Source organism: Blastococcus xanthinilyticus (assembly GCF_008124835.1).
Lineage (GTDB): Bacteria > Actinomycetota > Actinomycetes > Mycobacteriales > Geodermatophilaceae > Blastococcus > Blastococcus xanthinilyticus.
The window spans coordinates 55,648-168,735 of the sequence record NZ_VNHW01000001.1; the positions used below are offsets into that span (position 1 = coordinate 55,648).

111 protein-coding genes (2 of these 111 cut by a window edge) are annotated in these 113,088 nt (G+C 75.0%); 47 read left to right on the plus strand and 64 right to left on the minus strand.

Annotated features, from left to right (window positions below):
• On the plus strand, positions 1-401 hold the final stretch of the coding sequence (locus BD833_RS00285) for a 4-hydroxybenzoate 3-monooxygenase (protein WP_166531135.1). The gene continues 769 nt to the left of window position 1, outside the view; only the last 401 of its 1,170 coding nucleotides appear in the window; its start codon lies beyond the left edge, outside the window; it ends in the stop codon at positions 399-401.
• Positions 402-449: 48 nt separating this feature from the next.
• Positions 450-686 (plus strand): hypothetical protein, encoded by a 237-nt coding sequence (locus BD833_RS00290; RefSeq protein WP_166531136.1) that lies wholly within the window; start codon positions 450-452, stop codon positions 684-686.
• A 44-nt stretch (positions 687-730) separates the two neighbouring features.
• On the opposite strand, the gene BD833_RS00295 is transcribed toward BD833_RS00290, so the two are convergent.
• On the minus strand, positions 731-2,197 hold the full coding sequence (locus BD833_RS00295) for a mannitol dehydrogenase family protein (RefSeq protein WP_208092256.1): 1,467 nt from the start codon (positions 2,195-2,197) through the stop codon (positions 731-733).
• Positions 2,198-2,376: 179 nt separating this feature from the next.
• Between BD833_RS00295 and BD833_RS00300 the strand changes: the two genes are divergently transcribed.
• The 4 genes from BD833_RS00300 (at position 2,377) to BD833_RS00315 (ending at position 8,056) form a co-directional block, all read left to right on the plus strand.
• Positions 2,377-4,011, plus strand: a complete 1,635-nt coding sequence (locus BD833_RS00300; protein ID WP_208092257.1) for a carboxylesterase/lipase family protein — start codon at positions 2,377-2,379, stop codon at positions 4,009-4,011.
• Between the two features lie 174 nt (positions 4,012-4,185).
• Positions 4,186-5,361, plus strand: a complete 1,176-nt coding sequence (locus BD833_RS00305; RefSeq protein WP_166531137.1) for an acyl-CoA dehydrogenase family protein — start codon at positions 4,186-4,188, stop codon at positions 5,359-5,361.
• A gap of 7 nt (positions 5,362-5,368) precedes the next feature.
• Positions 5,369-6,535 carry an acyl-CoA dehydrogenase family protein gene (locus BD833_RS00310; RefSeq protein ID WP_166531138.1) on the plus strand — a complete coding sequence of 389 codons (1,167 nt, stop codon included), beginning with the start codon at positions 5,369-5,371 and terminating at the stop codon, positions 6,533-6,535.
• Positions 6,536-6,757: 222 nt separating this feature from the next.
• The gene (locus tag BD833_RS00315; RefSeq protein WP_166531139.1) at positions 6,758-8,056 is read left to right on the plus strand and encodes a hypothetical protein; all 1,299 of its coding nucleotides are present in this window, start codon (positions 6,758-6,760) and stop codon (positions 8,054-8,056) included.
• Positions 8,057-8,101: 45 nt separating this feature from the next.
• Here BD833_RS00315 and BD833_RS00320 read toward each other — a convergent pair whose 3' ends face one another.
• Together BD833_RS00320 and BD833_RS00325 are read right to left on the minus strand one after the other, a co-directional pair.
• Complete coding sequence (locus BD833_RS00320) at positions 8,102-8,929, minus strand: HDOD domain-containing protein (protein WP_166531140.1); 828 nt, start codon at positions 8,927-8,929, stop codon at positions 8,102-8,104.
• Positions 8,926-11,001 (minus strand): putative bifunctional diguanylate cyclase/phosphodiesterase, encoded by a 2,076-nt coding sequence (locus BD833_RS00325; RefSeq protein ID WP_243737355.1) that lies wholly within the window; start codon positions 10,999-11,001, stop codon positions 8,926-8,928. Before BD833_RS00325 ends, BD833_RS00320 begins: the two co-directional genes overlap by 4 nt.
• 293 nt (positions 11,002-11,294) lie before the next feature.
• Here BD833_RS00325 and BD833_RS00330 point away from each other — a divergent pair, with 293 nt between their 5' ends.
• The 5 genes from BD833_RS00330 to BD833_RS00350 all read left to right on the plus strand — a co-directional run bounded on the left by BD833_RS00330 (position 11,295) and on the right by BD833_RS00350 (position 16,688).
• Positions 11,295-12,881 (plus strand): Re/Si-specific NAD(P)(+) transhydrogenase subunit alpha, encoded by a 1,587-nt coding sequence (locus BD833_RS00330; protein WP_166531141.1) that lies wholly within the window; start codon positions 11,295-11,297, stop codon positions 12,879-12,881.
• A complete protein-coding gene (gene pntB / locus BD833_RS00335) occupies positions 12,878-14,293 on the plus strand; it encodes a Re/Si-specific NAD(P)(+) transhydrogenase subunit beta (protein WP_166531142.1) in 1,416 nt (471 codons plus the stop codon). Before BD833_RS00330 ends, pntB begins: the two co-directional genes overlap by 4 nt.
• A gap of 89 nt (positions 14,294-14,382) precedes the next feature.
• Positions 14,383-15,240 (plus strand): MEDS domain-containing protein, encoded by an 858-nt coding sequence (locus BD833_RS00340; protein WP_166531143.1) that lies wholly within the window; start codon positions 14,383-14,385, stop codon positions 15,238-15,240.
• 222 nt (positions 15,241-15,462) lie between these two features.
• The gene (locus tag BD833_RS00345) at positions 15,463-16,182 is read left to right on the plus strand and encodes a GAF and ANTAR domain-containing protein (RefSeq protein ID WP_243737356.1); all 720 of its coding nucleotides are present in this window, start codon (positions 15,463-15,465) and stop codon (positions 16,180-16,182) included.
• 62 nt (positions 16,183-16,244) lie between these two features.
• A complete protein-coding gene (locus tag BD833_RS00350; RefSeq protein ID WP_166531145.1) occupies positions 16,245-16,688 on the plus strand; it encodes a hypothetical protein in 444 nt (147 codons plus the stop codon).
• Here the strand turns inward: BD833_RS00350 and BD833_RS00355 are convergent.
• From BD833_RS00355 to BD833_RS00380, 6 genes are all read right to left on the minus strand, one after another.
• The gene (locus BD833_RS00355) at positions 16,676-17,071 is read right to left on the minus strand and encodes a hypothetical protein (protein WP_166531146.1); all 396 of its coding nucleotides are present in this window, start codon (positions 17,069-17,071) and stop codon (positions 16,676-16,678) included. The two genes, BD833_RS00350 and BD833_RS00355, sit on opposite strands and share 13 nt — an antisense overlap.
• Positions 17,072-17,179: 108 nt before the next feature.
• Entirely contained in the window at positions 17,180-18,019 is an 840-nt protein-coding gene (locus BD833_RS00360; RefSeq protein WP_166531147.1) for a lytic transglycosylase domain-containing protein, read from the minus strand.
• Between the two features lie 307 nt (positions 18,020-18,326).
• Entirely contained in the window at positions 18,327-18,989 is a 663-nt protein-coding gene (locus BD833_RS00365; protein WP_166531148.1) for a class I SAM-dependent methyltransferase, read from the minus strand.
• Between the two features lie 55 nt (positions 18,990-19,044).
• Entirely contained in the window at positions 19,045-20,058 is a 1,014-nt protein-coding gene (locus BD833_RS00370) for a GNAT family N-acetyltransferase (RefSeq protein WP_166531149.1), read from the minus strand.
• 53 nt (positions 20,059-20,111) lie between these two features.
• On the minus strand, positions 20,112-20,957 hold the full coding sequence (locus tag BD833_RS00375) for an SDR family NAD(P)-dependent oxidoreductase (protein WP_208092258.1): 846 nt from the start codon (positions 20,955-20,957) through the stop codon (positions 20,112-20,114).
• A complete protein-coding gene (locus BD833_RS00380) occupies positions 20,954-22,444 on the minus strand; it encodes a flavin-containing monooxygenase (RefSeq protein ID WP_166531150.1) in 1,491 nt (496 codons plus the stop codon). Before BD833_RS00380 ends, BD833_RS00375 begins: the two co-directional genes overlap by 4 nt.
• 147 nt (positions 22,445-22,591) lie before the next feature.
• Between BD833_RS00380 and BD833_RS00385 the strand changes: the two genes are divergently transcribed.
• Positions 22,592-23,245 (plus strand): TetR/AcrR family transcriptional regulator, encoded by a 654-nt coding sequence (locus tag BD833_RS00385; protein WP_166531151.1) that lies wholly within the window; start codon positions 22,592-22,594, stop codon positions 23,243-23,245.
• 26 nt (positions 23,246-23,271) lie between these two features.
• Here the strand turns inward: BD833_RS00385 and BD833_RS00390 are convergent, their stop codons facing one another.
• From BD833_RS00390 to BD833_RS00400, 3 genes are all read right to left on the minus strand, one after another.
• On the minus strand, positions 23,272-24,219 hold the full coding sequence (locus BD833_RS00390; protein ID WP_243737357.1) for an SMP-30/gluconolactonase/LRE family protein: 948 nt from the start codon (positions 24,217-24,219) through the stop codon (positions 23,272-23,274).
• A complete protein-coding gene (locus tag BD833_RS00395) occupies positions 24,216-24,728 on the minus strand; it encodes a universal stress protein (protein ID WP_166531152.1) in 513 nt (170 codons plus the stop codon). The genes BD833_RS00390 and BD833_RS00395 overlap by 4 nt, the downstream gene beginning before the upstream one ends.
• An 85-nt stretch (positions 24,729-24,813) precedes the next feature.
• Positions 24,814-25,716, minus strand: a complete 903-nt coding sequence (locus BD833_RS00400) for a hypothetical protein (protein WP_166531153.1) — start codon at positions 25,714-25,716, stop codon at positions 24,814-24,816.
• Between the two features lie 252 nt (positions 25,717-25,968).
• On the opposite strand from BD833_RS00400, the gene BD833_RS00405 reads away from it, so the two are divergent.
• Entirely contained in the window at positions 25,969-27,114 is a 1,146-nt protein-coding gene (locus BD833_RS00405) for an LLM class flavin-dependent oxidoreductase (RefSeq protein WP_166531154.1), read from the plus strand.
• Positions 27,111-27,737, plus strand: coding sequence for a CE1759 family FMN reductase (locus BD833_RS00410; protein ID WP_166531155.1), 627 nt, complete (start codon positions 27,111-27,113; stop codon positions 27,735-27,737). Before BD833_RS00405 ends, BD833_RS00410 begins: the two co-directional genes overlap by 4 nt.
• A gap of 94 nt (positions 27,738-27,831) precedes the next feature.
• Here the strand turns inward: BD833_RS00410 and BD833_RS00415 are convergent, their stop codons facing one another.
• From BD833_RS00415 to BD833_RS00435, 5 genes are all read right to left on the minus strand, one after another.
• Entirely contained in the window at positions 27,832-27,996 is a 165-nt protein-coding gene (locus tag BD833_RS00415; RefSeq protein ID WP_166531156.1) for a hypothetical protein, read from the minus strand.
• A 100-nt stretch (positions 27,997-28,096) separates the two neighbouring features.
• Positions 28,097-29,710 (minus strand): FMN-binding glutamate synthase family protein, encoded by a 1,614-nt coding sequence (locus BD833_RS00420; protein ID WP_166531157.1) that lies wholly within the window; start codon positions 29,708-29,710, stop codon positions 28,097-28,099.
• A gap of 66 nt (positions 29,711-29,776) precedes the next feature.
• Entirely contained in the window at positions 29,777-31,240 is a 1,464-nt protein-coding gene (locus BD833_RS00425) for a GntP family permease (RefSeq protein WP_166531158.1), read from the minus strand.
• 15 nt (positions 31,241-31,255) lie between these two features.
• Positions 31,256-32,809 carry a gluconokinase gene (locus BD833_RS00430; RefSeq protein WP_166531159.1) on the minus strand — a complete coding sequence of 518 codons (1,554 nt, stop codon included), beginning with the start codon at positions 32,807-32,809 and terminating at the stop codon, positions 31,256-31,258.
• A gap of 92 nt (positions 32,810-32,901) precedes the next feature.
• The gene (locus BD833_RS00435; RefSeq protein ID WP_208092259.1) at positions 32,902-34,224 is read right to left on the minus strand and encodes an MFS transporter; all 1,323 of its coding nucleotides are present in this window, start codon (positions 34,222-34,224) and stop codon (positions 32,902-32,904) included.
• 99 nt (positions 34,225-34,323) lie between these two features.
• Between BD833_RS00435 and BD833_RS00440 the strand changes: the two genes are divergently transcribed.
• On the plus strand, positions 34,324-34,953 hold the full coding sequence (locus BD833_RS00440; protein WP_166531160.1) for a TetR/AcrR family transcriptional regulator: 630 nt from the start codon (positions 34,324-34,326) through the stop codon (positions 34,951-34,953).
• 70 nt (positions 34,954-35,023) lie between these two features.
• Here BD833_RS00440 and BD833_RS00445 read toward each other — a convergent pair whose 3' ends face one another.
• On the minus strand, positions 35,024-36,529 hold the full coding sequence (locus BD833_RS00445) for a hypothetical protein (RefSeq protein ID WP_166531161.1): 1,506 nt from the start codon (positions 36,527-36,529) through the stop codon (positions 35,024-35,026).
• 334 nt (positions 36,530-36,863) lie between these two features.
• Between BD833_RS00445 and BD833_RS00450 the strand changes: the two genes are divergently transcribed.
• The 4 genes from BD833_RS00450 to BD833_RS00465 all read left to right on the plus strand — a co-directional run bounded on the left by BD833_RS00450 (position 36,864) and on the right by BD833_RS00465 (position 41,905).
• On the plus strand, positions 36,864-37,265 hold the full coding sequence (locus tag BD833_RS00450; RefSeq protein WP_166531162.1) for a cupin domain-containing protein: 402 nt from the start codon (positions 36,864-36,866) through the stop codon (positions 37,263-37,265).
• Positions 37,266-37,377: 112 nt separating this feature from the next.
• Entirely contained in the window at positions 37,378-40,227 is a 2,850-nt protein-coding gene (locus BD833_RS00455) for an FAD-binding and (Fe-S)-binding domain-containing protein (RefSeq protein WP_166531163.1), read from the plus strand.
• A 9-nt stretch (positions 40,228-40,236) separates the two neighbouring features.
• Entirely contained in the window at positions 40,237-40,731 is a 495-nt protein-coding gene (locus BD833_RS00460; RefSeq protein WP_166531164.1) for a cation:proton antiporter regulatory subunit, read from the plus strand.
• 7 nt (positions 40,732-40,738) lie between these two features.
• Positions 40,739-41,905 carry a cation:proton antiporter gene (locus tag BD833_RS00465; protein ID WP_166531165.1) on the plus strand — a complete coding sequence of 389 codons (1,167 nt, stop codon included), beginning with the start codon at positions 40,739-40,741 and terminating at the stop codon, positions 41,903-41,905.
• A gap of 4 nt (positions 41,906-41,909) precedes the next feature.
• On the opposite strand, the gene BD833_RS00470 is transcribed toward BD833_RS00465, so the two are convergent.
• From BD833_RS00470 to BD833_RS00525, 12 genes are all read right to left on the minus strand, one after another.
• On the minus strand, positions 41,910-42,530 hold the full coding sequence (locus BD833_RS00470; protein ID WP_166531166.1) for an SGNH/GDSL hydrolase family protein: 621 nt from the start codon (positions 42,528-42,530) through the stop codon (positions 41,910-41,912).
• 48 nt (positions 42,531-42,578) lie between these two features.
• Complete coding sequence (locus tag BD833_RS00475) at positions 42,579-43,358, minus strand: crotonase/enoyl-CoA hydratase family protein (RefSeq protein WP_166531167.1); 780 nt, start codon at positions 43,356-43,358, stop codon at positions 42,579-42,581.
• A 106-nt stretch (positions 43,359-43,464) separates the two neighbouring features.
• Entirely contained in the window at positions 43,465-44,238 is a 774-nt protein-coding gene (fabG, locus tag BD833_RS00480) for a 3-oxoacyl-ACP reductase FabG (RefSeq protein ID WP_166531168.1), read from the minus strand.
• 134 nt (positions 44,239-44,372) lie between these two features.
• Positions 44,373-44,819, minus strand: a complete 447-nt coding sequence (locus BD833_RS00485) for an AAA family ATPase (protein WP_341770578.1) — start codon at positions 44,817-44,819, stop codon at positions 44,373-44,375.
• Positions 44,816-46,225, minus strand: coding sequence for an AI-2E family transporter (locus BD833_RS00490; RefSeq protein ID WP_243737358.1), 1,410 nt, complete (start codon positions 46,223-46,225; stop codon positions 44,816-44,818). Before BD833_RS00490 ends, BD833_RS00485 begins: the two co-directional genes overlap by 4 nt.
• Before the next feature lie 66 nt (positions 46,226-46,291).
• Positions 46,292-46,690, minus strand: a complete 399-nt coding sequence (locus BD833_RS00495) for an ankyrin repeat domain-containing protein (RefSeq protein ID WP_166531169.1) — start codon at positions 46,688-46,690, stop codon at positions 46,292-46,294.
• Between the two features lie 102 nt (positions 46,691-46,792).
• Positions 46,793-47,293: a GNAT family N-acetyltransferase gene (locus BD833_RS00500; RefSeq protein ID WP_166531170.1), complete on the minus strand. Its 501-nt coding sequence runs from the start codon at positions 47,291-47,293 to the stop codon at positions 46,793-46,795.
• Positions 47,290-47,991 carry a dienelactone hydrolase family protein gene (locus BD833_RS00505; protein ID WP_243737359.1) on the minus strand — a complete coding sequence of 234 codons (702 nt, stop codon included), beginning with the start codon at positions 47,989-47,991 and terminating at the stop codon, positions 47,290-47,292. The genes BD833_RS00500 and BD833_RS00505 overlap by 4 nt, the downstream gene beginning before the upstream one ends.
• Before the next feature lie 66 nt (positions 47,992-48,057).
• Positions 48,058-48,603 (minus strand): hypothetical protein, encoded by a 546-nt coding sequence (locus tag BD833_RS00510; protein ID WP_166531172.1) that lies wholly within the window; start codon positions 48,601-48,603, stop codon positions 48,058-48,060.
• Between the two features lie 71 nt (positions 48,604-48,674).
• Positions 48,675-49,193 (minus strand): hypothetical protein, encoded by a 519-nt coding sequence (locus BD833_RS00515; protein ID WP_166531173.1) that lies wholly within the window; start codon positions 49,191-49,193, stop codon positions 48,675-48,677.
• Positions 49,190-49,777 carry a hypothetical protein gene (locus BD833_RS00520; protein ID WP_166531174.1) on the minus strand — a complete coding sequence of 196 codons (588 nt, stop codon included), beginning with the start codon at positions 49,775-49,777 and terminating at the stop codon, positions 49,190-49,192. The genes BD833_RS00515 and BD833_RS00520 overlap by 4 nt, the downstream gene beginning before the upstream one ends.
• A 38-nt stretch (positions 49,778-49,815) precedes the next feature.
• Entirely contained in the window at positions 49,816-50,283 is a 468-nt protein-coding gene (locus BD833_RS00525; RefSeq protein WP_166531175.1) for a PPOX class F420-dependent oxidoreductase, read from the minus strand.
• Positions 50,284-50,359: 76 nt separating this feature from the next.
• On the opposite strand from BD833_RS00525, the gene BD833_RS00530 reads away from it, so the two are divergent.
• Positions 50,360-51,679 (plus strand): AI-2E family transporter, encoded by a 1,320-nt coding sequence (locus tag BD833_RS00530; protein WP_166531176.1) that lies wholly within the window; start codon positions 50,360-50,362, stop codon positions 51,677-51,679.
• Between the two features lie 114 nt (positions 51,680-51,793).
• Positions 51,794-52,747 (plus strand): proteasome assembly chaperone family protein, encoded by a 954-nt coding sequence (locus BD833_RS00535; protein ID WP_166531177.1) that lies wholly within the window; start codon positions 51,794-51,796, stop codon positions 52,745-52,747.
• 75 nt (positions 52,748-52,822) lie between these two features.
• Here BD833_RS00535 and BD833_RS00540 read toward each other — a convergent pair whose 3' ends face one another.
• The 8 genes from BD833_RS00540 to BD833_RS00575 form a co-directional block, all read right to left on the minus strand.
• Complete coding sequence (locus BD833_RS00540) at positions 52,823-54,142, minus strand: MFS transporter (protein WP_166531178.1); 1,320 nt, start codon at positions 54,140-54,142, stop codon at positions 52,823-52,825.
• A 187-nt stretch (positions 54,143-54,329) separates the two neighbouring features.
• The gene (locus tag BD833_RS00545; protein WP_166531179.1) at positions 54,330-55,988 is read right to left on the minus strand and encodes a catalase; all 1,659 of its coding nucleotides are present in this window, start codon (positions 55,986-55,988) and stop codon (positions 54,330-54,332) included.
• A complete protein-coding gene (locus tag BD833_RS00550; protein WP_166531180.1) occupies positions 55,985-56,479 on the minus strand; it encodes a Fur family transcriptional regulator in 495 nt (164 codons plus the stop codon). The genes BD833_RS00545 and BD833_RS00550 overlap by 4 nt, the downstream gene beginning before the upstream one ends.
• Before the next feature lie 142 nt (positions 56,480-56,621).
• Complete coding sequence (locus BD833_RS00555; protein WP_166531181.1) at positions 56,622-57,263, minus strand: DUF6518 family protein; 642 nt, start codon at positions 57,261-57,263, stop codon at positions 56,622-56,624.
• A gap of 98 nt (positions 57,264-57,361) precedes the next feature.
• Positions 57,362-58,294 (minus strand): non-homologous end-joining DNA ligase, encoded by a 933-nt coding sequence (gene ligD, locus BD833_RS00560; protein ID WP_166531182.1) that lies wholly within the window; start codon positions 58,292-58,294, stop codon positions 57,362-57,364.
• A gap of 52 nt (positions 58,295-58,346) precedes the next feature.
• Positions 58,347-59,831: a non-homologous end-joining DNA ligase gene (ligD, locus tag BD833_RS00565; RefSeq protein ID WP_166531183.1), complete on the minus strand. Its 1,485-nt coding sequence runs from the start codon at positions 59,829-59,831 to the stop codon at positions 58,347-58,349.
• A 1-nt stretch (position 59,832) separates the two neighbouring features.
• The gene (ku, locus tag BD833_RS00570) at positions 59,833-60,897 is read right to left on the minus strand and encodes a non-homologous end joining protein Ku (RefSeq protein WP_166531184.1); all 1,065 of its coding nucleotides are present in this window, start codon (positions 60,895-60,897) and stop codon (positions 59,833-59,835) included.
• A gap of 136 nt (positions 60,898-61,033) precedes the next feature.
• Complete coding sequence (locus BD833_RS00575; protein ID WP_166531185.1) at positions 61,034-61,609, minus strand: DUF1360 domain-containing protein; 576 nt, start codon at positions 61,607-61,609, stop codon at positions 61,034-61,036.
• A 208-nt stretch (positions 61,610-61,817) separates the two neighbouring features.
• Here BD833_RS00575 and BD833_RS00580 point away from each other — a divergent pair, with 208 nt between their 5' ends.
• Together BD833_RS00580 and BD833_RS00585 are read left to right on the plus strand one after the other, a co-directional pair.
• Complete coding sequence (locus tag BD833_RS00580) at positions 61,818-62,231, plus strand: hypothetical protein (RefSeq protein WP_166531186.1); 414 nt, start codon at positions 61,818-61,820, stop codon at positions 62,229-62,231.
• Positions 62,232-62,487: 256 nt separating this feature from the next.
• Positions 62,488-62,880, plus strand: a complete 393-nt coding sequence (locus BD833_RS00585; RefSeq protein ID WP_166531187.1) for an STAS domain-containing protein — start codon at positions 62,488-62,490, stop codon at positions 62,878-62,880.
• 84 nt (positions 62,881-62,964) lie between these two features.
• Here BD833_RS00585 and BD833_RS00590 read toward each other — a convergent pair whose 3' ends face one another.
• Both BD833_RS00590 and BD833_RS00595 read right to left on the minus strand, forming a co-directional pair.
• Positions 62,965-63,990 (minus strand): DNA topoisomerase IB, encoded by a 1,026-nt coding sequence (locus BD833_RS00590; protein WP_166531188.1) that lies wholly within the window; start codon positions 63,988-63,990, stop codon positions 62,965-62,967.
• 58 nt (positions 63,991-64,048) lie between these two features.
• Entirely contained in the window at positions 64,049-65,869 is a 1,821-nt protein-coding gene (locus tag BD833_RS00595; RefSeq protein ID WP_243737360.1) for a SpoIIE family protein phosphatase, read from the minus strand.
• Between the two features lie 224 nt (positions 65,870-66,093).
• Between BD833_RS00595 and BD833_RS00600 the strand changes: the two genes are divergently transcribed.
• Positions 66,094-66,591: an ATP-binding protein gene (locus BD833_RS00600; protein WP_166531189.1), complete on the plus strand. Its 498-nt coding sequence runs from the start codon at positions 66,094-66,096 to the stop codon at positions 66,589-66,591.
• Positions 66,588-67,532 (plus strand): RNA polymerase sigma factor SigF, encoded by a 945-nt coding sequence (locus BD833_RS00605; protein ID WP_166531190.1) that lies wholly within the window; start codon positions 66,588-66,590, stop codon positions 67,530-67,532. The genes BD833_RS00600 and BD833_RS00605 overlap by 4 nt, the downstream gene beginning before the upstream one ends.
• A gap of 469 nt (positions 67,533-68,001) precedes the next feature.
• Here the strand turns inward: BD833_RS00605 and BD833_RS00610 are convergent, their stop codons facing one another.
• The 3 genes from BD833_RS00610 to BD833_RS00620 all read right to left on the minus strand — a co-directional run bounded on the left by BD833_RS00610 (position 68,002) and on the right by BD833_RS00620 (position 70,333).
• Positions 68,002-69,234 carry an SPFH domain-containing protein gene (locus tag BD833_RS00610; protein WP_166531191.1) on the minus strand — a complete coding sequence of 411 codons (1,233 nt, stop codon included), beginning with the start codon at positions 69,232-69,234 and terminating at the stop codon, positions 68,002-68,004.
• A 76-nt stretch (positions 69,235-69,310) separates the two neighbouring features.
• Complete coding sequence (locus tag BD833_RS00615) at positions 69,311-69,745, minus strand: NfeD family protein (RefSeq protein WP_166531192.1); 435 nt, start codon at positions 69,743-69,745, stop codon at positions 69,311-69,313.
• Positions 69,746-69,790: 45 nt separating this feature from the next.
• Positions 69,791-70,333 carry a hypothetical protein gene (locus BD833_RS00620; protein ID WP_166531193.1) on the minus strand — a complete coding sequence of 181 codons (543 nt, stop codon included), beginning with the start codon at positions 70,331-70,333 and terminating at the stop codon, positions 69,791-69,793.
• Between the two features lie 68 nt (positions 70,334-70,401).
• On the opposite strand from BD833_RS00620, the gene BD833_RS00625 reads away from it, so the two are divergent.
• From BD833_RS00625 to BD833_RS23155, 7 genes are all read left to right on the plus strand, one after another.
• Positions 70,402-71,136 (plus strand): hypothetical protein, encoded by a 735-nt coding sequence (locus BD833_RS00625; RefSeq protein WP_166531194.1) that lies wholly within the window; start codon positions 70,402-70,404, stop codon positions 71,134-71,136.
• 172 nt (positions 71,137-71,308) lie between these two features.
• Positions 71,309-71,587, plus strand: a complete 279-nt coding sequence (locus BD833_RS00630; RefSeq protein ID WP_166531195.1) for a hypothetical protein — start codon at positions 71,309-71,311, stop codon at positions 71,585-71,587.
• Between the two features lie 122 nt (positions 71,588-71,709).
• Positions 71,710-73,707, plus strand: coding sequence for a S9 family peptidase (locus BD833_RS00635; RefSeq protein ID WP_166531196.1), 1,998 nt, complete (start codon positions 71,710-71,712; stop codon positions 73,705-73,707).
• Positions 73,704-74,882, plus strand: a complete 1,179-nt coding sequence (locus BD833_RS00640; RefSeq protein WP_243737361.1) for a M20/M25/M40 family metallo-hydrolase — start codon at positions 73,704-73,706, stop codon at positions 74,880-74,882. The genes BD833_RS00635 and BD833_RS00640 overlap by 4 nt, the downstream gene beginning before the upstream one ends.
• Positions 74,883-74,930: 48 nt before the next feature.
• Entirely contained in the window at positions 74,931-75,833 is a 903-nt protein-coding gene (locus tag BD833_RS00645; RefSeq protein WP_166531197.1) for a GNAT family N-acetyltransferase, read from the plus strand.
• Positions 75,830-76,936 carry an o-succinylbenzoate synthase gene (gene menC / locus BD833_RS00650; protein WP_166531198.1) on the plus strand — a complete coding sequence of 369 codons (1,107 nt, stop codon included), beginning with the start codon at positions 75,830-75,832 and terminating at the stop codon, positions 76,934-76,936. The genes BD833_RS00645 and menC overlap by 4 nt, the downstream gene beginning before the upstream one ends.
• A gap of 92 nt (positions 76,937-77,028) precedes the next feature.
• Positions 77,029-78,720, plus strand: a complete 1,692-nt coding sequence (locus BD833_RS23155; RefSeq protein ID WP_208092261.1) for a PucR family transcriptional regulator — start codon at positions 77,029-77,031, stop codon at positions 78,718-78,720.
• Positions 78,721-78,744: 24 nt separating this feature from the next.
• Here BD833_RS23155 and BD833_RS00660 read toward each other — a convergent pair whose 3' ends face one another.
• The 5 genes from BD833_RS00660 to BD833_RS00680 all read right to left on the minus strand — a co-directional run bounded on the left by BD833_RS00660 (position 78,745) and on the right by BD833_RS00680 (position 85,908).
• Positions 78,745-79,722 carry an ABC transporter ATP-binding protein gene (locus BD833_RS00660; protein ID WP_166531200.1) on the minus strand — a complete coding sequence of 326 codons (978 nt, stop codon included), beginning with the start codon at positions 79,720-79,722 and terminating at the stop codon, positions 78,745-78,747.
• The gene (locus BD833_RS00665) at positions 79,719-81,740 is read right to left on the minus strand and encodes a dipeptide/oligopeptide/nickel ABC transporter permease/ATP-binding protein (protein WP_166531201.1); all 2,022 of its coding nucleotides are present in this window, start codon (positions 81,738-81,740) and stop codon (positions 79,719-79,721) included. Before BD833_RS00665 ends, BD833_RS00660 begins: the two co-directional genes overlap by 4 nt.
• Before the next feature lie 3 nt (positions 81,741-81,743).
• Positions 81,744-82,754: an ABC transporter permease gene (locus BD833_RS00670; RefSeq protein WP_208092262.1), complete on the minus strand. Its 1,011-nt coding sequence runs from the start codon at positions 82,752-82,754 to the stop codon at positions 81,744-81,746.
• 47 nt (positions 82,755-82,801) lie between these two features.
• Entirely contained in the window at positions 82,802-84,397 is a 1,596-nt protein-coding gene (locus BD833_RS00675) for an ABC transporter substrate-binding protein (RefSeq protein ID WP_166531202.1), read from the minus strand.
• A 122-nt stretch (positions 84,398-84,519) separates the two neighbouring features.
• Positions 84,520-85,908, minus strand: a complete 1,389-nt coding sequence (locus BD833_RS00680; RefSeq protein WP_166531203.1) for a serine hydrolase domain-containing protein — start codon at positions 85,906-85,908, stop codon at positions 84,520-84,522.
• A gap of 191 nt (positions 85,909-86,099) precedes the next feature.
• Here BD833_RS00680 and BD833_RS00685 point away from each other — a divergent pair, with 191 nt between their 5' ends.
• The 4 genes from BD833_RS00685 to BD833_RS00700 all read left to right on the plus strand — a co-directional run bounded on the left by BD833_RS00685 (position 86,100) and on the right by BD833_RS00700 (position 90,291).
• Complete coding sequence (locus BD833_RS00685; protein ID WP_243737362.1) at positions 86,100-87,521, plus strand: serine hydrolase domain-containing protein; 1,422 nt, start codon at positions 86,100-86,102, stop codon at positions 87,519-87,521.
• Positions 87,521-89,017 (plus strand): amidohydrolase family protein, encoded by a 1,497-nt coding sequence (locus BD833_RS00690; protein WP_166531205.1) that lies wholly within the window; start codon positions 87,521-87,523, stop codon positions 89,015-89,017. The genes BD833_RS00685 and BD833_RS00690 overlap by 1 nt, the downstream gene beginning before the upstream one ends.
• A 105-nt stretch (positions 89,018-89,122) precedes the next feature.
• Positions 89,123-89,764: a hemerythrin domain-containing protein gene (locus BD833_RS00695; RefSeq protein WP_166531206.1), complete on the plus strand. Its 642-nt coding sequence runs from the start codon at positions 89,123-89,125 to the stop codon at positions 89,762-89,764.
• 41 nt (positions 89,765-89,805) lie between these two features.
• Positions 89,806-90,291 (plus strand): hypothetical protein, encoded by a 486-nt coding sequence (locus tag BD833_RS00700; RefSeq protein ID WP_166531207.1) that lies wholly within the window; start codon positions 89,806-89,808, stop codon positions 90,289-90,291.
• A 10-nt stretch (positions 90,292-90,301) separates the two neighbouring features.
• Here the strand turns inward: BD833_RS00700 and BD833_RS00705 are convergent, their stop codons facing one another.
• From BD833_RS00705 to BD833_RS00735, 7 genes are all read right to left on the minus strand, one after another.
• Positions 90,302-91,432, minus strand: a complete 1,131-nt coding sequence (locus BD833_RS00705; protein ID WP_166531208.1) for a ferrochelatase — start codon at positions 91,430-91,432, stop codon at positions 90,302-90,304.
• Between the two features lie 71 nt (positions 91,433-91,503).
• The gene (gene fabI / locus BD833_RS00710) at positions 91,504-92,280 is read right to left on the minus strand and encodes an enoyl-ACP reductase FabI (protein ID WP_166531209.1); all 777 of its coding nucleotides are present in this window, start codon (positions 92,278-92,280) and stop codon (positions 91,504-91,506) included.
• The gene (gene fabG / locus BD833_RS00715) at positions 92,280-92,993 is read right to left on the minus strand and encodes a beta-ketoacyl-ACP reductase (protein WP_166531210.1); all 714 of its coding nucleotides are present in this window, start codon (positions 92,991-92,993) and stop codon (positions 92,280-92,282) included. Before fabG (BD833_RS00715) ends, fabI begins: the two co-directional genes overlap by 1 nt.
• 68 nt (positions 92,994-93,061) lie before the next feature.
• Positions 93,062-93,493 carry a DoxX family protein gene (locus tag BD833_RS00720; RefSeq protein ID WP_166531211.1) on the minus strand — a complete coding sequence of 144 codons (432 nt, stop codon included), beginning with the start codon at positions 93,491-93,493 and terminating at the stop codon, positions 93,062-93,064.
• 44 nt (positions 93,494-93,537) lie between these two features.
• Positions 93,538-94,371 carry an alpha/beta hydrolase gene (locus BD833_RS00725; RefSeq protein WP_166531212.1) on the minus strand — a complete coding sequence of 278 codons (834 nt, stop codon included), beginning with the start codon at positions 94,369-94,371 and terminating at the stop codon, positions 93,538-93,540.
• 20 nt (positions 94,372-94,391) lie between these two features.
• Positions 94,392-95,483: a transglycosylase family protein gene (locus tag BD833_RS23160; RefSeq protein ID WP_279535985.1), complete on the minus strand. Its 1,092-nt coding sequence runs from the start codon at positions 95,481-95,483 to the stop codon at positions 94,392-94,394.
• A gap of 144 nt (positions 95,484-95,627) precedes the next feature.
• Complete coding sequence (locus BD833_RS00735) at positions 95,628-96,554, minus strand: diacylglycerol/lipid kinase family protein (protein ID WP_166531213.1); 927 nt, start codon at positions 96,552-96,554, stop codon at positions 95,628-95,630.
• 153 nt (positions 96,555-96,707) lie between these two features.
• Here BD833_RS00735 and BD833_RS00740 point away from each other — a divergent pair, with 153 nt between their 5' ends.
• Genes BD833_RS00740 through BD833_RS00760 form a run of 5 tightly spaced genes read left to right on the plus strand, consistent with a single transcriptional unit; the run spans position 96,708 to position 101,051 of the window.
• Positions 96,708-97,676 carry an asparaginase gene (locus BD833_RS00740; RefSeq protein WP_166531214.1) on the plus strand — a complete coding sequence of 323 codons (969 nt, stop codon included), beginning with the start codon at positions 96,708-96,710 and terminating at the stop codon, positions 97,674-97,676.
• Positions 97,677-97,721: 45 nt separating this feature from the next.
• Positions 97,722-98,609: a polysaccharide deacetylase family protein gene (locus BD833_RS00745; protein ID WP_166531215.1), complete on the plus strand. Its 888-nt coding sequence runs from the start codon at positions 97,722-97,724 to the stop codon at positions 98,607-98,609.
• 55 nt (positions 98,610-98,664) lie between these two features.
• Positions 98,665-99,255: a sugar O-acetyltransferase gene (locus BD833_RS00750; RefSeq protein WP_166531216.1), complete on the plus strand. Its 591-nt coding sequence runs from the start codon at positions 98,665-98,667 to the stop codon at positions 99,253-99,255.
• Entirely contained in the window at positions 99,252-99,815 is a 564-nt protein-coding gene (locus BD833_RS00755) for a TetR/AcrR family transcriptional regulator (protein ID WP_166531217.1), read from the plus strand. Before BD833_RS00750 ends, BD833_RS00755 begins: the two co-directional genes overlap by 4 nt.
• 21 nt (positions 99,816-99,836) lie before the next feature.
• Positions 99,837-101,051 (plus strand): MFS transporter, encoded by a 1,215-nt coding sequence (locus tag BD833_RS00760; RefSeq protein WP_166531218.1) that lies wholly within the window; start codon positions 99,837-99,839, stop codon positions 101,049-101,051.
• 28 nt (positions 101,052-101,079) lie between these two features.
• Here the strand turns inward: BD833_RS00760 and BD833_RS00765 are convergent, their stop codons facing one another.
• Together BD833_RS00765 and BD833_RS00770 are read right to left on the minus strand one after the other, a co-directional pair.
• Entirely contained in the window at positions 101,080-101,526 is a 447-nt protein-coding gene (locus BD833_RS00765; RefSeq protein WP_166531219.1) for a PGPGW domain-containing protein, read from the minus strand.
• Positions 101,527-101,588: 62 nt separating this feature from the next.
• A complete protein-coding gene (locus BD833_RS00770) occupies positions 101,589-102,809 on the minus strand; it encodes a 3-deoxy-7-phosphoheptulonate synthase (RefSeq protein WP_166531220.1) in 1,221 nt (406 codons plus the stop codon).
• Positions 102,810-103,058: 249 nt separating this feature from the next.
• Here BD833_RS00770 and BD833_RS00775 point away from each other — a divergent pair, with 249 nt between their 5' ends.
• Complete coding sequence (locus tag BD833_RS00775; protein ID WP_166531221.1) at positions 103,059-104,546, plus strand: GGDEF domain-containing protein; 1,488 nt, start codon at positions 103,059-103,061, stop codon at positions 104,544-104,546.
• A gap of 72 nt (positions 104,547-104,618) precedes the next feature.
• Complete coding sequence (locus BD833_RS00780; protein WP_166531222.1) at positions 104,619-104,822, plus strand: zinc-ribbon domain-containing protein; 204 nt, start codon at positions 104,619-104,621, stop codon at positions 104,820-104,822.
• Positions 104,823-104,849: 27 nt separating this feature from the next.
• On the opposite strand, the gene BD833_RS00785 is transcribed toward BD833_RS00780, so the two are convergent.
• Positions 104,850-105,713, minus strand: coding sequence for a cytochrome c oxidase assembly protein (locus tag BD833_RS00785; RefSeq protein ID WP_166531223.1), 864 nt, complete (start codon positions 105,711-105,713; stop codon positions 104,850-104,852).
• Positions 105,710-106,192 (minus strand): DUF2243 domain-containing protein, encoded by a 483-nt coding sequence (locus tag BD833_RS00790; RefSeq protein ID WP_243737363.1) that lies wholly within the window; start codon positions 106,190-106,192, stop codon positions 105,710-105,712. The genes BD833_RS00785 and BD833_RS00790 overlap by 4 nt, the downstream gene beginning before the upstream one ends.
• A 263-nt stretch (positions 106,193-106,455) precedes the next feature.
• Here BD833_RS00790 and BD833_RS23500 point away from each other — a divergent pair, with 263 nt between their 5' ends.
• Together BD833_RS23500 and msrA are read left to right on the plus strand one after the other, a co-directional pair.
• Entirely contained in the window at positions 106,456-106,836 is a 381-nt protein-coding gene (locus BD833_RS23500) for a helix-turn-helix domain-containing protein (RefSeq protein WP_243737364.1), read from the plus strand.
• Between the two features lie 90 nt (positions 106,837-106,926).
• On the plus strand, positions 106,927-107,439 hold the full coding sequence (gene msrA, locus BD833_RS00800) for a peptide-methionine (S)-S-oxide reductase MsrA (protein ID WP_166531224.1): 513 nt from the start codon (positions 106,927-106,929) through the stop codon (positions 107,437-107,439).
• Between the two features lie 86 nt (positions 107,440-107,525).
• Here the strand turns inward: msrA and BD833_RS00805 are convergent, their stop codons facing one another.
• The 4 genes from BD833_RS00805 to BD833_RS00820 all read right to left on the minus strand — a co-directional run bounded on the left by BD833_RS00805 (position 107,526) and on the right by BD833_RS00820 (position 110,451).
• A complete protein-coding gene (locus tag BD833_RS00805) occupies positions 107,526-108,299 on the minus strand; it encodes a MerR family transcriptional regulator (RefSeq protein WP_166531225.1) in 774 nt (257 codons plus the stop codon).
• A gap of 89 nt (positions 108,300-108,388) precedes the next feature.
• A complete protein-coding gene (locus tag BD833_RS00810) occupies positions 108,389-109,150 on the minus strand; it encodes an ABC transporter permease (RefSeq protein WP_166531226.1) in 762 nt (253 codons plus the stop codon).
• A gap of 11 nt (positions 109,151-109,161) precedes the next feature.
• Complete coding sequence (locus tag BD833_RS00815; RefSeq protein ID WP_166531227.1) at positions 109,162-109,929, minus strand: ABC transporter ATP-binding protein; 768 nt, start codon at positions 109,927-109,929, stop codon at positions 109,162-109,164.
• Positions 109,930-110,007: 78 nt separating this feature from the next.
• The gene (locus BD833_RS00820; RefSeq protein WP_166531228.1) at positions 110,008-110,451 is read right to left on the minus strand and encodes a winged helix-turn-helix transcriptional regulator; all 444 of its coding nucleotides are present in this window, start codon (positions 110,449-110,451) and stop codon (positions 110,008-110,010) included.
• Between the two features lie 128 nt (positions 110,452-110,579).
• On the opposite strand from BD833_RS00820, the gene BD833_RS00825 reads away from it, so the two are divergent.
• Positions 110,580-111,461, plus strand: a complete 882-nt coding sequence (locus tag BD833_RS00825; protein WP_166531229.1) for an oxidoreductase — start codon at positions 110,580-110,582, stop codon at positions 111,459-111,461.
• A gap of 26 nt (positions 111,462-111,487) precedes the next feature.
• Here BD833_RS00825 and arr read toward each other — a convergent pair whose 3' ends face one another.
• A complete protein-coding gene (gene arr, locus BD833_RS00830; protein WP_166531230.1) occupies positions 111,488-111,946 on the minus strand; it encodes an NAD(+)--rifampin ADP-ribosyltransferase in 459 nt (152 codons plus the stop codon).
• 192 nt (positions 111,947-112,138) lie between these two features.
• On the opposite strand from arr, the gene BD833_RS00835 reads away from it, so the two are divergent.
• Positions 112,139-113,088: the 5' portion of an MFS transporter gene (locus tag BD833_RS00835; protein WP_243737365.1), read on the plus strand. Its footprint extends 442 nt past the window's final position; the window shows 950 of its 1,392 coding nt (coding positions 1-950); it begins with the start codon at positions 112,139-112,141; its stop codon lies off the right edge, out of view.

The window sequence follows — 113,088 nt, forward strand, 5'->3', positions numbered from 1 at the left end:
GGCCGGTCACCGAGAAGTCGATCCTGCCCATGCGCTCGTTCGTCAGCGCGCCGATGCGCCGCGGCCGGCTGTTCCTCGCCGGCGACGCCGCGCACATCGTGCCGCCCACCGGCGCCAAGGGGCTGAACCTCGCCGTCGCCGACGTGACCCTGCTGGCCACCGCGCTGACCCGCCTGCTGCGGGAGGGCCGGACCGACCTGGTCGACGCCTACTCCGACACCGCGCTGCGCCGGGTCTGGCGGTGCACGCACTTCTCCTGGTGGATGACCTCGATGCTGCACACCACCGGCGACGACTTCGACGCCGAGCTCCAGCTCTCCCAGCTGCGCCGGGTGTGCTCGTCGGAGGCCGCGGCCCGCGAGCTCGCCGAGAACTACACCGGCCTGCCGATCGAGGGCTGAGCCCGGGCCGGGTGCATCCGATCGGGGCGCCGGCGGCGAACGACCGGTGTGGAACCCCTCGCGCCGCGACAGGAGACACCCTGGCAGCCCCTGCTCGACGCCGGGCTGCCGATGGAGGAGATCCGGCGACTGGTGACCCGCCTGGGCTTCGAGGCCGTGGTCGCCGGGCCCAGCCCCCTCGGGACCGGGCTGCTGGACCTCGTCGGCGACCGGCCGCCGCCGGTGCGCGCGGCATGGCTGGAAACCCTCGAGCGGATCACCACGATGCCGGTGCCGGGGGCCTGAACCCCACCCGGCCGGCGTCCCGGCCGCCCGCCGCCGGTGCGCGGTCAGCCCAGGTCGGCGACCGTCGCCCGCACGCCCCGCTCCCGGAGCGAGGCCCGGGCCGCGCGGAACTCCGCGGCGAACCGCGGGTCGTCAACCAGGTCGCCGAACAGCTCGCGGTCGGCGGCGAACGCCAGCGGGTCGGCGTCCCGGGCCGCCGCCGCCAGCCGGTCGGCCCGTGAGTCGGTGAGCTCCAACGGGCCGCCGTCGTCGTCGGTGCCCTCCGCCGCGTGCGCCCAGGCCGCCAGGACGAGGACGCAACGGCGGATCTCCCCGCCGGTGCGCAGGTTGTCCCGGAGCACCGGCAGCAGGAACTGCGGGATCCGGTCGGAGGCCTCCGCGCGGATGCGGTCGAGGGTGTCGGCGATCGCCGGGCTGGCGAACCGCTCCAGCAGCGCCCGCCGGTACCCGGCCAGGTCGATGCCGGGGACCGGGCGCAGCGTGGGCGTCGCCTCCTCCTCCAGGTAGCCCTCCAGCAGCCCGCGGAACAGCGGGTCGGCGCTGGCCTCGTGGACGTACCGCAGGCCCGCCGGCCGGCCGGTCTGGGCGAGCACCTGGTGCCCGGCGTTGAGCAGCCGCAGCTTCATCAGCTCGTAGGGGGCGACGTCGGCGACGAGCTGGACGCCGACGTCCTCCAGCGGCGGGCGCCCGCAGGCGAAGGAGTCCTCCTGCACCCACTGGCCCCACGGCTCGCACACCACCGGCCAGCGGTCCTCGACCCCGAACCGCCCGGCGAGCGCCGCGCGGTCGGCGTCGGTGGTGACGGGGGTGATCCGGTCCACCATCGAGTCGGGGAAGGGCACCTCCCGGCGGACCCACTCCCCCAGCTCCGCGTCGCGCAGCCCCGCGAAGGCGGCGAAGCTGGCCCGCGCGAGCCGGCCGTTGCCCGGGATGTTGTCGCAGGAGACGACGGTGAACGGCGGCAGGCCCCGGTCGCGCCGGCGCACCAGCGCCTCGACGACCAGCCCGAAGGAGGTCCGGAGCGCGGCGCCCGGCTGCAGGTCGTGGACGACCCCGGCGTCGGTGCCGTCGAACTCGCCGGTGACGGCGGAGGCGTTGTAGCCGCCTTCGGTGACGGTGAGGGTCACGATCCGCGTCCCCGGCGCGGCCATCTTCTCCACCACCGCGCCCGGGTCGTCCGGGGCGAAGAGGTACTCGACCATCGAGCCGACCACCCGGGGCTCCTCGCGGCCGTCCGGGTGCCGCACCACCAGCGTCCAGAGGCAGTCCTGCGCCGCCATCACCTCGGCCATGCGCCGGTCCGCCGGGAGGACGCCGACGCCGCAGATGCCCCAGTCCAGGGCCTGCCCCTGCTCCATGAGCCGGTCGAGGTAGCGCGCCTGGTGCGAGCGGTGGAAGCCACCGACACCCAGGTGCACGATCCCCGTGCGCACCGCGCGGCGGTCGTAGGACGGCACGGACACCGGGGCGTCCAGCACGGCGAGGCTGCGATCGTTCAGCGGGACGGCCACCGCTCCCCCATAACCCTCGGGCCGGCTCCGGTAACGGCGCGCCGCCCGCGGCCCGGCGTGCGGCGCACCGGAGCCGGCGGCGGAACCCCCGCCACACGGCGTGCAACAAAGATGTCTAGTGTCCCAGGTGCTGTGGTCCAGCTCACTCCCGGGCTCGACCGGCACCCCCTGGAGGTCACGTGCGCACCACGCCCCCACGTCCCGCCCGAAGGTCACTGCTCGCCCTCGGGCTGGGCGCCGTCCTGACCGCCGGTGCCCTGGGCACCGCCGCCCCCGCCGGCGCCGCGCCGCCCGGTCCCCGTGATCCCGCCCCGCTGGTCGTGCAGACCGCCGAGGGCGCCGTCGAGGGCACCGCGCCCGACGGCTACCGCCTGTTCCAGGGCATCCCGTTCGCCGCCCCGCCGGTGGGCGACCTCCGGTTCGCCCCGCCGGCGCCGGTGGAGCCCTGGTCCGGCGTCCTGGACGCGACCTCCCCGGGCAGCGCCTGCCCGCAGGACCCGAGCGCCACCAACCCCACCGCGTCGGTCGACGAGGACTGCCTCTACCTCAACGTCACGACCCCGGCCGGGCTGGACACCGCGCGGAAGAACCTGCCGGTCATGGTGTGGATCCACGGCGGCTCGTGGCGGACGGGCAGCGGCGACCGGTACGACGCCAGCAAGCTCGCGCTCGAGGGCGACGTCGTGGTGGTGACGATCAACTACCGGCTCGGCCCGCTGGGCTTCCTGGCCCAGGAGGACCTCTCGCGGGAGAACGGCGCCGTCGCCTCCGGCAGCGCCGGGCTGCTGGACCAGCAGGCCGCGCTGCGCTGGGTGCAGCGCAACATCCGCGCCTTCGGCGGCAACCCCGGCCGGGTGACCGTCTTCGGCGAGTCGGCCGGCGGCTCGGCGGTGTGCGCGCAGCTCACCTCCCCGTCGGCGCGGGGCCTGTTCGACCGGGCCATCGCGCAGAGCTACAGCTGCACCGCGCCCTACGACGACCTGGCGACGGCCGAGGCGAAGGGCGCCGCGGTCGCCGAGACCGTCGGGTGCGCCTCCGCGGCCGACGTCGCGGCCTGCCTGCGGGAGACCTCCGTGGAGGAGCTGCTCGCCGCCTGGCCCGGTGGGGCCTTCGTCGTCGGCGGCTCGGCGCTGCCGGTGCAGCCGGCCGCGGCCATCGCGGCCGGCGACCACGCCAAGGTGCCGGTCATGCACGGCAACCTCAGCGACGAGAACACCCTGTTCACGCCGCTGAACCCGACCGTCGCCACGCTCGCCGCCGACGGCTTCACCGAGGCCGACTACGCGTCGGTCCTCGCCGGGATCTTCGGCGACGACGCCGACGAGGTGCTCGCCCGCTACCCGGCCGGCGGCTACGCCTCGCCGCTGCGCGCCCTGGCCGAGGTCAACAGCGACGCCGGCAGCGCGCTGTCCACCTGCGAGCACGTCGACGCCTACGAGACGCTGGCCCGGCCGCCGGTGCCCGCGCCGGTCTTCGCCTACCAGTTCCGCGACGAGACGGCCGACCCGCTGCTGGACTTCCCCTACCCGGGCTACCCGGAGGACGCCCAGCACGCCGCCGAGCTGCCCTACCTGTTCCCGGGGCTGTTCGGGGACGGGCTGACCGCCGAGCAGGAGCAGCTGTCCACGGCGATGGTGCGCTACTGGACCAACTTCGCGGCCCACGGCAACCCCAACGGCCGGGACGTCCCGACGTGGATCCGGTACCGGGCCCCGAAGGACGTGCAGGGTCTGGACATCGCCTCCGACGGCGGGATCGGCCCGGTCGACGTCGCGGCCGAGGCGAACTGCGAGTTCTGGGCCACGCTGGCCTAGGCGGCCGCGCCGGTTCCCGGCTCCCCGGCGGCCACCGCCGTCCGGGGAGCCGGGATGCCGGTCCCCTCCCCCGGGGTGCCGGATCTACTGGCCGGTAGGAGATGTGGGATCGTCCGAGGCACACGTCGAGACGGCGCGCGCGACGACGAGTGCCGCCGTCAGGAATGAGGACCGATGCGGTTGCAGCTGTCCCCGGAGCTCGAAGCCTTCCGGGAGGAGATGCGGACCTTCTTCACCACCCAGGTGCCGCAGGAGATCCGCGACAAGGTCGCGGCCCACCGGCACGTGTCGAAGGAGGAGTACGTCGAGGCCCAGCGCGCGCTCAACGCCGCCGGCCTGGCGGTGCCCCACTGGCCGGTCGAGTGGGGCGGCCGCGACTGGAGCCCGCTGCAGCGCCACATCTGGCGCGAGGAGATGCAGCTGGCCGGCGTGCCCGAGCCACTGGCCTTCAACACCAGCATGATCGGCCCGGTCATCGCCGCCTTCGGCAACCAGGAGCAGAAGGAGCGCTTCCTGGCCAAGACGGCGAACCTGGACATCTGGTGGTGCCAGGGCTTCTCCGAGCCCGACGCCGGCTCCGACCTCGCCTCGCTGCGCACCACCGCCGTGCGCGACGGCGACGACTGGATCGTCAACGGCCAGAAGACGTGGACGACGCTGGGTCAGCACGCCGACTGGATCTTCTGCCTGGTCCGCACCGACCCGACCGCGGAGAAGAAGCAGCGCGGCATCTCGATGCTGGTCTTCCCGATGGACACCCCGGGCGTCACGCTCCGCCCGATCGAGCTCATCGACGGCGGGTTCGAGGTCAACGAGGTGTTCTTCGAGGACGTCCGCGTGCCGGACGAGAACCTGATCGGCGAGGAGAACCGCGGCTGGGACTACGCGAAGTTCCTGCTGGGCAACGAGCGCGTCGGCATCGCCCGCGTGGGCGCCACGAAGAAGATGCTCTCGCAGGCGAAGGACCACGCCCGCGAGATCACCGTCGACGGCCGCCCGCTGCTCGAGGACCCGTTCATGGCCCGGCGCATCGCCGAGGTGGAGAACGAGCTGGTCGCCCTGGAGCTCACCGCGCTGCGCGTGGTCGCCAACTCCGCCGACGGCAAGCCGCACCCGGCGTCCTCGGTGCTCAAGCTCAAGGGCTCGGAGCTGCAGCAGGCCGCCACCGAGCTGCTGGTGGACATCGCCGGCCCGCTCTCGCTGGCCTCGTTCGCCGACGAGGGCTCCGACGTGCCCGACTGGGCGCGGGTGGCGACGCCGCACTACCTGAACTACCGGAAGGTCTCCATCTACGGAGGCTCGAACGAGGTTCAGCGGACCATCATCGCCGGCACGATCCTGGGGCTGTGATCTGACAGTGGACTTCACCTTCGACAGCGAGCAGAACGACCTCCGCGAGGCCGTCCGCGGCCTGCTGGAGCGCGCCTACCCCGACAGCGAGACGCGCCGCAAGGTCGCCGCGAACGACCCGGGCTTCGACGAGAAGACCTGGGCGCGGCTGGCCGAGATGGGGCTGCTGGGCCTGCCCTTCGCCGAGGAGCACGGCGGCATGGGCGCCGGGCCGATCGAGGTGGCGCTCGTCGCCGAGGAGATCGGCCGGGTCATCGCCCCCGAGCCGTTCATCGAGGCGGTGGTGCTCGCCGGTGGTCTGATCGCGGCCGTGGGCACCGAGGAGCAGAAGAGCGAGCTGCTCGCCGCCATCGCCGAGGGCGCATGCGTGCCCGCCTTCGCGCACGCGGAGATCGGCACGCGCTGGAGCGCGTCGGCCTCGGCGGTCACCGCCACGCAGGCCGGCGACGGCTGGACGCTCAGCGGCGTCAAGGAGCCGGTGCCCACGGGCGCCCGCGCCGACGTCCTGGTGGTCTCCGCGGCTCTGGCCGACGGCGGCACCGGGCTGTTCGTGGTGCAGGGCGACGCGGCGGGCCTGACCCGCACCGGGTACCGGACCCACGACGGCACCCGGGCGGCCAACGTGCGCTTCGACGGCACCCCGGCGACCCCGCTGGGTGCTGGCGAGGACCGGACGGCCGCCATCGAGCGGGCGCTGGCCGAGGCCCGGATCGCCTACAGCCACGAGGCGATCGGCGCGATGGACACCGCCCTGCGGACCACCGCGGAGTACCTCAAGACCCGCAAGCAGTTCGGGGTCACCCTGAACCGGTTCCAGGCGCTCACCTTCCGCGCCGCGGACATGTACGTGTCCCTGGAGCTGGCCCGCAGCGCCGCGCTGTGGGCGTCGATGGTGGTCGACGCCGGCGGCGACGTCGTCTCGGCCGCCGACCGGGCCCGGCTGCAGACCAGCCGCGCCGGCCGGCACATCGGCGAGGAGGCGATCCAGCTGCACGGCGGCATCGGCGTGACCGCGGAGTACTCCGTCGGCCACTACACCAGCCGGCTGACCGCGATCGACCACCTGCTCGGCGACGGCGACTTCGCCGCCGCCCGGCTGGCCCGCACCGTGGCCGACCGCGCGACCGTCGACCCGATGGGTGCGCCGTACGCCCCTGGCGGCGGCATCGGCTGAGCAGGGCCTTCCCGCCGACCGCGGCACCACCACCCAGCCGGGGGGTGGTGCCGCGGTCGGCGTTACGGCACGCTGCGGTCACGGTGGCCCACCAGCGGCCCCAGCCGTCCCAGCCGTCGCGACACCGGTCGCGACCTGGCGGCGCGGGGACGACGGTGGATCCAGGCTGCCGCTGTCCGTGACGCCCCGGGACCAGCCGGGGACGTACTCCTGGAGGTAGCCGTGCGCCCATCCCGACTCCTGGCCGGGGGCGCCGCTGTCGCGCTCCTGACCGGCACCGCTGCCTGTGGCGCCGAGGCCCTCGAACCGAAGCTCGCCCTGCGGGACGCGGCCGGCGCGTTCGCCGAGAGCCGCACCGGCGGCCTGGAGCTGTCCATCGCCAGCTCGGTCGAGGACGTCCGCGCGTTCGCCGCGGCCGCGGACCCGACCGCGAGCAGCGCCGGGATGACCGACGACGAGCTGCGCCGGCTGCTGTCGGCGTCCCTGGAGTTCTCCTACGACCTCGGGGCCGACCGCGAGAGCGAGACCGACGACGCCGGCAGCGTCGTCGTCCGCATCGGCGACCTCGCCGCGGGTGAGCTCCGCGTCGTCGAGCAGATGGTCTACGCCCGGGCCGACGTCGACGGCCTGGTGGAGGAGTTCCCCGACCTGCAGGAGGGGATCGACTCCTTCCGCGCCGAGCTGGCCGGTGCCGAGGGCACGGAGCCCGCTCCCCCGGAGCTGCAGGCGCCGGCGACCGCGTTCCTCGACGGCGACTGGGTCTCCCTCGACGTCGAGGCGTACCTGGAGCAGCTCGAGGCGATGGCGGGCGGCCAGGACGCCGCCGTGGGCTCGACCGGCCCGGCCCCGGCCTCCGACGAGCTGCGGGACCTGCTCGGCGGGGCGCTGGAGGACGCCGTCACCTCCGTCGAACGGCGGGAGAGCGACGAGATCGGTGACCACGTGGTGGCCCAGATCGACCTGCGCGCGGCCTACGCGTCGCTGCGGGAGGAGCTGCCCGGCCTGCTCGCCGGCACGGACGCCGAGGTGATGGCCGACTCCATGCCCCCGGTGAGCGAGGTGCCGGACCGGCGGATCGAGGTGTCGTTCTGGCTCCGCGACGGGGAGCTGCGGCGGGTCGAGCTGGACCTGGCGCAGTTCCTCGAGGAGCCCGCCGGCTCCCTGGTGCTGCGGGCCGACGTCCTGCCGGAGCGCCGGATCAGCGCTCCCGACGACGCCGTCGAGCTGGACTTCGCGGCGCTCGTCGCCGCGGCGCCGGCCGGCGGGGAGCCGCTGGAGGTGGACGCCCACACGCTCGCGACCTGGGTCGACGCGGACCTCTGGTCCGTCGCGGACCAGGACGGCGGCCTCCCCTCGGTGCAGTACCTGCCGGAGGTGCTCCCCTACTACGAGGGCCTCGCCCCTGACCTCTCCGTCACCGCGGTGGGCGAGCGCGTGCAGGTGAGCGCGGGAGGCGGGACGGTGTGCCTCACGGTGTCCGCCGACGGCTCCGGCGAGGACGTCACCGACGGCCCCTGCTGACCCGCTGGAAGGGGCCCCGCGGCCGGGGAGCCGCGGGGCCCTTCCTCACTCGCCGAGCATCGCCCGGCGGAGCTCGTCGGCGTCGGCGCGGACCGAGTCCAGCACGGGCACCAGGTCGTCCTCGCGGAGCTGCCCGCAGGTGAGCCGCATGATCGGCACCGGGTCGTGGTCGTCGGCGGTGAGCCGGGACGCGACCTCGAAGGCGGCCCGCAACAGGCCGCCCTCCAGCGACGTGAAGTCGTCGATCTGGTTGAGCCGGCCGGTCATGCTGTGCGGGAAGCCCCACTGCTCGAGCGCGACGGCGGTCAGCCGGACGCTGTGGACGCCGTACCGGCGCAGCTCCGCGGCCCGCCGGCCGGTGACGTCGGGGTGCTCGGCCACCAGCTCGGCATAGCCGTCGGGGTCGTTGTGGTGCAGGAGGGCCGCACCCATCTGCGCCAGCAGCCCGACGCAGAGGGCGTCCGGCGGCCGCTCCCCGAAGCGCGGGGCGAGGGTGGCGGCGGCCAGGGCGAGGCAGGTGGTCACGTCCCAGAAGTTCTCGGGCAGCCGCGACTCGTCGTCGAGCTCGGTCAGCGCCACGGTCGCCATGGTGCGCACCGTGGTGAAGCCGACCACCGTGACGGCGAACTGCAGGGAGGTCACCCGCCCGCGCATGCCGAAGTAGGCGGAGTTGGCGAGCTTCATGACCCGGGTGGCCAGGGCCACGTCGGAGGCGAGGATCCGGGAGAGCACCTTCGCGCTGGTGTCCTCCCCGTTCGCCACGGTGACGACCTGCGCCGCGACGGGCCGCTGGGCGGCCATCGTGTCGATGCTCGCCAGCACCTTCTCCAGGTCGAAGGCCGGCGGCGGGGCCGACAGCGGGGTGACGGTCATCGGGTGGGTTCCCCCCGGGTCGCGAACCAGGCAGCGGTACCGCTCCCGGTCATGGGTTGGCTGAGGCTGAAGCCCTGCAGGTAGGTGGCGCCCAGGCGGGTGAGCTCGGCCGCCTGCTCCGGGGTCTCGACCCCCTCGGCCACGGTGCTCAGGTTCAGGCTGCGGGCCAGCGCGATGACGGCGGAGGCGATCTCGGTGTGCCCGTGCGCCAGCTCCGCGACGAAGGACCGGTCCACCTTCAGGCAGTTCACCGGGAGGTGGCGCAGGTAGGCCAGCGAGGAGTACCCGGTGCCGAAATCGTCGATGGCCAGCTCGACGCCCTGCTCGCGCAGCTGGAAGAGCACCAGGCGGGCGGAGTCGGGGTCCTTCATCAGCGCCGACTCGGTGATCTCGATGGAGATGCGGGAGGAGTGCAGCCCGTGCCGCTGGAGCGCCTCGGCCACCTGCGCCGGGAGGTTGGCGTCGAGCTGCAGCGCGGAGACGTTCACGTTCGCCCGCGGGGGTGCGCCGTCCCCCATGAGCCGGTCCCACTCGGCCAGCTGCCGGCAGGTCTCGTCGAGGACGAGCAGGCCGAGCCCGGCGATCAGCCCGCTCTCCTCGGCCAGCGGCACGAAGACGGCCGGGCTGATGGGCCCGCGCTCGGCGTGCGTCCACCGGGCCAGGGACTCGACCGCGACCGGCCGCCCGTCCCGCGTGCTGAAGATCGGCTGGTACAGCAGGGTGATGTCGCCCCGCTCGATGGCGTCCCGCAGCTCGGCGACCAGGCGCAGCTTGTCGCGGGCCTGTTCCCGTGCCCGCTGGTCCAGCACGGTGATCCGCCCCTTGCCACCGGCCTTCGCCTGGTACATCGCGATGTCGCAGTCGCGGATCAGCTCCTCCGCGTCGGTGTGCTCATCGGTCTGGACGGTGACCCCGACGCTGGCATAGGGGCGCACGTCCACCCCGCCGAGCCGCACGGGGCGGGCCAGCTCCGCGGAGATCCGCTCCGCCAGGGCGACGGCGGCGGCCTGGTCGACGTGCTCGCACACGACCAGGAACTCGTCGCCGCCGAACCGGGCGACGAGGTCGCCGGGGCGGACCACCGCGCCCAGCCGGGCGGCGACCTCGGTGAGGAGCTCGTCGCCGGCCGTGTGACCCAGGGAGTCGTTGACGACCTTGAAGTTGTCCAGGTCGAGGAAGAGGCACGCCAGACCGCCGGTGCCGGGGACGAACCGGTCGGCGACGTACCGGGCCAGCAGCGTCCGGTTCGGGAGGCCGGTCAGCGGGTCGTGGTTGGCCTGGTGGGCGAGCGTGGCCTCGAAGGCCAGCCGGTCGGTGATGTCCTCGATGGTGCCGACGAAGCCCGCGCCCACGCCAGGGGTGAACAGGTGGGCGAACCGGATCACGGTGGTGCGGACCGAGCCGTCCTCCCGCGTCAGCCGGACCTGGGTCTCCACCTCCTGGCCCTCCAGCGCGTCCGACACCTGCTCGATGACGGTGTCCAGGTCCTCGGCGTGGACGGTGTCCATCCAGCCGGTGCCCAGGAGCTGTTCGGCCCGGCGGCCGACGAGGCTGCAGAAGGCGTCGTTGACGTGCGAGAGGCGCATGCCCTGCTCGGAGAGGAGCGTGGGCACCGGGGAGCGCTCGGTGAGCGTGGAGAACCGGCGCTCGTGGGCGTCGGCGGTCGCCCGCAGCGCCCGTTCCTGCTCGTTGGTGGTGGAGAGGATGCGGATGGTCCACATGCGTCCGCTCGGTGACGGCGTCGTGGTGACGACCGCCTCCACCGTCGCGCCGCTGGCCGTCCGCACGGGGAGGGTCATCCGGGCCGCCCGCTCGCGCCGCAGGAGCAGCCGCAGCTCGCCGCCACCGAGGCTCGGGAAGAGCTGGTCCACCGGCAGCGCGCGCAGGTCGTCCAGGCCGTAGCCCAGCAGGTCGATCGCGCCGACGTTGCACCAGTTGATCCGCGCCCGGCCGGCCACCACCTCCGCGACGACCAGGGCGAGGTTGTCGCTGACGGTCGCGCTGTAGAAGACCGAGGCCACGATCTCCGGTGGGACGCGGTCGTCGTCGGGCTCGCTGATGATGACGGACACGGTCCTCCCCTCGTCCGCGCAGATCCCGACGTTCGGGCCGCACCCGGTTCACTTCGGTCGCTCGCAGGCGCCCCCTTCACCCGACCTCGTGCCGCGCACCCCGTTGGGGGGAGACCGCCGGGGCGTCGTCCACCGGGACCGGGCGGCGGCGCCGCGGGACGTGCACTGCCTCACACTCGCCCCGTCGGCGGTCGCCGTCGCCGGTCAGCAGGCAAGATCCCCCCAGCACCGCGAACGACCCCGCCACTGGCGGGCCGGCGACGAGGCCGGCCCCCGAGGAATGGAGCGCGACGATGCAGATCGGTGTCCCCCGCGAGACGCGGCCCCGCGAGACCCGGGTGTCGGCGACGCCGACGACGGTGACCCGGCTCGTGGCGCTCGGGTACGACGTCGTGGTGGAGGCCGGTGCCGGCGCCGCGAGCAGCTTCCCGGACGCGGCCTATGCGGAGGCCGGCGCGCGCATCGGCACCGCGGCGGATGCGTGGGGCGCCCAGGTGGTCCTGCGGGTGAACGCGCCGGCGACCGGGGAGATCGACCGGCTGACCGCCGGCGCCACCCTGATCAGCCTGCTCGCGCCGGCGCTGAACCCGGAGCTGGTCGATGCGCTGGCGGCGCGCCCGATCACCGTGCTGGCCGTGGACGCGGTCCCACGCATCTCCCGCGCCCAGTCGATGGACGTGCTCTCCTCGATGGCCAACATCGCCGGCTACCGGGCGGTGATCGAGGCGGCCAACGTGTTCGGCCGCTTCTTCACCGGCCAGGTCACCGCCGCCGGCAAGGTGCCGCCGGCGAAGGTGCTCGTCGCCGGCGCCGGCGTGGCCGGGCTCGCGGCGATCGGCGCGGCCTCGAGCCTGGGCGCCATCGTGCGGGCCACCGACGTGCGCCCGGAGGTGGCCGAGCAGGTGCGCTCGCTCGGCGGTGAGTACGTCGCGGTGCCCGACGCGGAGGTCGCGGTGAGCACGGACGGCTACGCCCGGGAGATGGGCGAGGACTTCACCCGGCGGGCCGCGCAGATGTACGCCGAGCAGGCCCGCGACGTGGACATCGTCATCACCACCGCGCTGATCCCCGGCCGGCCGGCGCCACGGCTGCTCACCGAGGAGATGGTCGCCTCGATGCGCTCGGGCTCGGTGATCGTGGACATGGCCGCCGCCCAGGGCGGGAACGTGGCCGGCTCCGTGCCCGACGAGGTGGTCGTGACGCCGAACGGGGTCTCGATCATCGGGTACACCGACCTCCCGGCCCGGCTGCCGGCCCAGGCCTCGCAGCTCTACGGCACGAACCTGGTCAGCCTGCTGACCCTGCTGACCCCGGAGAAGGACGGCCGGCTGGTCGTCGACTTCGACGACGTCGTCCAGCGCGCGGTCACCGTGGTCCGCGACGGCGAGAAGACCTGGCCCCCACCGCCGGTGCCGGTCTCCGCCGCTCCGGCCCCGCCGCCCGCGCCCCCGCCCGGAGCGACGGCGGGCGCGCCGGCGGTGCCGCAGCGGACGCCGGCGCCGGGCCGCCGGTTCGCGCTGGTGGGCCTGGGTGCGGCGCTGCTGTTCCTGGTGGCCGCCTTCTCCCCCGACGAGCTCGTCGGTCACTTCACGGTGTTCGCGCTGGCCGTCGTCGTCGGGTTCTACGTCATCGGCCACGTGCACCACGCCCTGCACACACCGCTGATGAGCGTCACGAACGCGATCTCCGGGATCATCGTCGTCGGCGCGCTGCTGCAGCTCGGCAGCGACGACGGGATCGTGCGGGCCCTGGCCTTCGTCGCGACGCTGGTCGCCAGCATCAACGTCTTCGGCGGCTTCGCCGTCACCCGCCGGATGCTGGGCATGTTCTCCCGCGGCCCCAGCGCCGCCGGCGCGCCCGCCCGGCGGGCCGCCCGATGACCGCCGTAACCGCCGCCTCGGCGGCCTACATCGTCGCCGGGCTGCTGTTCATCCTGAGCCTGGCCGGGCTGTCCAGGCACGAGACCGCCAAGGCCGGCAACGCCTACGGCATCGCGGGCATGGCGATCGCCCTGGTCGCCACCGTCGGCCTGGCCACCCGCGACATCTCGACCGTCGGCCTCACCCTGCTGGTCGTCGCGGTCGTCATCGGCGCCGCCATCGGCCTGTGGCGGGCGCGCGTGGTCGAGATGACCGGCATGCCGGAGCTGATCGCCCTGCTGCACAGCTTCGTCGGCCTCGCGGCCGTCCTCGTCGGCTGGAACGGCTACCTGTCGGTGGAGGGCGTCGATCCCGCGGACGGCGGGCCGCTGCTCACCGGCGCCGAGGCCGGCATCCACTCGGGCGAGGTGGTGATCGGCGTCTTCATCGGCGCGGTCACCTTCACCGGCTCGATCGTGGCCTTCCTGAAGCTGTCGGGGCGGATCCGGAGCAACCCGCTCATGCTGCCGGGGCACAACTGGCTCAACCTCGGCGCGCTGGTGCTGTTCGCCGTCCTGACCGTGGTGTTCGTGGCCGAGCCGAACCTGCTGGTGCTCTCGGTGGTCACGGCGCTGGCACTGGCCCTCGGCTGGCACCTGGTCGCCTCGATCGGCGGCGGCGACATGCCGGTCGTGGTGTCGATGCTCAACAGCTACTCCGGCTGGGCGGCCGCCGCCTCGGGCTTCCTGCTCGGCAACGACCTGCTGATCATCACCGGCGCCCTCGTCGGGTCCTCCGGTGCCTACCTCTCCTACATCATGTGCACGGCGATGAACCGCTCGTTCCTGTCGGTCATCGCCGGCGGCTTCGGCAACGAGGGGTCGGCCGCGGCCTCCGACGTCGACTACGGCGAGCACACCGAGATCACCGCCGAGGAGACCGCCGAGCTGCTGCGGGAGGCGACGTCGGTGGTGATCACCCCCGGGTACGGCATGGCCGTCGCCCAGGCCCAGAGCGCCGTCGCCGAGCTCACCCGCAAGCTGCGCGAGGGCGGCGTCGACGTGCTGTTCGGGATCCACCCGGTCGCCGGACGGCTGCCCGGCCACATGAACGTGCTGCTGGCCGAGGCGAAGGTGCCCTACGACATCGTCCTGGAGATGGACGAGGTCAACGACGACCTCGCCGCCACCTCCGTCGTCCTGGTCATCGGCGCGAACGACACGGTCAACCCCGCCGCGGCGGAGGACCCCGCCAGCCCGATCGCCGGCATGCCGGTGCTGCGGGTCTGGGAGGCCGAGCGCGTCGTCGTCTTCAAGCGGTCGATGAACACCGGCTACGCCGGCGTCCAGAACCCGCTGTTCTTCCGGGACAACACCCGGATGCTCTTCGGCGACGCCCGGGAACGGGTGGAGGACATCCTCAAGGCGCTCTGAACCGGTCGCTGTGAGCCAAAGGCGCTGTGACCTGCGGGAAGAGCCGAACGTCTCTGTTCCACGAGGCGGAAAGACGTTACGGTGCGCTCATGCGCGTTCACGGACTGGTCACCGAGGTACCGGTCCCCGGCGCGCAGGACCACCTCTGCTGGGTGTACCGGGACGAGCAGGAGCTCGACGGGGCGGCCCTGGAGTTCCTGGCCGGTGGGCTCGCCGCGGGCCAGCGGCTGCTCTGCGTCGGTGACCGGGTGGTCGCCGGGCTGCTCGGGAACCCGGACGCGCTCGGTGGCCCCGCGGCGCTCGTCGCCTCCGGCGCTCTCCGCACGCTTTCCCTGGCCGAGGCCTACGCCGCCGCCGGCGCCTTCAGCGCCGAGCGGCAGCGGGCCTTCTACGACGCCGCCACCCGCGAGGCGCTGGCCGACGGGTACACCGGGCTGCGGGTGCTGGCCGAGGTGAGCCCGCTGGCCGCCGACCCGGCCCACCAGGCCGAGCTCGCCCGCTGGGAGCACGCGGCCGACGCCTACGTCGCCTCCGGCCCCGGTATGACGGCGATGTGCGCCTACCGGGACGACGTGCCCCCGGCGGCGCTGGCGGACTGCACGGCCGTCCACCCGCTCGTGCACGCTCCCGGCGCCGAGCCCCCCTTCCGGGTCTTCCACGACGCGGCCGGCCTGGCCGTGGCCGGCGAGGTGGACGTCCTGGGTGCCGAGCGGCTGGCGCGGGCGCTGACCGCCTCCCCCGTTCCCGGCGGCGCCTGCGCGCTGGACCTGTCGCAGCTCACCTTCGCCGACGTCGCGGCCTGCCGGGCCATCGCTGCGTGGGCCGCCGCGCTCACCGGCGACGGGGTGCGCGTCGAGCTGTGGAACGCGCCGGCCCTCCTCCGGCGGATGTGGCACCTGCTCGCTCTCGACGAGTGCACTGCGGTCTCCTTCCGCGCCTCGGCCTGAGCGACCGGCCCGCGGCGGCCCCGCCGCCTGCCACGCCGTCGCCGTGGCCACGCTGGAGGCCCGGAGCGCCCGACTATGCTGGCAGACCACAAGCACGTCACACAGCCGGCGTGCGGCCGGGCCTCGCGCCCGGCCCCTGGAGCGTCCCTGGAACCCCCGGGGTGGCTCCACGTCCCGCCGGCACGCGTCCCGTCCGGTGCAAGCCTTGACGGAGTACCCCCCGTGACAGTCCCCGAGGACGCTGCTGCCCTCGTCCAGCCCGCCTTCGACGAGCTGGCGCAGCTGTCCTTCGCCGAGCACTCGCTCGAATCGGTCCTCCGCAAGGTCACCGAGCTGGCCACCCGCATCCTGCCCGGGCAGCCCATCGCGTCGGTGACCGTCGTCGGCGAGGGCCGGCCCAGCACGGTCGCCACCAGCGGGGACCTCGCCCTGCGGCTCGACGAGTTCCAGTACCGCACCGGAGCCGGCCCGTGCCTCCAGGCCGCGACGACCGGGCAGCCGGCCGCGGTGGCGGACACCCGGGCCGACAGCCCCTGGCCGGAGTTCGCCGCCGCGGCGGCCGCCGACGGCTGCGGCAGCGTGCTGTCCTACCCGCTGCCGGTGCAGGAGAGCGTGCTCGGCGCGCTGAACCTGTACGCGCGCGAGATGGCCGTCTCCGGTGCCCGGACCCAGGAGCTCATCTCCCGGCTGGCGGCCTACGCCGTGGGCCCGGTGTCGAACATGTACCTGTACGAGAGCGCGGTCGAGCGGGCCGAGCACCTGGAGGCCGCGCTGCGGTCCCGGGCGGTCATCGACCAGGCCAAGGGCATCCTCATGGAGCGGTACAAGCTCACCGCCGACCAGGCGTTCCAGGTGCTCGCCCGGGTGTCGATGCAGCGGAACACCAAGCTGCGGGACGTCGCCGGCCACTTCGTGCTCACCGGCGAGCTGCCGCAGGCCTGAGTTGCGCGAGGGCGGCGCCGCGCCGGGTTGCGGGCGGGGCGCGGGTCGTCGACGGTGGCGGGGTGGACCCCTTACGCGGCCTCGGCATGCCCCGCATCCCCGGGTTCGGCGAGCTGCTGGCGCTGCTGCAGACCCAGACCGAGGCGCTGGCGCAGCTCCCCCGGACCCTCGCCGACCTCAACGGCACGGTGCGCGAGCTGACCCAGGCCACGACCAGCGCGAAGGAGACGATCGCCTCGGCGCAGCGGATCGCGGAGCGGCTGGAGGACCTCGTCACCGAGCTCGAGGAGCCGGTGCGGGCGCTGAAGCCCGGGCTCGAGCGGGTCGGCCGGGTGCTCGACGACCCGGCCGTCGACACCGTGCCGGACACGCTGCGCCGGATCCACGAGGACCTGATGCCGCTGATCGCCGGCCTGCGCCAGGCGCAGAGCCGGGTGGGGTCGGTGACCGACCTGCTCCGCCGCCGTCCCCGCGACGAGGACCACGACGACGGTTACGGCGTCTGATCCGCGGCGTCGCCACCGTCCCGCCGGACCAGGTCGCCGACCGCGTCCTCCAGCCGGGCCCAGGTCGAGCTCCACTCCACCAGGGGGTCGAGGATCCGCTCGAAGACGGCGAGCTGCTGGTCGAAGGCGTCCAGCTGGGCGCGCATGGCGGCGATCGACGCCCGCTGCGCGGTCACCATGTCCATCACCGCGCGGAGCTGGGCCGCCGACATCGTTCCGGGCGGGCTGGGCAGCGCGGGCAGCGGCAGCCGGGACGTCGCACTGCCGGCCAGGCTGCGGGCGCGCTCGGTGAAGCTCCGCAGCTGGGCGACGAAGTCGTCGACGGACCGGCCGACCCCACCGCCCTGGCCCGCAGGCCGGTCGTCTCCCCCGGACCCGGTCATCGTTCCCCCTCGCCGCTCGGTCCCGCACCCGACCTTAGGCACGGGCGGAGGGCCCTGCCTGTCGGACGGGAGCCGGGCGGCGAGCGGTGGGGCCGTGAGCGGGTCCGCTCAGTACCAGCCCACCGACTGGGAGTGCGACCAGGCGCCGCAGGGCGAGCCGAACCGGTTCTCGATGTAGATGAGGCCGGCGTCGATCTGCCGGTAACCGTCGGAGGTCTTGGCGATGCCGGTGCCGGCCCAGGTGGAGTTCAGGAACTGCGCGATCCCGTACGCGGTGCTGGTCGGGTTCTGCGCGTTGGGGTTCCAGCCGCTCTCCTTGCCCCAGAGGTTCTCCAGGCAGGTGAACTCGCTGCCCGAGCCCCCGAGCTGCTGCATCGCGTAGTCCTTGTACGACCCGGCCGGTGCGGCGGCGGCGGTGGTGCCGCGCCCCGGTCGCGCGGCCGCGGCCTGCGACTCCGCGGCGCGGGCGGCCTCGGCCCGCGCGGCCTCCTCGGCCCGTGCGGCCTCCTCGGCCCGTGCGGCCTCCTCGGCGGCGATCCGGGCGGCCTCGGCCCGTGCGGCCTCCTCCGCGGCGATCCGGGCGGCCTCCTCGGCGGCGCGGCGGTCGAGCTCGGCCTGCTCCGCGGCGGCGCGGGCCTCGGCGGCCGCGGTCTGCTCCGCGCTCCGCTCGCTCCGGCTGGCGGCCAGCTGCCCCAGGGTGTCGGCGGCGCGCTCGGTGACCTCGGGGGCCGGCGTCTCGGCGGAGAGGCCCAGCTGCTCGGCGACGGCGACCGACGCCAGCTGCGGCTCGGCCTGCGCCGGCGGCTGGTCGGCGACGACACCGTTGACGGTCAGGCCGCCGGCGACGGCGACGGCGAGCAGGATCGCGGGGCGGCGGACCGGCACCGACCGCCGGCGGCCCTCGGACGGACGCGGGGCGCGGGCGATCGTGGTGGCGCGAAGGTTCATGGGGTGGAACTGCTCCAGGGGCAGGCACGGCAGGGCCGCGGGGGGCGCGCTGCTGCGGGGTGGTCGAGTAGCAGCGGGTGCCGGGCGGAGAAGGCCCTACCCGCGACGGGACGTGCCCGGCGCGCGATTCACCCCAGTGCTGCGGTGGGTCCCCGGCTCCCCCGCGGCTCTCTGGCTGCGGGCGATTCGGCGGCGCCCGGCGGACCTCCCCTGCTGGGGAGTGGACGACCGACGGGCGGGACCCACGGTAACCACCGTTATCGCGCCGTGACAATCCCCGGACGGGAAAAGGATGCCAGGCGACAGCTCAGGGCAGCCGCCAGACCGTCGTCCGGCGCACCGGCGCGGGGCGGTCGGGTGATGGCTCGGTGTCGGCCACGTCGTAGGCGGCCACCGCCTCCAGCCGGTCCTCGGGCAGGTAGACCCGCCCCGGATCGCCGACGAGCACCTCGGCCCCCCCGGCGCGGGCCGCGTCGAGGAACGGCAGCACCCGGTCGGTCATCTCGCGGTCGTAGCAGACGTCCCCGGCCAGGACGACGTCCACGGCCGGAGGCCCGTCGCCCAGCACGTCACCGACCGGGGTGATGCCCGCCGTCCCGTTCCGCTCGGCGTTGACGGTGATCGCGGTGAGGGCGAACGGGTCGACGTCACTGGCCAGCACGCTCGCCGCGCCGGCCCGCACGGCGGCGACGGCGACCAGCCCGCTGCCCGCGCCCAGGTCGAGCACGCTCCGGCCGGCGACCAGCTCCGGGTGGTCGAGCACGTACCGGGCCAGCGCCTGACCGCCCGGCCAGGCGGCGGCCCAGAACGGCGGATCGGTCGAGGTGCGCCCCTGCTCGGTCTCCATCGCCTCCCACAGGGCGACGACGTCCGCGGCCACCAGCAGCTCCACCTCGGGGACCAGCGCCGGCCGGACGGGCCTCGTGTGGGCGCGCACGAAGGACGCGGGAACGGGGCGGTCGGCCGGCACCCGGGCAGTCAACCGCACCGGGCACGCGGGTGCGCGGCCGGGCGGGACGCCCGCGTCACTGCCGCAGCGACCAGGTCGACAGGCGACCGGCGGGCCGGAAGCCGAGCGCCTCGTTGACCGCGACCATCGGGGTGTTGCCGTCGGAGTTGTAGGTGCTGATCCGCCGGACGACGGGGAACCGGTCGGCCAGCTCGCGCAGCACGGCCACCTTCATCCGCGCCCCCAGCCGGTGCCCGCGGTGCTCGCGCAGCACCAGGGTGCCGCCCTGGTGCGCCCGCTCGGGCTGCGCCAGCGGGACCTGGAGCTCGGTGAACCCGACCAGCCGCCCGCTCCCGGTCACGGCGCCGGCGGACAGCACCGTCCGGCCGCGGGCGACGTGCGACCGCTCGTACTCGCGGATCCGCTCGCCGTCCCACTCCTCCTCCTCGACCGGCAGCTCCCCGTGCGGGGCGTCGGTGGTCATCCGCCGCTCCAGCAGGGCGCGGTCCTCGAGCAGCGCGTCCGGGGTGCGGTCGCGCCAGGTGACGACGTCGTACCCGCCGCCGGCCCGCGCCGCCTCGGCCGCCACCGCCCGCAGCCGGGCGGGGTCCACCGGCAGCAGGAGGTCGCGGCGGGTCTCCAGCAGGTCGCAGGTCCAGCCGTGCCGCTCGGCGAACGCGCGCCCGGGCGAGGCCGGCGTGGCCTCGTCCACCTCGGCGATGAGCACGGTCCGGCCGCGGCCGGCCGCCAGGGCGGCGCCCTCCGCCAGGAGGGCGCTGCCCACGCCCCGGCGCCGGGAGTCCGGGTGCACGGCGACGTCCAGGATCGCCACCGACGCGTTGTCCCTCAGGGGCAGTATCACCCGGAGCGCGCCGACGACGGCGTCGTCGGCCACGGCGGCCCGGTGGGTGCCCTCCCGGGACCCACCGGGCGTGCCGAGCTGCCGGCCGAGGGCCACGTGGTCCTGGGCCGGCCGGGGCGGCTCACCGGGGCGGTCGGCGCGCTGCCCGGCGGCCCAGACCTCGCACCAGGCGGGGAACAGCGCGTCGTCCGGGCCGAGCTCGACGATGCGGGCGGGCGGGGCGGTCACATCCGGAGTTCTACCGCCCGCGGCAACCGGTTTTCGGCCGCGCAGGCCGACGCTCAGACCGACGGCGGCGTCGCCGGTGCCGCCCGTCGGGCGATCAGCCGCCAGTAGCTGCCGGGCAGCAGGCGGACGAGGAGGTCGGGCACGGTCGCGCTCCAGCCGATGAGCAGCCGCGGACGCCGCCGCTCGATCGCCGCGACGATCCGGGCGGCGGCGTCCTCCGGCGGCATCCGCAGCAGCTTGGCGAACTGCTTGCGCCCCTGCTCGTACTCCGCCACGGAGACGCCGGAGCCGACCCGGGCGCTCTCGGCGATCCGGGTGCGGATGCCGCCGGGGTGCACCACGGTGACGCCGATCCCGTCCTGGGCCAGCTCGTGCCGCAGCGACTCGCTGAAACCACGGACGGCGAACTTGCTGGCCGCGTAGGCGGCCTGACCCGCGGGGGCGAAGATGCCGAAGACGCTCGACACGTTCACCACGTGGGCCCCGGGGTGCGTCTTGAGCACCGGCAGCAGGGCGTGGGTGAGCCGGACGACGGCGCGGAAGTTCACCGCCATCACCCAGTCGAACTCCTCGAGGGTGACCTGGTCGAAGCGGCCGCCGAGCGCCACGCCGGCGTTGTTGACCAGCAGCGTCGTCTCCGGGTGCTCGGCGACCAGCGCGGCCGCCAGCCGCGCGGTCGCCTCGTCGTCGGCCAGGTCGACGACGGTGGTGGCGACCCGCAGCGCCGGGGAGGCGGCGCGGATCCGGGCGGCCACGGCCTCGAGCCGTCCGGCGTCGCGGTCGAGCAGCACCAGGTGGCTGCCGCGGGCGGCCAGCTGCCCGGCCAGCGCCTCGCCGATGCCGCTCGCCGCCCCGGTGACGACGGCCGTTCCGCCGGCGAAGGCGTAGGGACCCATCATGCCACCGTCCGCTCGGGCACCGCGGCGGCCCGCGCCCGCGGCTGGAAGGTCATGCCCTCGTCCTCCAGGGCGCCACGGCGCATCAGCGCGACGTCGCGCAGGTAGTTCTGGTGCAGCCGCCACGGCGCGCGTCCGCCCTGCTTCGGCAGGCCGGCGAGGCTGCGCTGCACGTAGCCGGCGGCGAGGTCGAGGAACGGCGCGTCGGCGCCCTCCGGCGGGGCGACCGGGGTCGCCGATCCGTAGCCGTGGGCGTCCATGTGGTCGAGGAGCCGGCACACGTAGCCGTTGACCAGGTCGGCCTTGAGCGTCCAGGAGGCGTTCGTGTAGCCGATGACCATCGAGAAGTTCGGCACGCCCGAGAGCATCATCCCCTTGTAGGAGACGGTCTCGGGCAGCTCGACCCGCTCCCCGTCCACGGCGAGGGTCATCCCGCCGGCCGGCAGCAGGTTCAGCCCGGTCGCGGTGACCACGACGTCGGCGGGGAGGTGCTCCCCCGACTCCAGCTCGATGCCGTCCTCGGTGAAGGTGGCGATCCGGTCGGTGGCGACCGAGGCCCTCCCCCCGCGCAGGGCGCGGAACAGGTCGCCGTCGGGGACGAGGCAGAGCCGCTGGTCCCACGGGTCGTAGGGCGGGTTGAAGTGCGTGCTGACGGCGAACCCGGCCGGCAGCTGCTTCTCGGTGAGCCGGCGGATCAGCCTGCGCACCAGCGCCGGGCGGCGGCGGCTGAGCTGGTAGAGCGCGGTGCTGCTGAGCACGTTCTTCCACCGGACGATCGGGTACGCGGCCCGCGCCGGCAGCCGGGCACGGAGCCACTGCGCCAGGGGGTCGCGGCTGGGCAGCGACATGATGTAGCTCGGCGTGCGCTGCAGCATCGTCACGTGCTCGGCCTGCTCGGCGAGGGTGGGCACGAGGGTGACGGCGGTGGCGCCGCTGCCGATGATCACCACCTTCCTACCGGTGACGTCGAGGTCCTCGGGCCAGTGCTGCGGGTGCACGAACTGCCCGCGGAAGCGCTCCTCCCCCTCGAAGCGGGGGCGGAAGCCCTCGTCGTAGCGGTAGTAGCCCGAGCAGGCCGACAGCCACGAGCAGGTCAGCTGCACCGTCTCGCCGGTGTCGGTGCGCTCGGCGGTGACCGTCCACCGGCCCTCCGCCGTCGACCACTCCGCGGACCGCACCCGGTGGTGGTACCGGATCTTGCCGGTGACCCCGAACTCGCGTGCGGTCTCCTCGATGTACCGGCGGATGGCCGGCCCGTCGGCGATCGAGCTCGCCTCGTTCCACGGGCGGAAGGAGTAGCCGAGGGTGAACATGTCCGAGTCCGACCGGACGCCGGGATAGCGGAAGAGGTCCCAGGTGCCGCCGAGGGCCGCCCGTGACTCCAGCACCAGGTAGCTGGTGCCCGGCCGGTCCTTCTCCAGGTGGCAGGCGGCGCCGATGCCGGAGAGGCCGGCTCCCACGATCAGGACGTCCACGTGCTGGGTCGACATGCCCGCATCTCCGGTTCGTTGGTCCGGCCGCGCCGGAACTGGGGCCGCGCCGGTAGCAGGACGGCGTCGCCGACGACGTTATCGACGCTCCGTCGAAGGAGTCAACACGGTGTCGAAGAACGGCGTGCTGCGGCTAGTCTGCGGACCGTGCCGACTGCCACGGGGAAGCTGCCCGGTGCCGGGCGCGGCCGACGGGCCGCCCGGCCCTCCGGCGACGACCGGGAGCTGGCGATCCTCGCCACCGCCGAGCGGCTGCTGGCCGAACGGCCGCTGGCCGCCATCTCGGTCGACGACCTCGCGCGCGGCGCCGGGATCTCCCGGCCCACGTTCTACTTCTACTTCTCCTCCAAGGACGCCGTCCTGCTCGCCCTGCTCGACCGCGTCGTCGCCGAGGCGGACGCGGCGATGCGCCGGGTGTTCGGGACGCCGGCCGCGGGCGCGCGGGACGGCTGGGCGCGGGCGATCGCCGCCTACTACGACACCTTCCGGGCGCACCGGGCGCTCACCGTCGCCTGGGCGCAGGCGCGCTCGACCAGCGACGAGGTACGGGCCCTGTGGGCGGTGGTGTTCGAGCGCTGGGTGCGGCAGTGCGCCGACGCCGTCGACGCGGAGCGGGCGCGCGGCGCCGCGCCACCGGGCCTGCCCTCGCGCGAGCTCGCCGTGGCCCTGACGTCGATGAACGAGCGCGTCCTCTACGCCACCTTCAGCGGCGACGGGCCCGCCGTGGCCGAGGAGGACGTCGTCGACGTGCTCCTCGGGATCTGGCTGTCGGCGATCTACGGCGGCCCGATCCCCGACTGAGGCCGCGACCCCGCACCGCGATGCCCTCAGACCGCGAGGGTCGCCACCGTGCTCCCGGTCAGGCTGCCGAACCACAGCGTGCCCCCGGCCTCGCGCACGCCGGTGAGCATCTGGAACCCCGGGATCTCGCCGCTGAACCGGTGCACGACCCGGCCGCCGTCGTCGACGGCCAGCACGCCGAGCGTCCGGCCGGGGCTCGGCTGCAGCGCCGGCGGAAGCATGCCGACCAGCGCGCGCAGCGGCGCGGGCAGCCGGTGCACGACGGCGAGCGAGGCCACCCGCGGGCTGGGCAGCGTGACCCAGACCAGGCCGTCGGAGCCGAGGGCGATGTTGTCGGGATGACCCGGGAGGTCGTCGACGAAGACCTCCGAGGTGCCGGCCCGCGCGCCGGTGAGCCACACCCGGCGCACCCGCGCCGCCCCGGTCTCGGCCACCGCGACCCACGACCCGTCGGCGGCCAGCGCGACGCCGTTGGCGAACTCCAGCCCGCCGAGCAGCTCGTCGACGTCGCCGTCGGGGCCGCGCCGGAACAGCCGGCCGGTGGCGGTGCGCCGCACCAGGTCGGCGCGCCACTGCGGGATGCGGAAGCGCTGCGAGGAGTCGGTGAAGTAGATCGTCCCGTCGGCCGCGACGGCCGCGTTGTTCACCGCCTCCAGCCGGGCGCCGTCCACCCGGTCGACCAGCGTGCGGACGGCACCGTCGGCGAGCGAGACGGCCAGCAGCCCGGCCTCGGAAGCGCACACCAGCAGCTCGCCGTCGCCGAGCAGCTCCACGCCCAGCGGGCGGCCGGGCACGCGCGCCACGGTCTCCACCGGGCCGGCGGGGCCGGCGAGGCGGACGATCCGGCCGTCGGCCAGGCCGGTGTACACCCGCCCCGAGCCGTCGACCACGACGTCCTCGGGGCCCTCGCCGACCGGCACCACGACCGTCCCGCCGAAGTCGCGCCCGGCGGGAGCTCCCTCCCGGGCCGTCACTCCCCGACGACGGCGGAGCCGGCCTCGGCGGCGGTGAAGTCGCGGCCTCCGGCACCGGTGCGGACGACGGTGACCGGGCACGCCGCGTGGTGCACGAGCTGGTCGCTGACCGAGCCGAGCAGCAGGCCGGCGAAGCCGCCCCGGCCGCGCGCGCCGACCACCAGCAGGCTGGCCCCCTCGGCGGCGGTCAGCAGCCCCTGCACCGGCGCCCGGTGCACGACGTGGCAGGTGACCCGGACGCCCGGGTCCACCCCGGCCGCGGCGACGTGCGCGGTCAGCTCGTCGAGGACCGCCTTCTCCCAATCGGTCATCGGCGGCACGTAGCCGGGCTCCCAGGTGCTCGGCTGCGGCGCGGTGGTCATCGACCAGGCGCGCACGACGTGCAGGTCGACGTCGGCCCGCCGCGCCAGCCGCGCCGCCCAGCGGACCGCCTCCTGGGCGCACTTGGACCCGTCGTGGCCGACGACGATGCCACCCTCGACCTGCACGACCTCACGGACCTCGTCCACGGTTCCCTCCCTGTTGCTGCGTACCGGCGCGATCACCCTCTCACCAAGGGGCGCCCCGAGTCACCGCCGCCATGCGGCGAGGACGTCAGCTGGGGACCGGCTCCGGGCGGCCGCCCAGGAGCACCAGCTCCTCGGCCGGGGGAACCCCCACCGCCTGCAGCGCGGCACCGATCCGGTCGGTGAGGGAGCGCAGCGACTCCCGTGCCTGGTCGCGCTGCCGGCACAGGTCGGTCACCTCCGCCCGCAGCTCGGCCAGCCGGCCCGCGGCGGCCTCCTCGGCGGCCTGCTCGGCGGCCTGCCGGTCGCGCTCGGCCTGCTCGTCCGCCCGGGCCCGCGCCGCCGCGGCCTCGGCGGCCAGGGCGTCCCGCTGGGCCGCCGCCGCGGCCGCGAGCCGGTCGCGCTCGGTGGCGGCCGCGGCGAGCAGCTGCACGGCCTCGGCCTTCGCCTGCTCCAGGACCGCGGCCGCCTCCGCGCGGTCGCGCTGGCCATTGACCCGGAGCTGGTCGGCGACCTCGATCGCGAGCTCCTTGATCTCGTGCGCCTTCCGCAGCCGCGCATCGGCCTCCAGGCGCGCGTCGGCGAGCAGCTGCTCGGCCTCGGCGTCGGCGGCGTCGAGCACCTGCGCCGCCTGGTCCTCGGCCAGGCGCAGCACCTCGCTCACCCGCGCGCTGACGACCGGCCGGTCCCGCCCGGCCGGCTGCTCGGCGAGGAGCCGCCGGGAGATCTCCAGCTCGGTGCCGCACGCGACGACGCGGTCGAGCAGGTGCTCGCGCTCGCGCTGCGCGGCCGTGAGCTCGTTCTCGGCCCAGGCCACGTAGTTGTCGACCTCGAGCCGGTCGTAGCCGCGCACGGCTCCGCGGAACACCGGCTGGTCGGCCAGCAGGGTCTCCAGCCCACCGGCCGGGCGCGGAGCGCGGTGCTCCGCCCCCTCGGGCGGAACGCCCTCGTCCTGGACTCGGTTGGCGACGAACTCGACACGCCGGAGCATCCGGATGGCCCCCCTGGGAAGTAGGTGACGGGAAATCTGCCAGAGCGCCGAGGGGCGCGCGGACGGCCGTGACGGGTCCGTGACCCGTGTCGCGGGCGGCCCGGCGGTGCCACGCCGGGGTGTACTGGAACGACTACGGGGCGGATTCGCCGGGGCCTGCCCACCCCCTTCGGGGGCCCGGGCATAGCCACGGGGTGCGGCGTGTTCACCGAGGGCAGATGATTGCACGCTCAACTAGATCTGGAGGACGAGATGCAGTTCGGCGTCTTCACCGTCAGCGACATCACCACCGACCCCACCACCGGCCGGACGCCCCGCGAGGCCGACCGGCTCAAGGCCGTCCTGGCCATCGCCCAGAAGGCCGAGGAGGTCGGGCTCGACGTCTTCGCCCTGGGCGAGCACCACAACCCGCCGTTCTTCTCCTCCTCCCCCACCACGACGCTCGCGTGGATCGCGGCGCGGACCGAGCGCCTCCAGCTGTCCACGTCGACGACGCTGATCACCACCAACGACCCGGTGAAGATCGCCGAGGACTACGCGATGCTGCAGCACCTGGCCGACGGCCGGGTCGACCTCATGATGGGCCGCGGCAACACCGGACCGGTCTACCCCTGGTTCGGGCAGGACATCCGCAACGGTATCGAGCTGGCCGTGGAGAACTACGCCCTGCTGCGCCGCCTCTGGACCGAGGACGTCGTCGACTGGCAGGGGAAGTACCGCACCCCGCTGCAGGGCTTCACCTCCACCCCGCGCCCGCTCGACGGCGTCCCGCCGTTCGTGTGGCACGGCTCGATCCGCAGCCCGCAGATCGCCGAGCAGGCCGCGTACTACGGCGACGGCTTCTTCTCCAACCACATCTTCTGGCCCAAGGAGCACACCCAGAAAATGGTGGAGTTCTACCGGCGCCGGTACGAGCACTACGGCCACGGCGGCGCCGACCAGGCGATCGTCGGGCTCGGCGGGCAGGTGTTCATGCGGAAGAACAGCCAGGACGCCGTCGCGGAGTTCCGGCCGTACTTCGACAACGCCCCGGTCTACGGCCACGGGCCGTCCCTGGAGGACTTCAGCCGGGAGACGCCGCTGACCGTCGGCAGCCCGCAGCAGGTCATCGACCGCACCCTGGGCTTCCGCGACTACGTCGGCGACTACCAGCGCCAGCTGTTCCTGGTCGACCACGCCGGTCTCCCGTTGAAGACGGTGCTCGAGCAGCTGGACCTGCTCGGCGAGGAGGTCGTCCCGGTGCTGCGGAAGGAGTTCGCGGCGCTCAAGCCGGCGCACGTGCCCGACGCCCCGACCCACGCCTCGCGCGTGGCCGCGGCGGGCGGGGCTCGGGACGCCACCGTGCACGCCGCGGACGACGTGACCGGCCGGACCGTCGAGGCGGGGGCGCAGGCATGACCACCCGCACCCTCGCCGTCGTCAGCGCCGGGCTGGCCGTCCCGTCCTCGACCAGGCTGCTGGCCGACCGGCTGACGGCCGCCACGGTCGACGCGCTGGGCGAGCGCGGCGTCACCGTCACGGTGGAGGTGGTGGAGCTGCGCGAGCACGCCCGCGACCTGGCCGACAACCTCGTCACCGGCTTCCCCAGCGCGGCGCTGCGGGCGTCGGTGGACACCGTCGTCGGCGCCGACGGCCTGATCTCGGTGACGCCCATCTTCTCCGCGTCCTACAGCGGGCTGTTCAAGACCTTCTTCGACGTCCTGGAGAAGGACGTGCTCACGGGCAAGCCGGCGCTCATCGCCGCGACCGCCGGCACGGCGCGGCACTCGCTCGCCCTCGAGCACGCGCTGCGACCGCTGTTCGCCTACCTGCGGGCCACCGTCGCGCCGACGGCGGTGTTCGCGGCGTCGGAGGACTGGGCCGGTGGGGAAGCCGGCAGCCCGGCCCTGACCAGCCGGGTGCGCCGCGCCGCCGGCGAGCTCGCCGACCTGGTGGCCGGCCGCCCGCCGGCGCCCCCGGCCGACCCGTTCGCCGACCCGGCGACGTCCTTCGAGGACCTGCTCCGCGGCTCCGGCGGCTGAGCGGGGCGCACGCCCCGCACCGGGCCGCGGCCGGCCCCCGGAGGGGCCGGCCGCAGGACGTCCGGGAGAGCAGCGGCTCCGGAAGAGCGGAGGGTCAGTCCTCCTCTTCCTCCATCTCGCCTTCCTCGACGACGCCGCCCTCCTCGAGGGGCTCCTCCCCGCCGCAGGCGGTCATGGTGAACGACGCGGCGGCGATGGCGACGCCGGCGGCAGCCGAACGCCAGCGGTTTCCACGGGTGGGCAGGGACATGCGGCTCATCGGTTCTCCTCCAGGTCTGCCGGCCGGGCCGGCGGGGCGGATCCGTAACACCGGGGATGTGTCCCCGCCCGGCCGTGTGCACCCGGGGCCCGGAAGAGGTTCACCGATCCGTAACAGTCCCGTCGTCGGGATCCCGGCCCTCGGCGCGGGCCTCCGGTGAGGGCGGCGCACTGCTGCCCTCCGGCTCCCGCTCGCACATGAGCGCCGCCACGGCGTCCCGGTCGGCGGCAGCGGGCAGCCCCCAGCCGTGCTCGTACCCGTACACCTCGGCCAGCGGCCGGGACGCGGTGCGCCCGGTGAGGATCTCCACGGCGTCGGTGTCGATCAGCCCGGGGTGCGGCACTCCGCAGGCCTCGGCCACCTTGAGCAGGTCGCGGCGCAGCGTGGCGATGTAGTTGGCCGCCCGCACCGACTTCAGCGCCGGGTCGAGCCCGCGGGACAGCCACGCGTTCTGGGTCGCGACGCCCGTCGGGCAGGTGTCGGTGTGGCACTTCTGCGCCTGGATGCAGCCGATCGCCAGCATCGCCTCCCGGCCGACGTTCACCATGTCGCAGCCGAGGGCGAAGGCCACCGTCGCGTTGTCCGGGAGCCCGAGCTTCCCGGCCCCCACGAACACCACCGACTCGTGCAGGCCCTTGCGGGCGAAGACCGAGTACACCCGGGCGAAGCCGACCTGGAACGGCAGGGAGACGGTGTCGGTGAAGATCAGCGGCGCGGCGCCGGTGCCCCCCTCCCCGCCGTCGATGGTCACGAAGTCGACCCCGCGGCCGGTGGCGACCATGAGGTCGGTCAGCTCCTCCCAGAACCCGAGGTCGCCGACCGCGGACTTGATGCCGACCGGCAGGCCGGTCTCGGCGGCCAGGAGTTCCACCCAGTCCAGCAGGCTGTCGGGATCGTTGAACTCCGCGTGCCGGGACGGGCTGATGCAGTCGACGCCCTCGGGGACGCCGCGGGTCTCGGCGATCTCGGCGGACACCTTGGCCGCCGGCAGCACTCCGCCGAGGCCCGGCTTGGCGCCCTGGCTGAGCTTGATCTCCAGCGCCCGCACCGGCGCGGACGCCACGAGGGCCTTGAGCCGCTGCAGGTCGAACCGGCCGTCGGAGTCACGGCAGCCGAAGTAGGCGGTGCCGATCTGGAACACCAGGTCGCCGCCGTGCCGGTGGTGCGTGGACAGGCCGCCCTCGCCGGTGTTGTGCAGGCAGCCGGCCAGCGCGGCGCCCCGGTTGAGGGCCTCGACCGCCTGCCCCGACAGCGACCCGAAGCTCATGGCGGAGATGTTCACGACCGACGGCGGGCGGAACGCCCCGGCGCGGCCGCGGGCGGCGCCCATCACCTTCGCGCACGGCAGCGCGACGCCGTGCCCGGCGTGCACGTCGGTGGCCGGCACCGACGCCCCGAAGGTGCGGTGCTTGATGACCGGGTATCCGGCCGTGAACTCCAGGTCGTTGTCGGTGCCGAACGCGAAGTAGTTGTTCTCCCGCTTGCTCGACGCGTACACCCAGCGCCGCTGGTCACGGGTGAACGGCCGTTCCTCGTTGTTGCCGGCCACCAGGTACTGGCGCAGCTCGGGGCCGATGGACTCCAGCAGGTAGCGCGCGTGGCCGATCACCGGGAAGTTCCGCAGCAGGGTGTGCTCCCGCTGCAGCAGGTCCCGGGCGGCCACGGCCGCCAGGGCGGAGAGGCCGGCCGCGGCAGCGCGTGAGACGAGACTCATCCCCCCAGCCTGCCACCGGCCGGCCGCTCCGACAGCCGGACCGGCGCGCTGGAGGAACCCGCCGCGCTAGAGGAACAGACTCAGCACCAGCGCCAGCACGAACCCGATGGTGCCCAGCAGGGTCTCCATCACCGTCCAGGTCTTGAGCGTCGTCTTCTCGTCCATCTGGAAGAACCGGCTGACCAGCCAGAAGCCGGAGTCGTTCACGTGCGAGAGCACGGTCGCGCCGCCGGCGATCGCGATGACGATCAGGGCGAGGTCCACCGAGCTGAGCCCGTCGGTCGCCTGCACCACGGGGGCGATGAGGCCGGCCGCCGTCGTCAGGGCCACCGTGGCCGAGCCCTGCGCCACCCGGATCAGGGCGGAGATGACGAAGGCGGCCACGATGACCGGCAGCCCGATGTCGCCCAGCACGTCGGCCAGCGCGGCGCCGATGCCGCTGGCCCGCAGGACGCCGCCGAACATGCCACCGGCGCCGGTGATGAGGATGATCGCGCAGACCGGCCCCAGCGCGCTGTTGAGGACCGACTCCACCTCGGCGCCGCTGTCGCCGCGCCGCCGGCCGAGCACCCACATGGCCACCAGCACGGTGATCAGCAGCGCGATCGGCGTGGCCCCGAGCAGCTGACCCCAGCGGACGAACGTCGACCCCTCGTCCACGACCCCCTCGGCGGCGAGCGTGGTCAGGCCGGTGTTCAGGAAGATCAGCAGCATCGGCAGGAGCAGCAGCGAGATCACGGTCGCGAACCGGGGCGGTGCGGGCCGGGTCGCGGTGTCCGTGTCCGTGCCCGTTCGCCCGGAGGCGATCCCCGGCGAGCTGCCCTCGACCGAGGGGTCCGGGGCGTCGTCGGCCGTCTTCGCCTCGCCGGACAGGATGGTCGGGACGGGCAGCTCGAACTTCTTGCCGGCCCAGAGCCCGAACAGGTAGCTGCCGAGGAACCAGGTCGGGACGCCGATGAGCAGGCCGAAGACCAGCACCAGGCCGATGTCGGCGCCGATCAGCCCGGCCGCGGCCACCGGCCCCGGGTGCGGCGGGACGAACGCGTGCATGACGGCGAAGGCACCGGCGACCGGCAGCCCGTAGATGAGCAGCGAGCCGCCCAGCCGGCGGGCCACGGTGAACACGATCGGCAGGAAGACGACCAGCCCGGCGTCGAAGAAGATCGGGAAGCCGAACAGCAGCGCGGCGATCCCCAGGGCGAGCGGCGCCCGCTGCTCACCGAAGCGCCTGATCAGGCTGTCGGCCAGCACCTGCGCGCCACCGCTGTGCTCGAACAGCCGGCCGAGCATCGCCCCGATGCCGACCAGCAGGGCGACGCTGGCCAGGGTCGAGCCGAAGCCGGTGGTCATCACGGTGACCACGTCCTCCAGCGGCACCCGGGCCGCCAGGGCCACCGCCAGGCTGACCAGGACCAGCGCCAGGAAGGCGTGCAGCTTCACCTTCATGATCAGGAAGAGCAGGACGCCGACCGCGGCCGCGGCGATCAGCAGGAGTGGTCCGGCACCCAGCGCCGGTTCGACGTCTGTCATGGCTCCTCCAGTAGGTCAGGTCGGTGGGGTCGGTGGATCGTCCAGGGCGTCGAGGGTGGTGAGGACCTCGACCAGGGCCTCCGTGGAGGTGTCGACCAGGGGGCGCAACCGCCGGTAGACGGCGACGGCGCCCGGATCGGGCCGGACCGGCTCGTCGACGGCGACCAGCGCGGTCGCGGCGTCCAGATCCGGCAGCTCGCCGAGCGCGTGCCAGCCGAGCAGGCAGGCGCCCAGCCCGGTGCCCTCCGGTGACTCGGCGACGCGCACCGGCAGGTCCAGGGCCGCCGCCAGCGTCCCGATCCACAGCGGGGAGGCGACCGCTCCCCCGGTGGCCCGCACCTCCCGCACCGGCAGGCCGGTGGCGGCGAAGGCGTCGCGCACCAGCGCCAGCTGCTGGCAGACCCCCTCCACCGCGGCCCGCACCAGGTGCGCCCGGCCGTGCTCGCGGCGGAGCCCGAGGTAGGCCCCGCGCATGCCCGACCGCCACCACGGCGCCCGCTCACCGAGCAGGTAGGGCAGGCAGATCAGCCCGGCGCTGCCGACCGGCACGGCCTCCGCCTCCGCCAGCAGCCGGGCGTCGAGCTCGTCGGCCGCCTCCCCCTCGGGCGGCGGCGCGCCGTCGAGACCGGCGGCCAGCGCCTGCGCGGCCCACCGGACCACCGACCCGCCGTTGTTGATCGCCCCACCGACCACCCAGGCGTCGTCGGTCAGGGCGTAGCAGAACAGCCGGCGCCCGGGGTCCACCGTCGGCGAAGGGACGAGGAGCCGCATGGCCCCGCTGGTGCCCAGGGACACCGCGGCGACGTCCGGCCGCACCGCGCCGATGCCGAGGTTGGCGAGCACCCCGTCGGCGGCGCCCACGACCACCGCCAGGTCCCCCGGCAGGCCGGTGGCGGCCGCGACCTCGCTGCGCAGCCCGGGCAGCACCTCGGTGGTGGGCAGCACCGCGCCGAGCTGGTCGGGGCGCACGCCGGCGATCTGCAGCGCCTCGGCGTCCCAGCGGCCGGCCCGGATGTCGTAGAGGCCGGTGGCCGAGGCGCAGGAGCGGTCGACCACGTGCCGGCCTCCGCACAGCGCGGCGACGAGGAGCTCCTTGACCCCGCCCCAGCGCGGCACCCGCGCGACCCGGTCGGCGTCGGCCGCCCGCTCCCAGGAGAGCTTCACCAGCGGGGACATCGCGTGCACCGGCGTCCCGGTGCGGGCGTGCAGGTCGGGGGCGCGGCCGTCGGCGACCAGCGCCTGCGCCCACTGCGCGGCCCGGTCGTCGGCCCAGGTCACCACCGGGCCCAGCGGCCGGCCGTCGTCGTCCATCGGGACCAGGCCGTGCATGGCGGCGCTCAGGGAGACGGCGGCGACGCGGTCACCCCGCTCGCGGGCCCGCCCGGCCACCTCGGTCAGCGCCTCGATCGCGGCCGCCACGAGCTGCTCGGAGTCCAGTTCGGCGCGGCCCGGGGCGGGCACGAGCAGCGGGTAGGCCACGCTGACGACGTCCCGGACCGTGCCGTCGGCACCGGCCGCGACCGCCTTCGTCGCCGTCGTCCCCGAGTCGAGTCCGACCACGACGTCCACGCCCACCCCCTGTGACCGGCCGCGTGCCGGCCTGGCCGCATCGTGCCCGCCCCGGGAGCGGCAGGGCAACCCGCCGCTGCCCCGCCGGGAGCTCAGCGCGCCGGGGTGTCCCCGCTCAGCCGGGCCCGGATCGCGGCGTGCAGGGGCTGCAGGACGACGCCGTCACGGGCCAGCCGCGCACGCAGCTGCCGGCGGTGGCGCAGGACGCCGACGAGGCCGATGGCCCAGAAGAGGTACTGCACGGAGAACGCGGCACGGAACGCCGCCAGGTCGTAGTCCGCCGAGGCGCCGGGGGTCAGGACGTCGAGGACCGCCCCGATCGCGAGGATGGTGAGCAGCGAGGCGACGAACCCGCCCACGTTGACGACCCCGCTGGCGCTGCCCTGCCGCTCCGCCGGGTTCTCCGTGCGCGCGTAGTCGAAGCCGATCATGGACCCGGGGCCGTTGGTGCCCAGGACGACGACCAGGAGCACCAGCAGCGGCAGCGGCGCCCGGCCGGGCCACAGCAGGACCACGGTCCAGACGGTCACGGTGGCGGCGAGGATGCCGAAGACCAGCACCGAGCGGCGCAGCGGCCAGCGGGCGCAGAGCCGGCCGAGCACCGGCCCGACGCCCATGCCGACGAGGACCAGGAGGCTCAGCAGCGCGGCCGCCGTGCCGGGCGCGAGCCCCTGGCCGATGACCAGGAACGGATAGCCCCACAGCAGCGCGAACACCGTGCCCGAGAACTGGGTGACCAGGTGCGTGTACAGCCCGATGCGGGTGCCGGGCTCGCGCCAGGTGTCCACCAGCCCGCGGCGCAGCTCGGCCAGCCCGACCGCCGTCGGCCGCGCCGTCCCCTCGGGGGCGTCGCGCAGCGCCAGCAGGACCAGCAGCGCGACCAGCACGCCGGTGGCGGCCGCCCCCGCGAAGGTCGCCGTCCAGGAGGTGGCGTGCAGCAGCGTCACCAGCGGATAGGCGGCGACGATCGAGCCGACCTGCCCGAGGATGCCGGTCAGCTGGGTGACCAGCGGCGCGGTCGGGCCGGGGAACCAGAAGGAGACCACCCGCAGCACGCTGATGAACGTCATCGCGTCGCCCGCGCCGACCAGCACCCGCGCCGCGATCGCCGTCGGCACGTCGGTGGCCAGCGCCAGCACCAGCTGGCCGGCGGCCATCGTCACCGCGCCGGCCAGGATCATCCGGCGGGAGCCGAACCGGTCCAGGGCCACCCCGACCGGGACCTGCAGCCCGGCGTAGACCGCCAGCTGCAGGACGAGGAAGAGGGAGACCGCCGAGGCGCCCGCCGAGAAGCGCTCCTGCGCCTCGACCGCGGCCACGCCGAGCGACGACCGGTGGAAGACCGCGACCGCGTAGGCCAGCAGCCCCACGCCCCACATCGCGTACGCGCGGGCCGAGGGACGGGTCGCGGGCACCGAGGTCACCCAGGGACGACACCGCCGGGCACCGACTCCTTCCCGAGCGCGGCGTGAGATCACTCACCCCGGGCGCCCGGCGCTCTAGAGTCCGCCCCGATGGACGCGCTGGTCGACCCCTCCGCCGATCCCGCCGTGGACGACGGTCACCGCCGCGGCCGGATCCTGTGGGCGCTCGCGGTGTGCATGGCCGCGAAGGGCTACTCCGCGACCACGATCGCCGACATCGCCCGGGAGGGGCGGGTGTCGAAGACGCTCGTCTACGCCCACTTCCGGGACAAGGAGGAGTGCCTCCTCGAGCTCTACACCCGGGCCAACGACACGGTCCTCGCCCAGGTGCGGCTGGCCCAGGAGCAGGCGCGCGCGGCCGGCTCGCCGTGGCGGGAGCGGTTGCGGGCCGGCATCGGCAGCTACCTCGGCACGCTGGCGGCCGGGCCCGCCGTCGCCTGGGCCGCGCTCGTGGAGGTGCAGGCCGCCGGACCGCGGGCGCGGGAGCTGCGGCGCCAGGTGGTCGACCGCTACGTCGACCTGCTCTGCGAGGTCGCCGCGGACCTCGCCGGGCAGCACCCGGAGCAGGTCCGCCCGGTCGGCCGGCCGCTCGTGCTGGCCGCGGTCGGCGGGATCAACGAGCTCATGCTGGCCCGCGTCGAGCGCGGTGAGGCCGGGCGCCTGGGCGAGGACGTCGACGACGCGACGGCGATCGTGGTGGGCCTGCTCGAGCGGCGCTGAGCCGCTCCCCCACGCACGAGCGGCCCGCCTCCCGGGCGGGAGACGGGCCGCTGGTGCGGCGCTCGGGCGGTCAGACCGCCGAGTGCGCCGCCCGGGAGGACCGGCGGATCCGGATCGCCGCCATGACCAGCGCGGCGAGGACGAACGCGGCGCCCACGGGCAGCGCGAGCCGCTCCGGCGCGAACGCGCCGACCCCGTCGTCGAGCTCGGTGGCACCGTCGGCCAGCTCCTGCTGGCCCGCGGTGAGCTTCAGCAGCCCCTCGTCGAGCTGGTCGGCGCCGCCGGCGAGCTCGCCGGTGCCGTCGGCCAGCTGGTCGACGCCGCCCTTCAGCTCGGTGCCGCCGGCCTGCAGCTCGGCGCCGCCCTCGGTCAGCTGCGGGCTGTTGGCGGTGAGCTGACCGACGCCCTCGTCCAGCTCCACGGTGCCGGCGGCCAGCTCGTCGGTGCCCTTCGCCAGGTCACCGGCACCGGCCCGCAGCGTGCCCGAGCCCGTGGCCGCGGTGCCCAGACCCGCGGCGAGCCGGTCGGTGCCGGCCGCGAGGGCCGAGGCACCCGCCGCCGCCTGCCCGATGCCGGCGTGCAGCCGGTCGACGCCGGCAGGGAGGCCGGGTGCCTTGACGGCGAGGTCGGTCACGCCCGGGAGCAGCTTCTGGTCGACGCCGGTCTTCAGCTCGGTGAGCCCGTCGCGCAGCCCCGGCGTGCCCGGGATGCCCGCGATGTAGGCCTGCGCCGTCCCGACCCCGGTGCCGGCGGCCGTGAGGTCCGTGCCCGCCTGGGTGAGGTCGCTCCCCGCGGCGGAGACGATCGCGCCCAGCGCCGCGGCGTCGGTGGGCGAGATGCGCCCGGACTGCGCCAGCGCCGTGATCTGGTTCCCCAGGTCGCCCAGCTTCACCCCGGCCGCTCCGAGGCCCGCGCCCACCTGACCGATCTCGGCCCGTGCCGTGTCCACATTGGTGCTCACCACGCCCAGCCCGTTCTGGGCCTTGCCGAGACCGGCGCTGATGTCCTCCGCCCCCTGCTTCAGGGCCGGCGCGCCGGACGCCACCTTCGCCGCGCCCTCCCGCAGGAGGCTCGTGGGCGAGGTGTTCTCGGCCAGCAGCCCCAGCCCGGCGACGAGGTCGTCGGCGCCCTGCGCGGCCGTGGTGGAGCCGGCGGACAACGTGGTGAGGCCCTCGTCGAGGTCCGCCGCACCGTTCGCCAGCCTGTCCGCGCCGACGGCCGCCTCACCCGCGCCCGCCGCCAGCCGCCCCGACCCGTCGGCCACCTGGCCGACGCCGCCGACGTACTGGTCGACCCCGGCGCGGTACTCCTGGACACCGCTCACGTACCGGTCCGTGCCGTCCACGACCGAGGTCGCCCCCGCGTCGAGGTCCTGGACGCCACCGGCCAGCCGCTCCCAGCCGGCGGCGAACTCGCTCTGCCCGGCGTTCAGCTTCATCGCGCCGTCGTGGACGTCGCCCGCGCCTTCGGCCACCGATCCCATCAGCAGCAGGAAGGCCGTCGCGGCCGCCCCTGCGCCCAGCAGGGCGGCCGGCGCGGCGAACCGGCGACCGCCCTGATTCCGCTCTCTCGTCACTGCACTCCCATCAGAAGGCGCCGCGCGACGGTGCGCGGCGCCGGTGGAGCGCGGCCGCCCGGCGGCGGACCGTGCTCCGACTTGGTACCGCTCGGTACCGGGCGGGAAGGTAGATCAGCAGTGGCGGGGACCACAAGGGGGGTCGGTTCCGCCGATGCGCCGCTGACCTGCGATGTCGCCCGCGCGGGGCCGCTCCGGACCCGGGTGGTCACCGTCCCGGGCGAACGCAGGACTACTCGGGAGCGTCCCCGGGCAGGAGCAGCCCGTCGCCCGTCGGCCGCCCGTCCGCGGCCGGACGGCAGCCTGCGCCACCGAGCCGAGAGGAGCGCCGCCCATGGCGTCCGTCATCCACTACACGATCGCCACCGAGGCCGAGAAGAGCCCCGACTTCCGCCGGGTCCTCTGGACCGGCAAGAACACCCAGCTGGTCATCATGACCATCCCGCCGGGGGGCGAGATCGGCGAGGAGACCCACGAGGACATCGACCAGATCCTCACCTTCGTCAGCGGCGTCGGGAAGGCGGTCATCTCGGGCAGCGAGAAGAACGTCGCGCAGGGCGACCTCGTCGTCGTCCCGGCCGGGACGAAGCACAACTTCCTGAACACCGGCCAGAACCCGCTGGTCCTCTACACGGTCTACGGCCCGCCGGAGCACGCCGACGGCGCGGTGCACAAGACCAAGGAGGAGGCCGACGAGGCCGAGGAGTCGGGCAAGGACGAGCCGCCGACCTCCTGAACCGGCGCGCCTTCCGCGGAAATTGGCGACGGCCGGGCACTCCGGTGCCCGGCCGCCGCCGTCGTCGGGCCCGGTGGTGGCCGGCCTCCGGGCGGGCAGTCAGACTCGGCGCATGAGCGCACCGGCCACCGGCTCCCCCCGCACGCTCGAGGACGCCGGCCGGGAGGTCGCCGCGGAGCTCCGCCGCGCCGGTCTGGGGGACGTCGACGACTCCGGCCTGGCCCGGGCCCTCTACTCCTCCGACGCCTCGCTGTACCGCGTCCTGCCGCGCGCCGTCGTCCGCCCCCGCGACGCCGACGAGATCGTGGCCGCGCTCGAGGTGTGCCGCTCCCTCGGCGTCCCGCTCACCCCGCGCGGGGCCGGCACCTCGATCGCCGGGAACGCCGTCGGCACCGGCGTCGTGATCGACACCAGCCGCTACCTGTCCCGCGTGCGCGCGGTCGACGCCGAGGCGCGGACCGCCACCGTCGACCCCGGGGTGGTGCAGGCGGCGCTGCAGACCGCCACCCGGCCCTCCGGGCTGCGCTTCGGCCCCGACCCGAGCACCCACAACCGGTGCACGATCGGCGGGATGATCGGCAACAACGCCTGCGGTTCCCGCGCCCTGGGCTACGGCCGCACCTCGGACAACGTCGTGGCCCTCGACGTCGTCACCGGGAGCGGTGCCCGCCTGACGGTGGGCCCGGGCACCACCCCCCGCGACGGGGTCCTCGCCGACCTGCACCGGCTGGTCGCCGGCGAGCTCGCCACCATCCGCACCGAGTTCGGCCGCTTCGGCCGGCAGGTGTCGGGCTACTCGCTGGAGCACCTGCTGCCCGAGCGCGGCTTCGACGTCGCCCGCGCGCTGGTGGGCAGCGAGGGCACCCTCGCCGTCGTCCTCGGGGCGACGGTGCGGCTGGTCACCGACGCCCCGGTCCGCGGGCTGGTCGTCCTCGGCTACCCGTCGATGGCCGACGCCGCCGACGCCACCCCCGGCCTGCTGCCGCACGAGCCCACGGCCGTCGAGGGCCTCGACGAGCGCATCGTGCAGCGGCTGCGGGACGTGCCGGCCGCCGTGGTGCCGGACCTGCCGCGCGGCGCGGGCTGGCTGATCGTGGAGCTGACCGGCGACAGCGTCGCGGAGGTCGAGGGCAAGGCGCGCGGCGTGCTCGCCGACGCCGGCGCGGTCGACTCGATGGTGGTCACGGACCCGGCGCACGCCGCGGCGATCTGGCGGATCCGCGAGGACGGCGCCGGGCTGGCCAACCGCACGTCCGACGGGCGCCCGGCGCACGCCGGCTGGGAGGACGCCGCCGTCCCGGTGGAGCGGCTCGGGGACTACCTGCGCGGCTTCGAGGCGCTGCTCGACGAGCACTCCCTCCAGGGCGTGCCCTACGGGCACTTCGGCGACGGCTGCCTGCACGTGCGGATCGACTTCCCCTTCGGGGCCGGCGAGGACGCCGGCCGCGCCGCCTACCGGTCGTTCGTCGAGGACGCCGCCCGGCTGGTCGCCGGCTACGGCGGCTCGCTGTCCGGCGAGCACGGCGACGGCCGCGCGCGCAGCGAGCTGCTGCCGCACATGTACTCCCCCGAGGCCCTGGCGCTCTTCGGCCGGGTCAAGGCGGTCTTCGACCCCGACGACGTCCTCAACCCCGGCGTCCTGGTCCGCCCGGCCCCGTTCGACGAGGACGTCCGCATCGCCGTGGCGCCGGCGACGAGGACGAACCTCGCCCTGGCGTACCGGCACGACGGCGGCGACTTCTCCGCCGCGGTGCACCGCTGCACCGGCGTCGGCAAGTGCCGCGCCGACCTGCAGTCCTCCGGCGGGGTCATGTGCCCCTCCTGGCCGGCCACCCGCGAGGAGAAGGACACCACCCGGGGCCGCGCCCGCGTGCTCCAGGAGATGCTCGCCCCCGGCGGGCCGGTGACGGGCTGGCGCTCCCCCGAGGTGCACGACGCCCTGGACCTGTGCCTGTCCTGCAAGGGCTGCTCGCGGGACTGCCCCACGGGCGTGGACATGGCCTCCTACAAGGCGGAGGTGCTGCACCAGTCCTACCGCCGCCGGCTCCGCCCGCGCTCGCACTACACGCTCGGCCGGCTGCCGTTCTGGTCCGACCTGGTGGCCCGGGCCCCCCGGCTGGTCAACGCCGCGCTCGGCACCGCACTGGTCGGCCGCCTGGCCAAGTGGGGCGCAGGCATCGACCAGCGCCGCCCGGTGCCGGCCTTCGCCCCGCGGACCTTCCGGCAGCAGTGGGCCGAGCAGCCGCTGGTCGGCGACGGCCCCCCGGTGGCCTTGTGGGTGGACTCGTTCACCGACCACTTCGCGCCCGAGGTCGCCACCGCCACCGCCCGCGTGCTGACCGCCGCCGGCTACCGGGTGCAGGTCCCCGGCGACGACACCTGCTGCGGGCTCACCTGGATCACCACCGGCCAGCTCGACGCCGCCCGGCGGATCCTGGGCGGCACGGTCCGGGCGCTGGCGCCGCTGGCGGCGGCGGGCGTCCCCGTCGTCGGCATCGAGCCCTCCTGCACCGCCGTCCTGCGCAGCGAGGCGCTGGAGCTGGTCGGCGGGCCGGAGGCCGAGCAGGTGGCCGCCGCCACCCGCACCCTCGCCGAGCTGCTCCGCGACACCCCCGGCTGGACGCCGCCGTCGCTGGCCGGCACGGAGATCGTCGCCCAGCCGCACTGCCACCACGCCTCCGTGCTCGGCTGGTCGGCCGACGCGGCGCTGCTCGAGCGGGCCGGCGCGACGGTGAACCGGCTGGGCGGCTGCTGCGGGCTGGCCGGCAACTGGGGCGTGGAGCGCGGGCACCACGACGTCTCGGTGGCGGTCGCCGAGCAGCAGCTGCTGCCCGCCGTCCGCGACCTGGCCGACGACGCGGTCGTCCTGGCCGACGGCTTCTCCTGCCGCACCCAACTGGACCAGCTGGCCGGCCGGCGCGGGAAGCACCTCGCCGAGCTCCTGGCCGACCGGCTGGGCTGAGGTGCGACGATGCCGGACGTGGAGCTCGAGGAGACCCTGCTGCCCGGTGTCGGCGTCCGGTACCAGCTGCGCACCCGGTCGGGTCAGCTGCTGGGCATCGTCGTGCAGCGCGAGGGCGGCGCGGAGATCGCGGTGTTCGACCGGCGCGACCCCGACCAGGCGCGGGAGACCTTCCGGCTGGACCCCGAGGAGGTCGACGCCGTCGCCGAGGTCCTCGGCGCGCCCCGGCTGACCCAGCGGTTCGCCGACCTCTCCCGCGAGGTGCCGGGGCTGGAGTCGGCCCGGATCTCGGTCCGGGAGGGCTCCCCCTTCGCCGGCCGCACGCTGGGCGACACCCGCGCCCGCACGCTGACCGGGTGCTCGGTGGTCGCCATCGTGCGCGGCGCCGACGTCGTCCCCTCCCCCGCGCCCGGGGACCGGCTGGCCGCCGGCGACGTGCTGGTGGCCATCGGCTCGTCGGCGGGCCTGGAGCAGCTGGACCGGCGGCTCGCGGGCAAGGAGTAGGTCCGCGGTGGACCACGTCGCCGCCCTGCTGCTGGAGCTCGGTCTGCTGTTCCTCGGGCTGTCGGCGCTCGGGCTGCTGGCCCGGCGGCTCGGCCTGTCCCCCGTCCCGTTCATCCTGCTGGCCGCCCTGGCGCTCGGCGAGGGCGGCCTGGTGGCGGTGGACAACGCGGCGCCCTTCCTCGAGGCGGCCGCGGAGATCGGTGTCGTCCTGCTGCTGCTCACCCTCGGGCTGGAGTTCTCCGCCACCGAGCTGTTCGCGTCGTTCCGCCGGCACGCCCCCTCCGGCCTGGTGGACCTCGTGCTCAACGGCCCGCCCGGGTTCGTCGCCGGGCTGCTGCTGGGCCTGCCGTGGCAGGGCGCCCTGGCGCTGGGCGGGGTCACCTACATCTCGTCGTCGGGGATCATCGCGCGGCTGCTCGGCGACCTCGGCCGGCTGGCCAACCGCGAGACCCCGGCGGTGCTCTCGGTGCTCGTGCTCGAGGACCTCGCGATGGCGCTGTTCCTGCCGCTGCTCGTGGTGGCGCTGGCCGGTGAGGGGCCGGCGCAGGCCGCCGGCGGCATCGCGCTGGCCGTCGGCGCCGTCCTGCTCGTGCTCCTGGCGGCGCAGCGGCACGGCCACCGGCTGGGCCGGCTGCTCACCCACGACGACGACGAGCAGGTCATGCTCCGGCTGATCGGCCTCACCCTGCTGGTCGCCGGCGCGGCGCAGGCCATGGGCGCGTCGGCGGCGGTGGGGGCCTTCCTGGTCGGCCTGGCGCTGCCGGCGTCCTTCGCCGAGCGCGCGCGGGCGATCCTCGGCCCGCTGCGCGACCTGTTCGCGGCCACCTTCTTCGTCGCCTTCGGGCTGGCCACCGACCCGGGGGCGATCCTGCCGGTGCTCCCCGCCGCGCTGGCGCTGGCCGCGGTCACCACGGTCACCAAGATCGGCACCGGCTGGTTCGCCGCGCGGCGGGACGGGGTCGCCGTTCCCGGCCGGCTGCGCGCCGGCACGGCGCTGGTGGCCCGCGGTGAATTCTCGATCGTGATCGCCGGGCTGGCGGTCACCGCCGGGCTGCCGGCGGTCGGCCCGGTGGCCACGGGCTACGTGCTGGTGCTCGCGGTGAGCGGCCCGGTGCTCACCCGCTTCGTGGAGCCGCTGTCCGCGCGCCTGGTCCGCGCGCCCGCGCCGGCCTGACCGGTCAGGCGGCGGTATCCCGCCGGGCCCGGGCCGCGCCCAGCACGTAGGGCGCGAGCACCTCGGCGATCCGCGCGTAGCCGGCCGAGGACGGGTGGAACCGGTCGGCGGAGAACGACGCCGGGTCGGCGGCGAAGGCCCGCGCCACCTCGGCCGCCACCGGGGCCACGGTGGCGCCGCCGCGGGTGGCCACGTGCGACTGCCGCTGCTGGAGCACCGCGCAGGCGCCCCGCACCAGCATCCGCAGCGCCGGGGGCACGAACGGCACCATCGACATGTCCGGCGCCGGCACCACCACGACGTCGGTGCCGGCGGCCCGCAGCGCGGTCACCGCGGCCGAGAGCGCGGACGCGGCCTGCTCGGCGGGCACGAAGCGGGCGAGGTCGTTGGCGCCGACGACCACGACGGCCAGGTCGGCCGACAGCGGAAGGGCGCGGCGCACCTGGTCGGCCAGCCCGGCGGAGACGGCGCCCGGGACGGCGAGCACGTGCAGCTCGACGTCGAACCCGTCGTCGGTCAGCGCGCGGGTGAGCCGGGGCCCGAGGGCGTCGGAGGGGCGGGCGGCGCCGGTGCCGAAGGCGAGGGAGTCACCGAGGAGGAGCAGGCGGAGAGCGGAGCGGGCCACGTCGAGGGGAACGACGTGGCCCGCTGCGGTATGCCGTCGACCGGCGCGTCAGCGGCCACGCCACACCGGCGGCCGGCGCTCGGCGAAGGCGGTGGAGCCCTCGCGGGCGTCCTCGGAGCCGAACACCGGGCGGACGATCTGCTCCTGGCGCTCCCACGCCTCGTCGGCCGGCCACGACGGCGCCTCCAGCACGACCCGCTTGGTCGCGGCGACCGCCAGCGGCCCGTTCGCGGCGATCACCTCGGCGAGGGCGACGGCCGCCCCGACCGCCGATCCGTCGTCGACCACCCGGTTGACCAGGCCCACCGCCGCCGCGCGCTCGGCGTCCAGCGGGTCGCCGGTCAGCAGCAGCTCCAGCGCGACCGCGCGCGGCACCCGCTGCGGCAGGAGCAGCGCCGCCCCGCCGGCCGCGACCAGGGAGCGCTTCACCTCCGGCACCCCGAACCGTGCACCGCGGCCGGCCACCACCAGGTCGCAGGCGAGGACCAGCTCGAAGCCACCCGCGAGCGCCCATCCCTCGACGGCGGCGAGCAGCGGCTTGCGCGGCGGGGTGCGGGTGATGCCGCACAGGCCCCGGCCCTCGATCGACGGGCTCTCCCCGCGGAGGAACGCCTTGAGGTCCATCCCCGACGAGAAGGTGCCGCCCGCGCCGGTGAGCACCCCCGCCCGCAGGTCGTCGTCGGCGTCGAGCTCGTCGACCGCGGCCGCGACCGCCCGGGCGACGTCGCCGTCGAGGGCGTTGCGCGCGGACGGCCGGTTGATCGTGATCACCTGGACGGCGCCGCGGCGCGCCACCAGGACCTTGTCGTCGGTGTGCTCGTCGACCATGACGCCTCCTCGGGGGTGGGATGGCACCGGGCCGGGCAGCCGGTGCGGCTGCCCGGCCCAGGGAACGTGCTGGAACGGCCCCGTCCGGCGAGGGACGGGGTGCTGGTCAGGCCTTCGGGCCGCCCGCGGCGTAGACGACCTGGCCGGAGACGAAGCCGGCGCCCTCGCTGACGAAGAACGACACCAGGTGCGCGATGTCCTCCGGCTTGCCCGTGCGGGCCACCGGGATCTGCGCGGCCGCGCCCTTGATGAAGTCGTCGAACGGGATGCCCATGCGGTCGGCGGTCGCCTTGGTCATCTCGGTCTCGATGAACCCGGGGGCGATCGCGTTGGCGGTGACGCCGAACTTGCCGAGCTCGATGGCGAGGGTCTTGGTGAACCCCTGCAGGCCGGCCTTGGCGGTGGCGTAGTTGGCCTGCCCGCGGTTGCCCAGCGCCGAGGTGCTGGACAGGTTGACGATCCGGCCCCACTTCGCGTCGATCATGTGCTTCTGCGCGGCGCGGGACATCAGGAACGCGCCCTTGAGGTGCACGTTCATGACGATGTCCCAGTCGGACTCGCTCATCTTGAACAGCATGTTGTCGCGCAGGACGCCGGCGTTGTTCACCAGCACGGTCGGTGCGCCGAGCTCGGTGGCGATGCGCTCGACGGCGGCCTCCACCTGCGCGGCGTCGCTGACGTCGGCACCGACGGCGAGCGCGCGGCCACCGGCGGCCTCGATCGCCTCGACGGTGCCCTTCGCCTGACCCTCGTCCAGGTCGAGGACGGCGACGGCGAAGCCGTCCGCCGCCAGCCGCTGGGCGGTCGCCGCGCCGATACCGCGCGCCGCGCCGGTCACGATGGCCACGCGGGGAGCCCCCGTGGTGCCTGCCTCGCTCATGAACGTTCCCTTCGTCTCGGATGCCGACGGTCACCGGGGCGGAGAGCCCCGGCGCGCGGCGAGCTGCGCCCGACACGTTACGGCCGCCGGTGGCGGCGCCGGTCACATGGTCCGGGAGCCGCCGCGACCCCGGCTCAGCCCGGTCCGGTGCGCACGACGTCGACCCGGGAGAAGCCCTCGCCGGTCGAGGGCGGCACCAGCCGCGCGAGGGTGCCGTACAGCCCGGCGGGCGGCACCCGGGCCCGCCCGTGACGCGCCTCGTTGCGCCGCGCGCACACCGCCGGCGGGGTGTCGAACCACACCGCCCGCACCGGCACCCCGGCCGCCCGGGCGAGGGCGATCAGCGCCGCCCGGTCCGCCGGGGCGGGGTTCGTGTTGTCCACGACGACGCTGCGCCCCTCGGCCAGCAGGTCGGCCACCACGCGCTGCTGGCGGGCCTCCCGGCGCCGGGCGTTGGGCCAGTGGTCCTTGCTCACGACCGCGTGCGTGCCGGCCAGGGCCGCGGCGGTCCAGGTGCTCTTGCCGCTGCCCTGCAGCCCGACCAGGACGACCAGCTCCTGCCCGGGCCCGGGTGCGCTCAGCCCCGGCCCACCGGGGTGTCGACCTCGTCGGCGGCCCCGTCGGTGACCTGGTCGGCGGCCCCGGCGCCCGCCGAGCGGCGGTGCGGGTGGGAGTGCAGCCGGCGCATCGAGGCCAGCGTCGCGTGCCGGTCGGCCATCCGCCGCCGGGCCCGCATGGTGCGCGGCGCCCGCGGTTCCTCGCGGAGGAGGGCGTCCAGCCAGTGGCCCCGCGGGTCGACGTCCACCAGCAGCGCCTTGACCAGGAGGGTCAGCGGGATGGCCAGCAGCGCGCCCAGGGCGCCGAGCACCCAGCCCCAGAACAGCAGCGCGACGAACGTGACCGTCATCGACAGCCCCACCGAGTCGCCCACGAACCGCGGCTGGATGAGCGTCTGGACGACGAAGTTGAGCAGCGAGTAGACGACGATGATCGCCACCAGCTCGCCCCAGCCACCGGCCAGCAGGCCGAGCACCGCCGGCGGCGCAACCCCCAGCAGGAAGCCGATGTTGGGCACGTAGTTGGTGATGAAGGCCAGCAGCCCCCACAGCGGCGCGGCCGGGACGTCGAGCCACGCCAGGGCGATCGTGTCGCCGATCGCCACGATCGCGCCGAACACCGTGCTCACCAGGAGGTAGCTGCGGGTGCCGCGGGTGAAGAGCCCGAACGCGACGGGCAGGTGCGGGCGCTCGGCGGCCACCAGGGTCACCCGCCGGCTGAAGCCGCTGCTCTCGATGGCCATGAAGACCAGGGCGGAGAGCAGGAGCAGCAGCGTGGTGGCCGCGTCGGTCAGCCGGCTCAGCAGGTCGGTGGCGAGCCCGACGAGCGAGCCGTAGTCGATCTGCTCGACCAGGTCGGAGAGCTGGCCGGAGACGATGCCCCGGTTGTTGAGGTCGGCGACCACGTCGTTGATGAGGAACTGCGCCCGGTCGGCGTAGTCGGGCAGCAGCGCGGCGAACTGGGCGACCGAGACCACCAGCAGGGCCACGAAGGCCAGCAGCACCGCCCACACCAGGAGCAGCAGGACGGTGCTGGCCAGCCAGCGCGGCACCCCGATCCGGCGCAGCCAGCTCTGCACCGGGGCGAGCGCGATCACCACGACGAGGGCGAGGAAGACCGGCGCCACCAGCCAGGCGAGGGCCTGCAGGCCGGCGATGGCGATGGTGGCCGCCGCCGCTCCGCCGAGGAGCAGCAGCCAGCGCGGCAGGCCGGACTCCGGCGCCGGGGCCGCCGCGCCCGCGCCGGGGGCCGGGGCGGGCGGCTCGGGAGCGCTCCCGGACGCGTCCGCGGGCTCGACCGGCTCGTCCGGCGGTGCCGCCGCGTCCCGCGGCGCTGCCGTGTCACTTGCCGCTGCGGTGTCCCGTGCCGCTGCGGTGTCCCGTGGCGCTGCGGTGTCCCGTGGCGCTGCGGTGTCCCGTGGCGCTGCCATGCCCACCCCCTCCCCCTCGGTCGAACCTGCTCGTCGCCGGCTCCACGGCGTCCGCGGAGCGCCCGGTCAGCCGCGGGCGTCCAGCAGCTCGGCCATGGCGGGCAGCTCGAAGAACACCGCGGTCGCCCGGGCGCTGGGACTCCCCGCGTCGGGGTCCGCACCGCCGTCGAGCAGCCGCCGCACCGTGTCGGTCGCCTGCCGGAAGACCGCCGACGCCAGGGCGGTCTGCCCGCGGTCGTTCGCCCGGCCGTGGTCGGCGTCCCGCTCGAGCAGCGCGGCGACGGTGTCGGCATGCCCGTGGTAGGCGGCGAGGATCAGCAGGGTGTCGCCCTTGTCGTTGGTGAGGTTCACCGGGACGCCGGCGTCGACGTAGGCGGTGAGCTCCTCGGTGTGCCCGCCGCGCGCGAGGTCGAAGACCCGCCCGGCGAGTTCGACGACTCCGGGATCGATCGGCTGGCCGCTCACGCCGCCCAGCCTAGGAGACCCGCGCCGTCCCGGCCGGGGACCTCGGTCCGGGTTGCGCGGCGGCGCGCACGGCGGGCTGCCGCGGGCGGTCCGACGGCTGGCTCACAGCCACAGCTTGAAGCCGGTGTGCGAAGCGGTGAACCCGAGGCCGGCGTAGAACCGGTGCGCCTCCGCGCGGCTCCGGTCGCTGGTCAGCTGCACCAGCGTGGCGCCCTGGCGGCGGCACTCCTCGATCACCCAGCGGAGCATGGCGCCACCCAGGCCCTGCCCCCGCCGGTCGGCGCGGACCCGGACGGCCTCCACCTGCCCGCGCAGCGCGCCGCCCCGGGCGAGTCCGGGGAGGAACGACAGCTGGAGGGTGCCCACCACGTCCGGGCCGTCCGCGGCCACCACCAGCAGGTGGGCCGGATCGGCGTCGATCCGCTCGAACGCCGAGCGGTAGGGCGCGAGGTCCGCAGTCGACTCGCGGTGCCGCCCGAGCGGGTCGTCGACCAGGAGCTCGACCAGGGCCGGGAGGTCGGCGGCGGTGGCCGGCCGCAGGGCCGCCCGGTGCCCGGGCAGCGGGCCCCACTCCGGCGGCCGCGGCCCGGGCGCTCCGGTCATCCGCGGGCGACGCGGTCGGTCAGCGCGAGCACGTGCTCCCACGCGTCCTGGCAGGCGTCGGCCCACTCGCCGTAGGACCGGTCGAAGAAGGAGTGCGGGGCACCGTCGTAGACGACCGCGTCCACCTCGGCGCCCGCGGTCCGCATCCGCCCGGCGAGGGCGAGCTGGTCGTCGACCGGCGTGGCGGTGTCCGCGCCGGCGATCAGCATCACCGTCGGCAGCGCGGCGCGGTCGGCCGCGTCGCCGACCAGGCCCGGCCGGCCGTAGAAGCCGGCGCACCCGGCGAGGTCCAGCTGCCCGCCGGACAGCCGCCAGGAGTGGCTGCCGCCGAAGCAGAAGCCGACGGTGACCACCGGGAGGTCGGCGCCGGCCCGGTCCCGCAGGTGGGCCACGGCGGCGGCCACGTCGGCGTCGATGCCCTCCGCCGTCGTCTGCGGGATGTGCGGCTGCCAGTCGAAGTCTCCGGGGCGGACCCCGTCCGGGCACACCCCCGCCGTGCGGCCGAACCAGTCGATGGCGACCGCGGCCAGCCCGGCCTCGGCGAACCGCTCGGCGAGGGCCACGTAGTAGGGGTGCACCCCCCGGATGTCGGGGAGGATGACCACCCCGGCGGCCGGGGCCTCGGCGGGCAGCGCGGTGGCGACCGAGAACTCGGTCCCGTCAGCGGCGGTCAGGGTGGCGGAGGACCGCTCCCCCACCGCGCCACTGCGCGGCGGGGCGGGTGGGCGGCTGTCGTGGGCGTGGCACATGCCGGGTGGCCCGGCTCAGCTGTCGGCCGCGTCGCTGGCGGCCTGCGCCTGCCCGCCGAAGACGGCCGCGGCAACGTCGCGCCGGGCCTCGGAGAGCCAGTGGTGCTGCCGGTCGGCCTGGTCGATGAGCCGCTCGAACAGCCCGGTGTCGATGCGCTGGTCGGTCTCGCCGAGGGCGCGCAGGGTCTCGAACCCGGCGCGCTTGGCCAGCACGGCGGTGGCGATGAACTCGAACTCCACCAGGTCGCTCAGCGGTGAGCGGCTGACCAGCCGGCCGTTGAGCTTGCCGCGGGAGAGCTTCTCCGCCACCCAGGTGGCCAGCTGCTTGTACTGGCGTACCGGCAGCCCGAGGCTGCCGAGCGTCGTCCGCAGCGCCGCCCGCTCCTCGCGGAGCTCGTCGAGCAGCTGCTCCAGCGGCCCCTCGTACGGCGTGCCCCGGTGGACGCCGAGCATTCGGCCGACCAGTTCGACGCCCCCGGTGGCCGCGGCCAGGTGGTCGTTGCAGTACACGGTCAGCAGGTCGGGGTTGCGGGCGGCACCGGCGGCGGACGACTCGGACACGGGGCCTCCAGGAGCGATGACGGGGATCGGCGACATTGTCGTCCACCGGTGATCATCGCGCGCGCCGCACCTCACCCCCGCAGGAGAACGGCGACGCCGACGCACGCCGCGGCCCACAGCGCGCTGGCCAGCGTGCCGACGATGAACCGCTCGGCCGCGGCGGGGGTGCGCAGCTCGGAGAACCGGCCCAGCCCCTTGACCGCGAGGATCACCGCGAGCCCCTCGGGCCAGCCCACCAGCAGCGTGGCGGCGATCGCGGCCCGCTCCAGGACGCCGATCCAGGCGCCGCCGCGCAGGATGTCGGGATCCTGCGGCCCGCCGGACACCCCCGTGGCCGCCGGGTCGGCGGCGCGCAGGACCGCGGTGGCCACCGGACCGCCGCCGGCGACCGCGGCGAGGACCGCCAGGAGGGCGCCGGCCTGCACCGGGCCGGGCGTCCCCTCGGCCGGCCAGGCGAGGGCCGCCGACACCCCGAGCGCACCGACCAGTGCGCCGGCCCCCACCTCGACGCCCGGCCGGTCGCCCCGGACGGCGAGCAACAGCCCGGCGAGGGCCACCAGGCCCAGGACGAGGAGGACCGCGACGGTCATCCGGCGGCCCGCCCGAGCAGCCGGGCCGCCGTCGGCCGCAGCTCGCGCTCCAGCTCCCAGGACGCCGCGGCCAGCCGCTGGCCCACCGCCTGCCGGGAGACGCCGAGCTCCGCCGCCGCCTCCGCCTGGGTGCGCCCGGCCTCGACCAGCTCGATCGCCTCCCACGCCTGCTCGCTGCGGCGGCCCACCAGCACCGCCAGGGCGCTCAGCACGGCCTGGGCGTCGCCGGCGTCGGGCGGCACGGCGCCACGGACGGCGAGCCGCACCGGCCGCTGCTTCGCCGCGTCGACCGCCCGGCGGGCGGCGAGGAACGCCGGCCCGGTCGCGGCACGGGTGCTGGCCGGCAGCGGGTGCTGCACCGGTCCCGCCCCGATGCCGATGCTCCACCCGCCCAGCCGGACCAGCCGCAGCGCGACGTCGACGACCGCCTCCGGGCCGGCCAGGACGCCCTGGAACTCGTCCCCGGCCGTCCGCTCGAAGGCGAGCACCGTCGCGGCCTCGCCGTTGAGCTCGGTCAGCACGTCGGCCACCCGGTCAGGGCCGCGCCGGCTGGCACGCTGGTCGACGGTCAGCACGAAGGGCATGCCGCAAGTTTCTCACCTTTCCCCGGCAAGAGCAAGGTTCAGAGCTTGTCGGCCACGTCGGCGGGGAAGCCGCCGGTCGCGACCGGCCCCCATCCGGTGACGGTCACCCGCAGCAGCGACTTGCCCTGGCGCACCATGGCCGCCCGGTACTCGTCCCAGTCGGGGTGCTCCCCGCTGATCGCGCGGTAGTAGTCGACCAGCGGTTCCAGCGCCTCGGGCAGGTCGAGGACCTCGGCGGTGCCGTCCAGCTGCACCCACGCCCCGTCCCACTCGTCCGACAGCACGCACATCGACACGGCGGCGTCCCGCCGGGCGTTCGTCGCCTTGGCTCGGCCGGGATAGGTGGAGACCACCACGCGCCCCTCGGTGTCGACGCCGCAGGTGACCGGCGAGAGCTGCACGCCCCCACCCCGGCGGCGGGTGAGCAGGACCGCCCGGTGGCGGGGGCGGAGGAACTCCAGCAGGGCATCCCGGTCGACCCGGTCGGCGGTGGCGATCTTCGGCATGCCCGAACGCTACGACGAAGGTGTGATGATCGTTCCGTGCCCGGTCCCGGCCCGGCATGTGTGCTGAGATCGGCGCATGAGGATCCGCTTGCCCGGTCGCACCGACCCGCCACCGGACGAGTCCGCCGACGTCGAGCCCGACCAGCCGACCCCCGGGTCGGGCGTCCGGTCCGCCACGCACGCCCCCCCGCCCAGCAGCCAGCGCGGGGTGCGCCTCCGGCGGGCCAGCCGGGCGGTCGCCATCGCCGCGGCCGAGCTGCTGCTCGTCGTCGGCGCGGTGATCGTGCTCGGCTACGTCGTGGGCAAGCTGTGGGTGATCCTGCTCCCGGTCGTCCTCGGGCTGCTCTTCACCACGGTGCTGTGGCCGCCCACCCGGTTCCTGCGCAACCACGGCTGGCCCTCGGCCCTGGCCGCCGTCACCGTGCTGCTCACGTTCCTCGCCGCGTTCGGCGGCATCATCGCGCTGATCGCCCCGCCGGTCGTCGGCCAGGTCGAGGAGCTCGCCACCGGCGTCAGCGACGGCCTGCAGCAGCTGCAGGAGTGGCTGACCGGTCCGCCGTTCAACCTCGGCGAGGACCAGATCGGCAGCGCGATCGACCAGGTGATCAACTCGATCCAGGGCAACGCGCAGAACATCGCCGCCTACGCCGTCACCGGCGCCACGGCGATCGGGGGCCTGCTGATCAACCTGGTGCTGGCGCTGGTCCTCACCTTCTTCTTCCTCAAGGACGGCACCCGCTGGGTGCCGTGGCTGGCCGCGCAGACCGGCCCGCCGGCCGCCCCGCACGTCGCCGCGCTGTCCTACAAGACCTGGTCGACGCTCTCGGAGTTCATCCGCCAGCAGGCCATCGTCGGGTTCGTCGACGCGTTCTTCATCGGGCTGGGCCTGTGGATCCTCGGCGTCCCGCTGGTGCTGCCGCTGGCCGTGCTCACCTTCTTCGGCGCCTTCATCCCGATCATCGGCGCCTTCGTCGCCGGCGGGTTCGCGGTGCTGATCGCCCTCGTCGACAGCGGCATCACCACGGCGCTGATCGTGCTGGGGATCGTGATCCTCGTGCAGCAGCTCGAGGGCAACGTCCTGCAGCCGATCCTGCAGGGCCGCGGGCTCAACCTGCACGCCGCCGTGGTCATCCTCGCCGTCACCGCCGGCAGCAGCCTGGCCGGCATCATCGGCGCCTTCCTCGCCGTGCCGGTGACGGCCCTCATCGCCGTCTCCTACCGCTACGCGCGGGACCAGCTCGACGGGAAGTCCCCGGAGATCCTCCCCGACGGCACCCGCGCCCAGATCGCCCCGGACGAGATCGGCGCGCACCTGGAATGGGAGCCGGCGACGACCCCGGAGGGCGCGCGCGAGGGCGAGCGGGGCGACGGGGAGCAGGGCGAGCCCGCGCGCTGAGCGGCCCCTTCCGGGGGCCGGCGCCGCCGGCGGGAATGCTGCCGCTCCCGCCGGCGCTCTACGGCACAGGCCCGAACCCGGCACCACGCCGGCCGACCCCCCAGGAGGACCACCGTGCCCCAGCGACCGGAGGAACTCGTCGAGCTGCTTCCGGCAGCCGAGCGCTTCCTCGACCGGGAGTCGGCCGTCGCCGGCCCGTCGCAGCGCCGCAGCCTGGTGCTGGTCCACGACCTGGCCGGCGACTTCGACGCCGCCTCCGCCGGCACCCTGGCCGGCGCGCACCTGCTCGCCGCGCTGCAGCACGAGGTGATCGCCCGCTTCGACGCCGACAGCCTGGTCGACTACCGCGCCCGCCGGCCGCGCATGACGTTCAACAGCGACCGCTACGAGTCGTTCTCCGCCCCCGAGATCGCGCTGTACGCGGTGGAGGACGACGCCGGCGAGCCCTTCCTGATGCTGCACGGCGCCGAGCCGGACTACTCCTGGGAGCGGTTCGTCGCCGCCGTCGGCCGGCTCGTCGAGCGGCTCGGGGTCACCTCCGTGGTCGCGCTGCAGGCCATCCCGATGCCCGTTCCGCACACCCGCCCGGTCACCGTGACCGCGCACGCCACGCGGCGGCAGCTGATCGAGCCCTATCCGGTCTACTGGGGCGAGATGCGCATCCCCGGCAGCGTCTCCGCGCTGCTCGAGCTGCGGATGGGTGAGGCGGGCGTCGACGCCCTCGGTGTCGCGGCGCACGTCCCCCACTACCTCGCCCAGGCGACCTACCCGGCCGCCTCCCTCACGCTGATCGAGCACCTCGAGCGGCTGACCGGGCTCCGGCTGCCCAGCGACGCGCTCCGGGAGGCCGCCGAGGCCAACCGGACCGAGATCGACGAGCAGATCGGCCGCTCGTCGGACAACACCGCCGTCGTCGCGGCGCTGGAGCAGCAGTACGACTCGTTCGCCGCCGCCCGGGAGGGATCCGACCTGCTCGGCAGCGCCGGCGAGGTGCCCAGCGCCGAGGAGATCGGCGCGGAGTTCGAGCGCTTCCTCGCCGACCAGGACCGCAAGGGCCCCCAGGGCTGACCGGGTCGTCCCGGGTGCGCCCCGGAGGGCCGCGCAGGGACGACGGATCGGCTCGGCTCAGCCGAGGGAAGGCACTCAGCCGGGGGACGACACCTGACCGCGCTGCGGTCCCGAGGTCCGCGACGTCCTCGCCAGCGCCAGCGCCCCCAGCGCCCCGACGACGGCGAACAGGTAGAAGCCCCACGGGAACGCGATGCCGGCGGTGACCAGGGCGCCGGTGAGGACCGGGCCCACGATCGCCCCGGTGCGCCCCGCCCCGGCCGACCAGCCGAGGGCCGTGGCCCGGATCTGCGGCGGGTAGTTCGCGCTGGTGAAGGCGTACACGAGCACCTGGGCGCTGAAGACGAAGCACCCGGTGAGGAAGCACATCGCGTAGAGCCCGGCCGTGGGCAGCTCCACCGACAGCAGGGCGAGGAACAGCGCGCCGGAGGCGAACCACGCCATGCCGGCGACGCGCGCACCGACCCGGTCGGCCACCCTGCCCGCGACCAGGAGGCCGACGACGGCGCCCACGTTGAGGACGAGCAGGAACGCCAGCGCGTCACCGAGGTCGTACCCGGCCTCGCGCATGATCGTCGGCAGCCAGTTGTTGAGGCCGTAGACCAGCAGCAGCCCCATGAACGACGTCACGCCCAGCGCGACGGTGTTCCGCAGGTACCCGGCGGTGAACAGCGCCCGCAGCGTCGACGCCGCTCCGCCGGTCGGGGCGGTCGCCGGCGGCTCCGCGGCGGGTGGCTCGAGCTCCAGCCCGTGACGTGCCGCGACGTCCTCCGCCTCCGCCCGGCGTCCGGTGGCCACCAGGAAGGCCGCCGATTCCGGCAGCCTGGCCAGCATCAGCGGGACGAGGACCAGCGCGGGCAGCGCGCCGATGACGAACATCCACCGCCAGCCCAGCCCGGGGATGACGACGATGGCCAGGGCCGCGGTCGCCACCGCGCCCACGTGGTAGCCGGTCATCATCGTCGTCGTCGCCCGGCCGCTGCGGCCGGCGCGGGTGAACTCGTTGACCATCGCGATCGCCGTCGGCAGCGCGCCGCCCAGACCGATGCCGGCCAGGAACCGCAGCACCCCGAAGACCAGGGCGTTGGGCGCGAAGGCGCAGAGCAGGGTGAGGACGGAGAAGGACGCCACCGCCCCGATCAGCGCCTTGCGACGACCCACCAGGTCGGTGAGCGTGCCGATGCCCAGCGCGCCGATCATCATGCCGACCAGACCGATGGTGATGACCGCGGTGGCGCCGGTGCCGCTGAGCGCCCACTCCTCGGACGTCCGGAGCGTGGGCACCACGGTGCCCACGACGACCAGGTCGAAGCCGTCGAGGAGCACGGCCACCCAGCACAGCGGGGCGACCCAGGTCGCCGCGCGGGCCGGGGCGGCAGCGGAGGGAGTGTTCACGTCGTCCTCACGGGTCGTCGGCGCGATCGCCGTACGGAAGCCGGCGCCGCACGGTAGGTGGCGCCGGACCCGCCGGGCCAATGCAGCTCCCGCGCAGCGGAAGCGTCCCGCCGACGCCAGCGGGCCGCGACCGGAGATCCGGTCGCGGCCCGCCGCGTGGTGCTATGCCGTGGTGCTATGCCTGCTGTCAGGCGACGGTGACGTGCTCGTTCGGCACGCAGTGCGTCATGACCAGGCCCGTGACGTCGCGCGGGCCGTTCTTGCCGAGGTTGGCGGCGCGCTGCAGCTCCTCCTCGGACAGGGTCTGGGTCTGCAGCGGCTCGAGGCCACGGACGTCGTCGGCGGAGATGCCGAGGGCGTCGCCGACCCGCTGGCCCCACTCGTCGTCGCACATGAAGAAGTGCCAGACCATCCGCTCCTGGATCTCGCGGCGGCACTGCTGGAGGGCGCCGACCAGGTTGGTGACCAGGTCGTCCTTCTCCCACTGCTCGGAGAGCTGGTAGCGCTCCCCGGCCTGCTTGTAGTCGTTGGTCCGCGGGATCCGCTTGCGGGTGAGCCGGCCGTTGATGACCGGGCCCTGGTCGTCGTGCGTGGGGTAGGTGGCCTCACGCAGGCCGCCGGTGATCGACGGCTCGTAGTTGACGTGCGGGTTGTCGCCCACGACGTCGCGGCCGTAGGACATCTGGCCACCCTGCTGGTTGGTCCGGACGTCCACCTTCGGGCGGTTCACCGGCAGCTGCAGGTAGTTCGGGCCCACCCGGTAGCGCTGGGTGTCGGAGTAGGAGAACGTCCGGCCGACCAGCATCTTGTCGTCGGAGAAGTCCAGGCCGTCGACGAGCACGCCGGTGCCGAAGGAGATCTGCTCGTTCTCCGAGAAGAAGTCCTCGGGCATGCGGTCCAGGGTCATCGTCCCGACCTTGCGGAGCGGGAAGACCTCCTCCGGCCACACCTTGGTGTCGTCCAGCGGGTCGAAGTCGAGCTCGGGGTGCTCGTCGTCGCTCATGAGCTGCACGTGCAGGTCCCACGACGGGAAGTCGCCGTTCGCGATCGAGTCGTAGAGGTCCTTGGTGTGCGCCCCGAGGGTCTGCGCCTGCACCTTGGCGCCGTCCTCGGCGGTGTAGGACTTCACGCCCTGCTTGGGCAGCCAGTGGTACTTGACCAGGACGGTCTCGCCCTGGGCGTTGACCCACTTGTAGGTATTCACGCCGAAGCCCTGCATGGTCCGGTAGCTGGCCGGCAGGCCGCGGGGGCTGAAGACCAGGGAGACCATGTGCAGGGCCTCGGGGGTCTGGCTGAAGAAGTCGAACGCGCGCTCGGCGACGCTGGCCTCGAAGGTGACCGGGTCCGGCTTCTGCGAGTGGATGAAGTCGGGGAACTTGATCGCATCCCGGATGAAGAAGACGCCCAGGTTGTTGCCGACGAGGTCCCAGTTGCCCTCCTCGGTGTAGAACTTCACGGCGAAGCCGCGCGGGTCGCGGGCCATCTCCGAGGAGTCCCGGCCACCGGCGACGGTCGAGAAGCGCAGCGCGACGTCGGTGCGCTTGCCCTTCTCCTGGAACAGCGCGGCGCGGGTGTACTTCGAGACGGGCTCGTCACCGACGGTGCCGTCGGCCTCGAAGTAGCCGTAGGCGGTCACGCCGCGGGCGTGCACCACGCGCTCGGGGATGCGCTCGCGGTCGAAGTGGCTGATCTTCTCGAGGAACTGGTAGTTCTCCAGGGTGGCGGGGCCACGGGCGCCCACCGTCCGCTGGTTCTGGTTGTCGTAGACCGGGTGGCCCTGACGGTTGGTCAGGACCGGCTTGCCGGCCTGGCTGGGCGCCGTGCCCTGCGATGCGACGTCGGTCATGCTCCTGCTCCTCCTCGGATGTGGTGCTGTTGTTCGACCTGCATGGCGTCGGTGCGTGCCGCGACCTCCCGGCCGCGGCTCCGACAGGTGGCACAGAGCCCCCAGAAGACGACCTCGGCCTCGTCGACGACGAAGCCGGCGGTGTCCGAGGGGCTCAGACAGGGGGCCGCACCCACGGCGCAGTCGACATCGGCGACCGCGCCGCACGAGCGGCAGACCAGGTGGTGGTGGTTGTCGCCCACCCGCAGCTCGAAGAGCGCGGGCGCCCCGGCGGGCTCGATCCGGCGGGCGATGCCCGCGGCGACGAACGCCTTGAGCACCCCGTAGACCGCCTGGGGGGACAGCGAGGGGTGCAGCTGCCGCGCGCCGGTGACGATGCTGTCCGCGTCGGCGTGGGGATGGTCGGCCAGCACGCTCAGCACGGAGAGCCGGGGTCGCGTCACGCGCAGCCCTGCCTCGCGCAGCTGCTGCGCCCACGTCGTCGTCTCCATCGGGTTCCACCCAACCGTCTTCTTTTGACATAGTCAAGAAAAGACACGCTGAACGGGTGAGGAACAACGGGCTGTCACCGCCGAAGCGCGAGGTGTCAGGCGACGTGTCCGGCGACGTGTCCGGCCACGACGGCGGGGCCGGTCAGAAGGCGGCGAACGCCCGGTCCACGAGTTCCATCCCGAGCAGGCCCAGCGGCACGATCACGACGAGCAGCCCCAGGACGGCTGCGCGCTGCCGCCACGACCGCCCCAGCAGGAGGGCGATGACAACCCCGGCGGCCGCCATGATCACCCCTGACGAGCCCTGCCAGGGGAAGCGGACGGCGCGCACCAGCCCCTCGCTGACCAGCACGCCGGCCAGGAGCGCGACGCTGAGCGTGCCGCGCCGGGCATCCCCGGTGCGCCACCACGCACCGGCGACGCCGAAGACCACGCCGGCCACCACGCCCGCGACCAGCCAGCCGACGGCGGTCGAGGTCGCGTGCGGCACGCCCTGCGCCGACTGGGTGACGTAGTAGGAGGTGACGAGCAACAGCTCGGTCACGATGCCGGCGACCACCGCCACCGGCAGGCGCACCGCCATCGCACCCGCGGCGAACGCCGGGACGCACCACGCGGCGACCGAGTTGGCCCACATCGCCCACGGGTCGTCGAGCACGCCCTGCAGGTGCTCGGTCAGCGCTCCCCCGCCGACGCCGAGGACAGAGACGACCAGCGCGATCAGCCACGACGGCGCGGGACGAGGGCGGCGGATCCCGGAGTCGGGCACGACGGCGATGGTCATGGCTCCAGCCTCGCCGGGCCGAGCGCCCCCGTCATCGGACCGGAGTCGGATCCTCGCCTGCGACCGGAGGTGGACCATCGATGCCGCTCTGGCTCGCCTCAGACCTCCGGCAGCGCGGCCCGCCGGGCGCCGGCGACGTCGAACAGGTCCCCGTACTCCTCGACCCGCGCCAGCACGTCCTCGGTGGTGAAGCGCAGCGCCGCCGGGTCCAGCGACCCGTCCCGGACGGCGTCGACCTCGTCCCAGCCGATCGGCGTGGACACCGTCGCGCCGGCCCGCGCCCGCAGCGAGTACGGCGCCACCGTCGTCTTGGCGGGGTTGTTCTGGCTCCAGTCGATGAGCACCTTGCCCGGCCGCAGCGCCTTCTCCATCCGCCAGACGACGTCGTCCGGGGTCTCGGCGGAGAGCTCCTGCGCCAGCTGCTTCGCGTACCGGCTGGGGTGCTCGCGGTCGGCCGGCGGCTCGATCGGCGCGTACACCTGCATGCCCTTGGAGCCCGACGTCTTCACCACGGGGTCCAGCCCGTCCGCCTCGAGGCGCACGCCCAGCCGCTCGGCCACCGCGCAGCACTCGGCGATCCCGGTGTCGGGTCCCGGGTCCAGGTCCAGCACCAGCAGGTCGGGCAGCCGCGTCACGCCCTCGTCGTCCACCTGCCACTGCGGCACGTGCAGCTCCAGCGCCGCCAGGTTGGCCGCCCACGCCAGGTCCGCGACGTCCTCCAGCAGCACCATGTCGAGGGTCTCCCGGCCGGTCGAGCTGCCCGGGCTGGGCAGCGTCACCCGGCGCACCCACTCGGGCGCGTGCCGGGCGCTGTTCTTCTCGAAGAAGGCCTGCCCCTCCACCCCGTCGGGCCACCGGGTGAAGGTGACCGGCCGGCCGGCCAGGTGCGGCAGCAGCACCGGCGCGATCCGCACATAGTAGTCGATCACCTGGGCCTTGGTGAACGACACCTCCGGGAACAGCACCTTCTCCAGGTTCGACACCGACAGCTGCCGTCCGGCGATCTCCACCCGCTGCCTGGCCGGACTCATCGCTCGCTCCCGCGCCGGCGGAGCCGGCCGATCGCGGAGCCGCTCACGTCGCTCACGGTTCGCGCACCACGTCGTCGGGTTCGACGTCGTCCCGGACCCCGCGCCAGGACGGGTGCCGCAGCCGCCCCTCCGCCGTCCACACGGCGTAGGCGACCTCTCCGACGAGGTCGGGCTCGACCCACTGCGCGTCGCGGGTCACCTCGCGCGGCAGGGCGCCGTCGAACGGCGCCGTCCGCCGCGGGGTCATCGTCCGCTGCAGGTGCCGCAGGTCCGCGTCCGTGAAGCCGGTGCCGACGTGGCCGACGTAGACCAGCCGCCCTTCGTCGTCGGGCACGCCGACCAGCAGCGAGCCGATGGTCCCCGACCGCCGGCCCTGGCCCGGCCGCCAGCCGCCGACGACGACCGCCTGCGTGAAGAAGTTCTTGACCTTGCGCCAGTCGGGGCTGCGCACGCCCTCGCGGTACGGCGAGTCCAGCCGCTTCGCGACGACGCCCTCCAGCCCGTTCTCCTCGCTCGCCGCCTGCACCCCGGCGCCACCGCCCCGGAACCACGGCGTCAGCACCCACCGGTGCCCGGCCGGGGCCAGCTCGTCGAGCAGCTCCCGCCGCTCGGCGTAGGGCCGGGCCCGCAGGTCCTCGCCCTCCAGCCCCAGGAGGTCGAACACCAGGTAGGAGACCGGCGCGGCCGCCGCCATCCGCGGCACCTCCGGCCCGGTGCGGTGCATCCGGTTCTGCAGTGCCCCGAAGTCCGGGCGGCCGGCGGCGTCCATCAGCACGATCTCGCCGTCGACGACGACGTCGCGCCCGGCCAGCGCGCCGGGCAACCGCGCCACCTCCGGGTAGCGCACGGTGATGTCGGTGCCCTTGCGGGAGGACAGCGTCGGCCGGCCGGCCCGCACGGTGGCGACCGCGCGCACGCCGTCCCACTTGAACTCGTACCCCCAGGCGGCGTCCTCCGCCGCCGCGGGCAGCTGCCCCGCGGTGGCCAGCATCGGCAGCGGCGCCGGGGGCGGCTCCGGCGGCGGGGTCGAGTCCAGCTTCCGCACGTTCCAGGTCCCGTCTGCGAGCGGGAACAGCGCGTAGCGACCGGTGAGCCGGTCGCCGTCGAAGGTCACGATGACGTGCCGGTCGTCCCACTTCTCGGTGGCGTAGCGGCCGGCGTCCCAGATGGTGACCTCGCCGCCGCCGTACTCGCCCGCGGAGATGGTGCCGCTGAAGGAGGCGTACTCCAGCGGGTGGTCCTCGGTGGGGACGGCGAGCCGGTTGGTGCCCGGCTCCAGCGGCGGCCCCTTGGGGACCGCCCAGCTCTTCAGGACGCCGTCGCGCTCCAGGCGCAGGTCCCAGTGCACCCGCTCCCCGGTCCGGCCACGGGGCGTGTGGTGCTCCTGGACGACGAACGTGTCGTCCTGCCCCGCCGGCAGCGGCTGTCCCGCGGGCGGGACCGGCTCGGCCGTGCGGGCCGGGTCCCGCTTGGCGCGGTAGTCGGCCAGCGGATCCGCGGGTGGGTCCGGGCGCCGGCCGCCGGGGCGGGCGGGCACGTCAGGCGCTGCGGCGGGCGCGCTTGGCCGGCGGCTTGTCGGCGCTCGCGGTCTTCTTCGCCGCCGTCGTCTTCTTCGCGGCGGTCTTCGCCGGCGCGGTCCTGGCCGCGGTGGCCTTCTTCGCCGGCGTCTTCTTCGCCGGGGCGTCGGCGGCCGCCTTCTTCGCCGGCGCCCGCTTCGCCGGAGCCTTCGCCTCCGGGGCCGAGTCGGCGGCGTCGCCGGCCGTGGTGTCGTCGGCCGTGGTGTCGTCGGCCGTGGTGTCGTCGGCCGTGGTGTCGTCGGCCGCCCCGCCGCCCCGGGCCCGCTCGACGCTGCGCCGCAGCGCGCTCATCAGGTCGACCACGGCGGCGCCGTCGTCGGCCGGGGCCTCCGCGGGCTGGGCGACCTCGCCGCCGCTGGCCTTGGCCTCGACCAGGGCGGTCATGGCCTCGCGGTAGTCGTCGGTGAACTCGGAGGCGTCGAACTCCGCGGTCATGGAGCCGATCAGCGCCTCGGCCATCTTCAGCTCCTGCGGCCGGACCGAGATGTCCTCGTCGAGGAAGGCGAAGTCCGGGCGGCGGATCTCGTCGGGCCAGCGCATCGTGTGCAGCACCAGGACGCCGTCGCGCACCCGGAGCGCGGCCAGCGACTCGCGCTGGCGGATCGCGATCTTGGTGATCGCCACCTGACCGGCGTTCTCGAGGGCGTCGCGCAGCAGCACGTAGGGGCGCGCGGCCGGGCCGTCGGGCTCCAGGTAGTAGGTCTTCTCGAACATGATCGGGTCGATCTCGTCCTGCGCGACGAACTCGAGGACCTCGATCTCGCGGCGCGTGGTGAGCGGCAGCTCCTCGAAGTCCTCGTCGGTGAGGATGACGACCTCGCCGCTGGGCAGCTCGTAGCCCTTGGCGATGTCGGAGTACTCGACCTCTTCGCCGTCGATGGAGCAGACGCGCTTGTACTTCACCCGGCCGCCGTCGACGGCGTGCACCTGGTGGAAGCGGATGTCCTTGTCCTCGGTGGCGGAGTAGAGCTTGACGCCGATGCTCACCAGGCCGAACGACACGGCGCCGCGCCAGATCGATCGCATGCCGCCCCTCCCTCGCCCCCGGATCCCCGGGGACACCCGGGCCAAGATCGCAGAATAGGGCCGGATCGTGCCCCGCGGCACGTCCGGTGACGCGCCCGCTCCCCCCGACGAGCGACAGCGGACGCGCCCCCGGCGGTCAGGCCTGCTCCGGCTCCTGCTCCTCCCCCGGCGCGAGCGCGCCGTTCTGGATCGCGTCGTAGACGAACTGGAGGACGTCGGAGCCGGCGACCGTGGTCATCGTCAGCGCCGCCAGCCGGGTGGCCCGGGGTGCGGAGACGTAACCGAAGACGAACGCCGTCCCCACCCACTGCGCCAGGCAGAACGGGCAGGTGAGCAGCTCGCCGACGGCGTGCTTCACCCCGCCGTGCTCGCGCACCTCCTCGGCGACCTCCGCGTGGCCGGAGGGGCCCTGGAAGGAGGTGAACGGCGCCCGCAGCGGCGCGGTCACCGGGTCCTTCGCCAGCCGCCGGGCCAGCCGGAAGGTGGCGATCGTGAGCAGCGCGGCGTCCCCGAGGGGGATCCGCTCGGGCAGCTGGCGGCCCGACGCGCGCACCGCCACGGCGCCCGCCGCCACCAGGCTCGAGTAGACGCCCATCGCGCCCAGGTCCCCGCCCAGCGGCCGGGCCTCGCCCTGGGCGTACTCGCGCTTCTGGGTCCGCGCCCACCGGAAGAGGGGTGCTCCGACCCGTTGCGCCTGGTCTGTGATGGCCATGCCCCCCCGGCTACCCCGCCGGGCCGCGGCCATGCCGCGGCGCCGCAGGCAGTGCGCCGGCGCACACCGGCGCATGGCGGGACGGGGCCCGGGTAGGGCGGAGGTCCGACGCCGGTCGTCCGACCGGCCCCGGTGCCCGGCGCCGCACGCCACCAGGCCGGACACCTGCAGCACGACGCGCGCCCGCCGCGCAGAGACGGAGGACCCCATGACGCAGCCCGAGGGCCAGACCGCGCGCGACATCTTCCCCGAGGACGACGGCATCCCCGAGGTGTCGCAGGACGACTCGCCCACCATGGAGCGGGCCGAGGACCCCCAGTTCGAGCCGATGCCCGGTGAGCGTCCCGGCGCCAGCGTCGACTTCGGCACCACGGCGTTCGAGCAGTCCGAGGGCGAGTCCCTGTCCGGCCGCCTCGACCGCGAGGGCCCCGACGACGACCCCGGGATCCGCGCCGCCGAGGACCCGCAGCGGGCCGACGCGCAGCTCGAGCAGGACACCTCCACGACGCCGGACAGCGACTCCGGCACGAACCGCACCGCCGACGACGTCGAGGCCACCGCCGACGCCCCGGTCGGCGGCGAGGGCCCCGAGGAAGGCGCCGTCCACATCACCGACGGCTGACCGCCGGCTCTCTCCTCTCCGCCCACCCCCGGGGGACACCCGCACCGGTGTTCCTCGGGGGTGGGTTGGCGCGTGCGCGGTCGGTTGTCTACGTTGGGTCAGCGGTTCAGCAGTCAGCCGCACCGCGCCGGGCCTAGGTCCGACGCGCACCACGTTCGACCACCGGCGGTACGGGGGCGCACAGTCCCCCGAACGCCCGAGCGGTAGATTGTCCGGGCGGCCCGCCGTCCGGTGCCGCCGAGAGGAGCCACTGTCCGTGACCACTTCCGACCTGCCCGCCGAGGGGCAGCCCGACGTGTCGACCGAGGGCACCGAGGCCCCCTTCGACGACGTGATCACGCTCTCGACCACCACCGGCGAGGACGGCGCGGTCACGGTCACGGTCGTCGGCGAGGTGGACACCTTCACCGCCCCCGTGCTCCGTTCGACGCTGGACAGCCAGCTGGAGCAGCAGCCGCGTGAGCTCGTGATCGACCTCTCCGGTGTCCAGTTCCTGGGCTCCGCCGGCCTGGCGGTGCTCGTCGAGACCCAGAAGTCCGCCCGCAGCCGCGAGGTCGCGCTGCGGCTGATCGCCACGACCCGGGCCGTCACCCGGCCGCTGGAGGTCACCGGGCTGATCGACCTGTTCACCATCGCCGACGCCCGCTGAGCGTCCGCACCGAAGGGCCCCGCCGGATCTCCGGCGGGGCCCTTCTGCGTCCGGCCCCCGCGGCGAGCACGGGGGCGGCCGGCCTCAGGCCGACAGCAGCTGGCAGACCGCCTGCTCCAGCACCTTCTGCGTGTCCCGGTCGGCCACCCCACCGGAGGACAGCGCCTCGTCGGCGGCGGCCCGGAGCGCGGGCGCCACGGTCTCCCCGTGCTCGAAGCGGTCGACCACCCGCGGGTCGACGTAGCTGGCCTTGCACACCGCCGGGGTGTTCCCCAGCTGTTCGCTCACCCGCTGGTAGGCGGCGCTGACCGTCCGCTTCCGCGCGGTCTTCGTGGCGGGCGGGGACGCCTCGGCCAGCGCGGCCGCCATCAGCACGGTCGCCGTCCAGGTGCGGAAATCCTTCGCGGTGATCTCCGCGCCGCTGATCTCCTTGAGGTACGCGTTGACCTCGGCGCTGGTCACGTCCCGCCACTCGCCGTCCTCGGTCTGGTAGGCCAGCAGGTCCTCCCCGGCGCCGGCCGGGCGCTCCAGCAGCTGGCGGACGACGGTCGCCGTCGGTCGGTCGGTGATCTCGACCTCCCGCTCGATGCCCCCCTTCGCCGTGTAGGAGAAGAAGGTCCGCTCACCGCGCACCGACACGTGCGACCGCTTGAGGGTGGCCAGGCCGTAGGTGCCGTTCTCCTCCTCGTACTGCTCGCTGCCGATGCGGAAGGCACCGAGGTCCAGGAGCCGGATGGCGGTGGCCAGCACCCGGTCCCGGTTCAGGCCGCGGGTGCGCAGGCCGGCCGAGACCGCGTCACGGACGTCGGGCAGCTGCCGGGCGATCTCCAGCACCCGCTCGTGCTTCTCGGCGTCGCGGCGGGCCCGCCAGGCCTCGTGGTACCGGTACTGGCGCCGGCCGGCCGCGTCGATCCCGGTGGCCTGGATGTGGCCGTTGGGCCACGGGCAGATCCACACGTCCTTCCAGGCCGGGGGGATGGCCAGCTCCCGGATCCGGTCGACGCGGTCGTCCCGGATCAGGGTGCCGTCGGTGTCGTAGTAGGCGAACCCGCGTCCTGCCCGACGCCGTCGGTAGCCGGGGCCGTGCACGTCGCTGCGCCGCAGTCTCACGGGCGGTGGGTGTGCACTCCGACCGCTCCGCAAACGCGCGCGGACGGTGCGTCACACCTCAGCGGAGCTCGACCAGCCCGTCCAGGCCGCTGATCTCCAGCACGTGCCGGGTGACCCCGCCCGCGGGGGCGCGCACCACCAGCCGCCAGGACTCGTCCCGCGCGATCCGCGCCATCGCGAGGACCACCCGGACGGCGGCGCTGCTGAAGAGGGTCACCCCCGCGAGGTCGACCTCCATCCTGGTGGCACCGCCGTGGCTGGCCTCCAGCATGCGGATGCGGAGCTGCTCGGCGGCGACGGCGTCCACCGCGCCGGTGACCCGCACGACCGGCCGCTCCCCCTCCCGGTCGACCACGACCTCGGTGTTGTCGGGCAGCCGCGGCTGCTCGAGCTCCTCGTCCGGCGTGCGCCGCAGCCGGAAGCTCAGCGTGACCGTGGTGCCCGAGTCCTCCTCCAGGGTCACGCCGTCGACGAGCTGCCGCATGATCAGCAGGCCGCGCCCCCGGTCACCGGGATCCCGGTCCGGCGGGCGCCAGGTGCCCTCGTCGCGGACGGTCACGGTCAGCACGCCGTCGACGTCGACCTGCGCGCTCACCGACATCGGCCCCGGCTCGGCTCCCCGGTAGGCGTGCTCGGCGGCGTTCGCGCACGCCTCTCCGACCGCGACCATGACCCCGACCCGGTCCTGCTCCCCCATGCCGAGGGCGGAGAGCCAGCCGTTGAGCCGGCGGCGCACCCCCGGCAGCGCCGCGGGCGTCGCCACCAGGTCCATGCGGAGCGCCTCGGGGGTGCTGGCGCGGCGGTGGGCGACCAGCACGGCGACGTCGTCCAGCCAGCCGTGCGGGCGCCGCACCCCCTCGGCGATCGCGCCGGCCAGCCCCGCGTCGGTCTCCGCGTCCGGTGCCTCCCGGCCGTCGAGCACGGCGCAGGCGACCTCGCCGAGCCGCCCGAGCGCCTCCACCGGCGCGACGTCGGTGTCGGCGAAGGCGCCGTTGGAGAAGAGCACCAGCGTCGCCCCGTGGGGCAGCACGTGCTCGTGCACCGGCGCCGGCGCACCCGGCAGGCTCCCCAGCGGCGGGCGAGGGGTCACCTCCAGGAAGGCCGTGCTGCCGTCGGGCTGCACCACCAGGGGCGCCGGGTGCCCGGCCGCGCTGTACACCAGCAAACCGGAGGCGGCGTCCAGGACGCCGTAGAACACCGAGGTGCCCTCCACGTCCTCCATCTGGGCGGCGAAGGCGTCCAGCGCGGCCACCACCGCCGCCGGCTCGGGGTCGCGCAGCAGCGAGGAGCGCATGGCGCCGCGCAGCCGGCTCATGGCGCCCACGGCGGGCACCCCGTGGCCGACCGCGTCGCCCACCACCAGCGCCACCCGACCCTTCCCCAGCGGCACGGCGTCGTACCAGTCGCCCCCGGCGGCGGCGACATCGGTGGCCTGGTGGTAGCTGCCGGACAGCCCGACGTCGGGCAGCATCGGCAGGGTCGGCGGCAGCAGCGCCTGCTGCGCCCGGTGCACGTCGTCGGTGGCCAGCGCCTCCACGACGACGAGCGCCCCGGCGCGACCGGCCACCTCCATCGGGCGTGCGGTCGCCGTGGTCATCGGCCCGCTGGGGCCGAGGGCGCCGTGCACGGTCTCGACCTGACCGCTGCGGACGGCCGTGTCGACCAGGTCCGCGACCGGTCGACCGGAGATCTCCGGCAGCCCGTTCCGCGACCGGTCGAGCTCCCGGGCGGCGGCGTTGGCCCAGAACGGCTCTCCCGCGTCGGCCGCCAGGCAGAAGACGGCGTCAGGGGCGTTCTCGAGCGCGGCGAGCAGGACGGCGGAGCCCTCGTCGAGGGTTCCGCCGGAGGTGGGTGGCAGACTGCCGGAACTGGCGCTCATCCCTGGCCAGGGAACCTCAGCCCCAGGGTCTCGGCAACCGGGCCCCTGGGCTGCGGTTTCCGTGTCGGAAGCCACGTTTTCCCAGCCGGCGCGCCGGGGTAAGCAGCGTGCTTGTGCACCACCCCGGGAGACCGGCCGGCCCCACCCGTGGCCGGACCGCCCGAGACGATGGACCGCCGCGGCTCGAGAGCCGAGCGCGCCGGGAACGAAGGAGCGGACGACGGATGGTCGACTCGAGGGGCGCCCTCGCGCAGGACGGACGACGCGTGGAGCGGCTGGAGCTGCGGGTGCCCACCACGGCGACCCAGCTGCCGGCGGTACGGGCCATGGCCGGTGACCTGGCGATGCGGATGGACTACGACCTGGACGCCGTGGAGGACCTCCGCCTCGCGGTGGACGAGGCCTGCGCGATCCTGTCGACGATCGTCCTGGGCGACGCCCCGCTGACCGTCGTGTTCGAGACGACGCGCGCCGGGCTGCACATCGACGCCTGGGTGCCTGCCGCGACCGGGACCGAGGTGCCCACCGACGGCTTCGGCTGGGTCGTGCTGGCGGCCCTGGTCGACACGGTCGAGGGCCACCGCTCCACCCAGCGCGAGATGCCCGGCGGCGAGGACTCCGACGGCGCGGTCGCCGTGATCTCCCTGGACAAGTACCTCCCCGGCCAGCACCCCTTCGGTACGGGCGGCGACTCGGGGCAGAATCTCTCGGTGGCCCGGTGAGCCGGTCGGCCACCGACTCCATCGAGGAGGAACCGCTGGACACCATCCCCGGCACTCCCCCGGACCCCGCGGACCAGACGCCGGCCGGCACGCCCGACGAGCCGGCCGTCGAGGCAGCCGCTGAGCCCGCGGCGGTGCCGGACGCCCCGGTCGTCGAGCCCGATGCACCGCCGCTGTCGGAGAACCGGAAGCGGGCCGAGCGCACCGCGCCGCTGTTCGCCGAGCTCGCCGGCCTGGAGAAGGACGACCCCCGGCGCGAGCGGCTCCGGGAGATCCTGGTCGAGGAGCACCTGCCCCTCGTCCGGCACTTCGCCCGCCGGTTCAGCAACCGCGGGGAGCCCTTCGACGACCTGCTGCAGGTCGGCACCCTCGGCCTGATCGCCGCCATCGACCGGTTCGACCCGACCCGCGGCGTGGAGTTCCTCTCCTTCGCGGTGCCGACCATCACCGGGGAGATCAAGCGGCACTTCCGCGACCAGGGCTGGTCGGTGCGGGTGCCCCGCCGGCTGCAGGAGCTGCACCTGTCGCTCAACGCGGCCGTCGGCGAGCTCGCCCAGAAGAACGGTCGCGCCCCGACGCCGTCGGAGCTGGCCGAGCACCTCGGCATCCCGCGGGCCGAGGTGCTCGAGGGCCTGGCCGTGGCCAACGCCTACCGGAGCAGCTCGCTGGACGAGCGCCTGTCCGGCGAGGACGACTCCCCCACGCTGGCGGCGACCCTCGGCGAGGAGGACGCGGCGCTCGAGGGCGTGGAGTACCGCGAGTCCCTGCAGCCGCTGCTGGCCACCATCCCGGCCCGCGAACGACGCATCCTGATCCTGCGGTTCTTCGGGAACATGACCCAGTCGCAGATCGCCGCCGACATCGGCATCTCCCAGATGCACGTCTCGCGGCTGCTCAGCCAGACCCTGGCCAAGCTCCGCGAGGGCCTGCTCAAGGACTGAGACATCGCGGTCCTCCGGACCGCATCGTGACCAGGAGCCGTTCCCGACCGGGCACGAGCCGCTGCCCATGTCCCGGCCGGGAACCCTCCGGGCCCCGCGACCGGCCCACCGCGGCCAGGAGCCGTTCCCGACCGGCGACGAGCCGCAGCCCATGTCCCGGCCGGGAACCCTCCGGGCCCCGCGACCGGCCCACCGCGGCCAGGAGCCGTTCCCGACCGGCGACGAGCCGCAGCCCATGTCCCGGCCGGGAACCCTCCGGGCCCCGCGACCGGCCCACCGCGGCCAGGAGCCGTTCCCGGCCGGCGACGAGCCGCTGCCCATGTCCCGGCCGGGAACCCTCCGGGCCCCGCGACCGGCCCACCGCCACCAGGAGCCGTCCCCGACCGGCAGCCCATGTCCCGGACGACCCACGAGACGACGGTGGCCCGGCACCCCAAGGGGTTCCGGGCCACCGCGTACGACCGTCGGGCTACCGGGGCTGCCCGTCACCCTCGTCGGTCGCGCCGAACTGCTCGCGGACGACGGGGTCGGCGGCCGGGCCGCTGTCCCGCACGTCGGCGGTGACCTCCGACAGCGGCGGCGGCGTCGGGACGGCCGGCGCCGAGTCGGTGATGCTGGACAGCTCGATGCGGGCCTCCGGCTGGTCGGCTGCGGCCGGCAGCTGCGACTCGAACCAGCTGCTGGTGTCCAGGCCGCCGTCCGCGGGGCCGGTGCGGCCGTTGGCGGCGGTGCCCTGCGACGGGTCGACGTCCATCCAGGACTTGCCGCCCTCGGCCCCCCCCAGGCTGGCCAGCCCTTCCAGCGCCTTGCTGAACTCGCTGGGCACGATCCACATCTTGTTGGCGTCGCCCTGCGCGATCTGCGGCAGCGTCTGCAGGTACTGGTAGGCCAGCAGGCCCTGGTCGGGCTTGCCGTCGTGGATCGCCTGGAACACGGTCTCGATCGACTTCGCCTGGCCCTGCGCCTGCAGGTAGAGGGCGGCGCGCTCACCCTCGGCGCGCAGGATCCGGCTCTGCCGCTCGGCCTCCGCCTCGAGGATGGCCGACTGCTTCTTGCCCTCCGCCGACAGGATCGCGGCGGCCTTCTCGCCCTCGGCCGAGGTGATCGCCGCCTGCCGCTGGCCCTCCGCGGTCAGGATGATGGCGCGCTTGTCGCGGTCGGCGCGCATCTGCTTCTCCATCGAGTCCTGGATGGACAGCGGCGGGTCGATCGCCTTGATCTCCACGCGGGCCACGCGCAGGCCCCAGGGCCCGGTGGTGCCGTCGAGCACGGAGCGCAGCTGGCTGTTGATCCCGTCGCGGCCGGTGAGGGCGCCCTCGAGGTTCAGCCCACCGACGACGTTGCGCAGCGTCGTCGTGGTCAGCTGCTCCATGCCGGTGATGTAGTTGGCGATGCCGTACACGGCCAGGCGGGGGTCGGTGACCTGGAAGTACACGACGGTGTCGATGCCGACCTGCAGGTTGTCGGCGGTGATGACCGGCTGCGGCGGGAAGGAGATGACCTGCTCGCGCAGGTCGATCGTCGCCCGTACGCGGTCGATGAACGGCACCAGGATCGACAGGCCGGGCGACAGGGTCCGGCTGTACCGGCCCAGCCGCTCGACGACCTTGGCCTGTGCCTGGGGCACGATGGTCACGCTCTTGGCGATCACGACGATCACCAGCAGCGCGACGACGATCAGTGCGATGAGTGCCGCATCCACGGCGGGCTCCCTTCGTCGGGGTCACCGCTGATCCTGCCCTGCCGCGTCCGCCGGGGTCATCACCCCTGTGGAACTGTCACTCCAGCGCGTCGCCGACGACCGCCGTCGCACCGTCCACCTGCAGGATCCGGACCGTGTCACCGACCGCGTAGGCCTCGCCGCTGTGCTGGCTGCGTGCGGTCCACTCGTCGGCGCCCACCCGGATGCGCCCGGTCGAGGAGTCGACGGCCTCGGTGACCTTCGCGGTCTTGCCGATGAGGGTGTCGACGCCGTCGAGCTGCAGCGGCGTGCCCTCGGTCAGGTGCTTGGTCGCGATCGGCCTGACGAGGGCCAGCAGCACACCGGAGATGACGATGAACGTGACGATCTGCAGGATCGCCGCCCCGCCGAGCAGTGCCACGGTCATGCCGCCGAGCGCGCCACCGGCGAGCATGAGCAGCACGAGGTCGAGCGTGAGCACCTCGCCGACGGCGAGCAGCCCCGCTCCGATCAGCCACAGCAACCAGGCCATGGTCAGAGTCTGGCAGAAGGAAGCGCCCGCACCGTCGGACGCGCCTCAGCGGCGCCGGCGCCGGGCGGAGACCTCGGCCCGCTCCCGGGCCAGCAGAGCGGCGTAGGCGAGCTGCTCGCGCCGGGCCCGCGCCCGGGAGGCGAGGACCTCCACCGCGACGACGACGGCGAGGAAGGTGGCGACCGACGCCGGGATGAACCAGCCGGCGTCGTCCCGGTACTCGGCCCACCGGAACCCGGAGCCTCCCCGCGGATTGATCCAGACGGTGCACACCCAGATCCCGGCCAGGACGGTGACGGCGTCGACCGGCCAGCGCACCCGGCGCCACACCTCGGGCAGCAGCTTGAGCAGCCGGGGCGCGGCCGCGACCGCGCCCACCGCCAGGCCCAGCGCGGCCCGCTGCCAGGCGGACAGGGAGTCCAGCCACGGCCCCAGCCGCTGGTGCGTCGGCCCGTCCAGCTGACTGACGAGGGCGGCTGCGCCCAGGACCATCAGGACCAGCGCCCCCTGGCGGCTGCGCCGACCCGCGTCCGTCGGCACCTCGGCGCCGGGACGATCCGGCTCGACCGCGGTCTCCTGTCGGCTCACCGCTGCTCCTCCTCCGCCCGCACCGCGCACCGGGCGGTGCCGCGGCGACCGCCACGTAGCCTCGGCCGGTGCACGACTTCCCCGCCGGCCGCGTCGCAGTATGGGCAACCGCCTGGCTCTCCGGCCGCACGTCCTTCGACGAAGCCCTCGACCGGGTGACCGGGGAGCACGCCCACCTGGTCACCGGGATGCCCGGGTCCGCGGCCGCCGAGCCGCTCGGGACCGCCCTGGCCGCGCTGCGCGGGCTGGGTGAGCGCCGGCTGCACCTGGTGCTGCCCGTCCCTGGGGACGTCCGCGGGCTGCCGGCGGTCCCGGGCCTGGTCCCGGCCGCCGTGGAGGCCGGCCAGGCGGCGGTCGGCGACCGGCTGGTGCTCGTGCCCAGCCCCGGGCCGGAGGTGGTGACGTGGGCGGCGTTCCCCCTGGACGGCCTCGCACTCCCGCCCCCGCCTGTCGAGGGCTCGCTGCGGGCGGCGTCCGGCGCGCTGGACCTCGCCATGGTCGACGCCGCGCGCACGCTGGCCGACCTGGACCTCGCCCGGTGGCACCCCGAGGTGCCCGAGCTGCTGGCCGACCTCGCCCGGCCCCGCCCGGCGCCGGGGCTCCCCGACGACCACGACCCGCTCGCGCTCTCGGTGCTCGGCCGGGCCCAGCGGCTGGCCGCCGTCCTCGACCTGGCCACGACCGACGCACCGGGCGCCGCGGTCACCCACGGGCAGGCCGCGGCCCGCGACGCGGCGCTGCGGCCGCTGTCGGACGCCGTCCGCGCGGCGATCACCGCCGCGTACAACGCCGTCCCCCGCTGAGACCACCGGCGCGCTGCTTGCCCATCGCCGGGCGCGGACCTAGCCTGTCGCCGTGGCCGGCCGACTCATTAGCTGCGGGCCCGTCGGCGTCTGATCCTCGCGCCGCCGGGTCCGTGAGCAGCGCTTCGAGGGCGCCCCGACCCACCAGAGCCGTCTCAGGCTCGGAGGCAGCATGTTCCCCCGCCACGGTCACACCAGCAACACCGCCAGGGTGCACGTCACCGTCACCGACGTCGTCGGCGTCCAGCGGGTCCTCGCCCTGCTGACCGGACGTCGTCACGTCTTCACCCGCTTCGAGGCGGAGGAGGCGGGCGAGGGCAGGTGGGCCGTCCGGCTCGACCTCGTCTCCGGAGCCGAGGAGCTGGAGCTCGTCGCTCTCCGGCTGCAGCGCGTGCCCAGCGTGCTGGACGTCGACGTCCACTGGGGTGCCGCGCTCACGGTGGCCGGCTGACCGGCCCGGTCGCCCCGGAGAGCGCCGTCCGGTCGGTCGTCGTCGTGCCGCCCACAGCCGGGGGCGGTCCTTCGTCGGCGGGCACGATGACCGGCCCCGGCCGGGCCAGCACGCTCGGCGGCATGGGAAGACCGCTGGATCCCGAGGACCTCCTGTCGCTCGAGGTCCCGGGTGACCCCACGCTCGCGCCGGACGGGCGGCACGTCGTCTACGTGCTGCGGACCAGCGACCGGAGCTCCGACACCGACCGCCGGGCGCTGTGGTCGGTCCGGGCGACCGCGGACGGCTGGGGTGCCCCCGCGCGGCTGACGCACGGCGCGGCGGACACGGCCCCGGCGTTCTCGCCCGAGGGGAACCGGATCGCGTTCCTGCGCGCCGGCGACGGCCCGGCCCAGCTGCACCTCCTCCCGGTCGACGGCGGGGAGGCCGAGCAGGTCACCCGGCTGCCCCTCGGCGCGGGCGCCCCGGTCTGGAGTCCCGACGGAGCCCGCATCGCCTTCTGCGCGCCGGTCGACCGCAGCGGCGAGCGGTCCGAGCACGCCCCGCTCGTCGCCACGCGGCTGGGCTACAAGGCCGACGGCGCCGGTCACCTGGGCGACTCCCGCCAGCACCTGCACGTCCTGGACGTCGCCACGGGCGCGGTGGCGCGGCTCACCGACGGCGACTGGCACGCCGGGCGCCCGGCCTGGTCACCGGAGGGCAGCCGGCTGGCCTTCGCCGCCGGAACCGATCCCGACGCCGACCTCACTGCCCGGACGCCGGTGCACGTGGTCGAGGTGCCCGCCGAGCTTCCCGGTGACGCCCCGCCCGCAGGCCCGCTGGAGCGGATCGGCGACGGTGCGGGCACCGCCGGCCCGCTGCTCTGGACCCGCGACGGGACGGCGCTGCTCGTGGTCGGCCGCCCGACCGTCTCCGTGGGCCACGACGGTCTGCTCCGCCAGCCGCTCGGGGGCGGGGCGCCGGTCGACCTGGCGGCCGCGCTGGACCGCAACGTCATGCCCGGCGGTCCGGGTTATCCCGGCGGGCTGCCGCAGCTGACCCGGGACGGCGGCGAGGTCGTCTTCTGCGTGCGCGACCGCGGTTGCTCGCACGTCTGGGTCACCGCCGTCGACGGCGGCGGCGCCCCGCGGCCGCTGGTGACCGGCGCGGACGTCGTCGTCGCCGGGCTGTCGGTGGCCGCGCACGCCGACGTCGCCGCGGTCGTGCTGGCCGACCCGCGGACCTTCGGCGAGATCGCGGTCGTCGACCTGACCACCGGCGGGCTGACCCGGCTCAGCGCGCACACCCGGGGCTCGCTGCCTGACGTCGAGCTGGCCGTGCCGCAGCCACGCAGCTTCCGGGTGCACGACGGCACCGAGGTGCACGGCTGGCTGCTGGTGGACCCGGCCGCACCCCGGCCCGCTCCCCTGCTGCTGGACGTGCACGGCGGCCCGCACAACGCCTGGTCACCGATCGCCGACGCCGCCCACCCGTACCACCAGGAGCTGGTCGCGGCCGGCTGGGCGGTGCTGCTGCTCAACCCGCGCGGCAGCGACGGCTACGGGCGGGAGTTCTTCACCGGCGCGGTGCGGGCGTGGGGCACGGCCGACGAACGCGACCTCCTCGACCCGCTCGACACCCTCGTCGCCGAGGGCCTCGCCGACGCCGACCGGCTGGCGGTCACCGGGTACAGCTACGGCGGGTACATGACCTGCTGGCTCACCGGCCGCACCGACCGGTTCGCCGCCGCGATCGCGGGCGGCGTGGTCGCCGACCTCACCAGCATGACCGGGACGAGCGACGCGGGGCGGGCGCTGGCGCTGGAGTTCGGCGACGCGCTCACCGATCCCGAGGCGGCCCGGGCGCACTCCCCCCTCACCCACGTGCACCGCGTGCGCACCCCCACCCTGGTGCTGCAGGGCGGGGCCGACGAGCGGTGCCCGATGGGACAGGCCGAGCAGTGGTTCACCGCCCTGCGCACCCGGGGCGTGCCCACCGAGCTGGTGCTCTTCCCCGGTGGGTCGCACCTGTTCGTCCTCGACGGCCGGCCCTCCCACCGGCTCGACTACAGCCGGCGGGTGGTCGCGTGGGTCCGGGAGCACGTGGGGTCGCCCGTCGCCGAGTTGGTGGGCGCCCCGTGAGCACCGTGCTGCCGGTCGACGCGTTCACCCAGCTGCTCCCGGCCATGCTCGCCGACCTCCAGCAGCTGGTGACCTGCGAGACGCCGTCCAACGACCTGATCGCGGTCGCCGCCGGCGCCCGGCTGGTCGCCGCCCAGGGCGCCCGCGCGCTGGGCGCCCAGCCCGAGACGCTGGTGCTCGACGGCCGCACGCACCTGCGCTGGCGGCTGGGCCCGGGCCCGCGCCGGGTCCTGGTGCTCTGCCACCAGGACACGGTCTGGCCGCTGGGCACCCTGGCGGAGATCCCGTGGTCGGTCACCGACGGGGTGATCCGCGGTCCGGGCTGCTTCGACATGAAGGCCGGCATCGTGCTGGCGTTCACGGCGCTGGACCGGCTGCGCGCCGCCGGCGCCGACCTGGACGGCGTCACGGTGCTGGTCACCGGTGACGAGGAGATCGGCTCGCCGACGTCGGCGGACCTCATCCGGGAGGAGGCCAGGGGCTGCGCCGCCGCCCTGGTGCTCGAGGCGAGCGCCGACGGCGGAGCGCTGAAGACCGGCCGCAAGGGCGCGTCGATGTACGACCTGGTGGTCACCGGTCGCGCCGCGCACGCCGGCCTGGAGCCGGAGCGAGGGGTCAACACGACCCTGGAGCTGGCCGGCCAGGTGCTCGCCATCGCCGCCCTCGCCGATCCTGCGCTCGGGACCACGGTCACCCCCACCGCACTCACCTCGGGGACGACCACCAACACCGTCCCGGCCGCCGGGCGGCTGGCGGTCGACGTCCGGGCGCTGACCGTGGCGGAGCAGCAGCGGGTCGACGAGGGCATGCGGGCGCTGATACCCCGACTGCCCGGCGCGGCGCTCGAGCTGCGCGGCGGCATCAACCGGCCGCCGCTGGAGGAGAAGGCGTCGGCGGGGCTGTTCGCGCTCGCCGGCGCGGTGGCGGCCCGGCTCGGCCTGCCCGCGCCGGAGGGCACCACCGTCGGCGGGGCGTCGGACGGCAACTTCACCGCCGGCGCGGGGGTGCCGACCCTCGACGGCCTGGGTGCCGTCGGCGGTGGCGCGCACGCAGCGCACGAGCACGCGCTGGCCGACGAGCTGCCCGGCCGGGCGGCGCTGCTGGCCGGACTGCTCGCCGAGCTGCTGGCGGTCCGGGGCGTCGGTGATCCGGACGAAGAGACCGCCGGTGAATGAGAGCCCCGCACCAAGCCCGGGACGTCGGCACGTCCCACCATGGTGGCCATGACCGACCTCATGGACGGGAGCCCGGCGACGGGCTCCGCCGACGGCGCGGGCCTGGCCGGTGCCGCCGTCCTGGCCGCCACCGCGGCCGCGGCCCGGTCGGGCGTCCGGATCGTGGAACTGGTCGGGCTCGAACCGCTGCACGAGGTGCAGGCGCTGTTCGACTCCATCTGGCATCCCGCACCGGACAACCGCCCGGTCACCGTGGAGCTCATGCGGGCCATGGCCAAGGCGGGCAACCCACTGACCGGCGCCTACGACGGCACGCGGCTGGTCGGCGCATCCGTCGGTTTCTTCGCCGCGCCCGCAGGCACCGCGCTGCACAGCCACGTCACCGGGGTCGCGCGGTCCGCGCAGCGGCGCAGCATCGGCCGGGCACTGAAGCTGCACCAGCGGGCCTGGGCGCTCGAGCGCGGCATCACCCGGATCAGCTGGACCTTCGACCCGCTGGTCCGCCGCAACGCCTGGTTCAACCTGGGCCGGCTGGCGGCGAGCCCACTGGAGTACCTACCGGACTTCTACGGCCGGATGGCCGACACCATCAACGGCAACGACTCCTCCGACCGGCTGCTCGCCTCGTGGGCACTGGACAGCGAGGCGGTGATCCGCGCGGTCGCCGGGGAGCCACCGCAGGTCGACCTCACCGCCCTGCGCGCCGCCGGCGCGGTCGACGTGGTCGCCCCCGGCCCGGACGGCGGCCCGGTCATCACCGCCGCACCGCCCGGTGTGCCTCTCCTGGTGGCGGTGCCGCCCGACGTGGAAGCGCTGCGACTCAGCGATCCCGATCTGGCGGCCGCCTGGCGGCTGGCCGTCCGCGATGCCCTGGGGGGCGGCGCCCGCGTGCGCGGCTTCGCCCAGGAGGGCTGGTACGTCGTCGAGGCACCGGGAGGTCCCACGCTGTGAAGCTCGAATCCGTGGAACTGCGGCGGATCGCCATGCCGCTCGTCGCCCCGTTCCGGACCTCCTTCGGGAGCCAGACCGCCCGCGACATCCTGCTGGTGCGGGTGCGCACCGACGTCGGTGAGGGATGGGGCGAATGCGCGGCGCTGGCCGATCCCAGGTACTCGGCCGAGTACGTGGACGGCGTCGCCGACGTGCTGACCCGGTTCTTCGTCCCGACCGTGGCCGCCACCCCGGACCTCGACGCGTACGCCGTCGGACGCGTCCTGGCTCCGTTCGCCGGGCACTTCATGGCCAAGGCGGCGCTGGAGACCGCCGTCCTGGACGCCGGGCTGCGCGCGGCCGGCCGGTCGTTCGGTTCCTTCCTGGGTGCGGCCACCGACCGGGTCCCCTGCGGAGTTTCGGTCGGGATCATGGACTCGATCGACGCGCTGCTCGACTCCGTCGGCGGCTATCTGGACGCCGGGTACCTGCGGATCAAGCTGAAGATCGAGCCGGGCTGGGACGTCGAGCCGGTGCGTGCCGTCCGCGAGCGGTTCGGCGACGTCGCGCTCCAGGTGGACGCCAACGCCGCCTACGCCGTCTCCGACGCCCGGCACCTGGCCCGGCTGGACCCCTTCGACCTGCTGCTGATCGAGCAGCCACTGCCCGAGGACGACGTCCTGGGGCACGTGGAGCTGGGGAAGACGGTGCGGACGCCGATCTGCCTGGACGAGTCGATCACCTCCGCCCGCAGCGCGGCGGCCGCGATCACCCTCGGCGCCTGTTCGATCGTCAACGTGAAGCCGGCCCGTGTCGGCGGCTACCTGGAGGCCCGCCGGGTGCACGACGTCTGTGCCGCGCACGGGGTGCCGGTGTGGTGCGGCGGGATGCTGGAGACGGGGCTGGGGCGGGCGGCGAATGTGGCCCTGGCCGCGCTGCCCAACTTCGTGCTCCCCGGGGACACCTCGGCGTCGGACCGGTACTACGCCACGGACATCACCCCGCCGTTCCGCCTCGAGGACGGTCACCTGCGGGTGCCGACCGGTCCCGGCCTGGGGGTCGAGCCCGACCCCTTGCTGCTGGACGAGGTGACCACGTCGGTCCAGGAGCTCCCGCTCCGCTGACACCTGATTCGTCGTCCCCACCTACGCGGAGCCGATCCGGTCGTGCGGGACGACGAACCCGGGCGATGCGCTCCGGCCATAGGGTCGGCCGTGTGAGCCTGTCTGCGAACTCAGTTCCGGGTCTGACGGCGCTGACCGCGCTGACCGCGCCGGCCCGGGCGAACCTCGGCCACGTGCTCGACCACCTGGGCACCACGCTGCTCGAGGTCGCCGCCGGTGACCCGACCCTGCCCGTCGCCGAGGAGGGCGTGGGCGGCGTGGTCATCCACGACCCGATCGACGTCCCGGTCCTGCCCCCGCGTGCCCTGGTGCTCGGCGTGGGGGTGCACGAACCCGACGACGTCCTCGCGCTCCTGACGCAGACCGCGGGGGCTGGCGGCGCCGGGCTGGTCGTGCGCGCGCCGGCTCCCGTGGATCAGCGGATCACCGCGGTCGCGGAGCGCACCGGCACGGTGCTGCTGGCGCTGACCCGCGGGGCGAGCTGGCACCAGCTGGCCACCCTGGTGCGCTCGTTGCTGGGCGAGGGGCGGGTGGGCGCGGCGGAGCCGGAGTCGCTGGGCGGGGTGCCGGCCGGCGACCTGTTCGCGCTGGCCAACGCCATCGCCGCGCTGATCGACGCCCCGGTCACCATCGAGGACCGCAGCTCCCGCATCCTGGCCTTCTCCGGCCGCCAGGACGAGGCCGACGAGTCCCGGATCCAGACCATCCTCGGCCGCCAGGTGCCCGACCGGTTCACCCGCGGTCTGGAGGCCCAGGGAGTCTTCCGGCGGCTGTACGGCAGCGACCGGCCGGTGTGGCTGTCGCCGGACGTGCTGTCCATGCCGGAGGTGACGGTGTCCCGGGTGGCCATCGCCGTCCGCGCGGGCGACGAGATCCTGGGCACGATCTGGGCCGCCGTGGACGCGCCGCTGAGCCCCGCCTGCGAACAGAGCCTCGTCGACTCCGCCAAGCTGGTCGCCCTGCACCTGCTGCGGATGCGCGCCGGCGCCGACGTCGAGCGCCGGCTTGCCAGCGAGTTGGTCGCCACGGCGCTGGAGGGCGGCCCGGGCACCGTCGACGCACTGCGCCGGCTCGGACTTGCCGGCCGGCCGCTGCTCGTGCTCGCCATGGGGCTCACCGAGGACCGCGACGGGGCGGGAACGCTCACGCTGGCCCGCCGGGAGGCCGACCGGCAGCGCTCGGCCGACGCGCTGGCGGTGCACCTGAGCGCCCTGCACCCCGGCTCGGTGGTCGCGGTGGTCGGCGGGGTCTGCTACGCCGTCCTCCCGGTGAGCGCCGACGCCGCCACAGCCGACGAACGCGCCGCCGCCGTCGCCACCGAGTTCCTGCAGCGCACCGGCGGGCGGGTGGCGGGGATGATCGGCGTGGGCACCGTCGCACCGGACGTCTCGGCGCTCGTCCGGTCCCGGGACAGCGCCGACCGGGCGCTGCGGGTGCTGCGCTCGGGCACCAGCTCCCGCCGGGTGGCCCGCGCCGCCGACGTGCACGTCGAGTCGCTGATGCTGCAGCTGGCCGATCTCGCCGCCGCGGAGGGACACCGCACGGCCGGCCCGGTGGCCCGGCTGGCCGCCTACGACGAGGCCCACCGCACCCAACTGGTGGAGACGCTGCGGGCCTGGCTGGACGCGCACGGCGACGCGATCGCCGCCGCCGCACAGGTGCACGTGCACCCGAACACCTTCCGGTACCGGCTGCGCCGCATCCGGGAACTCGGCGGCATCGACCTGGACGACGCGGACTCGCGGTTCGCCGCGATGGTGGAGCTGCGCCTGCCGCACCGGTGAGGGCCGGTCGGCGCGGTGCCGTTGTCAGTCGGCGACGCGGAGCAGGGGGCGCCCGGCCGGGGCGAAGTGGCAGGCCGCCGCGTGCCGGTGTTCGGCCGTCGGCTCGGTGGTGCGGCAGATCTCGCGGTCGCCGTGCACGAGCGGTCCGACGGGACACCGGGGGTGGTACCGGCAGCCGGGCGGCGGGGCGTGCGGATCGGCCGGCTCAGCAGCGGCGATCGCCGCCGGGGCGGGGTCGGCCGTCACCGGCGCCGAACGGGCGCGCGTCGACTCCGGCACCGCCGCCAGGAGGTCGCGGGTGTAGGGGTGCTGCGGGTCGGCGAGCACCTCCGCCGTGGGCCCGTGCTCGACGATGCGCCCGAGGTACATCACCGCGATCTCGCTGGCCACGTAGCGGACGACGGCGAGGTTGTGCGAGATGAACAGCATCGAGGTGCCCAGCTCCCGCTGCAGCCGGCGCACCAGGTTGAGCACGGTGCCCTGGATCGAGACGTCGAGGGCGGAGGTGATCTCGTCCGCCACGATCACCTGCGGACGGGCTGCGAGCGCGCGGGCCACCGCCACCCGCTGCCGCTGGCCGCCGGAGAGCTGTGCCGGGTAGGCGCCGGCACGCGCGGGGTCGAGCTCGACGAGCTCGAGCAGCCGGGCCACCTCCTGACGGCGATCGGCCGAGCGGGTACCTCGGGGCACCGCCTCGCCGATGCTGTCCCCGATCGTCATGCGGGGGTCCAGGGACGAGTACGGGTCCTGGAACACCATCTGGACCGGCCGGGGACCGGAACCGTGCCGCAGCGGCTGCCCGTCGAGCAGGATCTGTCCCCCGGTGAGCGGGAGGAGCCCGACCGCGGCCCGGGCCAGGGTGGACTTCCCCGACCCCGACTCCCCGACCAGCCCGACGACCGCGCCGTCGGGAACGGTCAGGTCGACGCCGTCGACCGCGGTGGTACCGCGCCGTCGGTTCCCGTACCGGATGGTGACGCCGTCGAACCGCAGCTCGCTCATGCCCGCTCCCCCGAGGTGAGTGCCACCGGAGCCGCGCCGGGGACGTCGGTGTCCGTGCCGATCTCGCCGGCGTGCCAGCACGCCACCCGCCGGCCGGCCCCGTCGTCGGCCAGCGCCGGATCCTCCTCGACGCAGCGCGCCGAGGCGAGCGGGCAGCGCGGGGCGTAGGCGCACCCCGGGGGCTGGGAGGCCGGGTCGACCGGCCGGCCCGGGATCGTCGGCAACGGCTGGTCCAGGTCGACGTGCATGTCCGGCACCGTGGCGACCAGCGCCCGGGTGTAGGGGTGCCGCGCGCCGGTCCTGAGCTCCGCGGCGGGCAGGTCCTCCACCACCCGGCCGGCGTACATCACCAGGACCCGGTCGCACACCTGACCGACGACGGCGACGTCGTGGCTGATCAGCAGCAGCGCGACATCGTCGGCGGCGCGGACCGACTCCAGCAGGTCGAGTACCTGCCGCTGCACGGTGACGTCGAGTGCGGTGGTCGGCTCGTCCGCGACGATCAGCGACGGCTCCCCCATCAGGCCCATCCCGATCATCGCCCGCTGGCGCATCCCGCCGGAGAACTCGTGCGGGTACTGGTGTGCGCGGCGCTCGGCGGCGGGCACCCGCACGCTGCGCAGCCGGTCGACCGCCCGCCCGAAGGCCTGCCGGCGGTTCATCCCCTGGTGCTGCTCGGCCACCTCGGCCAGCTGCCGGCCGATCCGCCGGGTCGGGTTGAACGAGGTCATCGGGTCCTGGAAGACCATGGCGAAGGCGGTGCCCAGCAGCCGGCGGTGGCTCCGGTCGCTGCCGGCGAGGACGTCGGTGCCCATGAACTCCAGCCGCCCGGCGTCGACGACCCCGGGGCGCTCGACCAGCCGGGCGATGGCCAGTGCGGTCAGCGACTTGCCCGATCCGGATTCCCCCACCACCCCGACCGCCTCGCCGCGACCGATCCGGAAGCTCACCCCGCGGACCGGCCGCACCGGGCCGTTCGGCCCGGGAAAACTGACCGAGAGGTCCTGCACGTCGAGCACCGGCCGGCCCTCGGCCCGCCCGGGGTCGGTCGCCGGCCGGCCGTCGTCGGTCGGCGCGGCACTGACGCGGTCCGGGCTCCGGCCCGCCGCCGGGCCGAAACCGCCGCCGACGGTCGCGGTCAGCCCGATCCCCTTGGCCACGGCCTCCCCGAAGAGGTTGAAGGCGAGGCCGGCGACGACGATGGCCACGCCCGGAGCCAGCGCCGCCTCGGGATGGATGTAGATGCCCGACAGCCCGTCCTGCAGCAGCCGCCCCCAGTCGTAGCTGGGCGCCTGCACCCCCAGGCCGAGGAACGAGAGCCCGGCGAAGGCCAGCAGCGCGCCGCCGGCACCGATGGTCGCGTTCACCACCAGCGGCTCGCCGATGTTGGGCAGCACGTGCCGCAGCAGCAGACGGGTCCGGCCGACACCGGCGATCCGGGCGGCGGCGACGAAGTCCCGCTCAGCGATGCCGGCGGCCAGGGTGTGGGTGAGCCGGGCGAAGGCCGGCGCCCCGGCGAACCCGATCGCCAGCACCGCACCGGTCATGCCCACCCCGAACACCACGGCGAAGAACAGCGCGAGCAGCAACCCCGGGAACGCGACGGCGATGTTGACGCCGGCGGTGACCAGCCGCCCGGCGCGGCGGCCCAGCAGCAACGGTGCCGTGCCCAGCACCAGGCCGATCACCACCGCGATCGAGGTGGCCATCAGGGCCAGCCCGATCGAGAGCCGGGTCGCCACCAGCACCCGGTAGAACAGGTCGCGGCCGAGGTTGTCGGTGCCCACCCAGTGGTCGGCCGAGGCACCCTGCAGCACCGAGCCGGTGTCGAACGTCTCCGCCCGGTCGCTCCACAGCAGCGGGGCGAACACCGCGAGCAGCAGGACGAGGGCCAGCAGCAGTCCGGCGCCCGCGCCGACCGGGGTACGCAGCACCGCCAGCCAGCGGGCGCGCACGGCCGACCGCCGCCGCGGCACGGCCGGGGCTCCCTCCACGGAGTCGGTCGTCGGAGACGTCATCCCTCAGCTCTCCCGGATTGCCGAGCGGGGGTCCAGCAGGGCCAGCGCGACGTCGACGGCGAGGTTCACCAGGAGCACCCCGGCGCCGTAGACCAGCACGATGCCCTGCACCACCGGGTAGTCCTTGCCCAGGATCGATGCGACGATCGTGCTGCCCAGCCCCGGCCAGGCGAACACGTTCTCCACCAGCACGGTGCCGGCGACCAGCGCGCTGAGCAACAGCCCGCCCAGGGTGATGGTCGAGGTCAGCGCGTTGGGCAGCGCGTGCCGCAGATAGATGCGCGGCGCCGGCAGCCGTTTGGCCCGGGCGGTGCGCACGTAGTCGGTCTGCAGCACCGACAGCATCTCCACCCGCATGATCCGGGCCAGCGCAGCGGCCGGCCCGAGGGACAGCGCCAGGACCGGCAGCACGTAGGAGCTCGCGTCGCTTCGACCGGCCACCGGGAACCAGCCCAGTTCGACGGCGAACAGGTAGACCAGGCCCACGCCGAGCAGGAACTCGGGGATGGCGCCGAGGACGACGCTGCTCGAGGAGAAGGCCAGCTCCCGGCCGCGAGCCCGCCCACCGCGGGTCAGGACGCCCATACCGACGCCGATCGGGACGGCCAGGGCGAACGCGACACCGAAGGCCAGCACCGCCAGCTGGACGGTGGACGGCAGTCGCTGGGCGATGACCTGCGAGACGGGCAGCTGCGAGGTGAGCGACGTACCGAGGTCGCCGGTGAACAACCCGCTCAGGAAGTGCAGATACTGCACCACCAGCGCATCGTCGAGCCCCAGCGACTCCCGGCGAGCGGAAACGAGGGCTGCCGGGGCGGTGGGCCCGAGCGCGCTCCGGACCGGGTCGCCGGGGATCAGGTGGATCATCAGGAACGACGCGGTGACCAGCACCCACAGCGAGACCACCAGCCGGCCGACACGCCGTGCGGCGAAGCGCGGCCACGGACCGTCCAGCGCTGCCGCGACCCCCCTGTGCGCGGCGGTCGCGCCGCGTTCCGCCGAGGTGCTGGTCAACCCGCGCCTCCTTCCCTGCTGCTCTCGCCCCGACCTCCTCGGCAGGGTCAGCCGGCCAGCATCCGGATGCTCGTCGGGATGACGACGACCGCGCCGGACTCGAAACGTGCCCCACTGCCGAAGGTGTTGAGCTGCTGGTTGGCGAAGGGGATCACGTCGGCGTCGCGGACCAGCGCCGACTCGGCCGCCAGCCAGGTGTCACATCCCTCGCTGCCGTTCATCGTCATCGCCTCGGCCACCCCCTCGGCGTAGTCCGCGTTGTCGATGTGCGCGAAGTTGTTGCCCTCCGGGGCAGCCGGGCCGGTCATGAACGGCACCAGCTGGTCCGGGCTGCTCACGTTGAGCGTCAGCCAGGTGATGTCCCAGTTGCCGCTGCCGAAGACGGTCTCCAGCAGTGCGGTGTCGTCCTGGCCGGTCACGGTCACGTCGGCGCCGAGCTCTTCCCACGTCGAGGCGGCGAGCTCCGCAGCCGCCGAGCCGCCCGACCCCAGGCCCGTGTTGTAGACGAAGGTGAGCGCGAGAGGAGTCCCGTCCTTGGCGCGCGTGCCCCCGGAGCCCACGGTCCAGCCGGCGTCGTCCAGCGTCTGCCGGGCCGCGGCCAGGCCGCCGGTGGGCAGCGCAGCCGAGATGGAGTCCCCCGGGCAGGCCACCGGTGCGGCGGCCGCGAACGTCGTCGCGGCGATGCCGGTGCCGGAGGTGAGGACCTCCTGCAGCTGGTCCAGGTCCAGCGCCTGGGTCAGCGCGGTGCGGACGGCCGGGTCGGCAGCCGGCCGCTCGGCCAGGTGGTTGAACCACATCTCGCCCAGGACCCCGCTCAGCGGGCTGGCGAACAGGTCCGACTCGAGCAACCGCTGGGCGTCCGGGCCCACGACCGTGGCCGCGTTCAGGCCGCCGGACAGCAGCAGGTTCGCCGAGGTGGTCTCGTTGGGCACCACCTGGACGACGACCTGGTCGGGCATGCCCTCCTCGGCCGTGGTCGCCCCGTCCGGCCCCCAGGTGTAGCCGTCGCGCAGGGTGTACGTGTAGTGGTCGCTGGGGACGACCTCGCTCAGCTCGTAGGGCCCCGTGCCGCGGGTCTCGTCGGCGAGCACCGAGCGGTCCTCCAGCCCGCTCGCGCAGACCATGGGGACGTTGGCCAGGCCCTCCAGCACGAACGGCGCGGGGGCGGCGAGGGTCATGGTGACAGTCGAGCCCTCAGCGCTGGCTTCGGCTCCCGGCGGCACGTACAGGCCGAGCAGCGGGCTCTGGTTGGCCGGGTCGGCCACGTAGTTGATGTTGTCCGCTGCATCGGCCGCGGTGAACGGCGTCCCGTCGGCGCAGGTGATCCCCTCGCCCACGGTCAGCGTCACCTCCTGCCCGTCGACCGACCAGTCGGTGGCCAGGCCGCTCACCAGCATGCCCTCGTCGTCCAGGTGCAGCAGGGGGTCATAGGCGAAGCGGCTCAGCTGAAAGACGTTGCTCGCCGCGGACATCTGCGGGTCGATGTTGCCCGGATCGGAGTCCATGGCCATGGTGAAGGTGCCGCCGTCGGAGACGTTCCCTTCCCCGCTGCCGCCGCCGCCGCCGCCGCCGTCGTCACCACCGCACCCGGCCAGGACGGTCACGACGACGCACGCGCCGATGCCGGTGCCGATGAGCCTCATGGTGGGTCCTCTTCTCCGTGGGACGGCGGTTGCGGACAGGCTGCCCCGTCCGCGGCGCCCGATCTTCGTGCGGGAGCACGAGGCGGACCGGGGCGGCTCGTCCCAGCTGACGAGCCGGCCGCTCACCCGCGGACCCGCGGCACGGCGCGGCCGATGTGCATGAAGCGCGCGTGACCGGCGCCGTCGTCGCCCAGGAAGGCGAAGGGCACGTGCAGCCCCGACTGGGCCCGGAGCGGGATCAGCGTGTCGGGTGCGAAGCCGACGAGCTCGCTGCGCTCGGGCCGCTCGCCCATCTCCACCGCCTCGCCCTTCGGCCGCATCTCCAGCCAGATCCGACCGTCGTCGTCCTGGGTCACCACCAGGTCGGCGATGCGGCTGCTGTAGGTGCCGGTGAAGCGGCCGGCGTCCACCGGCTCCGGCTCCGCCGGGGGCTCCGGCAGGGGCCGCAGCTCGACGTCGGCGAGTTCCCGCAGGACGTGCCCGACGACGTCGCGGTACAGGGCGTAGGGGTCGCCCCCGTTGGTGAGCAGGACGACGGCGACCCCGCGCTCGGGCACGACCCGCAGGAAGGACGCCTGGCCGATGGTGTTGCCGTCGTGCCCGATCACCGGCGTGCCCATCGAGTCGAAGAGCTCCCAGCCCAGACCCCAGGAATCGCCCATCACGCGGATGTCGGGCAGCCGCACCTCGGGCCGCTGCATGGCGGCGACCGCGCCGGGAGTCAGCAGGCCCGCCCCGTCGGCCGCCGTCCCGCCGGCGATGTGCAACTGCGCGAAGGCGACCAGGTCGCGCGCGCGCATCGCGAGCATGGAGCCGGCCGGGGCGTTGGACCGGGCCATCGCCCAGATCGGTGCGGGGACCTGGTCCTCGCCCTCCCCGGGGCGCACGTGACCCACCGCGACCCGGTGCAGGATCGCCTCGTACGGGCTGCCCGCGACGTGGGTGAGGCCGAGCGGCGCGACGAGGTGGTCGCGCACGCAGTCGTCGAAGGTCTTCTCCCGCAGCACCTCGACCAGCCGGCCCAGGACGCAGTAGCCGGCGTTGCTGTAGGAGAACTGCTCTCCCGGCGGGAAGAGCTGCGGGACGTCGTGCAGCCCGGCGACGTACTTCTCCAGGCTGTCGTCGCCGCGGCCGGTGTCGGTGAAGATGTCGCCCTCGAACCCGGCGGTGTGCGACAGCAGCTGCCGGACGGTGATCGACGCGGCGGCGGACTCGTCGGCCAGCCGCAGCCCGGGCAGGTAGCGGCGGACCGGGGCGTCCAGCTCCACCCGGCCCTCGTCGACGAGCTGCATCACCAGCGTCGCCGTCCAGACCTTGGTGATCGAGCCGATCTGGAACAGGGAGTCGGTCGTGGCCTCGACACCGGTGGCTGTGCTGAGCAGACCCGAGGCCGCGTCGACCACCTCGCCGTCCAGCCCGACCGCGACGGCGGCGGCCGGCACCTCGTGCTCGGCGATCAGGGCCGGCAGCCGCGCGTGGAGCCAGCTGCCGACCCCGTCCAGCTTCGTCATGCCGGAACCCTAGGAGCGCCGGCAGGTTGATTGTTGGTGTGCCCGGCCAGGGCTGCCGCGGCCCCTTCGTCCGGGTCGACGAAGATCCGCACCGGGGATCGGCGGGAGGCTGCGGCCACGGATCGGCCACAGGTCGGCCACGACCGACTCCGGCCCTCCTCCCACCATCCTCGACCGGACGGAGCACGCACGTGACCACCACGGCCGCACGACCCGCCATCGACCAGGAGCACTGGCAGCAGCGACTCGACGAGCTCGCCGCCAAGCACTCCGTGCCCGGCGCGGCACTCGCCGTCCTGCGCGTCGGGGAGGACGACGACGGGGACGAGCTGGTCGAGGCCGCCACCGGCGTGCTGAACAAGTCCACCGGTGTGGAGGTCACGCCCGACTCGGTGTTCCAGATCGGCTCGATCAGCAAGGTCTGGACCGCGACGCTCGTCATGCAACTGGTCGACGAGGGGAAGCTGGACCTCGACGCCCCACTGGTCGACGTGCTCCCCGACCTGCGGCTCCAGGACGCCGACGTCGCCCGGCGGGTGACGATGCGTCACCTGCTCACGCACACCAGCGGCATCGACGGCGACGTCTTCACCGACACCGGCCGCGGGGACGACGTGCTCGAGAGGTACGTCGCCGCACTCGTCGACGCCCCGCAGAACCACCCGCTGGGCGCCACCTTCTCCTACTGCAACTCCGGGTTCTCCCTGGCCGGCCGGGTCATCGAGGTGGTCACCGGCAAGACGTGGGACGCCGTGCTGCGGGAGCGGATCATCCAGCCCCTGGGCCTGACGCACACCTCCACGCTGCCGGAGGAGGCGATCCTGCACCGCGTCGCCATCGGTCACATCACGCCCGACCCGGAGCAGGAGTCCCACCCGGTGACCACCTGGGTCCTGCCGCGCTCGACGGGCCCGGCCGGACTGATCAACGCCACCGCCCGCGACGTGACCGCCTTCGCCCGCATGCACCTGCGCGACGGCGCCGCCGCCGACGGGACCGCGGTGCTGTCGGCGGCCTCGACCGCCGCCATGCAGGCGCACCAGACCGACCTGCCGGACAAGCACTCGCTCGGTGACTCGTGGGGGCTGGGCTGGATCCGCTTCGACTGGCACGGCGAGCGCCTCTACGGGCACGACGGCAGCACCTTCGGGCAGAACGCCTACCTCCGGGTGCTGCCCGGGCAGGACGGTTCGGGTGGCCTGGCGGTCGCCCTGGTGACCAACGGCGGGCACACCGCCGACCTGTTCAACGACCTGTACCGGGAGCTGTTCGCCGAGCTCGCCGACGTGCGGATCGCCGACCAGTTGGAGCCGCCGGCGCAGGCTCCGGACGTCGACCTGGCCCGGTACGTCGGTACCTACGAGCGCAGCTCGATCACCACCGAGGTGTTCGAGCGGGACGGCGGCCTGGTCGCCCGGGTCATCCCGACCGGTGCGATCGCCGAGGCCTCCGGCGCCACCACCGAGGAGCTGGAGCTGCACCCGGTGGAGCAGGGCTTGTTCGCCGTCCGCCCGCCGGGCTACGAGACCTGGATGGCGGCGACCTTCTACGCACTGCCCGACGGTGCAGAGTACCTGCACTTCGGCGTGCGGGCCAACCCGCGGAAGGCGTGATGCCGGGTCGGCCGTGCGACCTGCTCCTCACCGGCGCCCGGGTCATCGACCCGGAGACCGGCCTGGACGACGTCCGGTCCGTCGGGATCACCGGCGGCACGATCACCTCGATCACTACGGCCAGGGAGACCGTGCCCCCGGCGGGGGTGGTCCGGGATGTCGCCGGCCTCGCGCTGGCCCCGGGATTCATCGACCTGCACAGCCACGCCCAGACGCTGACCGGACTGCGGCTGCAGGCCATGGACGGCGTGACGACCGCGCTGGAGCTGGAGGCCGGCGTGTTGCCGGTCGAGGCCGCCTACGCCCGGGCGGAGGCCGAGGGACGGCCGGTGAACTTCGGCTTCTCCGCGTCCTGGACCGACGCCCGCATGCACGTCCTCGACGGGGTCCCGCTGGACGCCACCGGCTCGCTGGACACGTTCGGCCGGTACCAGCGGATGCCGAACTGGCGGGGGCCGGCCGGCGGCCGCGACGTGGCCCGCATCCTGGCCCTGCTCGAGGAGGCGGTGGCGGCCGGCGCCGTGGGCATCGGGGTGCTGGTCGGCTATGCCCCCGACAGCGGCCGGGCCGAGTACTTCCGGCTCGCCGGGCTGGCCGCGCGGCTGGGCGTGCCCACCTTCACCCACACCCGGTTCATCTCCACCGAGGAGCCGGGCACGTCGCTCGAGGGAGCGCTGGAGGTCATCGCCGCGGCCGCCGGCACGGGCGCCCACATGCACATGTGCCACGTCAACAGCACCTCCACCCGGATGATCGACGAGGTCGCCGCGGCCGTCGAGGAGGCCCGGCGCACGGGGGTGCGGGTGAGCACGGAGGCCTATCCCTACGGCGCCGGGGCGACCGTGATCGGCGCGGCGTTCCTGGCGCCGGAATCGCTGCACCGGCTCGGGATCGGGCCGCCGCAGCTGACGTACCTGGCCACCGGCGAGCGGATCGTCGACGCCGACCGGCTGACCGAGCTGCGGGAGACCGATCCGGGCGGTGAGGTGGTGGTGCACTTCCTCGACGAGGACGACCCGGCCGACCTCGCCGTGCTCGAGCGGTCGTTCACCCTGCCCGACACCGCGATCGCCACCGACGCCATGCCGCTGGTGGGACCGGGCGGCACGCCGGCCGGGGACCCCTGGCCGGTGCCGCCGGAGCTGGTGACCCACCCGCGCTCGGCCGGGTCCTACGCCCGCACGCTGCGCTGGCTGGTGCGCGAGCGGGGCCTGCTGTCGCTGACCGAGGCGGTGCGCCGCTCGTCGTTGCTCCCGGCGCAGATCCTGGAGGCGGCCGTGCCGGCCATGCGCCGAAAGGGACGCGTGCAGGTGGGCGCGGACGCCGACCTGGTGGTCTTCGACCCGGACACGGTCACCGACCGGGCGACCTACGCCCGGGTGGCGCCGTCGACCGGCTTCCGGCACGTGCTGGTGGGGGGCGTTCCGGTCGTGCGGGACGGCGAGCTGCTGACCGGAGCCCTCCCCGGCCGGCCCATCCGGTCGGGCGCCCGCTGACGGTTCGCGACGTCGCGCACAGCGGTCGCCGACGCCGTCCGCGCGTCGGCGACGAGCGCGCGCAACGCCGTTCCGCGCTCGGCCACGGCTCACTACGGTGCCGCCATGACCGCCCCTCCGGACATGACGATGAACCGGGTGATCCACGGCGCCGTCCGCCGCGACCTGGACCGCCTGTCGACCGCGCTCGACCGGCTCCCCGACGGGGACCGCGCCCGCGCCGCGCAGCTCCAGCGCGCCTTCGCCCACCTCCGGACGGAGCTCACCCACGACCACGAGGGCGAGGACGCCCACCTCTGGCCGATGCTCGCCGGCGCCGGGGTCGACGCCGACCTGCTGGCCGCCATGGAGTCCGAGCACCACGCCATGGCCGAGGCCCTGGCCGACACCGACGCGGCGTTGACCCGCCTGGCCGGCACCGGCGTGGCCGCCGACGTCGCCGCGGCCAGGGCCGGCCTGGAACGCACCCGCGAGGTCGTCGAGCGGCACCTGGTCCACGAGGAGACCGAGCTCGAACCGCTGCTGCGGCCACACCTGGACTCCCCCGAGTGGAAGGCCGTCGAGAAGAAGCTCAGCCGCCAGCCGGTGAGCGTCACCGGTCCCTTCTTCGCCTGGGTCACCGACGGGATGACCGACGAGCACCGGGCGTACCTGAGGAAGACGGTGCCGACGCCGGTGGTCACCGTGCTCGCCAGGGTCTTCGGCCGCCGGTACTACCGGGAGGTGGCACCGACCTGGCGCGGGTAGCCGCTGGACCCTGGACCCGGTCGAGCCCCCACCCTGACCGCATGAGCACCGACGAACCGACCATGGCCGACATCGCCGCTGCCGCGCAGGCCGGCAGGGACGGACGACGCGCCGAGGCGCGGGAGCGGCTGACCTCGCTGTGGGAGCGGCTCGGTCCCGACGGGGATCCGCTGGACCGCGTCACCGTCGCCCACTTCCTGGCCGACCTGCAGGACGACGCCCGCGAGGAGCTGGCGTGGGACGAGCGCGCACTGGCCGCCGTCGCCGACCTCACCGACGACCGGGCGCAGCAGGAGCACGCCGGCCTGCGGGTGCGCGGCTTCCTGCCGTCGCTGCACCTGAACCTGGCCGACGTCCACCGGCGGCTCGGCGACGAGCCGGCAGCCCGGGAGCACCTCGCCGCCGCGGAGGCAGCGTCCGGCGACCTCCCCGACGGGGACTACGGGGACCTGGTCCGGAGCGGGCTCGCGCACGTCCGTACGGCGCTCGAGGCCGGCTCGACCGACCCGCTGCCGACCGCGCCGTGAGCCGGGCGGCTCAGCCGCGGCGGGGAGCCACGAAGCAGCAGGACGCCGGGCAGTCGGTGCCCAGCCGGGGCAGGCCGCCCGCGCGGCGCTCCTCCAGCAGGACCCGCAGCGACCCGACGAACGCCGGGTGGGTGCCGGCGGTCGCGGCGCGGGCGAACGCCAGCCCCACCTCCTCGGCGGTCTCCTTCGCCTCGTTGTCGAGGTCCCAGATCACCTCGAGGTGGTCGCTGACGAAGCCGACGGGGAACAGCACGACCGCCCGCTCGCCGGCCTGGGCCAGGGCGCGCAGGTGGTCGTTGACGTCCGGCTCCAGCCACGGCACCGACGGCGGGCCGCTGCGGCTCTGCCAGACCAGGTCGAAGGGGCGGTTCGGCGCGACCTGGGCGACGATCCGCTCCGCGGCGGCCAGCAGCTCGGCCTCGTAGGCGTGCCCGTCGGGACCGGCGACCGCCGCCATGGTGTCGGGGATGCTGTGCGCGGTCGCGACCAGCCGGGCGCCGTTCCGCAGCTCGGCGGGCAGGGTGGCCAGCGCCGCCGCCAGGGCGTCGGCGTTGGCCTGCACGAACCCCGGGGTGTCGAAGTAGTGCGGCAGCTTCTCCGCCGTCGGGCCACCTGGGCGGGTGGGGGAGGTCGTCGCCACCCGCGCCCGCGCGATGTCCTCGTGGTACTGCCGGCAGCCGGAGAACGAGGCGTAGGCCGACGTGGCCAGGACGTAGACGTGCTCGATGCCGTCCTCGGCCAGCTGCGCCCAGGTGTCCTCGACGTAGGGCGCCCAGTTCCGGTTGCCCCAGTACACGGGCAGGTCGATGCCGGCCGCGGCCAGCTCCTTCTCCAGGGCCGCGATCAGCGCCTTGTTCTGGTCGTTGATCGGGCTGACGCCGCCGAAGTGGTGGTAGTGCTCGGCGACCTCCTCCAGCCGCTCCCGCGGGATGCCGCGGCCGCGCGTCACGTTCTCCAGGAACGGCATGACGTCGTCGTGGCCCTCGGGGCCGCCGAACGACAGCAGGAGGAGCGCCTCGCGACGCCCGGCCGGAGCCGGTTCGGTGGACGGCGGCGTCCCACCGTTGTTGCGGACGGCGAGCGAGGGGTCCTCGTCGGGTCGCTGACCCTGGGGCGTGATGTCGACGGTTGCGCGTGGCACGGCTGGTCTTCTCTCTCAGGTGATGCGGCGGATGCGCTCCCCCGCCGGCGGTGCGCTACACGACGACGGCGCTACACACCGACGGCGTGGAAGCCCCCGTCGACGTGCACGATCTCGCCGGTGGTGGCGGGGAACCAGTCCGACAGCAGGGCGACGACGGCCTTGCCCGCGGGCTCGGTGTCGGTGACCGACCAGCCCAGCGGGGCGCGGCCCTCCCAGGCCTCCTCGAACTGCTTGCTGCCGGGGATGGACTTCATGGCCATGCTGCGCAGCGGGCCGGCGGCGACGATGTTGGAGCGCACGCCCTCGGGCCCGAGCTCGCGGGCCACGTACCGGCTGACCGACTCCAGCGCCGCCTTGGCCGCGCCCATCCAGCCGTAGACCGGCCAGGCGACGGAGGCGTCGAAGGTGAGCCCGACGACCGAGGAGGGGGTGGCCAGCAGCGGCCGGCAGGCCTGGGTGAGCGAGGCGTAGGACCAGGAGGAGACCTGGAACGCCGTCGCCGCGTGCTCCCAGGCGACCTCGGGGAAGCCCTCCCCCATCGCCTCCTGCGGCGCGAAGCCGATGGAGTGCACCACGCCGTCGAGGCGGTCGAAGCCCTGCTCGCGCAGCCGGTCGGCCAGCGTCGACAGGTGCTCGGGATCGGTGACGTCGAGCTCGACGACGGCGGCCTCCTGCGGCAGCCGCTTGGCGATGCGCTGGCACAGCGACAGCGCGCGGCCGAAGTTGGACAGGACGACGGTGGCCCCCTGCTCCTGGGCCAGCCGGGCGGTCGCGAAGGCGATCGACGCCTCGGTCAGCACCCCGGTGATCAGGACCTTCTTGCCCTCGAGGATGCCGCCGCTCATCAGTGCCCCATTCCCAGTCCGCCGTCGACCGGGACGACCGCCCCGGTGATGTACCCCGCCGCGTCGGAGGCCAGGAAGCGCACGACGCCGGCGATCTCGTCGGCCTCGGCGTACCGGCCCAGCGGCACCTGCCCCAGGATCTCCTGCTGCCGCTTCTCCGGCAGCTCCGCGGTCATGTCGGTGGCCACGAACCCGGGCGCGACGACGTTGGCGGTGATGCCGCGGCTGCCCAGCTCACGGGCGATCGAGCGGGCCAGCCCGACGAGCCCGGACTTGCTGGCCGCGTAGTTGGCCTGCCCGGCCGAGCCGAGCAGGCCCACGACCGACGACACGAAGATCATCCGGCCCGACCGGGCGCGCACCATCTTCGCGCTCGCCCGCTTGGCCACCCGGTAGGCGGCGGTGAGGTTGGCGTCGACGACGTCGGTGAAGTCGGCCTCCTTCATCCGCATCAGGAGCCCGTCCCGGGTGATGCCGGCGTTGCTGACCAGCACCTCCACCGGGCCCTGGTGCTCCTCCACCTCGGTGAACGCGCGGTCGACGGCGTCGGCGTCGGTGACGTCGCACTGCACGCCGAACAACCCCTCCGGTGCCCCGCTGCCGCGGTGGGTCACCGCCACCCGGTCACCCTGCTCGGCGAAGGAGCGGGCGATCGCGAGCCCGATCCCCCGGTTGCCGCCGGTCACCAGCACCGACCTGCCACCCGAAACCACAGTGCCACTCCCTGCGCCGACGACCCGGTCCGCCGTCGAACCTATCCCGTGGTCGCAGGTCACACCGCCTACCGGTCGGTAGGGGCCGCCGCCGACGACGGCGGGCGACCCGGCGCGCGCCGGAACCAGCCGCCGCCGAACAGCGCCCAGAGCACGAGGAGTGGCTGGAAGAACAGCCGCACGAGGCGCTCGCGGTCGGTGTCGAGCCCGAAGGCGTCGGTGCCCTCGAGGTACTGCGCGACGTTGCCGGGGAAGACCAGCACGAAGAACACCGCGAGGAGCGCGCCGACCGCCCGCCGCCTCCCCGGGAGGGCGAGGAACGCTCCGCCGAGCACGATCTCGACGACGCCGGACCCCAGCACCGTCAGGTCCGCGTCGACGGGGAACCACCCGGGCACCTGGGCCCGGAACTCCTGCCGCAGGGCCGTCAGGTGCAGCACCCCCGCGCCCGCCACGGCCGCCCCGAGCAGCAGGCGCGCGGCGGTGCGCGCGGAGGTCATGCCCACACCGTGGCCGGGCACCGCGGCCCGGTCGGGCTGCGCGCTCATCCGCCGCCGGCCCGCCCGGCGAGCTCGACGACGGCCTGCACCACCGGCTCGCCGTCCAGCAGCGCGGCGTCGTTGTGGTCGGCTCCCGGTACCTCCACCAGCCGGCGCAGCTGCGCGGCGGCCTCGGCCACCTGCCTGCTCTGCGCAGGCGGGACGATCGTGTCCTGGCCGCCGAGGACGACCGTCGTGGGCACCCGCACGTCGGCGACCTGCTCGGCGACGGGGTACCGGTCCCGCAGCAGCCAGCGGACGGGCAGGAACGGGTAGTGCTCGCTGCCCACCGCGGCGAGGTCGACGAACGGGGACCGGAGGACGAGGCCGGCCGGCGGATGCTCGATGGCCAGCTCGGTGACGACGGCGCAGCCCAGGCTCTCGCCGAAGTAGAGCAGCCGGTCCCCCGGGACGCCGGCCTCCGCCACGAGGTAGCTGCGCGCGGCCCGGACGTCGAGTGCCAGCCCCTCTTCGCTCGGGCTTCCCTCGTTGCCACCGAAGCCGCGGTAGTCGAACAGCAGCACGGCCAGCCCGGCAGCCGACAGCTCGCGGGCCAGCGGCGCGCGCAGGCCACGGTGCCCGCCGTTGCCGTTGGCCACCAGGACGGCGTACGCGTCGGCCGAGGCCCCCGGTACGTACCAGGCGCCGAGGGTGAGGCCGTCCCCGGTGGTCAGCCGCACGTCCCGGCCGCCCGGGACGGCCTGCGCGGCCGGCGGCACCGGCCCGTCATCGGGGAGGTAGATCAGACGCCGCTGGAACGTCCACAGCAGGCCCACCAGCACAGCCAACAGGACGACGACCACCACCGCCGTCCGGAGCAGCCGCCGCGCGGTCCTCATCCGGCCGGTCCTCGCTGGGCTCAGAGGTTTCGGCCGCAGGTGGGCCAGGCGCCGCGCCCCTGGACGTCGAGGACCCGCTCCGCGACCGCGATCTGCTGCTCGCGGGAGGCGAGGTCGGCCCGCGGCGCGAACTCGCCGCCGCCGAAGCCGGTCCAGGTGGAGGCCGAGAACTGGAGGCCGCCGTAGTACCCGTTGCCGGTGTTGATGCTCCAGTTGCCGCCGGACTCGCACCGCGCGACGGCGTCCCAGTCGTGCCCCGGGTCGGGCGCCGGGACGACCGGTGGCGGCACGACGGGCGTCGGGACGACCGGCGTCGGCGGGACGGGGGCGGGCGCGGCAGGGGTCTGCGGGGCGGGCGGGGCGGGAGCCGGCCGCGCGGCCTCCTCGGCGCGCTGCAGCTCCACCAGCTCCGTCCGTACCTGCTCCAGGCGGGCCTCCAGCACCGCCTGCTGCCCCTGCAGCTCCGCCACGGTGGCCCGGGCGTCGGCCTCCGCCTGCTGGGCCGCGACGAGGAGGTCGGCGGCCCGTTGCTCGCCCGCCGCCGCCTCCGCGAGCGCGGTCCCCGCCGCGTCCGCCGTCCCGGCCGCCTGCTGCCTGAGCGCGGTGAACTCCGCCACCGCATCGGAGCGGCCCTGCCCCGCGGCGTCGAGGAGCACCGCGCGCTCGATCACCTGCGCGGGGCCGTCGGCGGTGAGCAGCGCCTGCAGGCCCGGGGACGTGCTGCCGAGCATGTAGCTGCGCCGGGCGAAGGCGGCGAGGTCGACGCGGGCGGCGTCCACCGCCGCCTGCGCCTCCGCGGCCGCCGCCCGGGCCTCCTCCGCGGCGGTCCGGGCAGCCTCCACCTGGGCCCGCTCCCCCTCGTACCGGCCGAGCGCGGCCGCGGCGTCGGCGCGCGCGGCGTCCAGGGACGCCTGCGCGGCACCGGACTGCTCCAGGAGCTGGGTCACCTGGGCCGCAGCGGCCTCGGCGGCCTGCTGCGCGGCGCCGACGCCGCCGGGGTCGGCCGGCGCGGCCGACGCCGCCGGGACACCCAGCCCCAGGCCGCAGGCTGCGGCGAGGCCGATGACGGCGAGCCGGTGCCCGGCCCGGGCCGTTCCTCTGTCCTCGCGCACGGGGCAGCCTCTCGTCGTCCGTCGTCGCCGTCCCAGCATCGCCGGGGTCGGACGTTCCCGCCGGGCGGGTAGGGCGGTCCCCCGCATCATCGACCCGAGCCGCCGGCTCCTTGAGCCCGCCGGGAGCCGGGTCCGGCCGCCGCTCTAGTCGCGGCCGGCGGCCGGCGCGAGCACCGACCAGGCTCCCGGGTGCACCCGCCAGGTCCGCCCGACCGCCACCTCGTCCAGCTCTCCGTCGGCGTCGACCGCGACCGGCCCGCCCGTCAGCCGCACCTCCCGGCCGCGGACGACGAGCACGTCGGGCCGGTCGAGGTGCCGGCCCGACGCCAGCGCCGCCCCGTAGGCGACCCGGGCCACCGGGCCGGTCGCGGTGCTGACCACGACGTCGAGCTCGCCGTCGTCGGGCCGCGCGCCGGGCGCCAGTGCGGTGCCGCCGCCGATGGTCGGCCCGTTGCAGATGCCGAGCATCAGGATCGGGACGGCGCCGTCCGCCGTCCACTCCTCGGTGGCCACCACCCGGCCGTCGACCTCCACGCGCAGCGCCCAGCCGCCGGCCCCGGCTCCGGCGAGTGCCGCGCCGAGCGGATACGCGGCGGCTCCCAGCCGGCCCTTGAGCCGGACCGCCTCGGCCGCGGCCTCGGCCCCGACCCCGGCGTGCACGGCGTTGACCACGATGCCGCCGGCGTCGTCCCGCACCAGGTCGAGGCGGCGGGGCAGTCCTGCGAGCACCGCGGCGGCGCCGTCGGAGGGGTCCAGCGGCAGGCCGAGCGCGCGGGCCAGGTCGTTGCCGGTGCCCCGGGCGATGATCCCGATCGGATCGTCGGGGTCCAGCCGGCCCAGCCGGTCCAGCGCGGCCACCACCGCGTGAACGGACCCGTCACCACCGAGCACGACGACGCGGCGGTCCGCGTGCTCCCGGAGGACCTCGTCGAGCTCGGCGGCGTCGCCGGTCGCCGCGACCGCGACGTCGGCGCCGGCGCGCAGGCCGTCGACGGCGGCGTCCACCGCGTCGTCCTCCGCCGTGCCCGCGGACCGGTTCACGACCAGCAGCAGCTCCGTCGGATCAGGCATGGGAATCCCCGTGGCACATGGCCGAGACCCTGCCAGCCCCGCCGCGCCACCTGGCCGTTCCGCCGGCCGGCGTCCCCCGTCCGGGTCGCCGCACCGGCGCGGGAGGAGGACGGTGGGCACGTCCGCGACGTCGGAGGGACACGGGAGGATCGCGTGGGACGGGTGCACCTGCTGGCCACGGGCGGCACGATCGCCAGCCGGTCCGGGCCCGACGGGCTCGCGGCCACCACTCCGGGCGCGGAGCTGCTGGCCTCGGCCGGGCCGCTGCCCGGGCTGACGGTGACGACGAGCGACCTGGGCACCGTCGGGAGCTTCGCGCTGAGCACCGACGACCTGCGCGCGCTGGCCGCCGAGATCCGGCGGTGCCTGGCCGACGACGTGGACGGCGTCGTGGTCACCCAGGGCACCGACACGATGGAGGAGACCGCGTACTTCGCCGACCTGGTGCACGGCGATCCGCGCCCGGTCGTCTTCACCGGGTCGCAGCGGCCGTTCGACGCGCCGGCCCCCGACGGGCCGGCCAACCTCGCCGGCGCGCTGCGGATCGCCGCCTCCCCCGCCGCCCGGGATCTGGGCGCCCTGCTGTGCTTCGACGGCGTCGCCTTCGCCGCCCGTGGGGTGCGCAAGGTCGACACCCTCCGCAGCGGGGCCTTCGGTGCCCCGGGGCGCGGCCCGGTGCTCCGGCTGGCCGGCGACTCGGTGCTGCCGCTGGCCCGGCCGGTGCGGGCCGAGCCGCTCCCGCTGGACCTGGCCGCCGAGCTGCCGCGGGTCGACGTCCTCGCCTGCTACCTCGGCGCCGACGGGGCGCTGCTGCGCGCCGCGGTGGCCGCCGGGGCGGCCGGCGTGGTGCTGGCGGCGTTCGGCGCCGGCAACGTCCCCCCGGCGATGGCCGAGGCGGCGGAGGAGCTGGCCGCCGCCGGCGTCCCGGTGCTGGTCTGCTCCCGGGTCACCTCGGGGCCGGTCGCGCCGCTCTACGCCGCCGGCGGCGCCCGCCTGGCGCGCGGCGGGGCGGTCCTGGCCGGCGACCTCGGCCCGTGGCAGGGCCGGCTGCTCCTGGCCGCCGCGCTGGCGCTCGCCCCCGACGCCCCCCTGCGCGTGCTGGCGCAGCACCTCCCCGGATGACCCCGCACGGGCGCCCGCCGCCCCTCCCGGAAGGAGCAGGACCAGATGAGCAAGGAGATCTTCGTGGCCTTCGGCGTCGACGTCGACGCCGTGGGTGGCTGGCTGGGCTCGTACGGCGGGGAGAACTCGCCGGACGACATCTCCCGGGGCGTGTTCGCCGGCGAGGTGGGCGTGCCCCGCCTGCTGGAGCTGTTCCGCCGTCGCGAGCTGCCGAGCACCTGGTTCTGGCCCGGCCACTCGATCGAGACGTTCCCGGAGCAGTTCGACGCCTGCGTGGCGGCCGGGCACGAGATCGGCGTCCACGGCTACAGCCACGAGAACCCGATCGCGATGAGCCGGGAGCAGGAGCAGGCGGTCCTCGACCGCTGCATCGACCTGATCGAGCAGCGGGCCGGACGCCGGCCCACCGGCTACGTCGCCCCTTGGTGGGAGTTCAGCGGCGTCACCAACGAGCTGCTGCTCGAGCGCGGCATCACCTACGACCACTCGCTCATGCACCGGGACTTCGAGCCGTACTACGTCCGGGTCGGCGACTCGTGGACGAAGATCGATTACGCGGCGCCCGCGGAGAGCTGGATGGCGCCGCTGGTCCGCGGCGAGGAGACCGACCTGGTCGAGATCCCGGCGAACTGGTACCTCGACGACCTGCCGCCGATGATGTTCATCAAGTCCAGCCCCAACAGCCACGGCTTCGTGAACCCGCGGGACATCGAGCAGATGTGGCGCGACCAGTTCGACTGGGTCCACCGCGAGATGGACTACGCGGCCTTCACCATGACCATCCACCCCGACGTCTCCGGCCGCCCCCAGGTGCTGCTCATGCTGGAGCGGCTGATCGAGCACATCAACGCCCACGACGGCGTCCGGTGGGCGACGTTCGACCAGATCGCCCAGGACTTCCTGCGCCGCTCCCCCCGGACCGGGCCGGCCTAGCCGGGCAGCACGCCGGGGGCTGCACGGCCGCCCGTCGTTGTGTACGCTCGTTCTTATGGGTGCCGACGCGACGGACCAGCGGACCATGCGCGAGCGGATGCTCGCCGGGGACCTCTACATCGCCGACGACCCGGAGCTCGCCGAGGCGAGCGCCCGGGCGCTGGACCTCGCCGATGCCTACAACGCCACGACGGCGCGCCAGGGGCCCTTGCGCCGCCGGCTGCTCGAGCAGCTGCTCGGCGCGATCGGCGAGGGCACCGAGCTGCGGCCTCCGCTGCGCGTCGACTACGGGAGCCACCTGCGCATCGGCGCCCGCTGCTTCGCCAACTTCGGGCTCGTCGCGCTCGACGTCGCACCGATCACCATCGGCGACGACGTGCAGATCGGGCCCAACGTCCAGCTGCTCACCCCGACCCACCCGGTCGAGCCGGGGCCGCGCCGGGAGAAGTGGGAGGCGGCGGAGCCGATCACCATCGGGGACAACGTCTGGCTGGGTGGCGGGGCGATCGTGCTGCCCGGCGTGACGATCGGCGCGAACACGGTCGTCGGGGCCGGCGCGGTGGTCACCCGGGACCTGCCCGCCGACGTGGTCGCCGTGGGCAACCCGGCCCGCGTCGTCCGGACCCTGGGACCGGACGACCGGTGAGCCGGCCCGCCACCGGCCTCCGGCGCACCCGCCGGCACGACCCGGACCGACGCGAGCGGCTGGTCGCGACCACCCTCGAGGTCATCGCCACCCGCGGCGTGGCCGGGACGTCGCACCGGGCGATCGCCCGTGCCGCCGACGTCCCCCTGGGGTCGCTGACCTACCACTTCACCTCCCTCACCGAGCTCCTCGCCGCGGCGTTCACCCGGCACGTCGACGCGGTCGCCGCCCGGTTCGACGAGCGCATGCGCGCCGCGCCCGACCGGCCGGCCGCCCTGGAGGCGCTGACCGAGCACGTCACCGGCGACCTCCTCGGCTCCTCCCGCGACCTCGTGCTCGCCGTCGAGCTCTACGTCGCGGCCGCGCGCGACCCCGCTCTGCGCGCCGTCACCCAGGACTGGATGTCCCGCAGCCGGCGCAGCCTGGAGCGCCACCTCGACCCCGTCACCGCCCGGGAGGTCGATGCGCTGGTGGAGGGCCTGGTCCTGCACAGCGCCCTGTCCACCGACCCGATGACCCCCGAGCAGCTCCGCGCCGCCCTCCACCGGTTCGCCGGCTGACCCCCGACCTGGATCCCCGCCATGCCCGTCGCTCCCCCGACCGCCGACCCGGGCCGCCTGCGGCGCGCCCGCGGCGCGGTCTCCGCCTGCTTCTTCCTCAACGCGGTGTTCTTCGCCGGCCTGGTGCCGCGGCTGCCCGAGATCAAGGACGCGCTGGCCCTCAGCAGCACCGCGCTGGGCCTGGCCCTGGCGGCGATGCCGCTGGGTGCGCTCCTGGCGGCGCTGTTCGCCGCGCCGATCAACCGCCGGTTCGGTTCCGGGCCGGTCGCCTCGTTCGGCCTCGCCCTGCTCGGCATCGCCGTCTGGACGGCGGCGGTCTCCCCCACGTGGTGGGGGCTGGCCGGCGCCCTGCTCGTCCTGGGCGCGCTCGACGCCATCGTGGACGTCGCCCAGAACGCGCACGGCCTGCGGGTGCAGCGGCTCTACGGGCGCAGCATCATCAACTCGTTCCACGGCCTCTGGAGCGTCGGCGCGGTCACCGGCGGGGTGCTCGGCTCGGCCGCGGCCGGGCTGCGCGTCCCGCTCGGCGTCCAGCTGGGGGTCGCAGCCGTCGTCTTCGGGGCCGCCGCCCTGGTCATCTCCCGCCACGTGCTCCCCGGGCCCGACGAGCCGGAGCCGGTCGCCGGCGAGGTGCGGGCCGAGCGGCCGCGGCGGCGGGCCGCGTTCCCGGCGCTGGCCCTGCTCGGCGTGCTGGCCGCCTGCGGGGCGTTCGTGGAGGACGTCGGCGCCTCGTGGAGCGCGCTCTACCTGCGCACCGAGCTGGCGGCCGGGCCCGCGGTCGCGGGGCTGGGGTTCGTCGCGCTCTCGGTGGCGATGACGGTCGGGCGGCTCACCGGCGACCGCGTCGTCGACCGGTTCGGCCAGCGCCGGGTGGCGCGGGCCGGCGGCGCGCTCGCCGCGTTGGGGATGGGGCTGGCCCTGGCCGTCCCGTCGGTGACCACCACCCTGATCGGGTTCGCGCTGGCCGGCCTCGGCGTCGCCACCCTGATCCCGGCGGTCTACCAGGCGGCCGACGAGCTGCCGGGGCTGCCGCACGGCACCGGTCTGGCGGTGATCAACTGGCTGCTGCGGATCGGGTTCCTGCTGTCGCCGCCGCTGATCGGCGCCGTCGCCGACGCGGTGAGCCTCCGTGCCGCGCTGGTCGCGGTCGTGGTCGCCGGGGTGGGCGCGCTGGTGCTCGGCCGGGCACTGCCGAACCGCGGGGCCACCGCGCCGCCGGCCGGTGCCGCGCCCTGACGCGACACCGGCCGGCGCGGCCGACCGGTCAGTCGGCCGCCGGCCGGGCCACCCGGTAGGCGCCGCCGCCCTCGGGCGTCCCGGCGTGCGACCGGGACTCCAGGACCTTCTCCTGACGGCGGGCGAAGAGCACCGTGCCGACCAGGAACAGGCCCGAGATGATCAGGATCACCGCGGTGAAGGCGTTGACGAACGGCAGCTCCACACCGATGAGCGCGAGGACGCCCAGGGCGACCAGCACGAGTGCCGCGAGGACGGCGCCGAGCGCCCGCAGCGGGCTCTTGCCGACCTCCTCGATGCCCTGCTGCGCCTTCTCCACGGCGTAGTCGAGCGGCTTCTTGGCCCAGGCGAAGCGGGTGGCCAGGATGGCCAGCCCCGCGGCCACGAGCACGAAGCCCGGTCCGGGCAGCACCAGCAGGCCGATCCCGGCGAGGGTCAGCAGGCCGCCCAGGGCGGCGATCACGGCAGTCTTCACCGTTCGGTTGTGCCCCACCGAAGTGGTTCCATGCGCGCCGCCGCCCGTGGAGCGGCGTGTCCTCAGCCCCCGGCGCGCCGGGACCGCACGGCCGCGGCGAGCCCGGCCAGCATCTCCTCGGTGGTGCCGGGGTCCACGCAGGCGTCGGTGACGCTCTTGCCGTACTCGAGCGCCCCGGGGTGCCGCTGGTCGAGGTCCTGCCGCCCCGCGACCAGGTTGCTCTCCACCATGACGCCGCGGATCGCCTGCTCACCGCCGGCGACCTGCCCGGCCAGGTCGCGCACGACCTCGATCTGGCGGAGGTGGTTCTTCTGGCTGTTGCCGTGCGAGGCGTCCACCACGACGACCTCGGGGAGACCACGCGCCGCGAGCTTCGCCTTCGTGCCGGCGATGTGCGCCGCGGAGTAGTTCGGGCCGTCCTTGTCACCGCGCAGGATGACGTGCCCGGTGTCGTTGCCGGTGGTCGAGAGCTGGGCGCTCACCCCGTGGGCGTCCACGCCGAGGAACTGGTGCGGCGCGCGGGCGGTCATGACCGCCTGGATGGCGGCGTCGATGCTGCCCTCCGGCGAGTTCTTGAACCCCACGACGGAGGAGAAGCCGGACACCCGCTCCCGGGCGGTCTGGTCGGTGACGTTCCGCGCCCCGACGCCGTTGTAGGTGACCAGGCCGTTGACGTACTGCGGCGTCAGGGCGTTCAGCGGCTCGGCGGCCACCGGCACGCCGAGCGCGGTGATGGAGCACATCAGCAGCCGGGTGGCGACCAGGCCGACGCTGATCCGGCTGGAGCCGTCGAGGAACGGGTCGTAGGCGAACCCCTTCCAGTCGACCTCGGTCCGCGGCTTCTCGGTGTAGGTCCGCATCAGGATCTCGAGGTCGGCGCCGTGCCGCTCCCGCATGCGGGCGAGGAAGCCGGCGTACTCCAGCGCCGCCACCGGGTCGTGGATCGAGCAGGGCCCGGCGATGACGGCCAGCCGGTCGTCGGCGCCGGTGACGATGCCGGTCACCGCCCGGCGCCCGGCCCGGGTCGTGGCCGCGGACGCCGGCGACAGCGGGACGACGGTGGCGACGGCGGCCGGGGTGACCACGACGCTCGAGCCGGTGATCCGCGTGTTCACCAGGTCGGACAGGTCGACGTCGTCGGCCGGCCCGACGGCCAGCCGGCGCTCGACCTCGGGCAGCAGCTCCCGCAGGGACGCCTCGATCTGCCCGTTGACCCGCCCCTGCACCTCCAGCAGCAGGTCGGCGATCCGCGTGGCGGCGTCCAGGAGCCGGTCAGCCGGCATGGGGTCTCCTCGGTCGTTCCGGTCGGCGCCGGCGACTCGGCGTCAGGACTCGGCGCGGGCCGCGGAGCCGCCGGCCGGCGGCTCCCGCGGCCGTGCGCAGAGCCAATCACAGCCCGCGGCAGAACGGACCCGCGAGCGTGTGACCTGCCCGGACACCCGGTACGAGAGCCCAGGGTGCAGTAACCTCCGCTGACGCGCACCGCCGCTGCGGCGGCGGGGCTCGACGGGGGCGAGGAGGCGGGTGGCTCGGTGCACCGCAGGGCTCGGCTGTTCCTCGGCGTGCTGGCCGTCGTCGGCGCCGGATCGGTGGCGGTCGAGCTGGCCCGGTCGCTGCCGGGGCTGACCGACGCCCCGGCCGTCTGGCTGGTCGTGACCGCCGCCGTGGCCCTGCTGCTGTTCTCCCCGGTGACCGTCGGACGCCGGGACCGCGCCAACCACATGACCTTCGGCGAGACCGCCGCGGTGCTCGCGTTCGCGGCCCTGCCGCCGGCCGCCGCGGCGCTGTCCTGCGGGGCCGCCGCCACGGTGCTGGTGCTGTCGCTGCGGACCCGCGCGGAGAACCGGCTGTTCAACGCCGCGTCGACGTTCACCGCGGCGGCGGCCGGCGCCCTGACCGCCGCGGCCCTGCAGGCGGCCCAGGTGCCGACCCTGGTCGCCGCCGCGGCGGCCGCGGTGGTCTTAGGCACGCTGAGCCACCTGCAGGTGGTCACCGTCCTCAGCCTCGACCGGGGACGGCTGATCGAGGGGCTCGGCACCGGGCTGCGCCAGCTCGCCGTGGTCGAGGCCGCGGGCGTGGCGCTGGGTCTGGTGCTCGCCCCGGTCCTGCTGCGCGATCCGGCCGGTGCGTGGCGGTTGCTGCCACTGCTCCTGGTCCTGGCCGTGCTCAGCCGCCGGCACAGCCGCCTGGGCTCCGAGCGTGACCTGCTCGACGCGCTGGCCGAGGCCACCGCCGACCTGCACTCCTCGCTGCGCCAGGACCAGGTGCTCGACGCCCTGCACGCGCACGCCGCCCGGCTGCTGCCCGGCAGCGAGGTGGCCCTGCAGGCCGACCCACCGCTCCCCTCTCAGGTCGGTGAGGCCGTCGAGGACGGCGCCCTCTGGCTGGTCGCCCGCAGCGGGGCCGGGCAGGTCGGGGTGCCCGCGGAGCAGCGGGTCCTGTCCGGGCTCGCCGCCGCCGCCCGCCGGGCCCTGGACAACGCCCGGCTGCACCGCACCGTGGAGGAGCAGGCGCGCACCGACGCGCTGACCGGTCTGCCCAACCGGGGAGCGCTGCTGCGGCACCTGGACCGGGAGCTGGCGCGCACCCGACGGCACGGCGGCCACCTCGCGCTGGCCTTCCTCGACCTGGACGGGTTCAAGCGGGTGAACGACCTGCACGGCCACGAGGCGGGGGACGCGGTCCTGGTCGAGCTGGCCGCCCGGCTGCGCGGCGAGGTCCGCGCCGAGGACCTCGTCGCCCGGCTGGCCGGCGACGAGTTCTGCGTGGTGCTCGCCGACGTCACCGACCGCGCGCAGGCCGGCACGCTGGCCGAGGAGCTGCGCGGCCGGCTGGACACCGAGCTGGGCGCCCGCGGCATCGGCGTCAGCATCGGGGTGGCCCTCGCCCCCGACGACGGCGCGGACACCGACGCGCTGCTGCACGCCGCCGACCTGGCGATGTACGCCGACAAGGCCGCCCGCTGCTCCCCCGGCGGGCCGCGCTCGCTGCGCGACGGGATGCCGGCCGAGGAACGCTGAACCGGCGGCCGCCCGGACCGCCCCGCCGCCGCATCCGGGGCGCCGGGACGCCGGTCGTGCCAGGGTGGCGGGGTGTTCTTCCTCTTCGGCTTCGGCTCCAAGCAGCGGCACGAGGGACCCGGGGAGGTGCGCACCTGCGCGCGGTGCGGGAACACCACCCAGTGGGCGCGGATCCGCCGGTACCGGCAGCTCTCGGTGTTCTTCGTCCCCGTCGCCCGGTGGGGACGCCGCCGGTTCGAGGTCTGCGGGATCTGCGGGAACACCGTCCCGGCCTGACGCCGTCACCGCCGTCGTCCCGACCGGTCAGCCGCGCTCCGCTGCCGTGCCGGCCGGCAGCCGGCGGTCCGGCCGCACTCCGAGCCCCGCCCGGCCGGTGTGCCCGTACCAGGCGGCGAAGAGCGCCACCAGCAGGACCAGCTCGCCGAGGTGCCCGCCGTAGTACATCCACTGCGCCGCCCGCTCGATCTCCGCCACCCCGTGCCCGCTGCCCGGAGGCAGCTCCGGGGCACGCGCGTGGAGCAGCTTGGCCAGGAAGGCGTGCGCGCCGCCGGCTCCGACGAGAACGGCGACGCGGACGGCCATGCCGGGGCGGCGGGGAGCCGGGTCAGGGCCCGCGACCGCCCAGGCGTACAGGTAGCCGGAGAGCAGGAAGTGCAGGTGCAGCGCGGAGTGCACCGGCTCGGAGCGGGTGCTGAGCGCGTAGAGCGGGGTGAGGTACAGCAGGTACAGCAGCCCGACGGCGAGCACGGCCGCGACGGCCACGTGCGAGACCAGGTGCACCACGCGCGCGCGGAGGACGGCGGCGACCGCCCGGCGGCCGCGCACCGGCAGCACGGCCAGCAGCAGGGTCCCGGGGGCGCCCAGCACGAGCGCGATCGGGGCGTACATGCCGAGCAGCAGGTGCTGGGCCATGTGGCCGCCCGCCGTCCCCGCCCCGATCGCCGGGGACAGCGCGACACCGGCCAGGACGGTGCCGAGCAGGAAGCTCGCCGTCCGCGCGCTGCTCCAGCGCCGCCCGCTGCCCCGCAGCCGGCCGGCACCCACGAGGTAGCCGGCCGCCGGGAGGACCGCGACGAGCGCCGGCACCACCCAGCCGGCCCACGGATCTCCCCCGGGGTCCGCGCCGCCGTGCGCCAGCAGCACGGGGCCGAGGCCGGCGGCGGTCAACGCCCGCGGTCCGCCGGTCGCCCCTCGTCCCGGGACCGCCAGGCCAGGACGGCCCCGAGGAGCAGCAGCGCCAGCCCCGCCCCGTTCCAGGCCAGGTCGTAGGGCAGCAGGTCGACGTCGTAGCGGACCTGGTGCACCCGCAGGAGCTTGTGGTCGACCAGCCCGTCGAACAGCTGGAACGCCCCGAGGCCCAGCACGAAGGCCGACCCCGCGGAGCGGCGGGCCAGCGTTCCGCGCCGCCGGAGCTCGGCGAACGAGAAGAAGCCCGCGACCAGCAGGACCAGGTAGACCGTCTGGAGCAGTCCGTCGGAGAGGAGCGCGACGTCGAGGGTGGCGCGGTCGTAGAAGTGGTGCCAGCTCAGCAGCTGGTGGAACACCACCTCGTCCACGGCCGCCATGACGGCGATGCCGAGAGCGATGCCGGTCAGGGACGACCGGCGACGGTCGACCGGCGCTGACCGGGCCCCTGTGCTCGTCACCGTGCCACTCCCCCCGCCGCCCGGGCCTGCCCCCGCTGTAGCCCGGACGGCGACCGGCCACACACGGGCCCGGCACCGCGCCGACGGAGGCGGCCGCCCCGGGTGGCGCGGTCAACAAGTGACGAACCGAACCGGTCCGTCTCGTTCCCTCCACCCTTCTCCCCGCCCACCCATCTCCCTACGGTGGGTATCAGCACGGAAGCGCAGCGTCGCCGGCGGTGAGCCGGCTCGGTGCCCCGTGGCCCGCCACCGAGAGGAACGACGTGTCCCTGCCCCAGCGCTCCCCCGCCACGGCTCTTACCCGTCCCGCCGGCTCCGGCCAGCACCCGGGCTACCGGCCCGGTGCGCCGCTCCCCCGGCCGGTGGCCCGCCACCCCCACGCGGGCATGCGCATCCAGCCCGGCGTCGTGCCGATGGGCCAGCGCCCCGTCGTCCCCCGGCCGACGGGTGAGCGGCCCGCGCCGCGGACGGTCTCCTTCCTCACCGTGGCCGAGGTCGCCGCGATCATGCGGGTGTCGAAGATGACCGTGTACCGCCTCGTCCACGGCGGGGAGCTGACCGCCGTCCGCGTCGGCCGTTCCTTCCGGGTTCCCGAGCCGGCGGTGCGCGAGTACCTGGCCGGCGCCCGCACCGACGTCGCCTGACCGCCGGGCCGGCCCCGGCACCGGGGCCTCGGGAAGTCCCGGCCCGGTCGCGGTGTTGACCCAGCGGATCCGACAACCGGGAGGCACATCTTGACCACAGAGACCGCGATCCTCGCCGGCGGCTGCTTCTGGGGCGCCCAGGACCTGCTGCGCAAGCGCCCAGGGGTGATCTCCAGCCGGGTGGGCTACTCCGGCGGTGACACGCCCAACGCCACGTACCGGAACCACGGTGACCACGCCGAGGCGGTCGAGATCGTCTTCGACCCCGAGGTGATCTCCTTCCGCGAGCTGCTGGAGTTCTTCTTCCAGATCCACGACCCGTCGACGAAGAACCGGCAGGGCAACGACGTGGGCCGCAGCTACCGCTCGGCGATCTTCTACACCTCCGAGGAGCAGCACCGCGTCGCCCTGGACACCATCGCCGACGTCGACGCCTCCGGCCTGTGGCCCGGCAAGGTCGTCACCGAGGTCGAGCCCGCCGGCGACTTCTGGGAGGCCGAGGAGGAGCACCAGGACTACCTGCAGAAGATCCCGTACGGCTACACCTGCCACTTCGTGCGGCCGGGCTGGGTGCTTCCCCGCCGCGAGGCGCAGACCGCCTGATCAGCCGGTCGCGGCCCGGCCCGGGGAGCCGGGGTCGGGCCGCGCACCGCTGGACCGCTCGCTGACGCCGACCGCAGCGCCCGGCCTCAGCCGGCGGCGTCCGTGCGCCTGATGTCGGTCCAGCCGGTCCAGCCGCGCCGTTCCAGGATCTGGAGCAGGCGGGGTGCGCACGGGAACGACTCGACGAAGGCGGCGTCGAGCAGCGCGATCAGGTCCTGGCTGATCGGCTCGCCCTCCTCCATCCCCGCGGCCTCGGCGGCCGCTCCCCAGAGGAACGCCTCCACCCGGTCGGCGAGCGCGGGCAGCCGCGGGTCGTCGGCGGCGCAGTCGGCGAGATCCGCGAGGTCCAGGTAGAGCCGGCGCACCCGCGGGTTCTCGACCTGGGCGAGCTTGGCGGCCATGAAGACCGGCACCTCCTCCGGCATCCGGGCCGCGATGAGGATCCAGCTGTCGCGCTCCACCTCGATCAGCCGCTGCGGGAACCCGTAGGCCTGCATCCGCTCCAGGTAGGTGACCACCTCGGCCGGTAGCGCCAGGCTGTCCCCTGCCGCCAGCTGGGCGATCCGCCGCCGGGAACGTTCCCGTTCGCGGATCTCGGCGCGCAGCCGGCGGTCGATCTCCCCGACCGCCGCCGCGAACTCCTCCTCCCCCGCCGCCAGCAGGTCGCGCACCCGCGACAGGGGTACGCCGGCCTCGGCCAGCGTCCGGATCCGGATCAGCTGCACGACGGCCGCCGCGTCGTAGCGCCGGTAGCCGGAGTGGTCCCGGTCGGGCTCGGGCAGCAGACCCTTGACGTGGTAGTGCCGCACGGCGCGCACCGTGACACCGGCGTACGAGGCCAGCTGGCTGATGGTCAGCATGCAGCCATCCGCCTGTTCGCCTCGCCGCCGACGGTCCGGGTCGGGACGGTGCTCACGGCTGCCTCCTCTCGCTGGTCGCGCACAGGGTGTCAGGCGATCTTGCTGCGGTAGGTGCGCATCGCGAGGGCGTAGGCGACGAGCAGGAGGCCGGGGCACCAGGCGACGGCGATCCAGCCGTCGTTCCCGACCGGCTGCTCGGCGTACAGGCCGCGAACGGTGTTCACGATCGGGGTGACCGGCTGGTTCTCGGCGAACCAGCGGACCGGCCCCGGCATGCCGCCGGTCGGCACGAACGCCGAGCTGATGAACGGCAGGAAGATCAGCGGGACGGAGAAGCCGCTGACCCCGTCGGCCGACTTCGCCGTCAGCCCGGGGATGACGGCCAGCCAGGTGAGCGCGAGGGTGAACAGCACCAGGATGCCGGCGACCGCCAGCCACGCGAGCACCCCGGCGCCGGAGCGGAAGCCCATGGCCACCGCGACGAGCACGACGAGCACCAGCGAGATCACGTTCGCGACGACCGAGGTCAGCACGTGGCCCCACAGCACCGCCGACCGGGCGATCGGCATCGACTGGAACCGTTCGAAGAGGCCGCCGGAGACGTCGGTGAACAGGCGGAAGGCGGTGTAGGCGATGCCGGAGGCGACGGTGATGAGCAGGATCCCGGGCAGCAGGTAGTCGACGTACCGGCCACCTCCCGTGTCGATGGCGCTGCCGAAGACGTAGACGAACAGCAGCAGCATGGCGATCGGCGTGACGGCGGTGGTGACGATCGTGTCGGGGCTGCGCAGGATGTGCCGCAGGGAGCGCTTGAGCATGACGGTGGTGTCGCGGACGACGTAGGTGGGCATCGGTGCGGTCCTCACTGGTCGGAGCCGTCGGAACCCACGACGGCCAGGAAGATGTCTTCGAGCGTGGGCTGCTTCTCGACGTACTCGACCGTCGCCGGGGGCAGCAGCCGCTTCAGCTCGGCGAGGGTGCCCTCGGCGATGATCCGGCCCCCGTGCAGGATCGCGATCCGGTGCGCGAGGTGCTCGGCCTCCTCGAGGTACTGCGTGGTCAGCAGCACCGTGGTGCCCTGGCCGGCCAGCTCCTGGACGGTCTTCCAGACCTCGAGCCGCGACTGCGGGTCCAGGCCGGTCGTCGGCTCGTCCAGGAAGAGCACCGGCGGGTCGCCGATCAGGCTCATCGCGATGTCGAGGCGACGGCGCATGCCACCGGAGTAGGTGGCCACCCGGCGTCCGGCGGCGTCGGTCAGGTCGAAGCGCGCCAGCAGGCGGTCGGCGATCCCCCCGGCGTCCTCGAGGTGCCGGAGCTCGCCGATGAGCACGAGGTTCTCCCGCCCGGTGAGGATCTCGTCGACGGCGGCGAACTGCCCGGTGAGGCTGCTCGACTCGCGCACCCGCGCGGGCTCGGCGGCGACGTCGTGGCCGTGCACGGCGGCGGTCCCGCCGTCGGCGCGGAGCAGCGTGGCGAGGATCCGCACCAGCGTGGTCTTCCCGGCGCCGTTGGCGCCCAGCAGTGCGTAGACGGTGCCCGGGGGGACGGTCAGATCGACGCCCCCGAGCACGGAGTGGTCGCCGTAGGACTTGGTGAGCCCGGCGATCTCGATGGCCGATGTCGTGGTCATGGCGAGAGCCTCCAGCCCTGACCCCGCGTCAAGGTCAAGACCGAATTCCGGGTCTCCCTCTCCCGGGGCCCCGGGTGCTCACCGGACCGCGGTGGCGTGCTCCTCGCGGTGGGCCAGCACCTCGTCCATGTGCGCCTCGGCCCAGGCCTTGAGACCGCGGATCGTCTCGTACAGCGAGAAACCCAGGCCGGTCAGCTCGTAGGTGACGGTGACCGGCACCGTCGGGGTGACGGTGCGGGTCAGCAGGCCGTCGCGTTCCAGGGAGCGCAGCGTCTGGGTGAGCATCTTCTGGCTCACCCCGGCCAGCCGGCGGGCCAGCTCGGAGTACCGCATCGGCCGGGGCTCACCGCTGCACGGGCCGCCGTCTGCCTGCGGGCCCCCGGTGCCGAGTGCGGCCAGCACGAGGGTCACCCACTTGTCCGAGATGCGATCGAGCAGCTGACGGCTCGGGCACGCCGCCAGGAACGCGTCGTACTCCGCCTTGTGCTGCGCCCGCTGCTGCTCGGCCGTCGTCGTGGTCATGAGCCGGTCCCCTTCCCCCTGGGTGCCCTACGCACTTCCAGGTGCCTGCTTCCCGTCAGGGAGTGACTCGACCATCCTCGGTCCCGGCGCCGACCGGCACCACCCCCACCACCCGAGAAGGGCAGGACATGAGCACGCTCGAGACGACACTCCCCGGCGGCAGCTGGACCCTGGGCGACCGGACCGTTCCCCGGTTCGGCTACGGCGCCATGCAGCTCGCCGGCCCCTGGGTCATGGGCCCGCCCGCCGACCCCGACGGCGCGCTCGCCGTCCTCCGGGAGGCCGTCGACCTGGGCATCACCCACATCGACACCAGCGCCGCCTACGGCCCGCACGTCACCAACCGGCTGATCCGCGACGCGCTGCACCCCTACCCGGACTCCCTGCTCGTCGCGACCAAGGTCGGCGCCGACCGCGACGCCGGAGGCGGCTGGCCCCCGGCCCGGCAGCCGGCGGACATCCGCCGCCAGGTGCGGGAGAACCTCGACGACCTCGGGGTCGACTCGCTCGACCTGGTGTACCTGCGGCTCGGCGACGCCGAGGGGCCGGTGGCCGGTTCGCTCGCCGAGCCCTTCGGGACGCTGGCCGAGCTGCGGCGGCAGGGCCTCGTCCGCCACCTCGGGGTCAGCAACGCGACGGCCGAGCAGGTCGCCGAGGCCCGCGCGATCGCCCCGATCGTCAGCGTGCAGAACATGTACAACCTGGCCCACCGCTACGACGACGAGCTCATCGACGCCCTGGCCGCCGACGGCGTCGCCTACGTGCCGTTCTTCCCGCTCGGCGGCTTCACCCCGCTGCAGGCCGCGGCGCTGTCCGGCGTCGCGGACCGGGCGGGGGCGTCGCCGATGGCGGTGGCGCTGGCCTGGTTGCTGCAGCGGTCGCCGAACGTGCTCCTGATCCCCGGGACGTCCTCGGTGACCCACCTGCGGGAGAACGTCGCCGGTGCGGCGCTCGCGCTGTCCGCCGACGACGTCGCCGAGCTGGACCGGATCGGCCGGCCGGGCAGCTGACCGGGGAGGTGCGGGACGTCCGGGAGCTAGTCCTCGATGACGTCCCGCCCCTCCTCCCGGAGCCGGGCCAGGCCGTCGAGCATGGCCGTCAGCACCTCCGGGGCGTGCCCCTCCCAGTCGTGCACCTCCTCGACGACGCGCAGCGGGGAACGGGTCCGGAAGGACCGGGTGGGGTTGCCCGGGAAGCGCTTGTCGGTCACGTTCGGGTCGTCCTCGAAGCCGCCCAGGGGCTCCACGACGTAGATGCGTCCCCGCTCGCCGCTCCCGGCCGGCGCGGTCGCCAGTTCCGCGCCCCAGACGGCGGTGTCCAGCAGCGCGGTGAAGTAGACGTTGTTGGCCACCCGGCCCTCCTGGAAGTTGGAGCCGTAGCCGGGGACCAGCTGGTCACCGACCTCCAGGACGGCCTTCGTGCCGTGGAAGAACGGCCCTCGGACGTGCGCGCAGTGCCCGTAGGTCACCGGGTCGTGGGTGCTGCTCTCGTCCATCCGCGTCCTTTCCTCGGAGCCCGGCGCCCGGCCGGCGTTCCCGCGAGGATGCCGGGCAGCGCCGCGGGGGTGAAGCCCTCCCGGAACCGCCGGGCACGACACGCGCGAACCCCACTGCCTCGACCGCCGCCGACGAGGCCGGGGCCGGGCCCGGGATGCTTGATGTGTGCAACGACCTGGGAGCGTGGAGCCGTGAGCAGCACTCCCCCGCCCCGCGCCCTCGTGCCGGTGCTGATCTTCGTGGGCGCGGTCGTCGCCGTCATCAGCAGCCTCGGCGCGCCCCTCATCCCGGCGATCGCCGACACGATGGGGACGACGCTGCCGGACGCCCAGTGGGCGCTCACGATCACCCTCCTGGTCGGCGCGGTGGCCACCCCGGTGATCGGCCGCCTCGGGGACGGTCCGCGGCGGCGCGAGGTCGTGCTCGCCGTCCTCGCCGTCGTCACGCTCGGCGGCCTGCTGGCCGCCCTTCCCCTGGACCTCGAGTGGCTGGTCGTGGGCCGGGGGCTCCAGGGGTTCGGGCTCGGCCTGACGCCGCTCGCGATGGCCACGGCCCGGGAGGCGCTCGACGGGGAACGGTCCCGGTTCACCGTCGCCGCGCTGTCGATCACCGTGGTCGCCGGCCTGGGGCTCGGCTATCCGCTCGCCGGGCTCGTCGCCGAGCTGGGTGGGGTGCACGCCGCGTTCTGGGCCGGCGCCGCGGTGAGCTTCGCCGCGCTCCTGGCCGCGGCCGCGGTGGTACCCGCCTCGCGCATCACGTCGCGCCGGCCGCTCGACGTGCTCGGCGCCCTCCTGCTGGGCGCCGGGCTGGCCGGTGCGCTGCTGGGCCTGGGCCAGGGCGAGGTGGAGGGCTGGACGTCGCCGCTGCCGCGGAGCCTGATCGCCGGCTCGGTCGTGCTGCTGGCGGGCTGGGCGTGGTGGGAGCTCCGGACGCCGTCCCCCCTCGTCGACCTCCGGCTCGCCCGCGGGCGCACCGCCGCGACGGCGCACTCGGCAGCCCTGCTCGTCGGGCTCTCGAACTACCTGCTGCTCGTGTCGGTACCCGTCCTGGTGCAGGCCCCGCGAACGGGCGGGCCAGGGTTCGGCGCCTCGATCCTGGTCGCGGGGCTGGCCCTGCTCCCGTTCTCGGCGGCCAGCGTGCT

Bases quoted from the DNA above. Each gene is read 5' to 3' on its own strand.
- fabI (WP_166531209.1), bottom strand. From the start codon at position 92,280: ATGAGCGGCGGCATCCTCGAGGGCAAGAAGGTCCTGATCACCGGGGTG.
- BD833_RS00425 (WP_166531158.1), bottom strand. From the start codon at position 31,240: ATGACAGACGTCGAACCGGCGCTGGGTGCCGGACCACTCCTGCTGATC.
- BD833_RS00375 (WP_208092258.1), bottom strand. From the start codon at position 20,957: ATGATGGGTCCCTACGCCTTCGCCGGCGGAACGGCCGTCGTCACCGGG.
- BD833_RS00720 (WP_166531211.1), bottom strand. From the start codon at position 93,493: ATGACCTCCGCGCGCACCGCCGCGCGCCTGCTGCTCGGGGCGGCCGTG.
- BD833_RS00770 (WP_166531220.1), bottom strand. From the start codon at position 102,809: ATGCCGGCTGACCGGCTCCTGGACGCCGCCACGCGGATCGCCGACCTG.
- ligD (WP_166531182.1), bottom strand. From the start codon at position 58,294: ATGAGTCCGGCCAGGCAGCGGGTGGAGATCGCCGGACGGCAGCTGTCG.
- arr (WP_166531230.1), bottom strand. From the start codon at position 111,946: ATGGACGAGAGCAGCACCCACGACCCGGTGACCTACGGGCACTGCGCG.
- BD833_RS00305 (WP_166531137.1), top strand. From the start codon at position 4,186: ATGCGGTTGCAGCTGTCCCCGGAGCTCGAAGCCTTCCGGGAGGAGATG.
- BD833_RS00520 (WP_166531174.1), bottom strand. From the start codon at position 49,777: ATGCCCTTCGTGCTGACCGTCGACCAGCGTGCCAGCCGGCGCGGCCCT.
- BD833_RS00760 (WP_166531218.1), top strand. From the start codon at position 99,837: ATGCCCGTCGCTCCCCCGACCGCCGACCCGGGCCGCCTGCGGCGCGCC.
- BD833_RS00810 (WP_166531226.1), bottom strand. From the start codon at position 109,150: ATGCCCACCTACGTCGTCCGCGACACCACCGTCATGCTCAAGCGCTCC.
- BD833_RS00340 (WP_166531143.1), top strand. From the start codon at position 14,383: ATGCGCGTTCACGGACTGGTCACCGAGGTACCGGTCCCCGGCGCGCAG.
- BD833_RS00745 (WP_166531215.1), top strand. From the start codon at position 97,722: ATGAGCAAGGAGATCTTCGTGGCCTTCGGCGTCGACGTCGACGCCGTG.
- BD833_RS00630 (WP_166531195.1), top strand. From the start codon at position 71,309: ATGTTCCCCCGCCACGGTCACACCAGCAACACCGCCAGGGTGCACGTC.
- fabG (WP_166531168.1), bottom strand. From the start codon at position 44,238: ATGAGCGAGGCAGGCACCACGGGGGCTCCCCGCGTGGCCATCGTGACC.
- BD833_RS00805 (WP_166531225.1), bottom strand. From the start codon at position 108,299: ATGCTGACCATCAGCCAGCTGGCCTCGTACGCCGGTGTCACGGTGCGC.
- BD833_RS00450 (WP_166531162.1), top strand. From the start codon at position 36,864: ATGGCGTCCGTCATCCACTACACGATCGCCACCGAGGCCGAGAAGAGC.
- BD833_RS00545 (WP_166531179.1), bottom strand. From the start codon at position 55,988: ATGACCGACGTCGCATCGCAGGGCACGGCGCCCAGCCAGGCCGGCAAG.
- BD833_RS00575 (WP_166531185.1), bottom strand. From the start codon at position 61,609: ATGGCCATCACAGACCAGGCGCAACGGGTCGGAGCACCCCTCTTCCGG.
- BD833_RS00440 (WP_166531160.1), top strand. From the start codon at position 34,324: ATGGACGCGCTGGTCGACCCCTCCGCCGATCCCGCCGTGGACGACGGT.
- BD833_RS00580 (WP_166531186.1), top strand. From the start codon at position 61,818: ATGACGCAGCCCGAGGGCCAGACCGCGCGCGACATCTTCCCCGAGGAC.
- BD833_RS00690 (WP_166531205.1), top strand. From the start codon at position 87,521: ATGCCGGGTCGGCCGTGCGACCTGCTCCTCACCGGCGCCCGGGTCATC.
- BD833_RS00355 (WP_166531146.1), bottom strand. From the start codon at position 17,071: ATGACCGGGTCCGGGGGAGACGACCGGCCTGCGGGCCAGGGCGGTGGG.
- BD833_RS00825 (WP_166531229.1), top strand. From the start codon at position 110,580: ATGAGCACGCTCGAGACGACACTCCCCGGCGGCAGCTGGACCCTGGGC.
- BD833_RS00530 (WP_166531176.1), top strand. From the start codon at position 50,360: ATGAGGATCCGCTTGCCCGGTCGCACCGACCCGCCACCGGACGAGTCC.
- BD833_RS00400 (WP_166531153.1), bottom strand. From the start codon at position 25,716: ATGCTCCGGCGTGTCGAGTTCGTCGCCAACCGAGTCCAGGACGAGGGC.
- BD833_RS00750 (WP_166531216.1), top strand. From the start codon at position 98,665: ATGGGTGCCGACGCGACGGACCAGCGGACCATGCGCGAGCGGATGCTC.
- BD833_RS00500 (WP_166531170.1), bottom strand. From the start codon at position 47,293: ATGACCGGAGCGCCCGGGCCGCGGCCGCCGGAGTGGGGCCCGCTGCCC.
- BD833_RS00420 (WP_166531157.1), bottom strand. From the start codon at position 29,710: ATGAGTCTCGTCTCACGCGCTGCCGCGGCCGGCCTCTCCGCCCTGGCG.
- BD833_RS00725 (WP_166531212.1), bottom strand. From the start codon at position 94,371: ATGAGGACCGCGCGGCGGCTGCTCCGGACGGCGGTGGTGGTCGTCGTC.
- BD833_RS00405 (WP_166531154.1), top strand. From the start codon at position 25,969: ATGCAGTTCGGCGTCTTCACCGTCAGCGACATCACCACCGACCCCACC.
- BD833_RS00735 (WP_166531213.1), bottom strand. From the start codon at position 96,554: ATGCCTGATCCGACGGAGCTGCTGCTGGTCGTGAACCGGTCCGCGGGC.
- BD833_RS00320 (WP_166531140.1), bottom strand. From the start codon at position 8,929: ATGACCGTCACCCCGCTGTCGGCCCCGCCGCCGGCCTTCGACCTGGAG.
- BD833_RS00490 (WP_243737358.1), bottom strand. From the start codon at position 46,225: ATGGCAGCGCCACGGGACACCGCAGCGCCACGGGACACCGCAGCGCCA.
- BD833_RS00360 (WP_166531147.1), bottom strand. From the start codon at position 18,019: ATGAACCTTCGCGCCACCACGATCGCCCGCGCCCCGCGTCCGTCCGAG.
- BD833_RS00680 (WP_166531203.1), bottom strand. From the start codon at position 85,908: ATGACGAAGCTGGACGGGGTCGGCAGCTGGCTCCACGCGCGGCTGCCG.
- BD833_RS00675 (WP_166531202.1), bottom strand. From the start codon at position 84,397: ATGAGGCTCATCGGCACCGGCATCGGCGCGTGCGTCGTCGTGACCGTC.
- BD833_RS00330 (WP_166531141.1), top strand. From the start codon at position 11,295: ATGCAGATCGGTGTCCCCCGCGAGACGCGGCCCCGCGAGACCCGGGTG.
- ku (WP_166531184.1), bottom strand. From the start codon at position 60,897: ATGCGATCGATCTGGCGCGGCGCCGTGTCGTTCGGCCTGGTGAGCATC.
- BD833_RS00600 (WP_166531189.1), top strand. From the start codon at position 66,094: ATGGTCGACTCGAGGGGCGCCCTCGCGCAGGACGGACGACGCGTGGAG.
- BD833_RS00695 (WP_166531206.1), top strand. From the start codon at position 89,123: ATGACCGCCCCTCCGGACATGACGATGAACCGGGTGATCCACGGCGCC.
- BD833_RS00700 (WP_166531207.1), top strand. From the start codon at position 89,806: ATGAGCACCGACGAACCGACCATGGCCGACATCGCCGCTGCCGCGCAG.
- pntB (WP_166531142.1), top strand. From the start codon at position 12,878: ATGACCGCCGTAACCGCCGCCTCGGCGGCCTACATCGTCGCCGGGCTG.
- BD833_RS00645 (WP_166531197.1), top strand. From the start codon at position 74,931: ATGACCGACCTCATGGACGGGAGCCCGGCGACGGGCTCCGCCGACGGC.
- BD833_RS00415 (WP_166531156.1), bottom strand. From the start codon at position 27,996: ATGAGCCGCATGTCCCTGCCCACCCGTGGAAACCGCTGGCGTTCGGCT.
- BD833_RS00555 (WP_166531181.1), bottom strand. From the start codon at position 57,263: ATGACCATCGCCGTCGTGCCCGACTCCGGGATCCGCCGCCCTCGTCCC.
- BD833_RS00380 (WP_166531150.1), bottom strand. From the start codon at position 22,444: ATGTCGACCCAGCACGTGGACGTCCTGATCGTGGGAGCCGGCCTCTCC.
- BD833_RS00460 (WP_166531164.1), top strand. From the start codon at position 40,237: ATGCCGGACGTGGAGCTCGAGGAGACCCTGCTGCCCGGTGTCGGCGTC.
- BD833_RS00815 (WP_166531227.1), bottom strand. From the start codon at position 109,929: ATGACCACGACATCGGCCATCGAGATCGCCGGGCTCACCAAGTCCTAC.
- BD833_RS00665 (WP_166531201.1), bottom strand. From the start codon at position 81,740: ATGACGTCTCCGACGACCGACTCCGTGGAGGGAGCCCCGGCCGTGCCG.
- BD833_RS00455 (WP_166531163.1), top strand. From the start codon at position 37,378: ATGAGCGCACCGGCCACCGGCTCCCCCCGCACGCTCGAGGACGCCGGC.
- BD833_RS00635 (WP_166531196.1), top strand. From the start codon at position 71,710: ATGGGAAGACCGCTGGATCCCGAGGACCTCCTGTCGCTCGAGGTCCCG.
- BD833_RS00515 (WP_166531173.1), bottom strand. From the start codon at position 49,193: ATGACCGTCGCGGTCCTCCTCGTCCTGGGCCTGGTGGCCCTCGCCGGG.
- BD833_RS00595 (WP_243737360.1), bottom strand. From the start codon at position 65,869: ATGAGCGCCAGTTCCGGCAGTCTGCCACCCACCTCCGGCGGAACCCTC.
- BD833_RS00615 (WP_166531192.1), bottom strand. From the start codon at position 69,745: ATGGCCTGGTTGCTGTGGCTGATCGGAGCGGGGCTGCTCGCCGTCGGC.
- BD833_RS00660 (WP_166531200.1), bottom strand. From the start codon at position 79,722: ATGAGCGAGCTGCGGTTCGACGGCGTCACCATCCGGTACGGGAACCGA.
- BD833_RS00550 (WP_166531180.1), bottom strand. From the start codon at position 56,479: ATGGAGACGACGACGTGGGCGCAGCAGCTGCGCGAGGCAGGGCTGCGC.
- BD833_RS00820 (WP_166531228.1), bottom strand. From the start codon at position 110,451: ATGACCACGACGACGGCCGAGCAGCAGCGGGCGCAGCACAAGGCGGAG.
- BD833_RS00475 (WP_166531167.1), bottom strand. From the start codon at position 43,358: ATGGTCGACGAGCACACCGACGACAAGGTCCTGGTGGCGCGCCGCGGC.
- BD833_RS00525 (WP_166531175.1), bottom strand. From the start codon at position 50,283: ATGCCGAAGATCGCCACCGCCGACCGGGTCGACCGGGATGCCCTGCTG.
- BD833_RS00410 (WP_166531155.1), top strand. From the start codon at position 27,111: ATGACCACCCGCACCCTCGCCGTCGTCAGCGCCGGGCTGGCCGTCCCG.